Source organism: uncultured Tateyamaria sp., assembly GCF_947487805.1.
Taxonomy (GTDB): Bacteria; Pseudomonadota; Alphaproteobacteria; order Rhodobacterales; family Rhodobacteraceae; genus Tateyamaria.
In genome coordinates this window covers 56,314-171,656 of record NZ_CANKXW010000007.1, presented here as the reverse complement: position 1 = coordinate 171,656, position 115,343 = coordinate 56,314, and the positions used below count along the sequence as shown (strand labels likewise).

98 protein-coding genes and 3 tRNA genes (2 of these 101 only partly in view) are annotated in these 115,343 nt (G+C 62.5%); 51 read left to right on the top strand and 50 right to left on the bottom strand.

Features of this window, described 5'->3' with window-relative positions:
- Positions 1-164: the 5' end (the start) of a phosphoribosylaminoimidazolesuccinocarboxamide synthase gene (gene purC, locus Q0949_RS16495; RefSeq protein WP_299374724.1), read on the bottom strand. The gene continues 598 nt to the left of window position 1, outside the view; only the first 164 of its 762 coding nucleotides appear in the window; its start codon is at positions 162-164; its stop codon lies beyond the left edge, outside the window.
- A 147-nt stretch (positions 165-311) separates the two neighbouring features.
- Here purC and Q0949_RS16490 point away from each other — a divergent pair, with 147 nt between their 5' ends.
- The 3 genes from Q0949_RS16490 to bmt all read left to right on the top strand — a co-directional run bounded on the left by Q0949_RS16490 (position 312) and on the right by bmt (position 3,718).
- Positions 312-626: a DUF1476 domain-containing protein gene (locus Q0949_RS16490; RefSeq protein WP_299374721.1), complete on the top strand. Its 315-nt coding sequence runs from the start codon at positions 312-314 to the stop codon at positions 624-626.
- Positions 627-792: 166 nt separating this feature from the next.
- On the top strand, positions 793-2,664 hold the full coding sequence (locus Q0949_RS16485; RefSeq protein ID WP_299374718.1) for a phosphatidylglycerol lysyltransferase domain-containing protein: 1,872 nt from the start codon (positions 793-795) through the stop codon (positions 2,662-2,664).
- Between the two features lie 37 nt (positions 2,665-2,701).
- Positions 2,702-3,718: a betaine--homocysteine S-methyltransferase gene (bmt, locus tag Q0949_RS16480; RefSeq protein WP_299374715.1), complete on the top strand. Its 1,017-nt coding sequence runs from the start codon at positions 2,702-2,704 to the stop codon at positions 3,716-3,718.
- Here the strand turns inward: bmt and Q0949_RS16475 are convergent.
- On the bottom strand, positions 3,715-4,791 hold the full coding sequence (locus tag Q0949_RS16475; protein ID WP_299374712.1) for a PA0069 family radical SAM protein: 1,077 nt from the start codon (positions 4,789-4,791) through the stop codon (positions 3,715-3,717). The genes bmt and Q0949_RS16475 overlap by 4 nt on opposite strands.
- A gap of 196 nt (positions 4,792-4,987) precedes the next feature.
- Here Q0949_RS16475 and Q0949_RS16470 point away from each other — a divergent pair, with 196 nt between their 5' ends.
- The 3 genes from Q0949_RS16470 to Q0949_RS16460 are packed head-to-tail and all read left to right on the top strand — an operon-like array spanning position 4,988 to position 6,894.
- Positions 4,988-5,689 carry a B12-binding domain-containing protein gene (locus Q0949_RS16470; RefSeq protein ID WP_299374709.1) on the top strand — a complete coding sequence of 234 codons (702 nt, stop codon included), beginning with the start codon at positions 4,988-4,990 and terminating at the stop codon, positions 5,687-5,689.
- A gap of 33 nt (positions 5,690-5,722) precedes the next feature.
- Positions 5,723-6,268, top strand: coding sequence for a thioredoxin family protein (locus Q0949_RS16465; protein ID WP_299374706.1), 546 nt, complete (start codon positions 5,723-5,725; stop codon positions 6,266-6,268).
- Positions 6,259-6,894 (top strand): DUF1638 domain-containing protein, encoded by a 636-nt coding sequence (locus Q0949_RS16460; RefSeq protein ID WP_299374703.1) that lies wholly within the window; start codon positions 6,259-6,261, stop codon positions 6,892-6,894. Before Q0949_RS16465 ends, Q0949_RS16460 begins: the two co-directional genes overlap by 10 nt.
- A 188-nt stretch (positions 6,895-7,082) precedes the next feature.
- Here the strand turns inward: Q0949_RS16460 and Q0949_RS16455 are convergent, their stop codons facing one another.
- Positions 7,083-17,048, bottom strand: a complete 9,966-nt coding sequence (locus Q0949_RS16455) for a putative Ig domain-containing protein (RefSeq protein ID WP_299374700.1) — start codon at positions 17,046-17,048, stop codon at positions 7,083-7,085.
- A gap of 1,544 nt (positions 17,049-18,592) precedes the next feature.
- Positions 18,593-19,000 (bottom strand): SufE family protein, encoded by a 408-nt coding sequence (locus Q0949_RS16450; protein WP_299374697.1) that lies wholly within the window; start codon positions 18,998-19,000, stop codon positions 18,593-18,595.
- 135 nt (positions 19,001-19,135) lie between these two features.
- Here Q0949_RS16450 and Q0949_RS16445 point away from each other — a divergent pair, with 135 nt between their 5' ends.
- Positions 19,136-19,669 (top strand): hypothetical protein, encoded by a 534-nt coding sequence (locus Q0949_RS16445; protein WP_299374694.1) that lies wholly within the window; start codon positions 19,136-19,138, stop codon positions 19,667-19,669.
- A gap of 9 nt (positions 19,670-19,678) precedes the next feature.
- Here Q0949_RS16445 and rnd read toward each other — a convergent pair whose 3' ends face one another.
- The 3 genes from rnd to purM form a co-directional block, all read right to left on the bottom strand.
- Positions 19,679-20,848 (bottom strand): ribonuclease D, encoded by a 1,170-nt coding sequence (rnd, locus tag Q0949_RS16440; RefSeq protein ID WP_299374691.1) that lies wholly within the window; start codon positions 20,846-20,848, stop codon positions 19,679-19,681.
- Positions 20,849-20,916: 68 nt separating this feature from the next.
- Positions 20,917-21,507 (bottom strand): phosphoribosylglycinamide formyltransferase, encoded by a 591-nt coding sequence (gene purN / locus Q0949_RS16435; RefSeq protein WP_299374688.1) that lies wholly within the window; start codon positions 21,505-21,507, stop codon positions 20,917-20,919.
- Positions 21,504-22,550 (bottom strand): phosphoribosylformylglycinamidine cyclo-ligase, encoded by a 1,047-nt coding sequence (gene purM / locus Q0949_RS16430; protein WP_299374686.1) that lies wholly within the window; start codon positions 22,548-22,550, stop codon positions 21,504-21,506. The genes purN and purM overlap by 4 nt, the downstream gene beginning before the upstream one ends.
- A gap of 188 nt (positions 22,551-22,738) precedes the next feature.
- Here purM and Q0949_RS16425 point away from each other — a divergent pair.
- Positions 22,739-22,815, top strand: a tRNA-Ile gene (locus tag Q0949_RS16425).
- A gap of 115 nt (positions 22,816-22,930) precedes the next feature.
- Here the strand turns inward: Q0949_RS16425 and Q0949_RS16420 are convergent.
- Complete coding sequence (locus Q0949_RS16420; protein ID WP_299374683.1) at positions 22,931-23,308, bottom strand: hypothetical protein; 378 nt, start codon at positions 23,306-23,308, stop codon at positions 22,931-22,933.
- A gap of 473 nt (positions 23,309-23,781) precedes the next feature.
- Between Q0949_RS16420 and Q0949_RS16415 the strand changes: the two genes are divergently transcribed.
- Positions 23,782-27,693 carry a VCBS domain-containing protein gene (locus Q0949_RS16415; RefSeq protein WP_299374680.1) on the top strand — a complete coding sequence of 1,304 codons (3,912 nt, stop codon included), beginning with the start codon at positions 23,782-23,784 and terminating at the stop codon, positions 27,691-27,693.
- 104 nt (positions 27,694-27,797) lie between these two features.
- Here the strand turns inward: Q0949_RS16415 and Q0949_RS16410 are convergent, their stop codons facing one another.
- Together Q0949_RS16410 and Q0949_RS16405 are read right to left on the bottom strand one after the other, a co-directional pair.
- Entirely contained in the window at positions 27,798-28,244 is a 447-nt protein-coding gene (locus tag Q0949_RS16410; RefSeq protein WP_299374677.1) for a DUF4442 domain-containing protein, read from the bottom strand.
- A 78-nt stretch (positions 28,245-28,322) separates the two neighbouring features.
- Positions 28,323-29,642, bottom strand: coding sequence for an ATP-binding protein (locus Q0949_RS16405; protein ID WP_299374675.1), 1,320 nt, complete (start codon positions 29,640-29,642; stop codon positions 28,323-28,325).
- A 46-nt stretch (positions 29,643-29,688) separates the two neighbouring features.
- Here Q0949_RS16405 and Q0949_RS16400 point away from each other — a divergent pair, with 46 nt between their 5' ends.
- Positions 29,689-30,618 carry an MBL fold metallo-hydrolase gene (locus Q0949_RS16400; protein WP_299374869.1) on the top strand — a complete coding sequence of 310 codons (930 nt, stop codon included), beginning with the start codon at positions 29,689-29,691 and terminating at the stop codon, positions 30,616-30,618.
- Positions 30,619-30,678: 60 nt separating this feature from the next.
- Positions 30,679-30,753 (top strand) — tRNA-Asn (locus Q0949_RS16395).
- Positions 30,754-30,759: 6 nt separating this feature from the next.
- On the opposite strand, the gene Q0949_RS16390 is transcribed toward Q0949_RS16395, so the two are convergent.
- A complete protein-coding gene (locus Q0949_RS16390; RefSeq protein WP_299374673.1) occupies positions 30,760-31,674 on the bottom strand; it encodes an aminotransferase class IV in 915 nt (304 codons plus the stop codon).
- A 68-nt stretch (positions 31,675-31,742) separates the two neighbouring features.
- Between Q0949_RS16390 and Q0949_RS16385 the strand changes: the two genes are divergently transcribed.
- From Q0949_RS16385 to Q0949_RS16370, 4 genes are all read left to right on the top strand, one after another.
- On the top strand, positions 31,743-32,666 hold the full coding sequence (locus Q0949_RS16385; protein WP_299374670.1) for an aldose epimerase family protein: 924 nt from the start codon (positions 31,743-31,745) through the stop codon (positions 32,664-32,666).
- A 242-nt stretch (positions 32,667-32,908) separates the two neighbouring features.
- Positions 32,909-33,244, top strand: coding sequence for a TfoX/Sxy family protein (locus Q0949_RS16380; RefSeq protein ID WP_299374667.1), 336 nt, complete (start codon positions 32,909-32,911; stop codon positions 33,242-33,244).
- A 63-nt stretch (positions 33,245-33,307) separates the two neighbouring features.
- A complete protein-coding gene (locus tag Q0949_RS16375) occupies positions 33,308-33,478 on the top strand; it encodes a YqaE/Pmp3 family membrane protein (RefSeq protein ID WP_299374665.1) in 171 nt (56 codons plus the stop codon).
- A complete protein-coding gene (locus tag Q0949_RS16370; RefSeq protein ID WP_299374662.1) occupies positions 33,471-33,830 on the top strand; it encodes a DUF4112 domain-containing protein in 360 nt (119 codons plus the stop codon). The genes Q0949_RS16375 and Q0949_RS16370 overlap by 8 nt, the downstream gene beginning before the upstream one ends.
- A 69-nt stretch (positions 33,831-33,899) precedes the next feature.
- Here Q0949_RS16370 and ndk read toward each other — a convergent pair whose 3' ends face one another.
- Positions 33,900-34,322 (bottom strand): nucleoside-diphosphate kinase, encoded by a 423-nt coding sequence (ndk, locus tag Q0949_RS16365; protein WP_299374660.1) that lies wholly within the window; start codon positions 34,320-34,322, stop codon positions 33,900-33,902.
- Positions 34,323-34,449: 127 nt separating this feature from the next.
- On the opposite strand from ndk, the gene Q0949_RS16360 reads away from it, so the two are divergent.
- From Q0949_RS16360 to Q0949_RS16350, 3 genes are all read left to right on the top strand, one after another.
- Positions 34,450-36,294: an ABC-F family ATP-binding cassette domain-containing protein gene (locus Q0949_RS16360; protein WP_299374658.1), complete on the top strand. Its 1,845-nt coding sequence runs from the start codon at positions 34,450-34,452 to the stop codon at positions 36,292-36,294.
- A gap of 96 nt (positions 36,295-36,390) precedes the next feature.
- The gene (locus Q0949_RS16355) at positions 36,391-37,014 is read left to right on the top strand and encodes a MarC family protein (RefSeq protein WP_299374656.1); all 624 of its coding nucleotides are present in this window, start codon (positions 36,391-36,393) and stop codon (positions 37,012-37,014) included.
- Positions 37,015-37,045: 31 nt separating this feature from the next.
- Positions 37,046-37,627, top strand: coding sequence for a TIGR02281 family clan AA aspartic protease (locus tag Q0949_RS16350; RefSeq protein ID WP_299374653.1), 582 nt, complete (start codon positions 37,046-37,048; stop codon positions 37,625-37,627).
- Here Q0949_RS16350 and Q0949_RS16345 read toward each other — a convergent pair.
- On the bottom strand, positions 37,624-38,079 hold the full coding sequence (locus Q0949_RS16345; protein WP_299374650.1) for a DNA polymerase III subunit chi: 456 nt from the start codon (positions 38,077-38,079) through the stop codon (positions 37,624-37,626). The genes Q0949_RS16350 and Q0949_RS16345 overlap by 4 nt on opposite strands.
- A 1-nt stretch (position 38,080) precedes the next feature.
- Positions 38,081-39,553: a leucyl aminopeptidase gene (locus Q0949_RS16340; protein WP_299374647.1), complete on the bottom strand. Its 1,473-nt coding sequence runs from the start codon at positions 39,551-39,553 to the stop codon at positions 38,081-38,083.
- Positions 39,554-39,739: 186 nt separating this feature from the next.
- Here Q0949_RS16340 and lptF point away from each other — a divergent pair, with 186 nt between their 5' ends.
- Genes lptF through rsmA form a run of 6 tightly spaced genes read left to right on the top strand, consistent with a single transcriptional unit; the run spans position 39,740 to position 47,152 of the window.
- On the top strand, positions 39,740-40,843 hold the full coding sequence (gene lptF, locus Q0949_RS16335; protein WP_299374644.1) for an LPS export ABC transporter permease LptF: 1,104 nt from the start codon (positions 39,740-39,742) through the stop codon (positions 40,841-40,843).
- Positions 40,840-41,937, top strand: coding sequence for an LPS export ABC transporter permease LptG (lptG, locus tag Q0949_RS16330; protein WP_299374641.1), 1,098 nt, complete (start codon positions 40,840-40,842; stop codon positions 41,935-41,937). Before lptF ends, lptG begins: the two co-directional genes overlap by 4 nt.
- Positions 41,930-44,104: an LPS assembly protein LptD gene (gene lptD, locus Q0949_RS16325; protein WP_299374639.1), complete on the top strand. Its 2,175-nt coding sequence runs from the start codon at positions 41,930-41,932 to the stop codon at positions 44,102-44,104. The genes lptG and lptD overlap by 8 nt, the downstream gene beginning before the upstream one ends.
- A complete protein-coding gene (locus Q0949_RS16320) occupies positions 44,101-45,348 on the top strand; it encodes a peptidylprolyl isomerase (protein ID WP_299374636.1) in 1,248 nt (415 codons plus the stop codon). The genes lptD and Q0949_RS16320 overlap by 4 nt, the downstream gene beginning before the upstream one ends.
- The gene (pdxA, locus tag Q0949_RS16315; protein ID WP_299374633.1) at positions 45,345-46,313 is read left to right on the top strand and encodes a 4-hydroxythreonine-4-phosphate dehydrogenase PdxA; all 969 of its coding nucleotides are present in this window, start codon (positions 45,345-45,347) and stop codon (positions 46,311-46,313) included. Before Q0949_RS16320 ends, pdxA begins: the two co-directional genes overlap by 4 nt.
- Positions 46,310-47,152: a 16S rRNA (adenine(1518)-N(6)/adenine(1519)-N(6))-dimethyltransferase RsmA gene (gene rsmA / locus Q0949_RS16310; protein ID WP_299374630.1), complete on the top strand. Its 843-nt coding sequence runs from the start codon at positions 46,310-46,312 to the stop codon at positions 47,150-47,152. The genes pdxA and rsmA overlap by 4 nt, the downstream gene beginning before the upstream one ends.
- Position 47,153: 1 nt before the next feature.
- On the opposite strand, the gene Q0949_RS16305 is transcribed toward rsmA, so the two are convergent.
- The 3 genes from Q0949_RS16305 to prfA all read right to left on the bottom strand — a co-directional run bounded on the left by Q0949_RS16305 (position 47,154) and on the right by prfA (position 49,802).
- A complete protein-coding gene (locus Q0949_RS16305) occupies positions 47,154-47,723 on the bottom strand; it encodes a DUF4167 domain-containing protein (protein ID WP_299374627.1) in 570 nt (189 codons plus the stop codon).
- A 199-nt stretch (positions 47,724-47,922) separates the two neighbouring features.
- Complete coding sequence (prmC, locus tag Q0949_RS16300; protein ID WP_299374624.1) at positions 47,923-48,756, bottom strand: peptide chain release factor N(5)-glutamine methyltransferase; 834 nt, start codon at positions 48,754-48,756, stop codon at positions 47,923-47,925.
- Complete coding sequence (gene prfA, locus Q0949_RS16295; protein WP_299374621.1) at positions 48,753-49,802, bottom strand: peptide chain release factor 1; 1,050 nt, start codon at positions 49,800-49,802, stop codon at positions 48,753-48,755. Before prfA ends, prmC begins: the two co-directional genes overlap by 4 nt.
- Positions 49,803-49,863: 61 nt before the next feature.
- Here prfA and Q0949_RS16290 point away from each other — a divergent pair, with 61 nt between their 5' ends.
- Positions 49,864-50,163 carry a hypothetical protein gene (locus tag Q0949_RS16290; protein ID WP_299374866.1) on the top strand — a complete coding sequence of 100 codons (300 nt, stop codon included), beginning with the start codon at positions 49,864-49,866 and terminating at the stop codon, positions 50,161-50,163.
- Here Q0949_RS16290 and Q0949_RS16285 read toward each other — a convergent pair.
- The 4 genes from Q0949_RS16285 to Q0949_RS16270 form a co-directional block, all read right to left on the bottom strand.
- On the bottom strand, positions 50,104-50,508 hold the full coding sequence (locus tag Q0949_RS16285; RefSeq protein ID WP_299374618.1) for a DUF1499 domain-containing protein: 405 nt from the start codon (positions 50,506-50,508) through the stop codon (positions 50,104-50,106). The two genes, Q0949_RS16290 and Q0949_RS16285, sit on opposite strands and share 60 nt — an antisense overlap.
- A 27-nt stretch (positions 50,509-50,535) precedes the next feature.
- Complete coding sequence (gene speB / locus Q0949_RS16280; RefSeq protein WP_299374615.1) at positions 50,536-51,483, bottom strand: agmatinase; 948 nt, start codon at positions 51,481-51,483, stop codon at positions 50,536-50,538.
- A complete protein-coding gene (gene speB / locus Q0949_RS16275) occupies positions 51,473-52,441 on the bottom strand; it encodes an agmatinase (protein WP_299374612.1) in 969 nt (322 codons plus the stop codon). Before speB (Q0949_RS16275) ends, speB (Q0949_RS16280) begins: the two co-directional genes overlap by 11 nt.
- A gap of 82 nt (positions 52,442-52,523) precedes the next feature.
- Entirely contained in the window at positions 52,524-53,687 is a 1,164-nt protein-coding gene (locus Q0949_RS16270) for a M20 aminoacylase family protein (RefSeq protein ID WP_299374609.1), read from the bottom strand.
- A gap of 63 nt (positions 53,688-53,750) precedes the next feature.
- Here Q0949_RS16270 and mazG point away from each other — a divergent pair, with 63 nt between their 5' ends.
- Positions 53,751-54,575: a nucleoside triphosphate pyrophosphohydrolase gene (gene mazG / locus Q0949_RS16265; RefSeq protein WP_299374606.1), complete on the top strand. Its 825-nt coding sequence runs from the start codon at positions 53,751-53,753 to the stop codon at positions 54,573-54,575.
- Here the strand turns inward: mazG and Q0949_RS16260 are convergent.
- Entirely contained in the window at positions 54,562-55,431 is an 870-nt protein-coding gene (locus tag Q0949_RS16260) for a hypothetical protein (protein WP_299374603.1), read from the bottom strand. The two genes, mazG and Q0949_RS16260, sit on opposite strands and share 14 nt — an antisense overlap.
- A gap of 117 nt (positions 55,432-55,548) precedes the next feature.
- Here Q0949_RS16260 and Q0949_RS16255 point away from each other — a divergent pair, with 117 nt between their 5' ends.
- Genes Q0949_RS16255 through Q0949_RS16245 form a run of 3 tightly spaced genes read left to right on the top strand, consistent with a single transcriptional unit; the run spans position 55,549 to position 58,366 of the window.
- Positions 55,549-56,490 carry a nucleoside hydrolase gene (locus Q0949_RS16255; protein ID WP_299374601.1) on the top strand — a complete coding sequence of 314 codons (942 nt, stop codon included), beginning with the start codon at positions 55,549-55,551 and terminating at the stop codon, positions 56,488-56,490.
- Positions 56,487-56,936 (top strand): GNAT family N-acetyltransferase, encoded by a 450-nt coding sequence (locus Q0949_RS16250; protein ID WP_299374598.1) that lies wholly within the window; start codon positions 56,487-56,489, stop codon positions 56,934-56,936. The genes Q0949_RS16255 and Q0949_RS16250 overlap by 4 nt, the downstream gene beginning before the upstream one ends.
- Positions 56,937-56,968: 32 nt before the next feature.
- On the top strand, positions 56,969-58,366 hold the full coding sequence (locus Q0949_RS16245; RefSeq protein WP_299374596.1) for a protein adenylyltransferase SelO: 1,398 nt from the start codon (positions 56,969-56,971) through the stop codon (positions 58,364-58,366).
- Here Q0949_RS16245 and Q0949_RS16240 read toward each other — a convergent pair.
- Positions 58,363-59,238 (bottom strand): DMT family transporter, encoded by an 876-nt coding sequence (locus Q0949_RS16240; RefSeq protein WP_299374593.1) that lies wholly within the window; start codon positions 59,236-59,238, stop codon positions 58,363-58,365. The genes Q0949_RS16245 and Q0949_RS16240 overlap by 4 nt on opposite strands.
- 123 nt (positions 59,239-59,361) lie before the next feature.
- Here Q0949_RS16240 and Q0949_RS16235 point away from each other — a divergent pair, with 123 nt between their 5' ends.
- Positions 59,362-60,177, top strand: a complete 816-nt coding sequence (locus tag Q0949_RS16235) for a DUF533 domain-containing protein (RefSeq protein WP_299374589.1) — start codon at positions 59,362-59,364, stop codon at positions 60,175-60,177.
- A gap of 42 nt (positions 60,178-60,219) precedes the next feature.
- Here Q0949_RS16235 and Q0949_RS16230 read toward each other — a convergent pair whose 3' ends face one another.
- Positions 60,220-61,485, bottom strand: a complete 1,266-nt coding sequence (locus Q0949_RS16230; protein ID WP_299374587.1) for a DEAD/DEAH box helicase — start codon at positions 61,483-61,485, stop codon at positions 60,220-60,222.
- Positions 61,486-61,560: 75 nt separating this feature from the next.
- On the opposite strand from Q0949_RS16230, the gene Q0949_RS16225 reads away from it, so the two are divergent.
- From Q0949_RS16225 to Q0949_RS16200, 6 genes are all read left to right on the top strand, one after another.
- The gene (locus Q0949_RS16225) at positions 61,561-61,980 is read left to right on the top strand and encodes a Fur family transcriptional regulator (RefSeq protein WP_299374584.1); all 420 of its coding nucleotides are present in this window, start codon (positions 61,561-61,563) and stop codon (positions 61,978-61,980) included.
- Positions 61,981-62,025: 45 nt separating this feature from the next.
- The gene (locus tag Q0949_RS16220; protein ID WP_299374580.1) at positions 62,026-62,718 is read left to right on the top strand and encodes an NYN domain-containing protein; all 693 of its coding nucleotides are present in this window, start codon (positions 62,026-62,028) and stop codon (positions 62,716-62,718) included.
- 9 nt (positions 62,719-62,727) lie between these two features.
- A complete protein-coding gene (locus tag Q0949_RS16215; protein ID WP_299374577.1) occupies positions 62,728-63,603 on the top strand; it encodes a DMT family transporter in 876 nt (291 codons plus the stop codon).
- Between the two features lie 67 nt (positions 63,604-63,670).
- Positions 63,671-64,945 carry a phosphopyruvate hydratase gene (gene eno / locus Q0949_RS16210; protein WP_299374574.1) on the top strand — a complete coding sequence of 425 codons (1,275 nt, stop codon included), beginning with the start codon at positions 63,671-63,673 and terminating at the stop codon, positions 64,943-64,945.
- 5 nt (positions 64,946-64,950) lie between these two features.
- Positions 64,951-65,256: a hypothetical protein gene (locus Q0949_RS16205; protein ID WP_299374571.1), complete on the top strand. Its 306-nt coding sequence runs from the start codon at positions 64,951-64,953 to the stop codon at positions 65,254-65,256.
- On the top strand, positions 65,253-65,762 hold the full coding sequence (locus tag Q0949_RS16200) for a GNAT family N-acetyltransferase (RefSeq protein WP_299374568.1): 510 nt from the start codon (positions 65,253-65,255) through the stop codon (positions 65,760-65,762). The genes Q0949_RS16205 and Q0949_RS16200 overlap by 4 nt, the downstream gene beginning before the upstream one ends.
- Here Q0949_RS16200 and Q0949_RS16195 read toward each other — a convergent pair.
- Positions 65,750-66,796, bottom strand: coding sequence for an FAD-dependent oxidoreductase (locus Q0949_RS16195; RefSeq protein ID WP_299374565.1), 1,047 nt, complete (start codon positions 66,794-66,796; stop codon positions 65,750-65,752). The two genes, Q0949_RS16200 and Q0949_RS16195, sit on opposite strands and share 13 nt — an antisense overlap.
- Positions 66,797-66,835: 39 nt before the next feature.
- Here Q0949_RS16195 and Q0949_RS16190 point away from each other — a divergent pair, with 39 nt between their 5' ends.
- Positions 66,836-67,252 carry a cupin domain-containing protein gene (locus Q0949_RS16190; RefSeq protein WP_299374563.1) on the top strand — a complete coding sequence of 139 codons (417 nt, stop codon included), beginning with the start codon at positions 66,836-66,838 and terminating at the stop codon, positions 67,250-67,252.
- Here the strand turns inward: Q0949_RS16190 and Q0949_RS16185 are convergent.
- The gene (locus Q0949_RS16185; RefSeq protein ID WP_299374560.1) at positions 67,215-68,357 is read right to left on the bottom strand and encodes an anhydro-N-acetylmuramic acid kinase; all 1,143 of its coding nucleotides are present in this window, start codon (positions 68,355-68,357) and stop codon (positions 67,215-67,217) included. The genes Q0949_RS16190 and Q0949_RS16185 overlap by 38 nt on opposite strands.
- A 64-nt stretch (positions 68,358-68,421) precedes the next feature.
- Between Q0949_RS16185 and tyrS the strand changes: the two genes are divergently transcribed.
- Entirely contained in the window at positions 68,422-69,663 is a 1,242-nt protein-coding gene (tyrS, locus tag Q0949_RS16180) for a tyrosine--tRNA ligase (RefSeq protein ID WP_299374557.1), read from the top strand.
- Between the two features lie 3 nt (positions 69,664-69,666).
- Here tyrS and lpxB read toward each other — a convergent pair whose 3' ends face one another.
- The 13 genes from lpxB to pyrH form a co-directional block, all read right to left on the bottom strand.
- The gene (lpxB, locus tag Q0949_RS16175) at positions 69,667-70,821 is read right to left on the bottom strand and encodes a lipid-A-disaccharide synthase (RefSeq protein ID WP_299374863.1); all 1,155 of its coding nucleotides are present in this window, start codon (positions 70,819-70,821) and stop codon (positions 69,667-69,669) included.
- Positions 70,818-71,717, bottom strand: a complete 900-nt coding sequence (gene lpxI, locus Q0949_RS16170; protein ID WP_299374554.1) for a UDP-2,3-diacylglucosamine diphosphatase LpxI — start codon at positions 71,715-71,717, stop codon at positions 70,818-70,820. The genes lpxB and lpxI overlap by 4 nt, the downstream gene beginning before the upstream one ends.
- A complete protein-coding gene (gene lpxA / locus Q0949_RS16165; protein ID WP_299374551.1) occupies positions 71,717-72,505 on the bottom strand; it encodes an acyl-ACP--UDP-N-acetylglucosamine O-acyltransferase in 789 nt (262 codons plus the stop codon). Before lpxA ends, lpxI begins: the two co-directional genes overlap by 1 nt.
- The gene (gene fabZ, locus Q0949_RS16160) at positions 72,502-72,966 is read right to left on the bottom strand and encodes a 3-hydroxyacyl-ACP dehydratase FabZ (protein ID WP_299374548.1); all 465 of its coding nucleotides are present in this window, start codon (positions 72,964-72,966) and stop codon (positions 72,502-72,504) included. Before fabZ ends, lpxA begins: the two co-directional genes overlap by 4 nt.
- A 69-nt stretch (positions 72,967-73,035) precedes the next feature.
- Complete coding sequence (locus tag Q0949_RS16155; RefSeq protein ID WP_299374545.1) at positions 73,036-73,575, bottom strand: OmpH family outer membrane protein; 540 nt, start codon at positions 73,573-73,575, stop codon at positions 73,036-73,038.
- 4 nt (positions 73,576-73,579) lie between these two features.
- The gene (gene bamA / locus Q0949_RS16150) at positions 73,580-75,850 is read right to left on the bottom strand and encodes an outer membrane protein assembly factor BamA (protein WP_299374860.1); all 2,271 of its coding nucleotides are present in this window, start codon (positions 75,848-75,850) and stop codon (positions 73,580-73,582) included.
- A gap of 208 nt (positions 75,851-76,058) precedes the next feature.
- Entirely contained in the window at positions 76,059-76,184 is a 126-nt protein-coding gene (locus tag Q0949_RS16145) for a hypothetical protein (RefSeq protein WP_299374542.1), read from the bottom strand.
- 99 nt (positions 76,185-76,283) lie between these two features.
- A complete protein-coding gene (gene rseP / locus Q0949_RS16140; RefSeq protein WP_299374539.1) occupies positions 76,284-77,633 on the bottom strand; it encodes an RIP metalloprotease RseP in 1,350 nt (449 codons plus the stop codon).
- 13 nt (positions 77,634-77,646) lie between these two features.
- The gene (gene dxr, locus Q0949_RS16135) at positions 77,647-78,807 is read right to left on the bottom strand and encodes a 1-deoxy-D-xylulose-5-phosphate reductoisomerase (RefSeq protein ID WP_299374536.1); all 1,161 of its coding nucleotides are present in this window, start codon (positions 78,805-78,807) and stop codon (positions 77,647-77,649) included.
- Positions 78,804-79,589: a phosphatidate cytidylyltransferase gene (locus tag Q0949_RS16130; protein ID WP_299374533.1), complete on the bottom strand. Its 786-nt coding sequence runs from the start codon at positions 79,587-79,589 to the stop codon at positions 78,804-78,806. The genes dxr and Q0949_RS16130 overlap by 4 nt, the downstream gene beginning before the upstream one ends.
- Positions 79,586-80,260, bottom strand: coding sequence for a polyprenyl diphosphate synthase (gene uppS, locus Q0949_RS16125; RefSeq protein WP_299374530.1), 675 nt, complete (start codon positions 80,258-80,260; stop codon positions 79,586-79,588). The genes Q0949_RS16130 and uppS overlap by 4 nt, the downstream gene beginning before the upstream one ends.
- Positions 80,261-80,576: 316 nt before the next feature.
- Positions 80,577-81,140: a ribosome recycling factor gene (gene frr / locus Q0949_RS16120; protein ID WP_299374528.1), complete on the bottom strand. Its 564-nt coding sequence runs from the start codon at positions 81,138-81,140 to the stop codon at positions 80,577-80,579.
- A 91-nt stretch (positions 81,141-81,231) separates the two neighbouring features.
- Positions 81,232-81,963 carry a UMP kinase gene (gene pyrH / locus Q0949_RS16115; protein ID WP_299374525.1) on the bottom strand — a complete coding sequence of 244 codons (732 nt, stop codon included), beginning with the start codon at positions 81,961-81,963 and terminating at the stop codon, positions 81,232-81,234.
- 75 nt (positions 81,964-82,038) lie between these two features.
- Here pyrH and miaA point away from each other — a divergent pair, with 75 nt between their 5' ends.
- The 5 genes from miaA (at position 82,039) to Q0949_RS16090 (ending at position 88,847) form a co-directional block, all read left to right on the top strand.
- The gene (gene miaA / locus Q0949_RS16110; protein WP_299374857.1) at positions 82,039-82,917 is read left to right on the top strand and encodes a tRNA (adenosine(37)-N6)-dimethylallyltransferase MiaA; all 879 of its coding nucleotides are present in this window, start codon (positions 82,039-82,041) and stop codon (positions 82,915-82,917) included.
- A gap of 78 nt (positions 82,918-82,995) precedes the next feature.
- Positions 82,996-83,787: an AraC family transcriptional regulator gene (locus Q0949_RS16105; RefSeq protein WP_299374522.1), complete on the top strand. Its 792-nt coding sequence runs from the start codon at positions 82,996-82,998 to the stop codon at positions 83,785-83,787.
- Positions 83,788-84,151: 364 nt separating this feature from the next.
- A complete protein-coding gene (locus Q0949_RS16100) occupies positions 84,152-85,198 on the top strand; it encodes an ABC transporter permease (protein WP_299374519.1) in 1,047 nt (348 codons plus the stop codon).
- Positions 85,199-85,210: 12 nt separating this feature from the next.
- Complete coding sequence (locus Q0949_RS16095; protein WP_299374516.1) at positions 85,211-86,662, top strand: ABC transporter permease; 1,452 nt, start codon at positions 85,211-85,213, stop codon at positions 86,660-86,662.
- A 97-nt stretch (positions 86,663-86,759) separates the two neighbouring features.
- On the top strand, positions 86,760-88,847 hold the full coding sequence (locus Q0949_RS16090; RefSeq protein ID WP_299374513.1) for an ABC transporter ATP-binding protein: 2,088 nt from the start codon (positions 86,760-86,762) through the stop codon (positions 88,845-88,847).
- Here Q0949_RS16090 and Q0949_RS16085 read toward each other — a convergent pair.
- Positions 88,828-89,349 carry a hypothetical protein gene (locus Q0949_RS16085; protein WP_299374510.1) on the bottom strand — a complete coding sequence of 174 codons (522 nt, stop codon included), beginning with the start codon at positions 89,347-89,349 and terminating at the stop codon, positions 88,828-88,830. The genes Q0949_RS16090 and Q0949_RS16085 overlap by 20 nt on opposite strands.
- Positions 89,350-89,463: 114 nt before the next feature.
- Positions 89,464-90,051, bottom strand: coding sequence for a lytic transglycosylase domain-containing protein (locus tag Q0949_RS16080; RefSeq protein WP_299374854.1), 588 nt, complete (start codon positions 90,049-90,051; stop codon positions 89,464-89,466).
- Positions 90,052-90,214: 163 nt separating this feature from the next.
- Here Q0949_RS16080 and ssb point away from each other — a divergent pair, with 163 nt between their 5' ends.
- A complete protein-coding gene (gene ssb, locus Q0949_RS16075; protein WP_299374508.1) occupies positions 90,215-90,727 on the top strand; it encodes a single-stranded DNA-binding protein in 513 nt (170 codons plus the stop codon).
- Positions 90,728-90,735: 8 nt separating this feature from the next.
- Complete coding sequence (locus Q0949_RS16070; RefSeq protein ID WP_299374505.1) at positions 90,736-91,161, top strand: GNAT family N-acetyltransferase; 426 nt, start codon at positions 90,736-90,738, stop codon at positions 91,159-91,161.
- A gap of 4 nt (positions 91,162-91,165) precedes the next feature.
- Here Q0949_RS16070 and aroB read toward each other — a convergent pair whose 3' ends face one another.
- Together aroB and Q0949_RS16060 are read right to left on the bottom strand one after the other, a co-directional pair.
- Entirely contained in the window at positions 91,166-92,272 is a 1,107-nt protein-coding gene (aroB, locus tag Q0949_RS16065) for a 3-dehydroquinate synthase (protein WP_299374502.1), read from the bottom strand.
- Positions 92,265-92,852 (bottom strand): shikimate kinase, encoded by a 588-nt coding sequence (locus Q0949_RS16060; RefSeq protein WP_299374499.1) that lies wholly within the window; start codon positions 92,850-92,852, stop codon positions 92,265-92,267. The genes aroB and Q0949_RS16060 overlap by 8 nt, the downstream gene beginning before the upstream one ends.
- 93 nt (positions 92,853-92,945) lie before the next feature.
- Between Q0949_RS16060 and Q0949_RS16055 the strand changes: the two genes are divergently transcribed.
- Genes Q0949_RS16055 through Q0949_RS16045 form a run of 3 tightly spaced genes read left to right on the top strand, consistent with a single transcriptional unit; the run spans position 92,946 to position 95,585 of the window.
- Positions 92,946-93,095 (top strand): hypothetical protein, encoded by a 150-nt coding sequence (locus Q0949_RS16055; protein WP_299374496.1) that lies wholly within the window; start codon positions 92,946-92,948, stop codon positions 93,093-93,095.
- Entirely contained in the window at positions 93,085-94,626 is a 1,542-nt protein-coding gene (locus tag Q0949_RS16050) for a hypothetical protein (RefSeq protein ID WP_299374493.1), read from the top strand. The genes Q0949_RS16055 and Q0949_RS16050 overlap by 11 nt, the downstream gene beginning before the upstream one ends.
- Positions 94,623-95,585 carry a site-specific tyrosine recombinase XerD gene (locus Q0949_RS16045; protein WP_299374490.1) on the top strand — a complete coding sequence of 321 codons (963 nt, stop codon included), beginning with the start codon at positions 94,623-94,625 and terminating at the stop codon, positions 95,583-95,585. The genes Q0949_RS16050 and Q0949_RS16045 overlap by 4 nt, the downstream gene beginning before the upstream one ends.
- Here the strand turns inward: Q0949_RS16045 and Q0949_RS16040 are convergent.
- A complete protein-coding gene (locus Q0949_RS16040) occupies positions 95,525-96,331 on the bottom strand; it encodes a metallophosphoesterase family protein (RefSeq protein ID WP_299374487.1) in 807 nt (268 codons plus the stop codon). The two genes, Q0949_RS16045 and Q0949_RS16040, sit on opposite strands and share 61 nt — an antisense overlap.
- A gap of 70 nt (positions 96,332-96,401) precedes the next feature.
- Between Q0949_RS16040 and Q0949_RS16035 the strand changes: the two genes are divergently transcribed.
- Positions 96,402-97,712, top strand: a complete 1,311-nt coding sequence (locus tag Q0949_RS16035; RefSeq protein ID WP_299374484.1) for an HlyC/CorC family transporter — start codon at positions 96,402-96,404, stop codon at positions 97,710-97,712.
- Between the two features lie 3 nt (positions 97,713-97,715).
- On the opposite strand, the gene Q0949_RS16030 is transcribed toward Q0949_RS16035, so the two are convergent.
- From Q0949_RS16030 to Q0949_RS16020, 3 genes are all read right to left on the bottom strand, one after another.
- On the bottom strand, positions 97,716-98,414 hold the full coding sequence (locus Q0949_RS16030) for a LytTR family DNA-binding domain-containing protein (RefSeq protein WP_299374482.1): 699 nt from the start codon (positions 98,412-98,414) through the stop codon (positions 97,716-97,718).
- Positions 98,415-98,695: 281 nt separating this feature from the next.
- Positions 98,696-101,116, bottom strand: coding sequence for an FAD-dependent oxidoreductase (locus tag Q0949_RS16025; protein ID WP_299374479.1), 2,421 nt, complete (start codon positions 101,114-101,116; stop codon positions 98,696-98,698).
- 107 nt (positions 101,117-101,223) lie between these two features.
- Positions 101,224-102,513 (bottom strand): DUF2254 domain-containing protein, encoded by a 1,290-nt coding sequence (locus Q0949_RS16020; RefSeq protein WP_299374475.1) that lies wholly within the window; start codon positions 102,511-102,513, stop codon positions 101,224-101,226.
- Positions 102,514-102,625: 112 nt separating this feature from the next.
- On the opposite strand from Q0949_RS16020, the gene Q0949_RS16015 reads away from it, so the two are divergent.
- Complete coding sequence (locus tag Q0949_RS16015; protein ID WP_299374472.1) at positions 102,626-105,034, top strand: FAD-dependent oxidoreductase; 2,409 nt, start codon at positions 102,626-102,628, stop codon at positions 105,032-105,034.
- A gap of 66 nt (positions 105,035-105,100) precedes the next feature.
- Positions 105,101-105,709 (top strand): nucleotidyltransferase family protein, encoded by a 609-nt coding sequence (locus tag Q0949_RS16010; protein WP_299374469.1) that lies wholly within the window; start codon positions 105,101-105,103, stop codon positions 105,707-105,709.
- On the opposite strand, the gene Q0949_RS16005 is transcribed toward Q0949_RS16010, so the two are convergent.
- The 3 genes from Q0949_RS16005 to Q0949_RS15995 form a co-directional block, all read right to left on the bottom strand.
- A complete protein-coding gene (locus tag Q0949_RS16005) occupies positions 105,702-107,567 on the bottom strand; it encodes a Hint domain-containing protein (protein ID WP_299374467.1) in 1,866 nt (621 codons plus the stop codon). The two genes, Q0949_RS16010 and Q0949_RS16005, sit on opposite strands and share 8 nt — an antisense overlap.
- A 320-nt stretch (positions 107,568-107,887) precedes the next feature.
- Positions 107,888-114,379 carry a cadherin-like domain-containing protein gene (locus Q0949_RS16000; protein WP_299374464.1) on the bottom strand — a complete coding sequence of 2,164 codons (6,492 nt, stop codon included), beginning with the start codon at positions 114,377-114,379 and terminating at the stop codon, positions 107,888-107,890.
- Positions 114,380-115,269: 890 nt separating this feature from the next.
- A tRNA-Leu gene (locus Q0949_RS15995) sits at positions 115,270-115,343 on the bottom strand; it runs 12 nt beyond the window's last position.

Genomic DNA, 115,343 nt, shown 5'->3' with positions numbered 1-115,343 from the left:
TCGCTCAGGCGGTTGTTCAGAACACCCTTGCCTTCGATCACGTCTTTCTTCTGGGCGTTGAAGGCGGTGGCGTCATCCTTGAAGTACTGCACAATCGTGCCGGGCTCGGGACCTTCGTACAGGATCTTGGCTTTGCCTTCGTAAATCTTTTTGCGTCGCGCCATGGGCGTCCTTTCGCGTTTGGCGCCTGCTGAGTCTTGGGCACCTTGTCGCCCTCATAAGCAATCGGGTGAAATGCCGCAAGCAAAGGGGTTGCGCCCAAGCGCCCCGCCTCGCATATCTTGGACAAGACCATACTCAGGAGTTGGACCATGAGCACCTTTGACGATCGCGAAAATGCGTTTGAATCGAAATACGCCCACGATGCCGAAATGCAGTTCAAGGCAGAAGCACGCCGCAACAAGCTGCTGGGCCTGTGGGCCGCGGAGCTGATGGGAAAGTCGGGTGATGACGCCGCGGACTACGCACGCGAAGTGGTCAAGTCAGACTTTGAAGAGGCTGGCGACGAGGACGTCTATCGCAAGGTGTCCGGTGATCTGGGCACACTTGCGGACGAGGCGACAATCCGGGCCAAGATGGCTGCGCTGATGGCCGAGGCAAAAGCGCAACTGATGTCGGAAACCTAATTCTATCAATGGGCTGCATTACGCAACTCAAGTGATTTACGAACGCGCGGCACCCGGTGTCGCGCGTTTTTTAGTGGCATTGTCCGCATCCTTTCGGCCCGGATTAACAGCTTGATCACCACAGCTGTCTACCTCTTGACCCGGGTCGAGGGTGAGGAGAGTTGCGATGCCGGCATCAACATCAATCGGGGTGCGCAAACTTGCGCGGGCAGTCCTGCCCCTGTGCGTGATCAGCATCTGTGCGGTGCTGGTGGCACAGCACCTGACCGCAGAGGCACTGCGCGCCCTGCCCGACCAGATGCGCGGACTCGCACCGTGGCAATGGGCCGCTGCGTTTGGGCTGACCCTGCTGAGTTTTTCGGCGGTCGCGCAATATGATCTGCTGGCGCACAGACATCTCGGGACCGGCGTGTCCGCCCGCAATGCCCGGATTTCGGGCGCGGCAGGGATCGCCTTGGGGCAAACGCTTGGACTGGGCGTGGTCAGCGGCGCGCTGGTGCGCTGGCGGTTGCTGCCGGATCTGTCGCTGATCGAGGCTGGCAAACTCTCTGCGCTGGTCTCGGCCACGTTTGTCTTGGCCTGGGGGACCGTCACGGCCATTGCCTCCCTGCTGTTGCCCGCCCCCGCATGGACGTATTGGCCAGCACTGGCCGTAGCCCTTGGGGCACCTGTGGCGCTGATCGTTCTGTTTGTCCTGCCACGCGTTCGGATCGCCGGGCGCAGCATTGCCCTGCCCCAGTTGTCGATGGCGCTGGCCTGCATTGGTTGGGCGACAGTTGATCTGCTGATGGCGGCGGGCGCGCTCTATGTGCTGCTGCCGCAGGGCGCGATTGAGCTAGCGACCTTCCTTCCGCTGTTTTTGATCGCGCTGGGATGTGGACTGGTGTCGAACACGCCCGGCGGTGTCGGCCCGTTCGAACTGGTACTGTTGACGGCGACACCATGGGCAGATCCGACGCCATTGTTGGCAGCCATTCTCGCCTTTCGCGCGGTATACTACGCGGTCCCGGCACTGATCGCAGCGCTTGTTCTGCTGCGCCCGCTGACTGCGCGACAGGCCGACGTAGCGCCCGCACCAACGGAGATATCTCCGCGGTCCGAGGTCGGGGTGGTGGTGCAAAATGGCGGACGCTTTTCTCGCATGGGTGTCAGCACACTTGCCTTGTGGCCGACGGGCGGCAGCCTTGTCGCCTTTGCCGATCCGGTCGCGGGCAACCCGGCCGCAGGTCTGGATCACCTGAACATCGCCGCGCGGCAGGCCGGGCTGCGCGCGTGTCTGTACAAGTGCGGGCCCCGGATGGCGCACGCCGCCCGCCTCAACGGCTGGCAGGTGTTGCATATTGCGGACGAGGCCGTCCTGCCCCTGCCCGATTACACGACAAACACACCCGCGCGTCGGACCTTGCGGCGCAAATTGCGCACGGCGGCAAAATCCGGCCTTGTCCTGCGGCAGGGCGAGCCATTGCCTCTGGCCGCGATGGCGCGGGTCGATGCAGAGTGGCAAGTCATGAAGAAGGGCGCGCGTGGTGGCAGCGTGGGGCGATTTTGTCCCGACTACGTGGCGCGGCAATGGGTCGGATGTGCCTATCGCGCCGGGCGGTTGGTTGCCTTTGTCACCGCGCACAGGGCGAATGATGAGTGGTGCCTCGATATCATGCGCCACAGTGTCGACGCGCCGGATGGGACAATGCACGCCCTTGTGGACGCTGCCATTCGCGCGGCGCGCAAGAACGGAGCGGCCCGGTTCAGCCTTGCCGCCACGCCCGCCTGCCCTGAGCCCGCAAGCGCCATTTGGCGCTGGGCCGCGTTGCACGTGTCCACACGATGCGGCGGCCCCGGTTTGCGGCAGTTCAAATCCAGTTTTGTCCCCATCTGGGTGCCGCGCTACGCGGCAGCACGCAGTCGCCTTGGGTTGGCTCTCGGGCTCTTGGACATCGCCCAGAGCATTCGGATACCATCGCCAATCGAGGAACGGGATACAAGCGCACCTCATGATCTAGATGAATATTATGAAGTGGCCTCAAATCGAGCCGCGTGACACACGTAATCCATCACGTGCGCGCGAAGGGTTTTCCATGACAGATGCATTCACACGGCTATTGGGCGAAAAAGGCACATTGCTGGCCGACGGTGCGACGGGTACCAACCTCTTTGCCATGGGCCTGATGTCAGGCGACGCACCGGAACTCTGGAACGAGAGCGAGCCACAGAACATCACCGCACTCTACAAGGGGGCGGTGGATGCGGGCAGCGACATCTTCTTGACCAACTCGTTCGGGGCAAACGCATCGCGGTTGAAACTGCACGATGCCGGACACCGCGCCTTTGAGTTGTCGAAAATTGCCGCGGAACTGGGACGCGAGGTTGCAGATCGCGCCGGACGTACCGTTGTGGTGGCCGGATCGGTCGGCCCGACCGGTGAGATCATGGAACCCGTCGGCGCGCTGACCCATGCCGATGCCGTCGAGATGTTTCACGAAACGGCGGCAGGCCTCAAGGCTGGTGGCGCCGATATCGGATGGCTCGAGACGATCTCTGCACCCGAAGAATTTGCCGCTGCTGCCGAAGGGTTCGCATTGGCGGGCCTGCCTTGGGTCGGCACCATGAGTTTCGACACCGCCGGGCGCACAATGATGGGTGTGACCAGCACGGACATGGCCAAAATGGTCGATGCCCTGCCCGATGGCCCTCTGGCCTTTGGGGCCAATTGCGGCACCGGCGCGTCGGATCTGTTGCGCACGGTTTTGGGTTTTGCGGCCGCCGGGTCGGACAAGCCGCTGATCGCCAAAGGCAATGCAGGCATTCCGAAATACCACGACGGCCACATCCACTATGACGGCACACCGGACCTGATGGCAGACTACGCCGTGCTGGCACGGGACTGCGGGGCGTCGATCATCGGTGGGTGCTGTGGCACGACGCCAGACCACCTGCGCGCCATGCGCGCCGCGCTGGATACGCGGCCAACGGGTGCCGCGCCGACACTGGACGCGATTGTGGACGCGCTTGGTCCATTTTCATCGGCCCATGACGGCACCGGAGACGACATGCCGCCAGCGCGCAAACGCCGTGGCGGCCGACGCGCCGCCTAAAAGAGGCTCAACTGGTCAGTCGGCGCGCGTGGCGGTTGAAAGAGATCCGTCCGCATCGCAGGCGCCGTTTCCTTCAATCCCAATCGTTTGATCGCAACCTTGAACCGATGCGCGATAATTTCAGCATATGGCCCCTCGCCCCGCATGCGCCGCCCCCAGCGGGCGTCATAGTCGCGCCCGCCATGCATTTCGCGCAGGCGCGCCATCACGCGCCCAGCCCGATCCGGATAGTGCAGCTCGAGCCATTCGCGCCAGAGCGGCGATACCTCTTGCGGCAGACGCAACATGATCCAACTGGCCGTACGCGCGCCTGCCGCCTTGCCCGCCTCGAGAATAGTCTCAAGTTCCGGATCGGTGAGCGCGGGCACCATGGGCGAGGCCATGATGCGGACCGGGATGCCCGCCTTGCTCAGCCGCTCGATGATCGTAAGCCGGCGCGCCGGACCGGGCGCGCGCGGCTCCATCCGCCGGGACAGTGCTGCATCCAGCGTGGTCACGGAAATGCCTACCCGCACCAGGCCACGGCGCGCCATCCTGCTGAGGATATCCACATCCCGCTCGATCAACGCGCCCTTGGTGACGATGGCGACCGGATGACCGCACGCCTCAAGCACCTCAAGGCACGCGCGCATGATCTGGTGGGTCTTTTCAATCGGCTGATAGGGATCCGTATTGGTGCCAATTGCCAGCGGCGCCACCTTGTAGGCCTTGCGCCCCAGTTCGGTCCGAAGCAGCTTCGGAGCGTTGGGCCGCGCGACAAGCCGCGTTTCGAAGTCCAATCCCGGCGACAGTCCCAGATAGGCGTGGCTTGGCCGGGCAAAACAGTAGACGCATCCGTGTTCGCAGCCCCTGTACGGGTTGATCGACCTGTCAAAAGGCAGATCAGGCGACCGGTTGTACGTGATGATGCTGCGCGGCTGTTCAATGCTGACCTCGGTACGCAAGGTCGGCACGTCCTCTTCGATGTCCCAGCCATCCGCTTCGGCATGGCGGCTGAGCCTGTCATAGCGGCTGACCGCGTTGGTCACCGCCCCACGCCCCTTGGGGCATGTCGTTTGCAAATCGGGTTTCATGATCTGAAAATAGAACAATCCGAGAACATACGCCAGAAAAAGCTGGCAAAACAGACCGAATGGCCGAGCAAATGTGACGGCCCGCGTCGCGCAAGGCGCGGGCCATGTCGCAATTCGGACAGTCTGGTTGCGACATTCTGAACCATAAGCGAAGTGTAGGCACCGGGCTGTCATGCCCGATTTACGAGGAATGCCCATGTCTGACGAAGATGAAATCATCCTGTCCGAGCTCGACGACGAAGAGCTGGTGCAACAGATGTTCGACGACCTTTACGACGGTCTCAAGGAAGAGATCGAAGAAGGCGTGAACATCCTGCTGGAACGCAAGTGGGAGCCGTACGACATCCTGACCAAGGCGCTCGTGGGTGGCATGACGATCGTGGGCGCGGATTTCCGCGACGGAATCCTCTTCGTGCCCGAAGTGCTTCTGGCCGCCAACGCAATGAAGGGCGGCATGGCCATCCTCAAACCGTTGCTGGCCGAAACCGGCGCGCCGCGCGTGGGCAAGATGGTGATCGGCACCGTCAAGGGCGACATCCACGACATCGGCAAGAACCTCGTCGGCATGATGATGGAAGGTGCAGGTTTCGAAGTGGTCGACCTGGGCATCAACAACCCGGTTGAAAACTACCTCGGTGCAATCGAATCCGAAGGGCCCGACATCCTTGGCATGTCCGCTCTGCTGACCACGACGATGCCCTATATGAAAGTCGTGATCGACACGATGGTCGAACAGGGCATCCGCGATGATTATATCGTCCTTGTCGGCGGTGCGCCGCTGAACGAAGAGTTCGGGAAGGCCATCGGTGCCGACGCCTATTGCCGCGATGCGGCCGTGGCCGTGGAAACCGCCAAGGAATTCATGGCGCGCAAACACAACCAGATGGCGGCAGGGTAACTCCTCTGTCGCCTACCCCGATGGGAGGACGACATGCTGCTTGAAACGCCGGGATGCACATTTGGTGATGTCCACCACCATTTCGTGCTCCCCGATGCCTATGGTGTCCCCCACGATCTGAACGATCATCTCGGCGGACGGGGCGTATTGCTGGCCTTCATCTGCAATCACTGTCCTTACGTGATCGCGATTGCCGACCGGCTGGCCGAGGATGCCAAGCGGTTGATGGACGCAGGCGTCGGTGTCCTCGCCATCAATTCCAATGACTATCGCACCTATCCCGCGGACGCCCCGGATCGCATGCCGGAATTTGCTGAAAGACACGGGTTTACATTCCCTTACCTGGTCGATGCAGACCAAGAGGTGGCCAAAAAATTCGGTGCGGTCTGTACCCCTGATTTCTTTGGTTTCAACGCCGACGGCCTCCTGCAATATCGCGGGCGGTTGGATGACGCGGGCATGCGTGACGCGCGTGAGCGCAAACCGGAACTGCTGGAGGCGATGCGCCAGATCGCCAAAACTGGCACTGGCCCGCAAGGCCAAACACCCAGCATGGGCTGTTCAATCAAATGGCTCTGACTGACGCCAGCCTCTCCGAAGACGGCCTTGCCGTGACGGGTGCACAGGGGCGCATTCTCCTGATCGCCTGCGGGGCACTGGCCCGCGAGATCCTCGATCTCAAAGCCGCCAACGGCTGGACCCACCTTGACCTGACCTGCCTACCCGCCAAGCTTCACCTTTACCCTGACAAGATCACCGCATCCGTGACCGAAGCCGTGGCCAAACACCGCGATGCGTACGAGGACATCTTTGTCGTCTACGCCGATTGCGGCACGGGCGGATTGCTGCAAACTGCATGCCAGGAGATGGGCGTGCAGATGGTAGCAGGCCCGCACTGTTACAGCTTTTTCGAGGGAAATGAACGGTTTGCGCAACAAAGCGAAAGCGAAATCACCACCTTCTACCTGACCGACTTTCTCGTTCGGCAATTCGAGGCGTTCATCCTGAAACCGATGGGTTTGGACCGGCACCCGGAACTGCGTGACATGTACTTTGGCAACTACGAAAAACTCGTCTACCAAGCCCAAACCGATGATCCGCTACTGACAGAGAAAGCGCGCGCAGCAGCCGATACTCTGGGCCTCGCTTTTGAACGTCGGTTCACAGGGTACGGCGACCTCGAAACGACTTTGGAACGTTTGTAGTCCTCCTTTCGCCAAAAACTACCTTTGGCAAAGCATGTACGATGGGCAAAGCCCATGCCGTGGCGGTGAAGTATCCGCATGCGCCACAGGACATCTGAACGGACCGTACAGCGCCCGAGCTTAATGGTTGCTCCGCCCTGGACGCCCTTGCCAAAACACCGAAAAGACGGCGGCCATTGCAGACGGTTTTAGAAGATAAAGTCGTCGTTCGACACCAACCCGCCAACGCTGACATCTCCAATCGCGATGCCTTGCAGCAAAATACTGTTCACCCCGTCATTGATCTGCGCAAAGCCACCGGAAACGGTCAGACTGGCCAAAACGTCGGCAAAGCTGTTGAGGTTATTGTTCGCACTCAGGTCAATCCGCTCGGCATTGCTTGTATCAAAGTCAGAGATCACATCGTCGCCAAAATTGTTGCCGAAGACAAACACATCCGCACCCGTGCCACCGGTCAGCGTGTCGTCGCCGCGATCACCCTGCAGGCGGTCGGACCCGGCGCGCCCGTCCAGCACGTCATTGCCATCGGATCCCGCAAGCACGTTGGCAATGCCGTTGCCGATCAACTGATCGTTAAAGGCAGAGCCCTGAAGGCGTTCAACCTGGATCAGGGTGTCTATGCCATCTGCGCCCGCTGTACGACCTGCTGTCAGGTTGGCGACAATCGCACTCGAGGCATAGAGATAGCTGGCCCAGTCCGTCCCTGCACCGCCGTTGATAACGTCGTTGCCACCATTGCCAACCAAGAAGTCATCCCCATCCCGGCCGATGAGGGTGTCTTGTCCATCCGAGCCGTAAATAAAGTCGCGGCCCGTGCCGCCATCAAGACGGTCGGTGTTGATGGCGTTGGAACCATTCTCGGACCCGGCGCCATAAAGGACGTCGTTGCCGTCATCACCGATCACGATATCGTTGCCGTTGGCGCCAAAGATGGTGTCATTTCCGTTGAGCCCGTTTATGCGGTTGTCCGCTCCGTTCCCTTGCAGGAAGTCTCCGAACCCGTTCGAGCCATCGACATCCTCAATGGAAATAAGCGTATCTGAACCGTCACCACCCGTCGCAGTGCCCGTGGCAAGACTGACCGTGACACTGGACGTTGCGAAGAAATAGGTTGCCCGGTCAATGCCCGCACCACCGTTGATCAGATCATCGCCGCCGTTTCCGCGGATTTGATCGTCATCGTTGCCACCGAGCAAGGTATCATTGCCGTCCGAGCCAAAAATGGTGTCGTTGCCATTGGATCCTGCGATGCTGTCTGCATTGATCACGTTCGTCCCATTGCCGCCACCGGCGCCAATAAGACGGTCGTTTCCGAGGCCACCTAACAGAGTATCGTCACCGTTTGCACCGATCACGAGGTCATCGCCGTCACCGGCACGGATCTCGTCATTGCCCGCGCGTCCCATTACACGGTCATTGCCCTGACCGGCGTCGATTGTGTCGTTACCGGCCTGTCCATCGATGGTGTCGTTGCCACCACCGGCAACCAGGTTATTGTCCGCGTTTGATCCGGTAATTGTATCGCTGCCAACACCGGTGACGACGTTCTCGATGTCGACCAAGTCGTAGCTTGGCGCGGATCCGTTATAGTTCCAGAAACCGGCCGAGAGGTTGGCAAAGATGTTTGTATTGATCCCGGAAAAATCGGCGGTATCTATGCCGTCTCCTCCGAAAAAGTTGTCGCCCTGCGACGCGGAATGCATCAGCAGCACATCATCGCCGTCGTCACCCAAGAGGTCGTCAACACCTGTGCCGCCCTCAAGTGTGTCATTGCCGGTTCCGCCTGACAGTGTATCGGCGTCCGCGCCACCCTGGAGACTGTCATTGCCAGCCCCACCAAGGAGTTCGTCCGACCCGATGCCGCCGATGAGCGTGTCGTTTCCGTCATCCCCGCGCAGCAAATCGTTTCCGTCGTCTCCCTGTACGAGGTCATCATCGGCCCCGCCTTCAACAACGTCGTTTCCAAGCCCGCCGCTCAGCGTGTCCTGACCGGTATCGCCAAGCAATGTGTCGTTCCCGTCGTCGCCATAGACTTCGTCATTGCCCGTGCCGCCATCTGCTTCGTCATCGCCGGCCCCGGCGTAGACGGTATCATCATTGGCAAACGCGAAAATGCGGTCGGCGAGGGCCGTTCCGTTGATTGTATTGGCAGAGCTGTTGCCGTTGATGACGTTGGACTGAACAAAGATGTTGAACGAGTCTGAGTTACTCGCGGCAAGCGAGTCCGTCGCCGTAAGGGTCACGGTGTACCAACCGGAGGCGACGCTGGTGGGGGTGCTGGTAAAGGTTTGCGACATGGCATCAAAGTTCAGCCACGCTGGCAATGCCGCACCGCCCGACAGGGTGGCCGTGTAGGAAACGATTGGATCGATATCCGTAAAGGTCATCGACGCATCAAGGACATAGCTCGTACCTTGCCGCCAGGTCTGATCCGCGATGGGGTTGATCACCTCCGGTGCATCGTTGAACAAAACGATGGTTGTATCTGCAAAGATCAGCCGTTCGACCCGGTAAAGCGTGTCGCGGCCATCAAGCGTGGTGCCGCCGGTGTGCTCTACATAGGAGGCCGAGTTGATCGAGGAGCCTTGGGTGATCGTGTATTCGGACGACACACCATCAAAGATGGCAAAATCCGTATGTTGCCCGCCATCTATGTAATCGTCACCAAGGCCGCCGCGCAGCGTGTCGTTTCCGCTGCTCCCCACCATATAGTCGTTGCCTGCGCCCCCATCGACCTCATCCGAACCTGCATCACCGTAGAGGTTGTCATTTCCGGAGCCCCCGTTGACGGTGTCATTGCCATCGCCACCGCTTAGGTTGTCGATGTCGTCTCCACCTTCGAGGCTGTCGTCACCGTCGTCGCCGTTCAACGTGTCGCGGTTATTGCCACCTTGCAGGGTGTCGTTCCCGGCCCCACCATAGAGCCGATCCGAACCGACATCGCCATTCAGTATGTCGTTGCCTTCGTCACCGTACAGACTGTCGTTGCCAAAGCCGCCGTTGATCTGGTCATCGCCCACGTCACCGACGCCGCGATCGTTGCCATCGCCAAGATCAAGCGTGTCATTACCGCGCCCGCCATAAAGGCTGTCGTCCTCGGTAAAGCCTTGCAGGCTGTCGTCGCCGTCAAGACCGACAAGCGTGTCGTTGCCCACTCCGCCATCGAGGGTATCACCGGCATTGGTGCCGACAATGAAATCCGGATCAACAGTCGATGTGCCGGTCGGCCCATTGCTCAGGTACACATAGGTTTCGGAATTCGTTGAGACGGTAAAGAACTGGCCCGTCACGGCGCCGTTCAGGGTCATCGTTACGTCGCTGCTGTCCGTAAACAACCCGTTGCCGTTGGTATCGATCGACAGGATCGTGTTTGTCCCATCAAAGACGCTTTGGACATCAACGTCCGAGAATGTCGCAAAGCGTACGTCGATCCGGTCACCGACTTTGAAGTCCGTGATGACATCGCCGTTAAGTTCCGAGCTGCTGCCCCGGAAACTGTTGTTGCCGGTCCCACCCGTCAGGGTGTCAGCACCAGAGTCGCCCGCAAGCGTGTCGTCTCCGGCTCCGCCCTGCAGCGTGTCGTTTCCGCTCCCACCTTGCAGTTGGTCGTTGTCTGCGTCGCCGCGCAACAGGTCGTCGCCTGCGCCGCCAAGGAGTGTGTCATCTCCCGCACCGCCCCGCACGTCGTCGTCACCGCTGTCGCCACTGGCATAGTCATTGCCGTCCCCGCCGTCGACAGTATCGCTGTCGTTGCCAGCAGCGAGGTAATCGTTCCCGCCGCCGCCCAAAAGCGTATCTTCGCCAGATCCGCCATAGAGGGCATCGTCACCGTCTTCGCCCAGGACCGAGTCGTTGCCGATACCACCATCAAGGTTGTCGCCTTCGATGCCGCCAAACAGTGTGTCGTTCCCATCACCGCCTTCGAGTGTGTCGCGGCCCTCTTCACCATGTAGAACGTCGTTGTTTTCCAACCCATAGAGGCGGTCACTGCCAAATCCGCCGAACAGTGTATCAAGACCTTCGTCCCCGTTCAGCGTGTCGTTCCCAAAGCCACCGTTCAGCAGGTCGTCGCCTTCGTCACCGGTCAGCAAGTCGGCGCCATCATCGCCATTCAGCGTGTCATTGCCGCGACCACCAAAGAGCAGATCGTCTTCGGTACCTCCGTTCAACAGATCATCGCCTGCCAAGCCTACAAGCGTGTCCTCACCAACACCGCCGTCTATGGTCTCGCCCGCACTTGTTCCTGCGATAAAGTCCGGCAGCGTTGTGGTCGGCGCCGACACGCCAGCGCCGGGTGCGATAAGGTAAAGGAACGTCGTGGACTGCTGCGGGATCTGAACCGCTGCCCAAGTACCGGTAAAGGTGCCAGTCAGCGTGATCGTGAAATCCGAACCATCCGTCGTGTCACCGTCACCGTTTCCATCGATGGTCAGCAGCGTGTCGCCGCCGGCAGTCGTCGAGGTGAAAATATCGATGTCAGTAAAGCGCCCAAACCTGAGAGCGATTGCATCATCATAGCTGAAATCGGTGATTACATCGCCGTTGAGCTCGGACGCGCTACCCCGGAAAACATCGTTACCCGTGCCGCCAGTGAGCGTGTCAAACCCGGAACCACCATCAAGAGTGTCATCACCTGTGCCACCGACAAGCGTGTCATCGCCAGACCCACCTTGTACGGAGTCATTGTCTTCTCCGCCCGTCACCAGATCGTTGCCCGAACCGCCCAGAACAGTGTCATTGCCAAGCCCACCATCAACGGTGTCATCGCCGCTATCGCCAGCTGCGTAGTCTTCACCCTCCCCGCCATCCACGTGGTCATTGTCGCTGCCAGCAGCAAGGTAATCGTTCCCATCGCCGCCTTCGAGCGTGTCCAGCCCCAACCCGCCGTAGAGCGCGTCGTCACCAACGCCGCCCAAGATGGAGTCGTTGTCATTCCCCCCGTCCAGTTGGTCGTTCCCCTGACCACCATCGAGCGTATCATTGCCGTCGTTGCCGTCGAGCGTATCCCTGTCTTCGTTTCCACTCAGACTATCGTTGCCGTCCCCACCATAGGCGCGATCACTGCCCGCGCCGCCGTTTATCGTGTCATTGCCAAGATCACCGCGGATCGAGTCATTGCCCGCATCACCGCCAAGCAAATCGGCGCCGTCACCACCGTTGATGGTATCATCATCATCACCACCACCGACCACATCGTCGCCAGCACCAGCGCTAATCGTGTCCTCGCCCTCATCCCCGGAAATCGCATCATTCCCGTCAAGACCGATGATTTCGTCGTTGCCTTCAAGGCCGTTGATGATGTCGACGCCGTTGGAACCTGTCAGGATGTCGGCACCATTGGTGCCTGTGATAACTCCGCCCGATCCGCTCACCAGCAGGATTTCGGTAAAGCCTCCGGAACTGATCGTTGCGAAGGTTTCGGAATAAAGGCCGCTCAGTGTAATAACGGTGTCGATATTTCCGTCGCCGGACGTGTCGATCGACAGCGTTGTATCGACGCCGTTGTCGGTAACGGTCAGGTTGGTTTCGTTGAAGGTCGCGAAGTTGACCCTTATCCGGTCGCCGAGGTTGAAATCGGTTAGAAAATCACCGTCAAGCTCCGTACTGCTGCCAACGAACAGGTTGTCGCCTGCGCCGCCCGTCAATGTGTCGTTGCCTGCACCGCCGTTCAGAGAGTCATCTTCATCCCCGGCATCAAGGCTGTCATTGTCACTGCCACCGCTCAGACTGTCCTGACCAGTTCCCCCGATCAGCGTGTCGTTGCCAGAGCCGCCAATCAGTGTGTCGTTTTCGGCACCGCCATCAATCAGGTCATCGCCGCCGTCACCGGAGACATAGTCCATTCCGGCATCGCCTGTCGCGGTATCATTGCCTGCGCCGCCAGAGACGAAATCGTCGCCTTCGCCACCCGAAAGGGTGTCATTGCCGTTTCCGCCATAGACGGCGTCCACGCCGGCGTCTCCCGCGACGACATCGTCACCGTCGTCGCCAGAGAGTTGGTCGTTATCCGCACCACCTGAAATCGTATCGTTGCCATCAAGGCCGTCCAAGGTATCCCGACCGCTGTTGCCAGCCAAATCGTCGTCACCCGCATTCCCTTCGATTCTGTCCGCGCCAGAGCCGCCTGAAATCGTGTCGGCACCCGCATCGCCCCAGATCGTATCGTCACCATCGCCACCGTTCAGGAGATCGTCGCCAATACCACCCGTCAGTTGATCGGCATCATCACCGCCTGACAATGTATCATTGCCGACGCCGCCAAACATCTGATCGTTGCCCAAACCGCCGGTCAGAACATCATCGCCCGCACCGCCAGATATGTCATCGTCGCCGTCTTGCCCTTCAATCAGGTCACCGGCCTGACTGCCAACGATCAGATCGTCGTTCGCAGTTGCCGCACCAAACCCAGTGTTCGGCACCAGAAGAATGTCAGTGTATCCGGATACACTCACATTGGACTGAGCGATAAACGTTCCCGTATACCCCAACCCTGCCAAGGTCAGCGTCAAGTCGACGTTGCCATCGCCGTCAGTGTCAATGCGCAGCAGCGTATCACCATTGAATTCGACCGTGCTTATATTGGCATCTGTGAAACGCTCAAACCGGACTTGAATTCTGTCGTCTGCGCCTGAAAAATCTTCGATCCGGTCGCCTTCGAGGTCCGCCCTGCTTCCTGTGAAAACGTCCGCGCCTGCGCCACCTGTCAGGATATCGGTATCGCTGCCGCCCTCGAGCGTGTCGTCACCAGCGCCACCTTGCAAAGTATCGGCACCGCTTGCGCCACTTAGGCTGTCATTGTCTGCCCCACCGGCGATCTGGTCATTGCCGGAGCCGCCCAAAACGGTATCGTTCCCGTCACCCCCGTCGACGATGTCATCGCCGGAATCCCCGCTGACATAGTCTTCGCCCGCGTCACCAAAAACAGAGTCGTTGCCGGAACCGCCGACAACATAGTCGTTTCCGTCGCCACCATAAACCGTATCCTGATCATTCCCGCCATAGACGGCATCATCGCCGGCATCGCCATGGATAAGGTCATTACCATCGTCACCGGACAGTTGATCGTTGTCGAGACCACCGGTGATCGTGTCGAACCCAGCGCCACCATTAACGGTGTCATTGCCCGCATCACCGTCCAGCACGTCGTTTCCGTCGCCGCCTTCGATCCGGTCTGTGCCGGCCCCGCCTGCAACAAGGTCATTGCCCGCGTCGCCGTTGATCGTGTCGCTGCCGGTGCCACCGAGGATGGTATCGTTGTCTTCATCCCCGCGCAAAAAGTCGTTACCAGCCCCTCCGTCGATCTGGTCATCGCCCAAACCCCCAAAGACGTCGTCATTGCCGTCTCCTGCGTTGACGATGTCGTTGCCAGCAAGCGCTGTGAGCTGGTCATTGCCGCCAAGGCCGCTGATCGAGTCATTGAGGTTCGAGCCGACGTAAATGTCTGCAACGGACGTGCCGACATAGATCCCGCCGCCAAGCGATGGCAGGAACAGCTCGGTGAAATTTGACGCCGTGATCAGCTGGAAATCACCGGGGGTGTAGGTGCCCTGTAGAGTAAAGAAAAGATCGTCGACGAGATCCTGATTGGTATCGATTGCAAACTCGGTATTGCCGGACACATTGCTGATGCTCACATCAGTGCTGAAAAAACTGGAGAATTGGACGCGTATACGGTCGCCCGCTGCAAAATCGGTGATTATATCCCCGTCCAGTTCAGTCCGGGACCCGAGAAACAGATCGTCACCGGCACCACCGGTGAGCGTGTCAGTATCGGAACCGCCGGCGAGCGTGTCATTGCCGTCGCCGCCAGTCAGGCTGTCATTGCCGCTGTTGCCCTCCAGAAGGTCCGACCCCAAGCCACCAAGGATGTTGTCGTCGCCGCTGCTGCCAAGCAGAGTGTCGTTGCCGTCGTCGCCATTCAGGACGTCATCGTCGGCGCCGCCAGAGATATAGTCAGCTCCTGAACCGCCATGGATGCTGTCATTGCCTGCGCCACCGATCAGCCAGTCGTTTTGATCCCCACCCAGAATCGAATCCTGATCGTCGCCGCCATAGATGCTGTCTGCACCCGTGCCACCTTCGAGCGTGTCATTGCCGCTACCGCCATAGAGCTCGTCGTTGCCGTCATCGCCCGTGATACTGTCAGCGCCGTCATCGCCAAAGATATCGTCACCGGACGCGCCTCCGGAGATAGTGTCGTCACCCCGATCCCCAAACAGACTGTCCGCGCCTGCATCGCCAGAAATGCTATCACCGTCGTCACCGCCATAAATGCGGTCATTGCCCCCATTGCCGGTAAGCGTGTCCGCTCCGTGGTCGCCAGAGATCAGTTCCCCGATTGCACCGCCATTTACCTCATCATTGCCGGTCCCTGCCATGATGGTTGTCGTTGACGCACCTGCGTTCAACGTGTCCGACCCCGCACTGCCCAGCACAAGACCGGCTGTACCCGCGTTGGTCAGATTGCTTGATGCAGTATCAACAATCGTGTTGCGCACAGGCGCGCCACTGCTGCCAAGCCCTGCCAGCGGGAAGGCTTTGATTGTTGTGCTCGTCCCGTTGGTAATCGTCAGGAATTGCGCCGAGATGACGCCATTCAGCACAATTTGCGTATCGTTCACACCGTCACGGTCAGTGTCGATATCCAGAACGGTATTGCCGCCGACAAAGCTGACCGTCAGATGGCCATCATCGAAACGCGCATTGTTGATGGTGATTGCGTCGCCATCCGACGCGTTGGTTGAAACCTCGAAGTCTGTGATGACATCGCCATTGATACCGCTCGCACTGTCAATGAACAGGTCGATACCGGTGCCGCCCGTCAGTGTGTCAAATCCGCTTTCGCCGGACAGAGTATCCGCACCAGCGCCACCTTCGAGCAGATCGTCATTGGTACCGCCGTCCAGATCATCGTCACCGTCCTGGCCACGCAATGTGTCGTCATCGCCGCCGCCGGACAGGTTGTCGGCGTCGTCACCACCTTCCAGTTCGTCTTCACCGGATCCACCCTGCAAGGTGTCAGCGCCTATTCCACCAAACAAGGTGTCATTGCCGCTGTCGCCGCTCAGGTAATCCCCACCGTCCTCACCCTGCAAAAGGTCGTCGTCCTGACCGCCATACAACTGGTCACTGCCGGTGCCGCCCGACAGCGTATCGTTGCCCGATCCGCCATCGAGATAGTCGTTGCCGCTGTCACCTGTCAGAGTGTCCGCGCCCGCGTCGCCATAGAGCGAATCCGCGCCCGCGTTGCCCACCAACGTGTCGTTGTCCGAACCACCATGGAGCCGATCTGATCCGGTCTGCGATACGATCGAGTCGGCACCCGTTCCGCCATCCGCGAAATTGCCAGTCCCCAATCCGACATCAATTGTGTCGCTGCCAGTCCCGCCATAGATGCTGTCGACACCGTCACCACCGGTGATATCATCCGCTCCAGCGTCTCCGACGATGAAATCGTTGCCAGAATCGCCGTCAATCGTGTCATTGCCGCTGCCCGCGTAGATGGAGTCGTTCCCGGCGCCACCCGAAATGTCATCGGCCCCGCTGGCACCGATCACCCGGTCGTTTCCAGCGCCAGCCGCGATAACATCCGCGCTCAAAGACCCGTTAATGACATCATCGCCTCCCGTTCCGGCACCGCTTGCCCCGGAAATGTAGACGAGGTCGCTAAACGTGCTGCCTCCCAGTGTTGCAAAGTATCCTCCGGAAAAGAGGCCACTCAGGGTTATCGAGATATCAAAGCCCGGTGTCGCATCAGTGTTGATATCCAGAACAGTATTGCCGCCCGAAACGGTCACCTGAAACGAGTCGTCGAACAGGAAGGAGTTGTTGATGCGGATCACGTCATCGGACGTAAAGTCAGTGATCGTGTCCCCGTCCAGATCGGCTGCTTCGTCACGGAAGATATCGTTTCCCGTTCCTCCGGTCAGAACATCAAATCCGCTGTCGCCGGAAAGCGTGTCGTCCCCTGCCCCGCCATCCAGCAGGTCGATACCGGCGCCCCCCGTCAACAAGTCATTGTCGGCGCCACCTGCCAAAGTGTCCGCACCCGAAAGGCCAATCAACTGGTCATCACCGGCCAACCCCTGAATGCTGTCGTCGCCGGACGTCCCGTTCAGGATATCGTTCGCGCCACTTCCAACGATGTTGGTCATTTCGGGAAACGCGTTCTCGGAAGCAAAGCGAACCGGATCGGACTGGGGAGTGCTCTGGTTCGCCCACGCAACAGCAGAACTTGCATCAGTCGCCGGGCCCTCCAACAGAGCGTCAAACAAGCCCTTGGCACCCTCGTTGTCCAGAACATCATCCAACGCGCTGGAAAGCTCGGCCAAGGACCAGGAAACGTCTCTGACTGAAAAGACCGTATTGCCGTCTTTGTCGCTTAGCGCAAACGACGTCACCGTGCCGGAAAGTGACCCGCCTTCGGGTGCAAGCGACAAGTCGAAGCCATGGATACTTGTCCTATAGCCCGAATTGGCATCGAGAATAGACAGCTCTGAAGATGTGGATATTAAGAATGTCTGGTCGCTATGCGTCTCTCCGAAATAGTTGCGCGTTACGCCCGTGAAAATAACATGTGCGACCATGAGTAGCTCCCCCCAAAACGTGATCTCGAAATACCTGCGACGTCGACCCGGCGCTTATAATTTTTACTGAATCACCAATCAAAAACGATGACTGTATTAAGGTTTTCAGGACCGGAAAGGCAGGTCAAGGTAAAATGCAAAGACCGAGTGTGTGTTTGAATGCCTGAGGCTTTGCAACGGATGGGTTCACCAGCGCTGCGTCCTTTCCTGTTCGGCTCGGTTCTTTCGGAGAAAGTCTCACGGGCACATGCAAGCATCGACGCAAATCCGAACACAAGACAGCCCGTGACCCGCTCCTCCAAGCGGCTGGCCGCTGAACCTGTGTGTCAAGGTGCGAAGGCCGAAACACATGCTCTGGATGGCGGCGTGGCTGGGGTGGAAAAGCGTCGTCGCACCTCCTGGGATGTCGCAGACTGAATGCCTCGAACTGTGGAAAAACAGCGAGATACGCGTTTGCAATCGCAGACTTGGAATCTGCTCAAAATAGGTACTCGGCATGATATGCGACGTGCTGATCGAAATCGTCTTCGGAAGGCCGACGGAACGGCGATGGAAAGGAATCGGATGCAAGCGAGGCGCTTGGACCCTCTCAAACAGAATGACCCGGTGCCGTGGATCCGGCGCGTACATCCCGACGACATCTGCACGCAACAGATACCCCGTTAGGTGCATGCGCCCGTCGTTCTCCAGGCCCAGGCTTACACCTCCGCAAGCATTCGTGGCTCGGACTCAGAGACAGAAACCGTAGTGATTTGCAAGCAATGCCAAGTAACAGAAAAGATTACGTTCAATCCGAAAAACGCAGAAGGCAAATGTCAGATGCAGCGCTCAAACGAAGCCGCAATCGGTGAAACTACTATTTATGGTTGAATTGCGCTGAGCACGAATAGCGTTGCGGAAATTGCTTTTCAACCAATTGGTGTGATGGAGCATCTCAAGACTGCAGCGCTATTTACAGACAACGAAATGGAAGACCCGGTCGCGACAGGACGGCCAAACATCATCAGTCCCTGTGGTGCAGCAAAACGTTTGGATATGAACGCCGCGGACAGTTGCGGTTCCAGTGTTGTGAACAAACAGGTTTCCGCGGCCTGCGAGCGTCGGTCCTTTGATCAGGCTGCTGCTGCGACCGTGCGGATGCGTTCAATCATGGCGCGCAAACCATTGGAACGTTGTGCCGACAGGTGATCATTCAGCCCCAACCGCGTCATTTCGGCCCGCGCGTCCACTGCCAACACAGCTGCGGGGGACAATCCGTTGTAGAGCCGCCGAAGCAAGGCAATCAGCCCTTTGACGATCATCGCGTCACTGTCGCCATCAAAACGAAAGGTGCCATCTTCGATCACCGGGTGGAGCCAAACCTGGCTCGCGCAGCCCTCGACCTTGGTAGCCGCCACCTTGAGCGCATCGGGCAGCGGATCCATCGCCTTGCCTTGTTCGATCACATAGCGGTAGCGATCCTCCCAGTCGTCCAGGAACTCGAAATCTTCCACAATCTCTTCAAACGCAGTCGCAGCCATCGCCCGCCCCCCGTAAACGCCGTCTCGCTGACCTAGGCGCAACGCCCGCAAAGGTCCAGTGGCCGAAACGACGCTTTTCAACGACTGCGCCATCCGTTACCACAGGGACTGCGAAATACCGAAACAGGCCGATCCATGCGCATTCTGACCACTTCCATGCTTGTCGCGACACTGACCCTGTCTGCCTGCGGTGCCGTGCGAGACAGCCGCATCAACCCGTTCAACTGGTTTGGCAATGCGCGGTCCGAACCGATCCAACGCACGGTCGAAAAGAACGACAATCCGCTCATCCCCGAGGAACGTGCCGGCCTGTTCTCCAGTGTGCGCGGCGAAACCGAACTCTACCTTGGCACGCCGATCGATCAGGTCAGCGCGCTGGTGATCGAACGGGTGCCCGGTGGGGCCATCCTGCGCGCGACGGGCATCGCGGCGATTGACGGTGTCTATGACGTGCGACTGACCCCGGACAACGACGATCTGGAGCCGGATGAAAACGGAGTGCTGACCTTTCGCTTTGAAGGGATCAAACCAGAGGCACGTGTTCGCCGTACATCGGAACGTCAGCGCACCTATAACGTTGCCGCACGTCTGACCGATCAGGAATTGTCGCGCGTCAGAACGATCCGTGTCGAAGGCGAACGCAACGCGCAAACCATCGCGCGGCGCTAGCAGGCGCGCTTAGTCCGCCGCGTCCAGCGGAATGATCGCGACATCCGAGCCTTTGGTTGTCAGAGCCACGCGGCCTTCGCAAAGACGTATAGCATCATCGCCAAACACCTCGGACCGCCAGCCGCTCAATGCAGGCACATCGCGCATGCCGGCGGCCATTGCGTCCAGATCCGCCGCAGACGCGAGCAGCTTGGCCGCCACGCCAGCGCTTTCCGATTTTGCCTTCAGCAGAACACGCAAGAGGTCGGCCACGGCCGGGTTCACCTGCAGCTTCTCGCGGCTGCGGTCGGGCTTGGGCATATCATCGGGCTTCATAGCCACGCCGCGTGCCACGGCTGCAAGGATGCCGTCGGCAATGTCGCCCTTGCGCGCCTCGCGCAGCAGCAGACGGGACCGGCCCAGATCCTCGGTGGTCTTGGGCTTGTTGCTGGCCAATTCGACCAGCGCGTCGTCCTTGAACACGCGGTTGCGTGGGATGTTCCGGTTTTGCGCATGGGCCTCTCGAAAGGCCGCCAGTTCCTTGACCACAGCGAGAAATTTGGAAGACGTTGTCCGCGTCTTGACCCGCTTCCACGCATTTTCCGGCGCGATTATATAGGTTTCGGGGCTCAGCAGTATTTTCAGCTCTTCGGCCACCCAGTGGGCGCGTTTGCTCTCGTCCAGCTTGGCCTTGAGAAACTCGTAGATCTGCCGCAAGTGCGTGACATCCGCGATGGCATAGGTCTTTTGCGCTTCCGTCAGCGGGCGTCGGGACCAATCGGTAAAGCGCGACGTCTTGTCCAGCGGTTGGCGTGCGATTTTGCGCACCAGGGTCTCGTACCCTGCCTGTTCGCCGAATCCGCAGACCATGGCCGCAACTTGCGTATCAAAGAGTGGTTCGGGAAACACCTGTGCGTCCACAAAGAAGATCTCGAGATCCTGGCGCGCGGCGTGAAACACCTTGACCACTGACGTGTCGCGAAAGAGTTCATAGAGCGGCTCGAGCGAGATATCACGCGACAGCGGGTCCACCAAAACCGCGTTGCTGTCATCCGTACCGGGCATGGCCAGCTGGATCAGGCAGAGTTTGGAATAATAGGTCCGCTCGCGCAGAAACTCCGTGTCGACCGTCACATAGTCATGCGTTGCGGCCTCCTGACAATAGGCGGCCAGGTCTTCGGTCGTGGTAATTGTTTTCATCAGCGGCTTCTTGTTGAGTGGTGTCACCGTCTTGGTCGTCCGGGTCTACACCATTGCGCCACCAGTGACTAGAGCGTGACCGGTTCGGTCTGTCCTGCCGCGAAACGGCGCAGCACGGCGGGATAAAGCCGGTGTTCCTGCACCAAAACGCGCGCAGCAAGGGTGTCGGGGGTGTCGCCCGGCTCGACCGGCACACGGGCCTGCCCAAGGATCGGGCCGTCATCCAGCGCGGGCGTGACCAGATGGACGGTACATCCGTGTTCCGCATCGCCCGCGGCCAACGCGCGGGCATGCGTGTGGAGGCCCTTGTACTTGGGCAGGAGCGATGGGTGGATATTGAGCATCCTGCCCTGCCACGGCGCCACGAACCCTGCCGTCAATACCCGCATGAACCCGGCCAGACAGATGATATCGAGCGCGTAAGGCGCAAGTGCCGCGTCAATCGCCGCCTCAAAGGCCGGGCGGTCCGCGCCAAAGGGGCGGTGATCAATCACCTCCGTTGCGATACCGTTCTTCTTGGCCCAGGCGATACCGCCCGCATCCGCATTGTTCGACACGATGACCGCCGCACGCGCGGCATGATCGCCGGTCATGTCCTCGACCAGCGCACGCATGTTCGATCCGCCGCCCGACACAAAAATGCCGACGCGTTTGATCACAAAAGACGCCCCGAATAAGACACGCCCTGCCCCGAAACGACCGCGCCGATCCGGTGGACCTCTTGCCCCTCGCCCTCAAGGGCTGCGGTCACGTCCGCAGCAGCGTCCTCGGCAACGACAACGACCATGCCGATGCCCGCGTTGAATGTCTTTAGCATTTCGGCCTCGGCCATGCCGCCTTGGGCTGCGAGCCACTCAAAGACGGGCGGCACGGACCAGCTGTCCAGATCGACCGATACACCAAGCCCCTCGGGCAGGACGCGCGGCAGGTTCTCTGTCAGGCCGCCGCCGGTAATGTGCGCCAGACCGTGAACACCGCCAGCGGCTATCGCGGCCAGTGCCGCTTTGACATAAAGGCGCGTCGGAGTCAGCAGCGCCGCACCAAGCGATCCGTCAGCCCACGGACAATCGTCGGCCCAAGCCAAACCGGAGGTCTCGACAATCTTGCGCACCAGTGAATAGCCATTGGAGTGCACGCCGTCCGATGCCAGGCCAAGCAGCACATCATCCTCGGCCACCCCGGCGGGCAGCGCCGTACCGCGCTCCATCGCACCAACGCTGAAGCCTGCAAGGTCGAAATCCCCGGCAGGATACATTCCCGGCATCTCTGCCGTCTCACCGCCAATGAGGGCGCAGCCCGAGGCACTGCACCCCTTGGCGATCCCTTCGATGATGCGCGCGGCTTGATCCAGCTCCAGCTTGCCCGTGGCAAAGTAGTCGAGAAAGAACAACGGCTCTGCCCCCTGGCAGACCAGGTCATTCACGCACATCGCCACCAAATCAATGCCCACACCATCGACGTTGCCGGTGTCGATGGCGATGCGCAGCTTGGTACCGACGCCGTCCGTGGCCGCAACCAGAACCGGATCGACAAAGCCTGCGGCCTTCAGATCGAAAAGCCCGCCAAAGCCGCCAAGGCCCGACGCAACGCCTGCCCGTTTCGTCGCTGCGGCGGCCGGTTTGATCCGTTCGACCAACGCGTTGCCTGCGTCAATGTCGACCCCTGCCTGCGCGTAGGTCAATCCGTTCTTGCCCTCTGACATCCCTGCCCTCCAAATCTGTGCGCCCCTTAGCGCGAACCGTGCGTGAGATGCAAAAAGAAAGCGCGCGGCGCAGTGCAAATGGCCCGAGCTCATGCGTTCAACGCGACCAAGCGCCATGCGTTCACTGGTCGAGGGTGGATTGACCCCGCTTGACACGTGGCACACCGGTGATATCCCGGCCCAATGGCGGGCCTGTAGCTCAATTGGTTAGAGCAGAGCGCTCATAACGCTTTGGTTGCGGGTTCAAGTCCTGCCGGGCCTACCAAAACTCGCCAACCCCATGTGTTAGAATTGTTTTTGTTGGTTTTTGCGGTGACTGAACTGTAAACCGCTACCTGCAGCTTTTTTGCGGTTTTGGCCCAGCCGGTCCATTTGCTTTGCTACTCGTTCTGTCGATAGATCATTTTAGCGTCCTCCGTTGAGAATTGTGGCATTCGCCCGAAGCGCTCGTTCATGAAACTAGAATATGTAGGACCACCTCTGTTCGGGCTGTCCCTTACCTGTGAACCAGCCCCGACAAGCCATGCTTTTTGACCGCCAAAGCCTTTAATGACGCCGCTTGAAAATTTGCGCGTTAGGTCATTCAGCAGTAATTGCCGCACGGAAGGCCCGTTTCGCGACGGATCTTTGAGAAACCTCAGCCGATTGTTCACCAGACTGCCCACGCGATTGGCTGCGTAGGCATCGACAAATTCGCCCAGAACCAAAATCACTATATAGCCCAGAACGGCTTGCCGCACAGGGTTGTCGGGCGACATGCGCAGGTCCTGACTGGAACTGTGCGCCGCCAGAGTCACCGTCCCGTCTGGGCCATCGGCAATCCTGGTCGACGGTACGTGATGCGCGTTTCCCCGCGTAGCGGGCAGCTACGCGACCCGTACGGCGCACGCGTTGTGGCCACTGGCTGTGCCCATTGACCTCAATGCAACAACCTGAAGCCCACTGCGCTGCGCGCATAACGACCGGGTTACTGGAATTCGCGATAGCATGGTGTGAATATGCTGTCTTCGAAGACGGCCAGAACATTGCCGTCGGCCGAATTTTTTGGAAGGCAAGCACATGCCCGGAACACAAGTCCTTGGCACCGTTTCAATGCGTTTTACAGACCAACAGCGGCCATATGAATGTCTTGCAGCGTGCTTCAAGGATCGGTAAAAATTGAAATTATAATTTTTCTCAGGCCATTGACGTGCTCCCAGAAACGATTTCTCGCTCACCGGACCGCCCCTTTTTGGCCGAAGCGCTCAGAACCCTTGATGGCAACGGCTTTCTGATTCAGCAAGTCGTGGCGCTACAGGACGGCAGCGTAAAGACCACGACACTCACGGATGGTGTTGTAACATCCGTTTCCTGGGCGGACCCATTGAATGCGTGGGAATGGACAAGCCGGTTGACGACGTTCGATGCGACCACCGGACGGATTAAAGCGCGGGAAAGCACATTTGACGACGGCAGTACGCGTACCGACAGCTTTGTGGATGGCAAGCTGACGACGCGCCTAAACATCGACAGCAACAACGCTCACGCATGGCAAAGTGCGCAGGCGATTTACGACAGCAACGGCTTGCTCGTTCAACGCGTAAAAATTTTTGACGACGGACGAAAGACTACGTCCACTTTCACCAATGGCGTGGAGACAGCCCGGACCATTATTGACACCTCAGACGCGTTCGGATGGGCGCGCGTTGACATCCTTTATGACCACGCGACAGGGCGGCTATTTTCATTAACGACAGAATTCGACAATGGCATGGTCCAGAGCACGAGTTCGGTTACCGGCCCGGTCAACGGATCGGTGGTCACGCTGGATGAAGCGGATCGCTTTGACTGGACGTCGATCACAAAAACCTACGACGCCAGCGGACAAATCAAAGAGATCTTTCGCCTGAATGACAACGGCGTCGAGGTCGTTACTACGTTGGGGTCAGGAAGTCGTAAAATACTGGTCTCGACAGATACCCTGGATGCAAAGGACTGGGCGTCCATCACCACAGAACACATCTCCGGCGCTATGGTACGCACGATCACAATGGATGACGGCGTCATCCATAGTCAGACTTACGTGAACGGCGCTCTGACATTTCGCATTTTCAGTGACTTTCATTCGCAAAAGCACGACTGGGTTTCCCGCCGGTTCGTCTATGACAGCCAGGGAGACGTTGAAAAAATCGAAACGCAGCTTGATAACGGCCTGCAAATTCACCGGTTTTTCAACGAAGCCGTCTTGCAACGGATCGAAGTGATAGACCAACTCGATATCAGGGACTGGTCCCAAAAAATCACGTATGCAAACGATGCTGGCGCGATCCTGTTTACAAACTGGTTGTATGATGACGGGTCGCTCGTTGCCCGGGATGTACGCGGGCGCAATGTCATAGAAAGTGGCACACATTCCGTCGTCACAGAGGACAGCGCCGCAACGCTGACTGCCTCAGGCACCATCACGCTCACGGATGGGTACCGCGGACAGCACACCTTCAATGCGATCACGGCACAGCTTGGGTCGGCGGGGCTGGGGTCTTTCACCCTCGCGGCGGACGGCACATGGACTTACTCCGCCGCGAACAACCAGTTCGGTGTTCAATCCCTCAACGTCGGCGAAACAATTCGCGATACCGTTGCCGTCACCACAAGCGATGGCGTACAGGCTGTGCTGTCCGTGGATATCAGGGGGCGCGCAGACTTTGCGCCGACCTACACGGGCGCCACGTCTGGGCCGCCCATGATAATCGGTTTCGTCGGCAATATGGCTGCAACGCCTCTATCCTTTGACTTCGGGACGCTGTTTTCGGATGACCAGACGGATCCGCTTTCGTTCAGCCTGAATGCCGTCCCCGCAGGCTTGAGCCTTGTGAACGGGACCATTTCGTCCCTGTCGGCCCTTGATGCGACGGGTGCCGGTCGGCACGCCGTCAGCGTGACGGCGCAAGACACCTCAGGACTGTCCGCGACGCAGGCGCTCGTTCTCGATATTGGTCTGCATCACACTTTCGGCGATAACCACCAGGGCAATCTGGATCTGGGCGACACGGACAATATCATTGTGTTCGGAGATTTCGCCAATTGGAGCTCAAGCAATGCCTCGCTTGGTTTTGGAGACGCGACCAACACCGTAACCTTCGGTGATTCCGCCCTATCAAGGTCAACGGACGCTGCGCTGGTGTTCGGCGATGGGAACAATGCGGTGACATTCGGCGACTTCGCATTTAGCAATTCGACCGGTGCAGAAATGCGCTTTGGGGATGGCGACAACACGATCAACTTTTCAAGGCTCGCCGGCGGAAGTGGTGGTCAACTCAACGTCTTTTTGGGGACAGGCGACAACACGCTGACGTTCGGACACGCTGCAGCAGGTTCCGCCGGCAACCTTCGTATCGAAGCTGTCGACGGTCGAAATACCATAACTTTCGGCGACAACGCGGCTGAGAGCGATGGCACTTTGGCCGTGCTGTTGGGAGATACCGGATCCGCGGTGACATTCGGCGCAAGTGCTGGTCACTATACAAACAGGCTCAGCGTCGTGACGGGTATCGGCAATGACACCGTGACCTTTGGTCAAAATGCCGGGCGCGGCTATCAATTTGGCGCGCCGGATCCGGGGGATCGTCTGATCAAGGTAAAAACGTCAGGTGGGGACGACACGATCGTTTTCGGTGCATTTACCGAAAGCAACGATGCGAGCTTTCCGTTTTATTCTTCCTCACGCATCGAAGTGGATGGCGGTTCGGGAAATGACTCTATCCGCTTCGCGGGCCCGGAGGCCATGCCATTGGCCCAAGTCTTGGTTGCGGCGATTGATGTCCGCGGTGGCGAAGGCAATGACACGATCTCTTTCGGCAGCGACGCGCCCACGAACTTCAACAGCTCTTACCAGAGCCTCGAAGTGCATGGCGGGCAAGGAGATGACGTCATCACCTTCGGAAGTGCGCGCGGCAATTATGTTGTTTATGACGGCGAAGGTCAGGATACGATTACAGCAGCGTTTGCGGCCACCAATTTCACGGTCTACTTCAGCGACGACGCAGATGCCGACCTCCTCGTCCTGCCTTCGGCCTTCACAGCAGTACGCTTGGTCGGTTTCGACGACACCCTCGACACAATCACGCTGGATCGGCGTCGCCAAGAGGTGTGGGAGGAGTCCCATACCGTCACTGACGGCGTATATCAGATATCATACCAGTCCAGCCAACGTCGCGCGATCACAATTGAAAGTGACACGCTCATTGACCTGAGCGCGCATATTTCTGACTTTCATCTCAACCGCGCGCCCACTTTTGTCGGTACAAGCACCGACTTGGGTGTGGCGGGTGTCGGCAACGCGGTTGATCCGTTCCTGATCGATATTAAGGCGATGTTCAGCGATCAGGACGTGCTCGACGGTTTCTCCGACAGCTTGCAGGTTAGGACGACCGACCCATTCGGACCTGTCGGCTTTATGTACTTGGGTGTGAATGGCCTGATTTTCCGCGACCAAACCGACACGAGCAATATCGGCCAGTACACGATCTCGTTCCGGGCCACCGACAGTTTGGGCCGGTCTGTCACCCAGAGCTTTGACTTTGAGGTTGGTCTGTCCAACGACTACGGCAACTTCGCGCCCGTATTCTACCTGGACGATCGTGTCGAAGGGTCGGCGTTCAGCGACACCCTGACCGTGGGCACGGTCCACTATACGTTCGAAAACGAAGGTGGGGAGTTCCATCTGAGTGCCGGCACAGGCAACGATGCGGTGACCATTGGCGCGATCACCGTGGACGCCAATTATACCTTCCTCAACCTGGACGGCGGCGCAGGCGATGATCAGATCACAATCGCGAGCCTCACGGTCACCGGACAAGGCACGAACAACGCCATCGCAGGCGGAACAGGTGCAGACACGATCACGTTCATCGGCCACGCAGAGAAGGTCATGATTGACCTCGGCGGAGACAGCGATGCCGACACGCTGATCTTTGGCACGACGATGAATGACGTCTCGATTGCCAATTGGGATCATGGGATCGACCGGGTTGACGTCTCTGATCCCTTGGCGTGGTCCGTTGTCGCCGATGACGGTACGGAAACGGTGCTCAGCGACGGCACCAGTGACCTGACATTCCTGAACACAACCGGTCTGACTGATGTCGGGGATTTCCTGATCTGACGGCGACGCGCGCGGGGCCGCGCAACGTGAGCGATAAAATCTGACGGATCGGAGCTGCACCGTGGTGCATTGTGCCGTGTCAGTGTCCGCCCTGCCCCCTGCACTCAGAGCTTCTTGACATGCCAGTCGACCGTCATGGTCACCACGGTGTCGTCCTCTGCGTCGCGGATATCGATATCAACGGCAAACGCGACCTTGCCCTCGGATTGCAATTGCGCCAGCGCATCCGCGCCCGGCACACTGGTTTTCGCATGTGCGGTCAGGCGCCCCTTGGCGATTTTGACATAGGAAATGCGCGCGCCCGCCGCCACCGGACGGGCTTGAAGGATCATGGGCGCCAAGGCACCGGCCAATGCCGCACCGGACGCGGCCTCACCCAGTGTGAACATGGCCCCTGCATGCAGTGTCTGGATGTGGTTGCTGGTCTCGTCGCGCTGATCCAGAGCGGCCGTCGCAACCCCGTCGCCAATGTCCAGCAATTCGACGCCAACATGGTTGGCAAAGGGGATCGCCTTGCCGAGATGGCCCTTTATCATGTCATATGGGTTCATGGTTGTCTCCTGCCTGCCTTCCGATGGCTGCCAGCTAATCGAGGTGCGCCTGATCGGGCAAGCCTGCCGCTGCGGCACTCAGCGGCCGATGACAATATCCGCACGCAAGCCCCCAAGCCGATCGCTTTGCCCAAGGCGCAAAACGCCCCCGTGTGCACGCGCGATGTCGGTCGCAATGGCCAATCCCAGCCCGACGCCGGATCCCTTGTCCTGGTTGCGCGACGGATCGAGCCGGACAAAGGGTCGCTGTGCGTCGGCGCGTTGTTCCGACGGAATGCCGGGGCCCGCGTCCTCTACCCGAAACCGGAGAGACTTGTCCGTCAACCGCACGGACAGCTCCGCTCGTGACCCGTAGCGCACAGCGTTGCTGACCAGGTTGTCGAGCGCCCGTCGGATCGCCACCGGGCGCAACATGACCTCGCCCGCGCCTTCAACCTCCGCCAATGTCACCGGCTGGTGCGCGCGTTGCGCGTCGTCCACGATTGCGCGAGCCAGGGCGACAGGGTCGACCGCTTCGGGTTCGCCTTCGCTGTCACCCTTGGCAAAACTCAGGAAGGCGTCAATCATCCGCTGCATATCGTCAACGTCCTGCTCAAGCGGTTCACGCTCCGCATCTTCCAGCATCGACAGAGCCAGCCGCATCCGCGTCAAAGGCGTCCGCAAATCATGGCTGACCCCGGACAGCATCAGTGTCCGCGTCTCGATCTGACGTTCGATCCGGTTGCGCATGTCGACAAAGGCGGTGCCGGCCGCGCGCACTTCGGTCGACCCTGCGGGGCTGTAGGGCACTACGCGGCCACGACCGAAGGCCTCGGCCGCGTTGGCCAGCCGTTTGATCGGGCGCAGCTGGTTGCGCATGTAAATGAACGCGACTGCGGTCACCAGTACGCTGAAAAAGATCATGTTCACGAACAGCTGATGCGGCGCAGCAGCCGATACCCTGCGGCGGTCAAAGCTGATCTCGACCGCGCCCAGCCGTGTATCTGCAATCAATCGCACCCGGCGGTCGTCCGACAGGTCAACGACCGCGATCTCGGGAACCTCGCGCTGCAACCGGTCGATGATCACGATCCCGGAAAAATCATACCAGGCGCGGGCATTGCCCGCCTCCAGCGTCTCAGGCGCGACAGGCTTCACCGCGAAGGCAAGGTAGTCGGCAATATCCGCTGTCACCGGTGCAATGTCTGCACGGCTTTGCGCGGCATCGATGCGCGAGAGGGCCAGCCGGACTTCGCGCGCCGCGGCCCCCGACATCTGCTGTGTGACTTCCTCGAAATGGCGCTGTACAAAGACGACCGACACCACCAGCTGCAACACGATCACCGGCAGCAGCAAGATGAGAGCGGCACGCGCGTAAATTCCGCGCGGCATATAGCGTTTGAGCCATTGGAACGACATATTCCGGACCCTATCGCCGCGACGCGCAAGACGAAAGGCCATCCCGCTGACACCTCCTGACGATTTTGACCCACCAATCGGCGTGCCCCAGACGCTCGAGCCAGGCCTGCGTCGCATCGTGGCACCGAATCCGTCGCCGATGACCTATCGCGGCACCAATACCTACCTGATTGGCACACGGGACATCGCGGTGATTGATCCTGGCCCCGACAATGCCGCGCATCTGGCGGCAATCCAATCTGCATGCGGACCGGGCCAACGCATCACTCATATCATCGTGACGCACAGCCACATGGACCATTCCCCTCTGGCGCGCCCGCTGGCGCAGGCCACCGGTGCCCCCGTTCTCGCGTTTGGCGACGCCATGGCGGGCCGCACCGCTGTCATGACAAGGCTAGCGCGGTCCGGGCTCGCGGGCGGCGGCGAAGGCATCGAAACCGGGTTTGTCCCTGACCAGCCCCTTGCCGATGGTGAAACAGTTTTGGGGTCAGACTGGCAGCTGGAGGTTCTGCACACGCCCGGACACCTGGGCAATCACATCTGCCTTGCGTGGAATGACGCATGCCTCACCGCGGACCACGTGATGGGATGGGCCAGTTCACTGGTGTCGCCCCCAGATGGCGACCTGACGGATTTCATGCGCTCCTGCGATCGCCTCGCCCAACGGACATGGCGGGTGTTTTATCCGGGTCATGGCGCCCCCGTTCCCGATCCAGCGCAACGTCTGGCATGGCTGGTCTCGCACCGGAAGTCCCGCGAGACCGCAATTCTGACTGCTCTGCGCGATGGTCCGAAAACCGCATCTGACATTGCCCGGGTGGTCTACACCGACACGCCATCCGCATTGCTGCCTGCCGCCACGCGCAACGTTCTGGCCCACCTGGTCGACCTGATGGGCCGTCACAAAGTCGCACCGAAATCAGTACTTCATGCAGACGCCATTTTTGCCCTCGTACCGTCTGTGAGATTTTTTTGATTTCAACGGCGCAAACCCACTGGACGACCTGAATCGGCCTTGCTATACGGCGCGAACCGTTCCGGCGTAGCTCAGCGGTAGAGCAGTTGACTGTTAATCAATTGGTCGTAGGTTCGATCCCTACCGCCGGAGCCATTTTCCCTAACGTTCCGCCTCGATCAGGCGCTTGTATGCTGCGCGCAGTCTGGTGAAGACCGGACCTGCAATACCGTCGCCGATTGTCCGTCCGTCGATCTCGAAGACTGGTGTCTGCGCGCCGAACGTCCCTGTCAGAAAGGCTTCCTCCGCGCCATAGGCGTCCAACAGCGAAAAGTTGCGTTCGAAGACCGGGATCCCTTCGGATCGACACAGGTCAATCACCTTCTGACGGGTGATGCCGTTCATGCAATAATCGCCGCTCGAGGTCCAAACAGCGCCCTTGCGCACAATGAAAAAGTTGCAGGCGTTTGTTGTGTTCACAAAGCCATGCGGGTCCAGCATCAATGCCTCGTCCGCGCCCGCGCGCACAGCGTGGTTGAGCGCGATGATACAATTCAGTTTGGAATGCGAATTCAGCTTGGCGTCCTGCGTCAACGGCAAACCTCGATGGTGCGGCACAGTGTGCAGGCGGATGCCTCGGGTCACCACGCCGTCATCCGGTTTGGAATGCTCTGCGATGATCACGATTGTTGATCCAAAGAGGCTGAGATGCGGGTGCTGAAACGGCTTGGCCTTGCGACCGCGCGTTACCATCAGGCGGATGTGCACATCGTCCCGCATGTCATTTGCGTTCAGCGTGTCCCACACCGCCTGTTTCAACGCGGCGCGGTCCATGCCAATGTCGATCTCGGTATAAAGCGATGCCTCAAACAGCCGGTCGATGTGGTCGTCAAGGAACGGAATATGCCCGTCGTAAAGGCGCAACCCCTCCCAGATACCATCGCCCAGAAGGAAACCACTGTCATAGACTGACACGACCGCCTGATCGCGTGGAACAATCCGGCCATCGACATAGATCAGGATGTGGTCATTACGCGCATCCGCAGCGGCATCATGGGTTGAAACATGGGTATCCATTTGGGGCCTCTTTGTCAGGTCGCCGCAATGAATTGCACAACATCGCAGGCTTTGCCATGGTGCGCCCCATGTCAGACGTGATCTCCCTTTCCGCCGGCGCGATGCGCGCGACCCTGTCCACCATCGGCGCTCGGCTTTTGTCCCTCTCCTATTCCGGCACGTCGGTCATCTTGTCGGCCGATCCGGACAAGCATGAGGGTTGGTATGACGTCTATCCCGGCGCATTGATCGGCCCACTCGCCAACCGGGTGCGAGGCGGGCGCGTGCCCATCGGTGATGCCTTGCATCAGATGGCCTGTAACGAAGGCGGTATCACCGCGCTGCACAGTGGTCCGGCGGGCCTTGATGTCCTGCCCTGGCAAGTGGTTCAGCAGACGGACCACAATGTCCACATGCGCCATACGCTAGCCGATGGCGACATGGGTCTGCCCGGGGACCGCGAGGTCAATGTGATCTTTACTCTGGAGGACACGGCGCTCACGCTGGATATCCGAGCGACCACAACCGCGCCCACCCCGATCTCGATCGCGCATCACCCCTATTGGCGGCTGGGCGATGCGCAGGATCACTTGTTGCAGATCAATGCGGACAACTATCTGCCCACGGATGACACCAATGTGCCGACCGGCACGGTGGTCCCCGTCGAGGGTACGCCCTTTGATCACCGCGCACCGCGCCAGATGCACCGCGACACCGATCACAATTTCTGCACAGGTGACAGCCAGCTGATCCAGCCGGAGCAGGTGGCGACATTGACCGGATCGGACGGGCTGCGCTTGCAGATCGACACCACCGAACCGGGCTTGCAGGTCTATTCCGGAGCGCATCTGCCGGATCTGCCCGGCACGGACGTCGCGCCGTTGGCAGGCATTGCGCTGGAGCCGCAGGGATGGCCCGACGCGCCCAACAATCCGGATTTCCCCAGCGTGATCACTACGCCCGATCGTCCCTATCACCAGATCACCCGCTACCGCTTTGACCGTGCCACATAAACGCCTTGTGACCGTCTTTGCGTCGGCATGGTCATCTGCCTAACTGCCCAGCAGCGCCGGGGGAAACCGGCCATGTTGCAGTTGAAAGGTAGTATGATGACAAAAGATCCCTGGCCCCAGCAGGCCCCCGCCCCTGCCCCGCGCAAGGACAGTGCACCGCAACCGGTGTTCACCGATTACGCAAGCATCTGAACAGCCCAGACACGGGTGACATGGCCTACGCACCACGCTATTTAATCGCGATGACCACTCCCGTTTCCTCCATTCGCAATCTGGGCCCGGCCATGGACGCCGCCTGTGCAAAAGCGGGCATCAATGATGCCGAAACCCTGCGCGCTCTTGGCCCGGACGAAACCTATCGCAGGCTGCTGCGTGCCGGCACGCGGCCGCATTTCATTGGGTATTACGTCCTTGTCATGGGGCTTCAGGGGCGGCCGTGGAACGATTGCAAGGGCGACGAGAAAAAGGCCCTGCGCGCACGCTTTGACGCGATCAAGGCAGACAGTTTCGACACCGGGCGATCCGAGTTCGAGCGTATGCTCAACGACATTGGCGTCATCGAAAGGCGCGGCTCCTGACGGAACCTTTGTTGTCTTGATCCGTTGGTCAGGCAACCGAAGCAATTTCGAAAGGACATCGTCATGGATCTGATCCGTATCATTCTCTCCGTCATCCTGCCCCCCTTGGGCGTGTTTCTTCAGGTGGGCCTGGGCAAGCATTTCTGGCTGAACATCCTGCTGACCCTTCTGGGCTATATCCCGGGTATCGTGCACGCTGTATGGATCATCGCACGCACCCCAAAACATGCATAAAGAGCGGATCGAGCGCCTCGACCGTATCGCCCTGACAATGGACCGCGCGATACGGGTGCCGCTTGTCGGGGTGCGTATCGGCTGGGACAGCATTCTCGGCTTGATCCCCGGCATCGGCGATGCGCTCACACTCGGTCCCGCCGGTTACATCGTGGTCGAAGCACACCGCATGGGTACGCCCGCTTTGCTCAAGGCGCGGATGCTTGGGAATATCGGCATCGACGCGCTGATCGGCGCCATACCGCTGATAGGAGATTTGTTCGACATCGGCTGGAAGGCGAACACGCGGAATGTAGCGCTGCTGCGCAAGCATTTCGAAGTCCCCGAACCAGCGCTCGCGGTGCAAGCCTGAAGGCAGGACAAAAAACCGGCGCACCCCACGGTACGCCGGTTTCAATTGTGTCCAATTCCGTATTGCCGCTTAGCCGACCAACTCGAGGCCCGAGAAGAAATACGCGATCTCGACAGCAGCCGTTTCCGGCGCGTCCGAGCCGTGTACAGAATTCTCGCCAACGCTCTCGGCAAACTCGGCGCGGATCGTGCCGGGGGCCGCGTCGGCAGGGTTTGTTGCACCCATCACTTCGCGGTTCTTGGCAATCGCACCCTCGCCTTCCAGAACCTGACATACGATCGGTGCGGACGCCATGAATTCGCACAGTTCGTCATAGAACGGACGCTCGGCATGCACGGCATAGAAGACGCCTGCTTGCGCCTTGGTCAGGTGGATGCGCTTTTGCGCCACGATGCGCAGACCGGCCTCTTCGAACTTGGCGTTGATAGCGCCTGTCAGGTTGCGGCGTGTTGCGTCGGGCTTGATGATGGAAAACGTGCGCTCGAGGGCCATGAGATTTCTCCTGTCTGGCAAGGGCCAAACCGGCCCCGGATGTGATTTCGCGCAGCCCCTAGCATGCGGACCCGCGCTTGGAAAGGCGCGATTGACCGCGCCCCCCATCTGCGGCAAGAGCATGTCCATGTTGCGCATCTCAGATATCACCTACGCCGTCGCCGGACGCCCCCTCTTTGAAGGGGCCAGTGCGGTCATCCCCGAAGGTCACAAAGTGGGCCTCGTTGGGCGCAATGGCACGGGCAAGACCACCCTCTTTCGCCTGATCCGTGGGGAACTAGCTCTCGAGGGCGGCGACATCTCTCTGCCGTCAGGCGCGCGCATCGGCGGGGTCGCCCAGGAGGTGCCCGCCTCGCAGACCTCACTGCTCGACACAGTTTTGGCCGCCGACACCGAACGCGCGGACCTTCTGGCCGATGACAGCCAGGATCCCGACCGCATCGCCGAAATCCAGACCCGGCTTGCCGATATAGACGCCTGGTCTGCCGAAGCGCGCGCGGCAACCATCCTCAAGGGTCTCGGCTTTGACGATGACGAACAACTCAAACCATGCGCGGATTTTTCCGGCGGCTGGCGCATGCGCGTGGCCCTGGCCGCCGTGCTCTTTGCGCAACCCGATCTGTTGCTGCTGGACGAACCGACCAACTATCTCGACCTCGAGGGCGCGCTCTGGCTCGAAGCGTACCTCGCCAAATACCCCCATACGGTTGTCATCATCAGTCACGACCGGGGCCTTCTGAACCGCGCCGTCGGCGCCATCCTGCATCTCGAAGACCGCAAACTGACATTCTACCAAGGCCCCTACGACCAGTTTGCCCGCCAGCGCGCCGAGAAACTCGCCGTCGCGGCGGCACAGGCCAAGAAACAGGACGCCCGCCGCGCGCATCTGCAATCCTATGTCGACCGCTTCCGCTACAAGGCGGACAAGGCCCGCCAGGCGCAATCCCGCCTCAAGGCCCTGTCCAAGATGCAGCCCATCACCACCCCGCAAGAGGCCGGGCTCAAGCGCATCGACTTTCCCACCCCTGAAGAGCTGTCGCCCCCCATCGTCCACCTTGACGGGGCCAGCACCGGCTATGGCGACCGGGCGGTACTTTCCAAGCTGTCACTGCGCATCGATCAGGACGACCGCATCGCCCTTCTGGGCAGGAACGGTCAGGGCAAATCCACACTGTCCAAATTCCTCTCCGACCGGCTGCCCGCCATGTCGGGCAAGATCACGAAATCCAGCAAATTGCGCATCGGTTATTTCGCCCAGCATCAGGTGGACGAACTTTTCATCGACGAAACCCCGCTGGATCACCTGCGCCGTGAACGCCCCACAGAAGGTCCCGCCCGCTGGCGCGCCCGGCTCAGCGGCTTTGGCCTCATGGCCGATCAGGCCGACACCGTGGTAGGCAAGCTCTCGGGCGGTCAGAAGGCCCGCCTGTCACTCCTGCTGGCAACACTCGATGCCCCCCATATGCTCATCCTCGACGAGCCCACGAACCACCTCGACATCGAAAGCCGCGAGGCACTTGTCACGGCGCTGACCAACTACACCGGCGCCGTGATCCTCGTCAGCCATGACATGCACCTGCTGGAACTGGTGGCCGATCGGCTGTGGCTGGTCTCGGGCGGCACGGTAAAGCCTTTCGAAGACGACCTCGAAGCCTACCGCAAACTGCTGCTCAGCGACGCCAAGCCGGCGAAACCGCAAACCGAAAAACCCAAACCCAAACGCCCCTCCCGCGACGCGATGCTCGCCCTCAAAGCCGAAGCCCGCAAATCCGAGGCGCGGGTGGAAAAGCTCAACGACATGCGCGACAAACTCGCCACCAAGCTGGCCGACCCCACACTCTACGAAGACGCCAAGATCGGCGAAATGGAAGTCTGGCAAAAGAAATACGCCGAGGTCATGGACGCGCTCACGCGCGCGGAAACCCTCTGGATGCAGGATCTCGAAAAACTCGAATCCGCTGAACGCAGCTGACCCCTTCCTTTCGCTCCAAATACCTCGGGGGTTTGGGGGCAGCGCCCCCAAGGCAAAACATCACTTGCGCCGCAAGGCGCGCAATTTGGCAACACCATGATCGACACCGCCTTTCTCATCACCGCATTTGTCACCATGTTCGTGGTGATCGATCCCATTGGACTTGCCCCGCTCTTTGTGGCCCTGACCCAGGGTGTGCCAGAACGCCAGCGCCGCAGCATCGCGTTGCGTGCCTGTGGCCTCGGCATGATCATCCTCGTGATGTTTGCGCTTTTTGGTGAGGCGGTGCTGGGCTTTATCGGCATCTCCATGCCTGCATTCCGTGTTGCTGGCGGCATTCTGCTCTTTCTGACTGCGCTCGACATGCTCTTTGAGCGCCGCACAAAACGACGCGAGGATCAGAGCGGCGAAGAGGACTACAACGACCCGTCCGTCTTTCCTCTAGCGATCCCCCTGATTTCAGGCCCCGGCGCGATCGCCTCCGTCATCCTGCTGACAGGTCAGAAGCCCGGGGTCGAAGGATTGGCGCTGGTGCTGGCCATCACGGCGCTTGTCCTGGGTGTTTGCCTCGTTCTTTTCCTGGCCTCGGGTCTTCTGGAACGCGCCTTGGGCAAAACCGGGATCACAGTGGTCACGCGCCTGCTGGGCATGCTCCTTGCCGCACTGTCCGTGCAATTCGTGCTCGACGGTCTGCGCAACTTTGCCGTGCTGCCGGGCTGAAACAGCCACGCCCGCGCCCTATATGAATGCCATGACAGCAGACAATATCGCACAATTTGCCTATCTCGGCCTGCTCTTGCTGGTGCTGGGGGGCGGCTTTTTGCTCAGCAACAGGCTCAAGCTGGGTCAAACCCTGCAAATGGCGGCTATCTGGGCGCTGATCTTTCTGGGTGCGATCGCCGTGGTTGGCATGTGGGACGATATCAAGGGGAGCCTTCTGGCCAACCAGACGCGGTTTGACGACACCGGCGTTGTATCGGTGCCGCGCAGCAGGGATGGTCACTATTACCTCACGCTGGACGTCAATGGCGTGCCGCTCGATTTCGTGGTCGACACCGGCGCGACAGATATCGTTCTCAATCAGGCAGACGCCGCTGCTGCGGGCCTCGATCCGGCGCAGCTGAATTTCTTCGGCCGCGCAGCAACGGCAAACGGAGAAGTGCGCACAGCCCCCGTTCGCCTCGACAGCATCACGCTGGGCCCCCACACGGACACCAATGTGCCCGCCGTGGTCAACGATGGCGAGTTGGGCCAATCGCTTCTGGGCATGGGGTATCTGCAACGCTGGGGCCGCATCGAAATCGCAGGCGGGCAAATGACGCTCAGCCGCTAGGTTTCGGCCTTTTTCTCCCACCGACCCGACTCTTCAGACCAGTATTGCGCGGATGCGCCCGCATCCTTCAGCGCCTTCCACTGGCCACGCGCCACAGTCAACGCCTCTGGATCATTGCCATCAAACAGGATGCAGACCCGGTCCAGCGCATCCACCTCCGCTGCCGTGATCTCGGCGCCGTCAATCGTCATCACACAGGTCGCACCGTTGGTCGCCGCACCGCTGGTCAGTAAAACAGGCTGCTCTGCATCATGGTCCGACCCGGCCAGACCGTGGGGCAAAAACCCGTCCTCAGGCCCCAACCACAGCTTTTCATCCAGCCACGCCAACCGCGCCAGGTCCGGCCCACGCACCGCAACGCGCCAACCGGCCTCCATCGCCTTGCCCAACAGCATCGTCAACGTGTCCTCAAGCGGGCGCCGCGTCAGGTGGTAGAAATAGGCCGCCCCCATCTCAATCCGTCTCGTAGCCGTCCGCCACCAGACGGTTCAGAGCCATGACACCCCAGCCTGTCGCTCCCGCAGGCGCCAGCGTTGTCGCCGATTTGACCGATGCCACGCCCGCAATGTCCAGATGGATCCACGGTGTTTCGGGTTTTACAAACCGTTGCAAGAACTGAGCAGCTGTAACGGACCCGGCTGGCCTGCCGCCGATGTTCTTCATGTCCGCGATCCGCGATTTTAACAGATCGTCATAGGCCTGCCCCAAAGGCATGCGCCAGGCACCCTCACCTTCCTTGGATGCGGCCTTGAGGAACGCGTCACAAAACCCGTCATCATTGGAAAAGACACCGGCGTTCTCGTGCCCCAGCCCGATGATGATCGCCCCGGTCAGCGTCGCCAGATCGATCATGCCCGCAGGCGCAAACCGCTCCTGCGCGTACCACATCACGTCACACAGAACCAAACGCCCCTCGGCATCGGTGTTGATCACTTCGACCGTGTCGCCCTTCATCGAGGTGATCACATCGCCGGGTCGGGTCGCGTTGCCCGACGGCATGTTCTCCACCAGCCCCACAAGGCCCACGACATTGGCCTTTGCCTTCCGCCGCGCCAGTGCGCGCATCGTGCCCGCGACCACACCCGCACCACCCATATCCATCGTCATGTCTTCCATGCCGCCCGCGGGCTTGAGGCTGATACCGCCGGTGTCGAACACCACACCCTTGCCCACCAGTGCCAACGGGGCGGCATCGTCCGCGCCGCCCTTCCACTGCATCACAACGACCTTCGAAGGGCTGTCCGACCCCTGCCCCACACAAAGCAAGGTGCGCATACCCAGCTTTTCCAGCGCATCCTCGTCCAGCACCTCGACCTCGAGGCCCAGTTCCGACATCTCGGACAGACGATCTGCGAATTCGGTTGTGGTCAGCACGTTTGCAGGTTCATTGACCAGATCGCGGGTCATGAACGTCCCTTCGGCAATCGCCAGCAAAGGCGCGGCTGCGGCCTCCGCCTCGTCAGGTTTCGATGCCATGACCGTCACACCGGTCTCGCTGGCCTCCGCATCCGTCTTGTGCGCCGCAAAATCATAATCCCGCATCACCAGCCCAAAGACGATCTCGGCGACCCGCCGGGCCCCGTCCGCCGCCAGCAACAGCGCCTTGCCGCCCCGCGCCTTGCCCAATGCGGCGCCGGCCTTGCGGGCCTCTTCCACCGAATGGTTGCGTGGCAGGCAGATGACATCAACCGCTTGGGCAGCCATGCCCGCAGGCCAGGCCAGTGTTGTCACCTGCCCCGCCTTGACCTTGGCAAACCCGTCACTGTCCACAAACCGCTGCACCGCCCCCTTGGTCAGGCGGTTGACCCGGCGCGCGGACAATTCCAGCTTGCCCTCCGGCGTGACCACAACGGCCACCCGGCCCTCGTGTCCGGCAATGGCATCGATATCTGTGGCAGCAAAGGAAACCGGGGTCAGGTCAGTCATGTCGCGCTCCGCGTGGTCTGGGGTTGTCATTAGACGTAGCTTGCCGCGCAGGCGGTGACCAGCGCGCAAACGAGAATAACAGTTTTCCCGGGCGCGCCCTTGGGGTAGTTTGCAAAAAACGCTGCCGCGTCCAGAACACAAACAGGCAATTCCTCGGGGGGCCATGTGGTCAAGATAGACCGCTATATGCTGTCGCAACTGCTTTGGTTGTTTGGCTTTTTCGCCCTCGTTCTGGTGTCCGTGTTCTGGATCAACCGGGCGGTGCAGCTGTTTGACCGGCTGATCGGCGACGGCCAGACCGCGTTGGTGTTCCTTGAATTTTCTGCGCTGGGGCTACCTCGGCTGATCGTGACGGTTTTGCCCATCGCGACCTTTGCTGCCGCGATCTACGTCACGAACCGACTCAACAACGAAAGTGAGCTGACGGTGATGATGTCCACGGGCACATCACCGTGGCGGCTGGCGCGTCCTGTGGCCATCTTTGGGCTGATCTCGGCGGTGATGGTGTCGGTGCTCAGCCATGTCCTCGTTCCCGCCGCCACCCAACAGCTCAGCGAACGCGAGGCGGAGATTTCGCGCAACATCACGTCACGCCTCTTGACCGAAGGCGAGTTTCTGAGCCCCGCGCGCGGCGTGACCTTCTATACCCGTGCCATCAGCGAAGACGGCGTGTTGCAGGACGTGTTCCTCGCCGACCGGCGCGACCCGGACCAACGGCTCATGTACACGGCAGCCGAGGCCTACCTTGTGCGCAACGACAGCGGCACGTCGCTGATCATGGTGGACGGGTTGGCGCAGCGGCTGATCACCGCAGAAAACCGCCTGTCCACCGCCAAGTTTCAGGATTTCTCCTTCGACATCACGACGTTGATGAAATCCGAGGACGGGATCGGCCCTTCGCTGCAACATATGACAAGCGACAGGCTGCTGTTTGACTGGACAGGCATTGCGGCGACCATCGGCCGGACGCCCGGCGCCGTGGCCGAAGAGCTTCACAGCAGGATTGCGCGCGCGACCTTCTGCTTTGTCACGGCGCTTATCGGTTTTGCGACGCTGCTGGTCGGTGGGTATTCCCGTTTTGGCGTCTGGCGCGAGATCGTGATCGCCTTCCTTGTTCTGGTTGCCCTCGACGGGATGCGCGGCAGCCTGTCCGACCCGGTTGTGCAGGATCCGCGCCTCTGGCCGATCCTCTACCTGCCCTCCGCCCTTGGCGCGGTGATCGTGCTGGGCCTGCTCTGGACGGCCTCCGGTGCGCGCGCGTACTTGCGCAGATTGCGGGGGGCCACATGATCCTGCATTTCTACTTTGCCCGCCGGTTTGCCATGGCACTTCTCGTGATTGCCACGGTGCTCGCCACGCTTGTTCTGTTGGTGGACCTGATTGACCAAACCCGCAAGTTCGCCGATTTTGGGGTCAGTTTTGCTCAACGCCTCGGCCTGACCCTGCTCAACGTGCCCGAAACGCTGAACCAGATCCTGCCGCTGATCATGATCCTCGGCACCGTGACCCTGTTCATCTCTCTGGCCCGATCGTCAGAGCTGGTGGTGACGCGGGCCGCAGGCCGGTCCGCGATGCGGGCGCTCGTGGCCCCCGTCGCGGTGGCGCTTGTCTTGGGCGTTCTGGCCACGACAACGCTGGGCCCAATCGTGGCCGCCACGTCGAAACGCTATGCCACACTCGCCGAGACATACCGCTCGGGCGGGGCCTCCGCCCTGTCGGTCTCCGAAGAAGGGCTGTGGCTGCGCCAAGGCAGCGAGGCGGGTCAAACGGTGATCCGCGCGGCGCGGTCCAATGCCGATGCCTCGGTGCTCTACGATGTCAGCTTTGTCGCCTACGCGCCCGGCGGTGGACCCGTCCGGCGGATCGAAGCGGCCAGTGCGGCCCTCCAGGACGGCGCATGGTCGCTGCGACAGGCCAAGGTCTGGCCGCTGACCACCGGCCTCAACCCCGAAGCCAATGCCGTCACCCATGATGTGCTGGCCGTGCCCTCGACCCTGACGCTGGACCGTATCCGCGAAACGCTGGGTACCCCTGCGGGCGTGTCGATCTGGGACATGCCCGATTTCATCGTGCAGTTGGAACAGGCCGGGTTCTCGGCCCGTCATCATCGGGTGTGGTTGCAGGCGCAACTGGCCCGGCCGCTGTTCCTGATGGGCATGGTTCTGGTTGCCGCCGCGTTTACGATGCGCCATACCCGGTTCGGGGGGACCGGCACCGCCGTGCTGGCCGCGGTACTGTTGGGTTTTGCTTTGTACTTCATTCGCAGTTTTGCGCAGATTCTGGGTGAGAACGGCCAGATACCGCTAATGCTGTCGGCATGGGCGGCGCCCTGTGCTGCCATCCTGCTGGGCCTTGGCCTGCTGCTCCGGACCGAAGATGGCTAGCCGCATGCGGCAATGGGGGATGGCCGCCCTGATGATCCTGCTGCTCGCGCTGGCGTCGCAGCCAGCCGATGCCCAGACAGCACCCGCACCGGCCGTGCTTGTTGCCGACGACATTCAGGTGACCCGCGACCGCAGGCTGATTGCCCGCGGCAATGTCGAGGCGTTCCAGGACGGCACCCGCCTGACCGCACAGGCCATCGAATACAACCCTGACACTGGCGCACTGACAATCACCGGACCAATTGTCATCGATGACGGCAATGGCACGCGCATCCTCGCCAACCAGGCCGAACTCAGCAATGATTTGCAAAACGGGCTGCTCACCGGCGCACGGCTGGTCCTGAACGATCAACTGCAACTCGCCTCGGTGCAGATGAACCGCGTGGGCGGACGCTACACCCAGCTTTACAAGACCGCTGTCACCTCCTGTCATGTCTGCGAAAACGACCCCAGACCGCCGCTCTGGCAAATCCGGGCCAAGCGGGTCATCCACGACGAAGAAGCGCGCCAGCTTTATTTTGACCACGCCCAATTGCGCATCCGCAATACGCCCATCCTGTACCTGCCCCGCCTGCGCCTGCCCGATCCCACCCAGGACCGCGCGACCGGGTTCCTGATCCCGGAGTTGCAATCCAATTCGCGGCTCGGCACAGGTCTGCGTATCCCCTATTTCATCAAACTGGGCGATCACCGTGACCTCACGCTGACCCCCTATCTGGCCAACAACACGCAAACCCTGGAATTCCGGTACCGCCAGGCATTCCGCCGGGGCCGCATCATCTTTGAAGGCACCTATTCCAACGATGAACTGCAACCCAATGACGCGCGCGGGTTCCTCTTTGGTGCGGGCCGGTTCGACCTGAACCGCGACTTCGTGCTTGAGTTCGATATCGAAGCCGTGTCCGACGACGCTTATCTCAACGACTACGGATATTTCAGCAAGGACAGGCTCGACAGCCAGATCCAGGTCAGCCGCGCGCGCCGGGATGAATTCATCCGGCTGTCCTATATCAACTACAAGTCCCTGCGCGACGACGAAGATGACGACGTGCTGCCCTCCGATGTGGTCGAAGCGCTCTATGAGCGTCGTTTCTTTCCGTCGGCTCTGGGCGGCGAAGTGCGGCTGGCCGCTGCCGCACATGCCCATGAGCGCGCATCCTCACTCGACTTCGACGCCAACGGCGACGGTGTCGTCGATGGCCGGGACGTGTTGCGCTTCAATGTCAGTGCAGAGTGGTTGCATACCTTCCAGATGGGCGGCCTCCAGACCCAGACCCGCCTGGGTGTGGCCGGCGACGTCATCCGCGTCAGCGACGACAGCATCTTTGATGACGGCGACAGCGGTCTGGCTCCGCACGCCGCGGTCACGCTGCGCTATCCCCTTGCACGGTCCAGCGCGAGCGGCGCGCGCCACGTGATCGAACCCTTTGCCCAACTCGCATGGGTCGGCGGTGACGGGCTGGCCGTGCCTAACGAGGAAAGCACGCGGGTCGAATTCGACGAGGGCAATCTGCTGACCTTGTCCCGTTTTCCCGCCACCGACCGCCGCGAACGGGGCTGGGCAGTGGCGCTGGGTGGCACGTGGTCGCGTTTTGACCCGGCGGGCTGGTCCGCCAGCCTGACCTTGGGCCAGATCCTGCGCGAGGAAAATCAGGCCGATTTCAGCGACACCACGGGTTTGTCGGGAACAACATCCGACTTCTTGCTGGCGGGCCAGTTGAAATTCAATGGCGGGCTGGCCGTGTCCGGGCGCACCCTGTTCAACGAAAGCTTTGACGTGGCCAAGGCCGAGGTGCGAGGAGACTGGAGCAATGACAGGCTCGACCTTGGTGGCAGCTATATCTGGATTTCAGAAGACCCCGCCATCGAACTGCCCTCGCCCATCGGCGAGCTGACATTTGACGGCGCCTACAAGATTGACCGCTTCTGGACCGCCAGCGTCGACTGGCGCTATGACCTCGAAGAGGGGCGCGCGGCCACCGCAGGCGCCGGATTGACCTATACAAACGAATGTGTGCGGGTGGGCGTATCGATCAATCGAAGCTTCGCGGACTCGACAACTATTGAGCCCTCCACCAGTCTGGGGTTAACAGTATCCCTGCGCGGTTTCTCCGCGAACACGGGCGAGCGGGTGGAACCACGATCATGCGGAAAGCAGGCGAGATGAGCAGCAAGACACGATTTCAACGACTGACAACGGCTCTGGCCGCAGGTCTTGTGGCCGCGACGTTTGGCGCGCCGCACGCAGCACAGGCCCAGAACCTCTTTGCCCCCGTCGCACAGGTGGACGAGGCGCTGATCACGGAATTCGAGGTGCAACAGCGCATCCGCTTTCTGCAAGTCCTCGGCGCTCGCGGCGGCAGCCGTGGCGAGGTCATTGACGAGCTGATCAATGACCGCCTGCGCCTTGCCGAAACAGCGCGTGTCGGGATCACCCTGCCCGACGAGGATCTGCAAAACGGGCTGAGCGAGTTTGCGGCGCGTGCCGAACTTACGACAGATGAACTGGTACAGGGTCTCGAAAGCGCAGGCGTGGCCCGCGAGACGCTGCGCGACTTTGTGACGTCATCCCTGATCTGGCGCGACTATATCCGCGCGCGTTTTGGATCACGGGTGCAGATCTCGGACCGCGAGATTGATCTGGCCATTGCCTCCGTTCGTCCCAATAGCGGGATCGAGGTTCTGCTGTCCGAAATCATCATCCCGGCCCCGCCCCCGCGCGCCGAACAGGTTCTGGCGCAGGCCGAACAGATCGCGCAATCGCAGAGCGAGGCGGAATTCTCCGGCTTTGCCCGGCGCTTCTCCGCCACCGCCTCGCGCGGCAATGGCGGGCGACTGCCCTGGACGGAAATCTCGCAATTGCCACCCGCCTTGCGGCCCCTGCTGCTGGCATTGACGCCGGGCGAAGTCACCGCACCACTGCCGATCCCGAATGCGGTTGCCCTGTTCCAATTGCGCGACATCCGCGAAACTGATGCACCGGCGCCGGAATATGCCGCCATCGAATATGCCGCCTACTACATCCCCGGGGGCCGGACACCCGAAGCGCTCGCCCGCGCGCGCGCCATCTCGGCCCGGGTCGACCGCTGCGATGACCTCTATGGCGTCGCACAGGGCCAGCCAGAGAATGTGCTGGATCGCGGAAGCCTGCCGCCTTCCGAAATCCCTGACGATATCGCCATCGAACTGTCCAAGCTGGACCCCGGAGAAACCTCAACAGCGTTGACACGCGCAAGCGGCAATACTCTGGTCCTGCTCATGCTTTGTGGCCGCACCCCGGAACTGGGCGAAGACCAGGAGATTGACCGCGATTCCGTTGCCAGTCAGCTGCGCAATCAGCGACTGGGGGCTTTCGCGGAAAACCTGCTGGAACAATTGCGCGCCGAAGCCACCATTCGCACATTCGAATGACCCAAGCGCCCATCGCCATCAGCTGTGGCGAACCCGCCGGGATCGGTCCCGAAGTGGCGGCCAAGGCGTGGGCGGCCCTGCGGGACCAAATCCCGATGGTCTGGATCGGCGATCCACGCCACCTGCCAGCGGGCACACCCGTTACCGAGGTTTCTGACCCGTCCGAGGCCGCGCGCCTGTGCGCAGACGCCCTGCCCGTCCTACCCCACCGGTTCGCGGCCCCGACACAGCCCGGCACCGCAGCACCCGAAAACGCCCAGGGTGTAATCGACGTGATTGCCCGCGCCGTGACGCTGGTGACCTCTGGGGCGGCGTCGGCGCTGTGCACGGCACCCATCCACAAAAAGGTGCTGATGGACGGCGCCGGTTTCGCCTATCCCGGCCATACCGAATACCTCGAGGCCCTGACAGACGCGCCACGCGCGGTGATGATGCTGGCCTCGGACATGCTGCGCGTGGTGCCGGCGACGATCCATATCGCCCTCGAGGACGTGCCCGAGACGCTGACGCCGGATTTGCTGCGCACGACGATCGAAATCACGGCACGCGGATTGCGCGACCAGTTCGGCATCGCATCACCCCGGATCGTTGTTGCGGGCCTGAACCCCCATGCGGGCGAAGGCGGTGCCATGGGCCATCAGGAAGGCAATTGGATCGCCGCCCTCGTGGCCGAGATCGCGGCCACAGGCATTGACGTCACCGGGCCGTGGCCGGGTGACACGCTGTTTCACGCCGCCGCCCGCGCGCGTTATGACGCAGCGGTCTGCATGTACCACGATCAGGCCCTGATCCCGATCAAGACGCTGGATTTCGACCGCGGCGTGAACGTCACGCTTGGGCTGCCCATCATCCGCACCTCGCCCGACCATGGCACCGCCTTTGACATCGCGGGCCGCAACATCGCAAACCCGACCAGCATGATCGAAGCCATCCGCATGGCCCATGAGATGGCGGGCCGCGCATGAGCACGATCGACGACCTGCCTCCGCTGCGCCAGGTGATTGCAACCCACGGCCTCAGCGCGCGCAAATCTCTGGGCCAGAATTTCCTGCTGGATCTGAACCTGACGGCCAAGATTGCGCGTCAGGCGGGCGACCTCACGGGCACGGATGTGCTGGAAATCGGCCCCGGCCCCGGTGGTCTGACCCGCGGTCTGCTGTCCGAAGGCGCGCGCAAGGTGCTGGCCATCGAAAAGGACGCGCGTTGTTTGCCCGCGCTGGCGCAGATTGCCGACCGCTATCCCGGTCAGCTTCAGGTGATCGAAGGTGACGCGCTCCAGATCGACCCGCTGGCGCATCTGACGCCGCCTATCCGGGTGGCGGCCAACTTGCCCTATAATGTCGGCACAGAGCTTCTGGTGCGCTGGCTGACACCGCCCAGCTGGCCGCCTTACTGGCAGTCGCTGACGCTCATGTTCCAACGCGAAGTGGCCGAACGGATCGTGGCACAGCCGGGATCAAAGGCCTATGGCCGCCTCGCCGTGCTGTCCCAATGGCGCACGGATGTGCGCATCGCGCTGTCCCTGCCGCCCGAGGCGTTTACCCCGCCGCCAAAAGTGTCCAGCGCCGTGGTGCACCTGACCGCGCTGCCTGCACCGCGCTTTGATGCGGATGCCGATGTGCTGTCGCGCGTGGTGGCCAAGGCCTTCAACCAGCGGCGCAAGATGCTGCGCGCAGCCCTGAAGGGGCTCACACCGGATATCGAGGACCGCCTGCACGCCGCAGGGATTTCCCCCACCACGCGGGCGGAACAAGTGTCTGTCGAGGAATTCTGCGCCCTGGCCCGCGCTGTCGCGCACGCCTGAGTTATTCGGCCGCTTCGGGGGCCGAGCCGCTGTCAGCCGCAGGCTCTGACCCGGCCGCGTCATCGGTTGCGGGCTTTGGCTTGGGCTTGCGAGACCGGCTGCTGCTGCTGCGCGTTGACTTGGGCTTGGGCTGGCTCTCGGGTGTTTCGACCAGACCGCTGTCACTGTCGCCGTCGGCCACCACATCGGGTTGCGGCGCGGTGGACGGGTCAACGTTCTGGCTGTCCTGCTCCTGCCGTGCGGCGCGTTCGCGGTCGCGCTCGGCCTGGCGTTCGCGGTTTTGCCGCTCCTGCTCTTCGCGGCGCGCGTCGATCTCGCGCTGCGCCTCGCTCAGCATACGCAGGTAGTGTTCCGCGTGCTGCTGAAAATTCTCGGTTGCGACACGGTCGCCCGACAGCTGCGCATCGCGCGCAAGCTGATTGTACTTGTCGATGATCTGTTGCGGCGTGCCGCGGACCTTGCCCTCGGGGCCGGAACTGTCAAAGACGCGATTGACGACGTTGCCGCCACCGCCACCGGAATTGCGGTTACGACTGCTCTTGGACCGGGACCGTGATCTCGAAGATTTCATGAATATCTGTTCCGCTCTTTGGCGTGTCTTTTCTGATCAGCCGCGGTGCATGGCAGCACCAGTTCACAGTATCGCGGCGATCTTGTGGATGAATGCTGTCGCAGGGACCGGGCCGCGCATCAGCATCTGGGGCATGAATAAGCATGGCAAGGACGCCACGACAAGAGGTAATGGCACTTTTTAAACATTTTTGAACGGTTCACGCGGGATTCCGCGCCACAATGACACGATCTCGCCCATCGAGATCCGGCAAAACAAGCAGATCGCCCCATCCCTCAGCTTCAAAGATGGCGCGCACATCATCTGCCTGCATCCAGCCGATTTCACACAAGACCCGGCCTTCCGCCGTCAGGTATCCGCCCGCCTGTGCGGCAATCTCGCGATAGGCGGACAACCCGTCGCCCTCGTCCGTCAACGCCATGCGTGGTTCATGGTCGCGCAACTCAGGCGCAACATCGTCCATTTCAAATGCCGCAAGGTAGGGTGGGTTCGCGACGATCAAGTCAAACCGCCCCTCTATCGGGTCAAACCAATCGCCCTGCACGATACGCACACGGTCGGCCACGAGATTCAGAACCGCATTGGCGCTGGCCTGCAAACAGGCCTCTTCGCTCAGATCGACGCCCACGCCCGTGGCCCGCATACGTTCCGACAACAGCGTCACCAGCAAGCAACCCGACCCGGTGCCAAGGTCAAGAACGCGCTCGAAATCCTGCGACAAGGCCGCCTCGATCAACGTCTCGGATTCGGGGCGCGGGTCCAGCACATCCGCCGACACCTTGAACCGGCGGCCATAGAATTCCCGCTCACCGATCAGGTGGCTTACCGGCACGCGCACGGCGCGGAGGGCGACGAGGTTCTCGTAGCGCTCTGCGATGTCGGGCGCGATGTCTTCGGGGGCAATCAGTGTCACGCGGGCCGCATCGACCTGTGCGGCATGGGCCAGCAAGACACGTGCATCTCGCGCAGGATCCGGTACGCCCGCTGCGCGCAGCCGTGCCGTGGCCGCAACCAGTGCCTCGGCGGCGGTCATGTGCCCATCTCGGCCATCATCCGTGCCTGCGCATCGGCGCTGAGCGCGTCAATGACCTCGTCCAGATCGCCCTGCATCAACTGATCAAGCCGGTAAAGCGTCAGGTTGATGCGGTGGTCCGTCATGCGCCCTTGCGGGAAATTGTAGGTGCGGATGCGCTCGGACCGGTCGCCCGACCCCACTTGTGCCGCGCGGTCCGCGCTGCGCTCGCTGTCGACCCGGCTGCGCTCCAGATCATAGAGGCGTGCGCGCAGCACCTGCATTGCCTTGTCCCGGTTGCGGTGTTGTGACTTTTCCGAACTGGTCACCACGATGCCCGTGGGCAAATGGGTGATGCGCACCGCACTGTCGGTGGTGTTCACGTGCTGGCCCCCGGCGCCCGACGACCGCATCGTGTCGATACGGATATCGCCCGGCGCGATGTCGATATCGACATCTTCGGCCTCGGGCAGCACGGCCACGGTCGCCGCAGAGGTGTGGATGCGCCCACCGCTTTCGGTGGTGGGGACCCGCTGCACCCGGTGCACACCGGATTCGAATTTCATCCGCGCAAACACGTTCTCGCCCGTGATATGCGCCACGACTTCCTTGATCCCACCCAGCTCGGTGGCCTGTTCCTCGATGATATCGAGCTTCCAGCCCCGCGCCTCGGCATAGCGGGTGTACATGCGCAACAGATCGCCCGCAAAAAGGGCGGCCTCGTCGCCGCCCGTGCCGGGCCGGATCTCCAGCATCGCAGGCTTTGCATCCGCCGCATCCTTGGGCAACAGCGCCACCTGAAGCGCCGCCTCAGCCTCCGGCAAGGCGGCTTTGAGGCGCGGCAACTCTTCTTGAGCGAGCTCCGCCATGTCCGGATCGGCCAGCATGGCCTCGGCCTCCTCCATATCCTCGACGATGCGCTGGTAGGCCGCGATCTGATCCACGACTGGCTTGAGGTCGGAATACTCCTTGGCCAGCGCAGCAATATCGCCGCTGCCGTCGGCCATGGCGGCTTCAAGATATTGAAACCGCTGAGTGATCTGCAAAAGTCGGTCCTGGGGGATCATGACGCAGGTGTGATCCAAGCAGGGGCTTTGGTCAAGGGGCCGAACGTGCTAAGATATGGCCATGATACGCGCATTTGTCCTCTCCCTTCTGTGTGTCGGCCCGGCCATGGCCGATGTTACGTCACCATCCGGCAAAACGGTGGAATGTTACTGCACCGACCGCGCCGGCAGCCGCATCGAACTCGGCGAAACCATCTGTTTGCAAGTGGATGGCCGCATGTTCATGGCGCAATGCCAGATGTCGTTGAATTCGCCCATGTGGCGCGAGGTGCAAGAAGGCTGCCTCAGCTCTTCGCTCGGCTCACCCTTTGGCGGCGACAAGCAGCCGCTGCAATCGTTCGCGATTGACGCCAAAATCTGACCGACCAAAGCGCAGCCGCGCATACATGCGCAGCAACCCGTCGCGATACTCCACCGTCGTGAAATCGGGAAAGCCAATCCACCTGGACCGTGTCACATAGGTGATCTGCCCTTCGGCAACCGATCCGGCCACCACCTGAGTGCGTGGCATCGCGCGTGCGGCCGCATCAACGCGCGCCAAGGCCTCGGGCCCCACATCCGTCACCCGAATGGCACCGCCCGTCATATCCTTGCTGGCCGTGGCGCTGATCGGCTGATGCCAGCGCGCGGCATCCACAGGTGCCAGCCGCACCCAGGCCACCGCGCCCAAGGCCACAATGCACACGACAATCAGAACTGTAGTCATGATCCTTAGCACTCCAGCTTTATCCCCTCACCGATACGCAACACCCGGCAGCACGCACAGCAGTTCGTAAAGGATGTTCGCCGCCGTCAGCGCCGTATTGCCGGATGTATCGTATGGCGGCGAGACTTCAACCAGATCACAGCCCACAATGTTCAACCCGCGCAAGGCCCGGATCAACTGCATCGCCTGTGGCGTGGTCAGTCCTCCAATCTCGGGCGTGCCCGTGCCCGGCGCATAGGCCGGATCGAGGCTGTCGATATCATAGGTCACGTACACCGGCGCATCGCCGATGTCGCGGCGGATTTCCGCGCCAAGCGTGCTCAGATCCCGGCCCCACAACTCGGGCGCCAGAAACTGCTGGAACCCCCAGCCGGCGGCCTCCGTGAAATCCTCGGCACTGTATCCCGTACCGCGCAGCCCGATCTGATAGGTCTTGGCCGGCTGGATCAGCCCTTCCTCATAGGCACGGCGGAACACGGTGCCGTGTGTCTCCCGCTCGCCGAACATCTCGTCATTCACGTCTGCATGCGCATCCACATGAACAAGCGCCACCGGCCCGTGCCGTTTTGCAATCGCGCGCAGGATGGGCAGCGTGATGGAATGATCTCCCCCGATGGCCGCCGGGATCGCATCATAGTTCAGGATCGCGTCATAGCTGTCCTCGATGATCCGAATGCTGTCGGCAAGCGAAAACGTGTTGATCGCCAGATCGCCCACGTCCGCCGCCTGCAAGCTGTCGAAGGGGGCCGCGCCCGTCTGCAGGTTATAGGGCCGGATCATCGCGCTTTCGCTGCGCACCTGTTTGGGGCCAAACCGCGTGCCCGACCGCCACGATGTTCCAATGTCCATCGGCACGCCCAGGATCGCCACATCCAGCTTGTGCAACTCGTTGGTAAAGGGCAGCCGCATGAACGTGTTCGGCCCGGAAAACCGCGCCAGATCATTGCCGCTGATCGGTTGGTTTTTAGGCGCCACTGCGCATCCTCCACCCCAGCAACTGGCAGATCTCGGTCGCCACATGGGCACCCGCGATGGCCGTGGCCCCGGTCGTGTCAAAGGGCGGCGATACCTCGACAATGTCACCGCCTCGAATGTTGATGCCCGCCAGCGCGCGCAACAGGGCCGCGGCCTGCGCCGAACTCAGCCCCCCCCAGACCGGCGTGCCCGTCCCGGGGGCAAAGGCCGGGTCCAGCCCGTCGATGTCAAAGCTCAGGTAACAGGGCCGGTCGCCCACGATCTCGCGCGCACGCGCCGCGGCGGCCTCCGGCCCGATCCGGTGAAATTCCGGCGCGTCGATGATATGGACGCCCAGCGTGTCCTCGTTCGTGGTGCGGATGCCGATCTGGACGGACGTGGCCGGATCGACAATCCCCGACTTGACTGCCTTGTAAAACATCGTGCCGTGATCCACGCGCCCCATATCATCATCGGCCCATGTATCGGTATGCGCATCGATCTGGATCAGGGACATCGGCCCATAGACCTCGGCATAGGCCTTGAGGATCGGAAACGAGATGTAGTGATCGCCCCCCAGAACAACGCTCGCCGCACCTGCGTTCAGAATACCGCGCATATGTGCGGTCACCGTGTCCGGAAAGGCCGCGATATTGGCATAGTCAAAGGCCACATCACCATAGTCCACGATGACCCGCTCGCTCAGCACATCAAAGGGCCACCCGTAAGGCGCGTCCGGCGCTTGCAGGCTCGACGCCTCGCGGATCGCCCGTGGCCCCAGCCGCGTGCCGGGCCGGTTCGTCACCGCCTGGTCAAAGGGAATGCCGGTCACCGCAATATCCACGCCGGTCAGATCCTTGGTATAGCGGCGGCGCAGGAACGACGTCGCCCCGGCAAAGGTCAACTCGAACGACGGGCCGCGCGGATCCTCGCGGGTAAAGGCGTGATCCATCTGTGTCTTTGCATCTTCAAGCGCCATTCTGATCCTTCATCTTGCCAGATAAACTTCGAGTTGAGGCGCGCATGCGCCGAGGGGCAAAGCCCCCTTTATACTGCCAGCCCTAGCGTACGGGCTGCGCCGTCTCGACCAACCGGGCAAAGAACGAGGCCCCGATCGGCGCGATCTCGTCGTTGAAATTGTATTTCGGATGGTGCACGCCCGCACCCTCGCCCTGCCCCAGCATCAGATAGGCGCCGGGTCGCGCTTCCAGCATATAAGAGAAATCCTCTGCGCCCATCACCGGCTCCACATCGGCATCCACGCCCGCATCGCCCGCCACTTCCGCGGCAACCTGTGCTGCAAACCCGGCCTTGCCCGCATCGTTTACGGTGGGGGGATAGCCGAACTCGAACTCCAGCCGCGCCTCGCAGCCATAGGCGGCGGCTGTGCCCGCCACGATCTGCTCCATCCGCGCCACAACCATGGCCTGCACGTCTTTGTTGAACGTACGCACGGTGCCGTTGATATAGGCGTCCTCGGGGATGACATTGTCAGTCGTGCCCGTGTGGATCTGCGTGGTCGAGATCACCAACTGTTCCAGCGGCCGGTGATTGCGGCTGACGATGGTTTGCAGGGCCGTGACCACGGCACAGGCCGCCACCACGGGATCGATGGAATCATAGGGCCGCGCGGCATGGCCGCCCTTGCCCGTGACGTGGATGTGAAACGTGTCCGCCGCCGCCATGATCGGCCCGCCGCGTGTGTGGAACTTGCCGAAATCCTTGCCGGGCGCGTTGTGGATGGCATAGACCTCGCCGATGTCGAACTGATCCATGATGCCCTCCTGCACCATGACCTCGCCACCACCGCCCGCCTCCTCGGCAGGCTGAAAGATCAACGCAACCTTGCCCGCAAAATTGCGCGTCTCCGCCAGGTATTTCGCAGCCCCCAGCAACATCGCCGTATGCCCGTCATGGCCGCAGGCATGCATCTTGCCCGGATGGGTCGAGGCATACTCAACCCCGGTTTCCTCTTCGATGGGCAGCGCATCGAAATCCGCGCGCAAGCCAATGGTCGGCCCCGCACCCTGCCCCTCGATGATCGCCACGATGCCCGTCTGCGCGATACCGTCATGCACCGCATCCACGCCGATCTCTTCCAACCGCGCCTTGATGAATGCGGACGTCTTGGGGCAATCGAACGACAGCTCCGGGATCGAATGCAGATGCTGCCGCCACGCCGCCATATCCGGCGCAAGGTCTCCGATACGGTTGATGATCGCCATGGCTGGACTCCTGATGTTGGGATGCGTCACATGTCACCAAACCTCAAACCGCACGGGGCTGCAATGGGCGACGACACTCTGATCCACGATCAAGGCGCAGGCATCGAACGTCTGCTCGAAATCATGCGCCGCCTGCGCGACCCCGACGCGGGCTGCCCCTGGGACATCGAACAGACCTTCGACACCATCGCCCCCTACACGATCGAAGAGGCCTACGAGGTCGCCGACGCCATCGAACGCCGCGATTGGCCCGAGCTCGAGGGCGAGTTGGGTGACCTGCTGCTGCAATCGGTCTACCATACCGCCATCGGCGAAGAGGCCGGACATTTCACCTTTCAATCCGTGGTCCGCAATATCTCGGACAAGATGGTCGCCCGCCACCCGCATGTGTTCGGCGACGAAAGCCGCGACAAATCCGCAGAACAACAGACCCGCGACTGGGAAACGATCAAGGCCGCCGAACGCGCGGGCAAGGCGCAGCAGGGCACGCTGGACGGCGTGGCACTGAACCTGCCCGCCCTCCTGCGCGCGCTCAAACTGCAAAAACGCGCGGCCCGCGTGGGCTTTGACTGGCCCGACACGCACCACGTCATCGACAAGATCAAGGAAGAGGCCGCCGAGCTGGTCGAGGCACGCGACCATCTGGATCACGACGCCATGGTGGACGAGATGGGCGATCTGCTCTTTGTCGTGGCGAACCTCGCGCGCCATCTGGACATCGACCCCGAGGAAGCGTTGCGGCGCACCAATGCCAAGTTCACCCGCCGCTTTGGCGCAGTCGAGGCCGCGCTTGCGACACGCGGCAAACGCCCGCAAGACAGCACGCTGGAGGAAATGGACGCCCTCTGGGACGCCGCCAAAATGCAGGAACGCGCTAGCCGAAGCTGACGCCGTCCATCCACTCGATCTGCTTGAGGTCCGACGCGTAACGTTCTGACAACTCGGTTACTTCCGTTTCCGAGAATGCGGCAAACCCGCGCGGCGCGCGGTCCTCGGCATGGGCGCCGATCACCGACTTCCACTTGGCCCGAGGCAGTTTTTGCCCACCCCGATAGGCCTCTTGCAATACCTCCAGCGCCGCATCCGTCGCACTCAGGTTCACAACCCGTCCCGGCTCTTTCAACGCGGTGCCCGGAATGCCCGGTACCAGCCTTTGCAACAAATCCGTACTCGATCCGCGCTGCGCATAGGGGATCACGGTCAGCAGGTCAGGCCGCAGCACGTCGCGCAGCACTTCGACGATGGACGGCCAGCCGCGATCCATCGCCATATAGGTGGGGCGCAAATCGTCAAAGGACGGCACGGCATTGTCTTCAGCCCGCTTGCGATAGCCCGACACGAACAATTCGTCATAGGGCCGCACCACCAGCAAGACATGGGCGATCGTGCCCGGCCACGCCGCGCGCAAGACCTCGCATCGCGGCCCGGCCATGGGATAAAACTGCCCCCGCATGAAATGGAACATGCGTCCGGGGATGTTTTCCTCGGACAGGATCAGAGGGCGCCCGCCCGCATGATCGGCCAGCGTCCGGGTCGCGCGGTCCACGAAGCCCGCAGGCTCCGCCCCGATTGTCCCCGGCAACCGCAACGCCAGATCCCCCGACGGGATACCGTCCCTGCCGGGATAGGCCGTCGCCAGACCGGCCTGATCCAGCGCCGCGCGGTTCTCGTGCAGGCACATCTGAAAGGACGATGTTCCCGTCCTGTGCGCGCCCGCATGGATATAGATCTGAGCCGTGGTCATGCCTGCCCTTACGCCAGCCGTCGCTGGCCTTGCAAGGTTTTGCGCACGGGCGCGCGCCGGTTCTGGACAAGGGGTGCCAAAGCAGCCACGGTGCGCCCACGAACCACCGGAGGCCCCATGCCAGCGCAAAAGATCATCATCGACACCGATCCCGGACAGGACGACGCGGTCGCCATCCTTCTGGCCCTTGCCAGCCCCGAAGACGTCGAGGTGCTGGGCCTGACAGCGGTTGCAGGCAACGTGCCGCTTGACCTGACGGCCAAGAATGCGCGCATTATCTGTGAGTTGGCAGGCAAAGTTGATGTACCGGTTTATGCGGGTTGTGACCGCCCTCTGGGCCGCGATCTGGTGACGGCGGAACATGTACACGGGAAAACCGGGTTGGACGGCCCGGACCTGCCTGATCCCACAATGCCGCTGGCCGACGGGCACGCTGTCGATTTCATCATCGACACCCTTCGGTCCGAACCCGCCGGGACCGTGACGCTGTGCCCGCTCGGGCCGCTCACCAACATCGCAACCGCGCTGCAAAACGCGCCGGACATTGCCGAACGGGTGCAACAGATCGTCCTGATGGGCGGCGCCTATTTCGAGGTGGGCAATATCACGCCCGCCGCAGAGTTCAACATCTATGTCGACCCCGAAGCCGCTGATATCGTGTTTAAATCTGGCATCGAAATTGTCGTGATGCCGCTGGACGTCACGCACAAGGCATTGGTAACTCAGTCCCGCAATGACGCCTTTCGCAACCTCGGCACGCCCGCAGGCATTGCAGTGGCGCAGATGACGGATTTCTTTGAACGTTTCGACAAGGAGAAATACGGCTCCAGCGGCGCGCCGCTGCACGATCCTTGCGTGACCGCCTACCTGATCAAGCCCGAGCTGTTCAGCGGGCGTCACATCAATGTCGAGATTGAAACCGGCTCCACCCTGACGCTTGGCATGACCGTCGCCGACTGGTGGCGCGTGACCGACCGGCCTGCCAACGCGCTCTTTATCGGCGATCTGGATGCGGACGGGTTCTTTGACCTGCTGACCGAACGTCTGGCCCGATTGTGAGCGCGGCGCTGACCCTCGCCACCGCAGAGCATGCGGACAAGCTGCTGCCACTCGTGGCCGCGTTCCACGCCGAAGAAGGCATTGACCAATCCGACGCCGCGCGCGCGGATGCGGTCATGCCGCTGCTCGAGGGGATCCCCCACGGGGCTGCCTATCTGATCGGTCCACCCCGTGCACCCATCGGCTATATCGTGGTGACCTTTGGTTGGTCCGTCGAATTCGGCGGCATGGACGGGTTTGTCGACGAACTATACGTCCGGCCAGGTGTGCGTGGGCGCGGCATCGCGTCCGAGGTCCTGCTGACCCTGCCGCGCGCCTTGGCGGGTGCCGGGCTCAAGGCGCTGCACCTCGAGGTCAGCGCCGGAAACGCCACAGCGCAACGGCTTTACGGCAAGGCCGGGTTCCGGATGCGCGACGGCTATCACCTGATGACGCGCCGGTTCTAGCTTTTGGGGGCGGCGACGCCTATCTGTCGATCATGAATATCCCCTTTGATAACACCTATGCCGCCCTGCCTGCCGCGTTCTACACCAGGCTCGATCCCACGCCCGTCAAGGCGCCCCAGATGCTGGCCTGGAATGAAGCTCTGGCGCAGGAGCTGGGCGTTGGCCCCGCCAATGCGGACGTGTTCGGCGGAAATGCCGTGCCGGATGGGGCTGCGCCGCTGGCGCAGCTTTATGCCGGTCACCAGTTCGGCAATTACAACCCGCAGCTGGGCGACGGCCGTGCCATCCTGCTGGGCGAGGTCATCGACACCCATGGCACCCGCCGCGACATCCAGCTCAAGGGGTCAGGCCGCACGCCCTATTCCCGCATGGGCGACGGGCGCGCCTGGCTGGGCCCGGTCCTGCGCGAATACGTGGTGAGCGAGGCGATGCACGCGCTTGGCATCCCCACCACCCGCGCACTGGCCGCAGTCGCTACCGGAGAGCCGGTCCTGCGCGAGGACGGCCCCCTGCCGGGCGCGGTCCTGACCCGCGTGGCCGCCAGCCACCTGCGCGTCGGCACGTTCCAGATCTTTGCCCACCGGGGTGAGATCGACGCGCTGCGCACCCTCACCGACTATGCCATCGCCCGCCACTATCCACAGGCCGACGGCGCCATGGGCCTCCTGCGCGCCGTTTGTGCCGCGCAAGCCGAACTGGTGGCCGCGTGGATGTCGGTGGGTTTCATCCACGGGGTTATGAACACCGACAACTGCACCATCTCGGGCGAAACCATCGACTATGGCCCCTGCGCCTTCATGGACGCCTACCACGAGGCGCGGGTGTTCTCCTCCATCGACCAGCAGGGCCGCTATGCCTATGGCAACCAGCCGCGCATCGCCGTGTGGAACATGGCGCAACTGGCCACCGCTCTGATCCAGCTGTTCGATGACAAGGAACAGGCGGTCGAGGAGGCCACCCAGATCGTGCACGCCATGCCCGCGCAACTCCAGGCCGCGTGGCTGCGCCGCTTCGGGGCCAAGATCGGCCTGCCCGACGCCACCGCCCACGACCAGCCCCTGATCGAAGACCTGCTGGCGCTGATGCAGCAGGACGGCGCGGATTTCACCAATAGCTTTGCCGCCCTGGGCACCGATACGGCCCGCGACCAGTTCACCGACCGGGCGGCCTTTGACGCCTGGCACACCCGCTGGGAACAGCGAACGGGCCCCGACGCGGGCCAAATCATGCAACGCACCAATCCGCAGATCATCCCGCGCACCCACCGGATCGAGGCGATGATCACCGCCGCCGTCGCGGGCGACATGGCCCCGTTTGAACGCATGATGACGGCACTGGCCGACCCCTATGCGCCGTCACCAGACCATGACGACCTGCGCCGCCCACCCACTGCGCAGGAAATCGTCCCGGCGACCTTCTGCGGCACCTAGCGGCGGTTGATCAGGATCAGACCCGCCGCCACCAGCCCAAGCGCCAGCCAGATCCGCACACCAATATCCTCGCCCAGGATCAGCCACCCCAAAAGCACCGCGAATACCGGCGAAAGAAAGCTGAAAGAGGCCACGCCCGAGGCCGGGTACACCTTCATCAACCAGAACCACGCCAGAAAGCCAAAGCTGGCAATCGCCAACACCTGATAGGCCAAGCCGACCATGTGGATCGGCTGTAAATCGCGGATGAACGGGCCAAAGAAAAACGCGGCAAAAAGCAGGATGGGCGTGGAAATCACCAGCTGCCACAGCAATTGCTGCTCCGCTGGCACCTCGCTCAGCGGCGTGACCCGCACACACAGCGCGATCCCGGCCCAGCACATCGCGGCCATCAGCGACAACAGATCGCCCAGCAAACTGCCCTGCCCGCCGCTGCGGTCCGCCACGGCCAGCGCCACGCCCGCCATCGCCAGCACCAGCCCGATCATCCGCACCCGCGACAGCCGCTCCCCTGGCAACAGCACATGTGCCGCCAGCGCCAGCCAGATGGGCATGGAATAAAACAGGATCGACGACCGCGCGACCGTGGTCAGATCCAGCGCATTGAAAAGCAGCATGAACTCGGCGGCAAAAAGCACTCCCGCCAACACGCCCCCCACCCGGCTGGCGCGCGGCAGGTGCAGCGAAATGCCCTTGGCCCGCATCCAGATCACCAGAATGGCCAGACCGCCAATGGACCGCAATGCGGCCATGAATACGGGCTGGAACCCGCCATTCGACACCTTGACCACCACCTGGTTAAAGCCAAAGTTCAGCGCAAAGGCAGTCAGCGCCACCGCGCCAATCAGATCAACATGGGATTTCCGTGCCATGGCCGCACTTGGCCCGTCTGCGCGCGGCAATGTCAATTGCGTTCCAACATTCCCCGCATTCCGCGCCGGGATTTGTGCCAAGGTCGTCAGGACTGATTCCAAGGGAAGATGGAGGGCAACCCAATGAGCTTGATGAAAACACTGGCCAAAGTGGCGATCGGCGTGGCCGTCGCGAAAGGCGCGAGCGCGATGATGAACAAGGGCACCGCGCGCGCAGCACCGGGTGGTGCGGGCGGTCTTGGTGGCCTCTTGGGCGGTCTGGCCGGTGGTGCCCCTGCGGGCGGCGGCGGTGCCGGGTTGCAGGATATGCTGGGCGGCCTCATGGGTGGCGCGCAGGGCGGTGCCGGTGGCATGGGCGGCCTTGGCGGTCTGCTCGAAGGGCTGGGCGGCAGCGGCGGCCAGTCCGGCGGGTTGCAGGGCATGCTGGGTGGTCTGGCGGGCGGCGCCGGTGCGGGCGGCCTGCTGGGCGCGCTTGGCGGTGCGATGGCACAGCGGCCCGCGTCAAATGGCGCAAGCTTTGGCCAGGTGCTGAATTCCAACTTCGACCAGACGCCGGAGGACCCGATCGAACCCACCGCCGATCAGGAAGCCGCCGCAGCCCTCATGCTGCGCGCCATGATCCAAGCCGCGAAATCCGACGGCAAGCTGGACGACGGCGAACAGGAAAAGCTGATGGGCCAGCTGGGCGGCGACATCGACGCGCAAGAGGCCGCTTTTCTCAAATCCGAAATGGCCCGGCCCGTCGACGTGGACGGTCTGGTACAGGACGTCCCGCGCGGCATGGGTCCGCAGGTCTATGCGATGTCGGTCATCGCCATTGATCTCGATTCGCAGGCCGAGGCGCAATATCTGCACAAACTGGCGCAGGGTCTCGGCATGGACGCCGGGGCGGTGAACGACATTCACGCCCAACTGGGCGTGCCGTCGCTTTACCAGTGACCGTAGGGTGCGCATTTATTGCGCACCTTTGCCGCCGCTCCGTTACGTCCGCGGCCCCTTGGGCTTGGGCTTGCGCCGCCGGTTCGACGGCTTGGCCCCGCCCGGCGCGCCGGGCCGGCCGCCGGGTTTTGGCCCCGGCCGCCCGCGCCCGCGCGCGGGCTTTTTCGCGGTGGGATCTTCCACCGGTTCCCATGCGCGGCCCGACGCCACCGGGATCGACAGTTTCATCACCTTTTGGATGTCTTTCAACTGGTCCATCTCGTCCGGCGCACAAAACGCGATGGCCGCGCCATCCTTGCCCGCCCGCGCGGTCCGTCCGATCCGGTGCACATAGGCCTCGGGCACATTGGGCAGATCAAAGTTGTAGACGTGTTTGACGTCCGGAATATCCAGACCCCGCGCCGCCACATCCGTCGCCACCAGCACCTTGATCTCGCTTGCCTTGAACGACGCGAGCGCGCGGTCGCGCTGGCCCTGCCGCTTGTCTCCGTGGATCGCGGCCACGGCGTATCCTGCCTTGTCCAGATTGCGCGCCAGCCGGTCGGCGCCGTGCTTGGTGCGCGTGAACACCAGCGCGCGTTCGTCGCGGTGCGCATCCATCAACTCGACCAACAGTGACGTCTTCTCCGCCTTGGCGATGAAGTGCACAGCCTGTGTGACCTTGTCCGCCGCCTTGCCGGGGGGCGAAACCTCGATCCGGATCGGATTGCGCAGGTAGGACCCCGCGATCTCTGCCATCTGCTTGGGCATCGTCGCCGAAAACAGCATGGTCTGGCGGTCCTCGCCCATCAGCGCGGCAATCTTGCGGAGATCGTGGACAAAACCCAGATCCAGCATCTGGTCCGCCTCATCCAGCACCAGAAACCCGGTCTGGTCCAGCCGCACCGCGCGCCGGTCCACCAGGTCCAGCAACCGTCCGGGCGTGGCCACAAGGATATCGACCCCCTTTGACAGACGCTGGATCTGCGGGTTGATCGACACACCGCCCACGACGATCTGCACCTTCATGTCCGTCAGCCCGCGCAGCACCTGCGCAATCTGCCCCGCCAACTCCCGCGTCGGCGCCAGCACAAGGCCCCGCGCCGTCTTGGGGGCCGCACTTCCCCCCTCTTCGATCAGTCGGGAAATCAGCGGAATGCCAAAGGCCGCCGTCTTGCCGGTGCCGGTCTGCGCCAGCCCCATCACGTCCCGCCCGTTCAGCGCATGGGGAATCGCCTGCGCCTGAATCGGTGTCGGTTGGGTCAGCCCCATCTCTTCGACGCGCGCCGATACGGCCGCGGGAAGGTTCATCATGTCAAAATCGCTCATGGCCCCCAGTGAACCCATGCGCTGCCAGCGTCAACCGCAATTGCCCCGCTGGCAAAGCTTCGCTAAACGGGGCCCATGACCGCAAAGCGCCCGACACTCATCGACCGCAGCGAGGCCAAGGGCCTGCGCATGACACACCCGCGCCGGGTGATTGCCCAAGTCCTGCAAGACAGCGATGACCACCCCGATGTCGAAGAGCTCTATAACCGCGCCAGCGCCGTCGACAGCGGCATTTCCATCGCCACAGTCTACCGCACCGTCAAACTCTTCGAAGAGGCGGGGCTGCTCGACAAGCTCGAATTCGGCGACGGCCGCGCCCGCTACGAGGACGCGGAACGCGAACATCACGACCACCTGATCGACATGAACTCGGGCGAGGTCATCGAATTCGTCGATGACGAGATCGAGGCGCTCCAGGAAAAGATCGCCCAGAAACTGGGCTATGAATTGCGCGGCCACCGGCTCGAACTATACGGCGTCCCGCGCAAGCGCTGACGCATCACGGGGCCCCCGCGGCCCGCACCATAAGGAACCGCCCGCTTGGCCAACCGAGACCGCCCCCTGCTCGCCGTCCTGATCGACGCCGACAACGTGCCCGCCAAATTCGCCGACGCGATCCTGCGCGAGGTCACCTCGATCGGCGAACCGGCCCTGCGCCGGGTCTATGGCGACTGGTCGTCGGGGCGGCTCAAGGCCTGGGCCGACCGCATCCTCGAACTGGGGCTGGTGGCACATCAGGACAGCTCCAACACCACCGGCAAGAACGCCAGCGACATCGGCCTCGTGATCGACGCCATGGACATCCTGCACGGCCGCCGCTTTGACGGTTTTGTCATCGTGTCCTCCGACAGCGACTTTACCGCCCTCGCCAACCGCCTGCGCGAGGATGGGCTGACCGTCATCGGCATCGGCGAATCCAAGGCACCAGAGGCGCTGCGCAACGTCTGCAACCGCTTTATCCTGATCGAAAACCTCGTGGGCGACACCCAGACCAGCAAAAGCCGCGCCGCCCCCAAATCCGCCCTGCCCCTCATCGAAGGCGCAATGGACAAGATCGAACAGGACGACGACTGGTACGCGCTGGGCCAGATCGGGCAGGCCATCCAGAACGCCCACCCCGACTTCGACACCCGCACCTACGGGCACCGCAAACTGTCGGAACTGGTGCAGGCCCTCAAGGGGGTCGAAACCAAAAAGCAGGGCAACCAGCTGATGATGCGTCTGTCGCGGTAAGGACACTCCATGGACAACCTGCGCGGCGCCACGATCATGGTGCTGGCCATGCTCGGTTTCGCCGTCGAAGACGCGGTGATCAAGCTGTTGGCCGGGGCCATGCCCCTGGGCCAGGTGATCGGCTTTCTGGGCCTGGGCGGTGCGGCGGTCTTTGCCATCCTCTGCCGGATGCAGGGCCAGTCGCTCTGGGATCGCGCCTTTCTGGCGCCGCCGATCCTGCTGCGCAATCTGGCCGAACTGATCGGCACACTCGGCTTTGTGACAGCCATCGCGCTGATCCCTCTCTCCACGGCTTCGGCCATCCTTCAGGCCGCGCCACTGCTGGTGACACTGGGCGCGGCCCTCTTTCTGGGCGAGGACGTGGGCTGGCGCCGCTGGGCTGCGATCCTGACCGGGTTTGTGGGTGTGCTGTTGATCATCCGCCCCGGCACGCAGGGGTTCGATTGGCTCTCGCTCTTTGCCGTGCAGGGCGTCGTGGGCCTGGCCATCCGCGATCTGGCGACGCGGCGCGTCAAACCGGTGGTCAGCTCGCTGCAACTGTCGTTCATGGCCTTTCTAATGCTCGTGCCCGCCTCGGCCATCCTGCTTTATGCGGGCGGCATCGTGCCGATCACCCCGACCGTCGCCCAAACCATGTACCTCATCGCCGCCGTCTTTATCGGCGCGCTCAGCTATTACGGCATCACCTATGCCATGCGCATCGGCGAGATCGGGTTTGTCACCCCGTTCCGCTATTCGCGCATGATCTTTGCCCTGATCATCGGTGTCACGTTCTTTGGGGAAACGCCCGGCCTGTTGACCCTGATCGGGGCGGCCATCATCATCCTGTCCGGCCTCTACACCCTGTGGCGCGAACAGATCGTAAAAAGGGGCGCTGCGGCATGACGCCTCTTGTTGTTAGCGCCAACAGCGCGGTAAACGCTGCTTAACTCTAGGTCAAAGGAGCCTCCTCATGAGCACCATCATCGACATCCACGCCCGCGAAATCCTCGACAGCCGGGGCAACCCCACGGTCGAGGTCGACGTGACCCTCGAAGACGGCACCATGGGCCGCGCGGCCGTGCCCTCGGGTGCCTCGACCGGCGCCTACGAGGCGGTGGAAAAGCGCGACGGTGACAAGGCCCGCTACAAGGGCAAGGGTGTTCTGGACGCCGTCGCCGCCGTGAACGGCGAGATCGCAGAGGCGCTGGTCGGCATCGACGCCACCGAACAGGTAGAACTTGATGCCGCCATGATCGAACTGGACGGCACCGACAACAAGGGCCGTCTGGGCGCAAACGCCATCTTGGGCGTATCGCTGGCCGCTGCCAAGGCCGCCGCCGACTGGACCCAACAGCCGCTCTATCGCTATATCGGTGGCACATCGGCGCGGATGCTGCCGGTGCCGATGATGAACATCATCAACGGCGGCGAACATGCCGACAACCCCATCGACATTCAGGAATTCATGATCATGCCGGTGGCCGCGGACAACATCCGCGAGGCCGTGCGCATGGGCTCCGAAGTGTTCCACACGCTGAAAAAAGAGCTGAGCGATGCAGGCCTCTCAACCGGCATCGGCGACGAAGGCGGCTTTGCGCCCAACATCAACTCCACCCGTGATGCGCTTGATTTCATTCTGAAATCCATTGAAAAAGCGGGATACACCCCCGGTGATGACATTCACCTTGCCCTCGACTGCGCCGCGACAGAATACTTCAAGGACGGCAAGTATATCCTTGCAGGTGAAGGGAAAACCCTCTCTTCCGAAGAAAACGCTGCCTATCTTGAGGCGCTGGTCAACGATTATCCCATCATCTCCATCGAAGACGGCATGGGCGAGGACGACTGGGACGGATGGAAGGCCCTCACGGACGCCATCGGCCACAAGGTCCAACTGGTCGGTGACGATCTGTTCGTGACCAACCCTGCGCGTCTGGCCGAGGGGATCGAGCGTGGCTGTGCGAACTCTATGCTTGTAAAAGTCAATCAAATCGGCAGCTTGACGGAAACACTTCAAGCGGTCGACATGGCCCACCGCGCGCAATACACCAACGTGATGAGCCATCGCTCCGGCGAGACGGAGGATGCCACGATCGCGGACCTCGCCGTTGCCACCAACTGCGGCCAGATCAAGACCGGCTCGCTCGCGCGCTCCGACCGGCTCGCCAAGTACAACCAGCTGATCCGCATCGAGGAAATGCTGGGCGCGACCGCGCAATACGCCGGTACTTCCATCCTGAAATGATGCGCTTGGCGGTCATAACCCTCTGCGCTGGCCTGATCGCATTGATCGGGCCTGCGCACGCGCAGGACGCACGACAAACCTGCGCCAAGATGCAGGCCGAAGACCGCCTCGGCCCGCTGACCCAGGCGCAATGCCGCTGCAACTATTCCGTGGCCGAACAGGTGCTGGACCCGGACATCCGCGCGCTGGTCTTTGACGCGTGGTACTCGGGCCGCGACAACATCGCCAAGGTTGAACAGCTGCGCCCCAAACCCCGCGTCCGCCGCCAGCTGCGCACAATGGCCGAGGCCGTGGTCAAGTACTGCTCATGACCGTGGTGATCGACAGCGCGGGGCCAAAGGATATGCCCGACCTCGAAAGGCTCTGCTGGGCTTACCGTGACCTGCTGGTCGAGCGCTCCGCCGGGCTGCCGCCGATGGTCGACACCTATTACGGCGTTGAAAGCTATACCGCGCTGATCGCGGATCTGCCACGCATCCATGCCCGTCCCCGCGGGGACATACTTGTGGCGCGGCTGAACGGGCGCACTGTGGGTTGTGCAATGTACTACCCCTTGGCCCAGGACGGCGTGACCGAGATCAAGCGCGTCTATGTGGACGACAGCGCACGCGGCACCGGCGCGGGGCGCGCGCTGATGGAAACTGCGATGAACCGTGCGCGCGATGACGGGTACAACCGCATGGTGCTGGACACGATTGCGCCCCTGGCCGAGGCGATTGCGCTCTATACCCGGCTGGGCTTTGCCCCCTGTGCGCCATTCTACGAACCCGACCCGGCGTTTGTGCCGCATCTGCGGTTCTTCGATCACCCGCTCTGAAACCGATCCGCGCCGTAGGGCGCCACCAGCGCCGCCTGCGTATTGCTCAGCGCGCCGTTCATCACCTGCGGCACGAGGGTCTCTGCGGTAATCGCGGCGAGCGTCACGCCGGAATGCATCACCGCCGCAAAGAGTCCTGACGGCCCGCAGGGGCCAATCACCGGGCGGCCGTCCTGCGGCACGGGCCGATGGGCAAAGAGAACCTCCTCCCATTCCAGCGCGGCACCGGGCAACAGCGCGCGCAGCCGCGCCAGCGTTTCCTGGGCCAGCACATCCGGCGGAGTGTCGATGGAGGTGCGCGCATCGCCTTGATGCTGCGCGGCCATGGGCGCCCAGACATGGCCTTGCGCGTCCTGACGCAGCTCTTGCCCCGGTGCGGCCATGACATGAGCCAGCATGGACGGCAGCGCACGGGTGCGCATCATGGCACCGGGGCGCTCCAGCATCGGCAGGTGCACACCCAGTGGGGCCAGCAGACCGGTGCTGGCTGTGCCCGCGGCAACGATGACGCGGTCGGCTGCGATGTGACCGGCGCGGGTTGCGACCCCGGTGATGCGCCCGGAGGTTTCGGTGATGTGGGTCACAGCGAGGCCGCGCACCACTTTCGCGCCGCACAACATGTCGCACGCGACGGCGGAGGGCGCGGCCACGCCCTCCTGCGCGAACCGCAAGGCGCGGTCCGGCGCGCGCAGATGCGGTTCGGCCCGGCGGATCCAGTCCGCATCAACCTCTTTGACCGGATAGCCCAGGGCGCGCAGTGCCGCCGCCTGTGCGTCGAAGGCGTCGCCGCTCTCCTCCCAACACAGACAGCCTGACCATGCAATCTCGACACCCAGACGGCGCCAAGCCGCAATTCCTTCGGCGCGCAGGCGAAAATGGTCGTCATCGAGGAAAAAGCTGGCGTTGATCCAGCCAAAGGACGCCGCCGTGGCACCGAGCCCCGCATCCAGAACGGTCACATCGGCGCCGTCCCTGATCAGCCGGTGGGCGAGAGCCGCACCGATGATGCCGCCGCCAATGATCACAACCTTCATGCGCTTGCCCTCCCTGCGGGGTGACCTTACGCTTTGACCATGGACGCACAAGAGATCATCGCGCGGCTGGATCTGGCGCCGCACCCAGAAGGCGGGCATTTTCGCCAGACCTGGATCGCCGAGAATGCCGGGCGGCCAACTGGGACCTGCATCTATTTCCTGCTGGCCGCCGGAGAACGTAGCCACTGGCACAAGGTGGATGCAACGGAGATCTGGTTGTTTCACGCAGGTGCGCCGCTGGTCCTGTCGATGGCCACCACGGAAACAGGCCCGGCACAGGATCACCTGCTGACCCCGGATCTGGATGTCGGTGCGCCACAGTTGATCGTGCCCGAAGGGCATTGGCAGGCGGCACGCAGCACCGGCGACTGGACGCTGGTCAGTTGCACCGTGTCGCCGGGATTTTCCTTTGACGGGTTTACGCTGGCCCCGCCGGGGTTCGAGATACCGTATTGAGGCTGGGCGCACTGACCGTGCCACCGCCCACCGCCGCCCGCACGCCTGTTGTGCCGGGGCACGAGGTGGGCAAACCGCGCGCCACGCGCACCGCGAGATAGGCAAAGGCCTGCGCCTCGAGCATGTCACCATCAAGGCCCACCGCCTCGACCGGGGCGACGGGGCAATCGAGCGACACGGCCAGCATCTGCATCAGCACCGGATTGTGACGCCCGCCGCCCGTGACCAGAACCCGGGTGGGCGGCGTCGGGCAATGCTGCATCGCCTGCGCCACACCGGCGGCACACATGGCTGTCAGGGTGGCCGCGGCATCGGCATCCCCCAATTCGCGGACAAGCGCCACCATTTCGGCAAAATCGTTTCGGTCCAGCGACTTGGGCGGCATTCTTGAGAAAAATGGCTCGGCCAGGAACAGCTCGAGCGCGCCGGTTTCAACCTGTCCCCTGGCGGCGATGATACCGTCTCGGTCAAAGGGGATGCCCAGCCGTTCCTGCATCAGATCATTGACCGGCGCGTTTGCGGGTCCCGTATCAAAGGCCAAGAGCGCGCCGGGATCCTGCGGTGCATCAAGGCCGGGGTCGACCCATGTCAGGTTGCCGACGCCGCCGAGATTCAGGAACGCAAGCGGCGCGTCGGCACCAATCCACTTGGCGCAGGCAAAGTGAAAGAACGGCGCAAGCGGCGCGCCCTCGCCGCCCAGCTGGACATCGGCGCTGCGGAAATCCCAAACGACGGGCACTCCCAGCCTGTCCGCCAGCGCCGCACCGTCGCCCAGTTGCAAGGTGCCGTGCATGCGCGGTGCGTGGGCGACCGTCTGGCCGTGAAAGCCGACCAGATCGACATCCTTGAAATCGGCCAGGAGGTCGAGATGCGCCTGCATCACCACCTCTGCCGCCGCGGGCAGCGTCGGACCGGACCACTGGCCCAGTGCCGCGCGCAGGACCGATTGCGCGCCCGCGTCATAGGCCAGATAGCCCGCCGGGCCAAAGCCGTGGATCGTCACGCCATCGGTGTCGATCACGGCCGCATCAACCCCATCCAGCGATGTGCCCGACATCGCACCCAATGCCCGGACGACACGGCCTTTTTCGCGGACCTTATCCATGGCCTTTTCCTTTGCCCCAACCCGCCGTATAGACTGCGCGACGCTCGCGCCAAGGACAAGCCAAATGACGTACACGCCCCGATCCGATTTCCTGCACGTAATGCAGAGCCGCGGGTTTCTTGCCGATTGCACTGACATGCAGTCGCTGGACGAGACCCTGCTGACGCCGGGCCAGTCGGCCTATATCGGGTTTGATGCAACGGCCAAGTCGCTGCATGTGGGATCGCTGATCCAGATCATGATGCTGCGCTGGTTCCAGAAGACCGGGCACACCCCCATCACGCTGATGGGCGGGGGCACGACCAAGGTCGGCGATCCGTCGTTTCGTGCCGATGAACGCCCGCTGCTGGATGCGGCGGCGATTGATGCGAATATCGCGGGCATCCGCCAGGTGTTTTCGGCCTATATCGACTATGATGCGGGCGCGCAGATGCTCAACAATGCGGAGTGGCTGGATGGGTTGAACTACCTCGACTTTTTGCGCGACATCGGGCGGCATTTCTCGATCAACCGGATGCTCAGCTTTGAAAGTGTGAAGTCGCGGCTCGACCGCGAGCAGTCGCTGTCATTCCTCGAGTTCAACTATATGATCCTGCAAGCCTATGATTTCATGGAGCTTCATCGTCGCTATGGGTGCATCCTCCAGATGGGTGGATCGGACCAGTGGGGCAATATCGTCAACGGCATCGACCTGACCCGCCGGGTGATCGAGGGCGAGGTTTACGGGCTGACCTCACCGTTGCTGACCACGTCGGATGGCAAGAAGATGGGCAAGTCGCAGTCGGGTGCGGTGTGGCTGAATGCCGAAATGCTGAGCCCTTACGAGTTCTGGCAGTTTTGGCGCAACACGACGGATGCGGATGTGGGTCGGTTCCTGAAGCTTTATACCGAACTGCCGCTGGACGAGTGTGACCGCCTTGGTGCGCTGGAAGGGTCCGAGATCAACGAAGCCAAAGCACGGCTGGCCACGGAGGTCACAACGCTGTTGCACGGTGCGGCGGCGGCAGCGGCTGCGGCGCAGACCGCGCGCGATGTGTTCGAAAAGGGCGGCGTGGGCGATGACCTGCCGACACTGACGCTGACCGCGGACGAGATTGGCGACGGTATGTCCATCGTGCAGCTGATCGTGAAATCGGGGCTGGCCGGGTCCGGCAAGGAGGCCAAGCGCCTGATCGCCGAAGGCGGTGCGCGCTTGAACGACGCGCCTTTGACCGAAGCGGGCACGATGGTCGATGCGTCGATGCTGGGCCAGCCGATAAAGCTGTCGGCGGGCAAGAAGCGGCACGCGCTGGTACAGCTGGGGTAAAGTCTACAGCCGGGCCAGCACGGCACGCGCGGCGCGCAGGCCCGGATCCTCGCCCCCCCGGCCCAACTGGTTCATCGTCAGCTCCATCGCCTCGGCCTGCTGTGACGGGTCAGCCAGCAGGGTCTCGACTGCGGCCACGACGTTGTCGGCGGTGAAATCCTCGGCCAGCACTTCGGGCACGACGCGCGTATCCGTCACGTGATTGATCAGGCTGCCCGTGTCGGTCACGGCCATGCGTTTGATGATCATCCGGCTGAGCCAGTGGAAATCATAGGCGCTGACCATCGGGGTGCCCGCCGCCGCCAGCTCCAGCGACACGGTGCCGGATGTGGCAAGGGCAATGTCAGCCGCCGCAAAGGCGGCGCGTTTTCGCGCCTGCCCCTGTTCCGTGCCCATGTCCGCCTGATCAAGCAGCAGCGGTGCGACAGGCCAGGTCGCCACCTGTGCACGGACCGCATCCGCGACAGAGGGCGCCACGGGCAAGACCATGCGCATCGCGGGACGCGTCGCCGCAATCCGGCCCAGGGCCGCGCCAAAGACGGGGCCCATGCGCGCCACCTCGCCGCGCCGCGATCCGGGCAGGACCAGCACGAGGGGTTTGGCATCGTCCAGCCCGTGGCGGGCGCGAAAATCCGCGATCTCCTGCGCACTGGCGCGGGGCGCGTTGGCCGCCGGGTGGCCAACGAAATCGCAGGCGATGCCCGCGGCCTCCATATAGGGTGGCTCGAACGGGAACAGCGCCAGCACGTGGTCGATCATCTTTGCCATCTTGGCCGCGCGCCCCGGCCGCCACGCCCAGACGGTGGGCGCCACGTAATGCACGGTGCGGACGTCGCTTGCGGCCTTGACCAGCTTGGCCACACGCAGGCTGAAATCCGGGCTATCGATGGTGATCAGGACATCGGGCCGCGTGTCGATCACGGCTTGGGCCGTTTCGCGGATGCGCCGTTTGAGGTGGCGGTATTTCGGCAGAACCTCGGCAATACCCATCACGGACAGTTCGGACATGTCGAACCGGCTGGTCAGCCCCTGCGCCTGCATCAGCGGCCCGCCGATCCCGTCATACCCGACCCCGGGTGCAATCTGGTTCAGCCCGCGCATCAGCGCGCCACCCAGCGCATCGCCGGATGGCTCGCCTGCGACGATGAAGACCTTCAACGCACCCAAAGAAACATGCCCATGGTGTCGAGGATCTGGCGCACCTGCGGCTGGTCCAGCACGATCACACCGCCCGCGGCGATGACAATGCCGTCAAGGCCCGCCTCGGCCGCCTGCATGGCGGTGCGTGGCCCGATGGTGGGCAGGTCGACGCGGCGGTCCTGATCCGGTTTGGGCGCTTTGAACAGCACTCCGCCGCTGCGGTTGGCGCGCGCCTCGGCCCCCGGACCGGACAGCCAGTTGGCGGCAGCATCCAGCGCATCGCCCATGGCATCCATGGCAGCGCCAAGGGGGTCGCCACCACCGAGTGTCGGTGCGGAATAGCCCGGCTGAGCCGCAATCAGATCGGCAAGCATGGCGTCGGTGCCGCGCGCATCCTCGCGCGCGATGACGACGCCGTCGCGCAGGACGCAGGCCTGACCCAGATCCTGCGCCGCCTGCTCTTCCGACACCCGCTCTGCCGCGCCGAGATCCAGATCGGACGGCGCGGTGGCGGCGGTCAGATGGCCCGCTGGCGGCAAAAGATCCGGGGCCAGTTCATGCGCGCCGCGCACGGTCAGCCCGGCCCCTTCGAAAACTGCGATGATGGCGCGCAGAACGCTGTCCTCGCCCGCGCCGCCGACGCCCGCCAATGCGGGCACCAAGGGCATGGTGCGCGCGTCGATCATCCCTGGGTCCACCTGCGGCCGATCCACGGCGCCGCAGAAACACACATCCGTCACCCCGCGCGACAGCAGCGTATCAATAAACGTGCCCAGATGTTCGATCCGAAAGGTGACGTCTACGGGCAGGTGCGCAGGCGCATTGCCCAGCAATGTACAGACCAGGGGCGCGCGCGCTTGCGCTGCCGCAACAGCGGCAGGCAAAGCACCGCGCCCTGCAATCAGCGCCAGCATCACCGCGGCGTCAGGAACGACCGGTCACTGTCGCCCAGCACAAAGGCCACGATCTCGCGAACATAGGCGCTTTCCGTTTCGTTGCCCAGACGTTCGGCCCGGTCGTGGAACGTGCCGTCGCCCTGCGCCAGCATCTGGAACGCAGCGCGCAGCGCAGTGATGTCCGACCGAGCAACCCCGCGCCGTTTCAGCCCGACAAGGTTCAGCCCGTCCAGTTCGCCGCGCGGCGCCTGCACGAGGCCGTAGGGGATCACGTCGTTGGTCACCATGGTGACCGCGCCAATGATCGCGCCGCGCCCGATCCGCACAAATTGGTGAATGCCGGACAGGCCGCCAACGATCACGTCATCCTCGAGTACGCAATGCCCCGCGATGGCCGCAGAGTTCACAACGATCACCCTGTCGCCGATATGCGCGTCATGGGCGATATGGCAACCGGCCATGAACAGTCCGTCGTCGCCTATCCGCGTCACGCCGCCGCCGCCTTCGGTTCCGCCGTTCATGGTGACATGTTCGCGAATGCGGTTACGCTTGCCGATGACCAGCGCGCTGGTCTCGCCCTTGAACTTGAGGTCCTGCGGCACCTCGCCGATCACGGCAAAGGAAAAGATGACCGTGCCCGCGCCCACCTGCGTGTCTCCGGTCACGACCACGTGGCTTTTGAGTTCCACATCCGGGCCGATCTTTACGTCTGCGCCGATCACGCAGAACGGACCGATCCGCGCGCTGGGATCGATCTGTGCGCCGGATTCGATAACGGCAGAGGGGTGTATCAGGTCTGCGCTCATGCTGCTGGCAAATCCATCATTGCGGTAAAGTCCACTTCGCAGGCCATTTCGCCTTCGACTTCGGCGACGCCGTTGAATTTCCAGACCTTGGCACCGGGTTTGCCACGTGTGGTGGTCAGTTTAAGCATCAACACATCGCCCGGCACGACCATGCGGCGGAATTTGCATTTCTCGATGGCCATGAAATAGACCAGCATTTCCTTGTCCGCCATGTCCAGCGCGGTGCCGACCATGACAGCCGCCGTCTGGGCCATCGCCTCGACGATGGTGACGCCCGGCATGATCGGCTTGGATGGAAAATGGCCCTGAAAATGCGGCTCGTTCATGGTCACGTTCTTGATGCCCGTGGCCGACGAATAGCCGTCGATATCAATCACCTTGTCCACAAGCAGGAACGGGTAGCGGTGCGGCAGGATGCGTTGGATCAACCCGATATCGGCGGTCAGGAGGTCATTGGACATGGATCGGGCCTTTGGTTCGTGCGTGTTGTCTTCGTGCCTACCAAGACCGGCAGCGCCCCGCAAGCGGCGCTAGTCCGGGGCGGTCGTCCCGTCGCCCAAGAGCGCGTCGATCCGCGCAATGGCGGCGTCGGTGATGTCGATCACGTTGGCGCTGACAAAGACGCTGCGCCGCTCGAGGATCACGGCGGCCCCCGCTTCGCGCATGATGGCCTCGAGAACAGGTTCGGCACCGATCAGAAAGCGGTCCCGATTGTCCTCCAGCTGGTCTGCGATGGCGCGGCTCTTGGCGTCACGCTCCTGCCGGATCGACTGCACGCGCGCGTCAAACGCATCGGCAAGCGCGCGGAAATCCTCGGGCGGCAGGTCGGCGCGCTGCGCAGTCAACTCCAGCTCCTCGGCTTCGAGCGTTTCTTCGATCCGGCGGTTTTCGTCTGCCAGCGCCGAGGTCTGCGCCTCGATCTCGCGCACCACGCGTTCGCCAAATGCGCTGCCGCGATAGAGGCGTTCGCTGTCGATGGTCAGAATGGGGCTGCGCAGATCCTGTGCCATGGCCAAGCCTGCCAGCAGCAGACCCAGCGCGACACAGGCAAGGCGCAGCACCCCGACCATGGCCTCAGAACGTCGTGGAAATCGTGAGGTCGAACTTCTGCTCTTGGTCAAAGTCCTCTTTCTTCAGCGCGTTGCTGAAGTTCAGACGCAGCGGACCCACGATCGTGTCCCAGAAGATCGAGAACCCGATCACGTGGCGGAAAGACCCGCCCTCGCCCACGACGGAGCCGCCAGCGAGGTTCACGTCATCCAGATCCCACAGGTTGCCAACGTCATAGAAAACGCCGCCGCGAATCCCCAATTCCTCTGGCAGGCCCAGCGGGAATTCCGCCTCGAACCGTGCCGCAAGGTAGAGGTTACCGCCCAAGGGGTCGGACTCGCCGCTGGCGGACAGGTCGCGGGGGCCAATCCCGCCCGGATCAAAGCCGCGCAGGATGCGGGGGCCAACGGTAAAGCGGTCGACCGACCGGCTTGTCCCGCCTGTGAATGCCAGAATACCGCCCTCGAGGGACGCGCGCAGCGTGACCTCTTCGTTGAAGGCCAAGCGCTGTGCCACGATTTTGCCGGTGGTGCGGATGAATTCCTGATCGCCGCCGATGCCGCCAAAATCCTGTCCAAATTCCAGAAGATAGCCTGCATTGGGGTTCAGACCCGTGGTGCGCGAATCGTAGGAATAGGTATAGCCGATGGAGGACGACACCAGTTCGCCTGCATTGATCTCGTTCTGAACCACGTTGCCGTGCACGATTGGATCGCGCGCAAGCATCTGGTTTTCCAGATAGGTATAGCGCAGGGCCAACCGACCGTTTTCACTGACCGGGAAGGTGAGGCTGGGCTGAAAGCGCAGCGACTCCGTGTCGTAGTTGGTAAAACTCGAGTCACTTTCAGAATAAAGCAGGTTGAGCCCAAAGGCGACATCACGGCCGAGGAAACCCGGCTCGATAAAGTTGATGCCGTATTGCTCGGCTTCTTCCGCCGAAGAGAAGCTGAAGCCCAGGGTCTGCCCCCGCCCGAGGAAGTTGCGCTCGGTAAAGCTGATGGCGAGGCCGAAACCATCCTCAGCCGAGAACGAACCACCGAAATTGAGGGCGCCTGTCGGCTTTTCCTCGACATCGACGTCAACGATGACCTGGTCGGGCCGCGACCCTTCGCGCGCGTTCACTTCGGCCGTGCCAAAGAAGTTCAGCGCCCGGATGCGTTCGGCAGAATTGCGGATCTCGCGCGGATTGAACGGGTCGCCCTCGGCGATCCCGAACTGACGGCGAATGACGCGGTCGAGCGTGGTTGTGTTGCCCTCGATATCGATGCGTTCGACAAACACCCGTGGTCCTCGGCTGAGCACCAGTTCAACATCCAATGTCAGGTCGCGGTCGTTGCGGATCACCCGCGGTTCGACCCGCAGGAAATCAACACCGTCGCGCACGGCCTGTGCCTCCATCCGGGCGATTTCCGATTCCACCAGTGTGGGCGAATAGACGACACCGGGCCGGACCTTGACGAGGGCTTGATAAACGTCCGCGTCCACCTCGGTCATTTCGCTGACGACAGTGATATCACCGAATTTGAACTGCTGGCCCTCTTGCACGTTGAAGACAAGAAAGAACCCGTCACGCTCTTCGGTCAGTTCGGCATTGCTGGACAGGGTACGGAAGTCGATATAGCCGCGCGAGCTGTAGAAATCCGACAGCACCTGCCGGTCAAAGGCAATGCGGTCTTCGATCAGCGTGTCCTTTTTGATCACGGCACGGAACAGACCCGCCTGCTTGGTTTCCAGGACCCGGCGCAGCCTGCGGTCGGAATAGACGCGGTTGCCGACAAAGCTGATCCGCTCGATCTCGACCACGTCCCCTTCGAAGATTTCGAACACCAGGTCCACACGGTTGTCAGACCGACGGATGATGCGCGGTGTCACACGGGCGGCGATCCGGCCCGCATTGGTATAGGATTCGGCGATGTTGCTGGCGTCGCGTTCAGCCGTCGCCGGGTTGAACACGCGGCGTTCCTGACTCTGGATCACGGCGGCAAGCGCTTCATCATCAATCCGGCGGTTGCCCTCGAAAGACACGCGGTTGATGGTCGGAAACTCAACAACGGTGATGCGCAGCGTGCTGCCCTGCGGTTCAACCGATACCGTTTCGAACAGCCCACTTGTTTGCAGGTTTTGCAACGCGTCGTTGACCTGTCCGGCTGTCACCGTCTGACCGGGGGCGATTCCTGCCCGCGTCAGGATGGCTGCGTCACCGACACGGGTGTTGCCATCCACGACAATGCGGCTGAATTGAAAATTCTGCGCCCAAGACGGGGCCGTCTGGCCCACCCAAGCCACTGAAATCAGTGCCACAATAATTAATGCTCGAAGAGCGCCCCGCTGGCATGACAGTGCCAGCGCGCAAGCGCCCGATTTCCCCAGTCCCATGGTTTTGCCCCACGTGTTCAGACATCCAGTACAGATGTGAGTAACGGGATTGGGAGGGGTTGTCAAAAGCAAGAAAGGCCCGCGAAAGCCGCGGGCCGTCATGGCCGTCCCGAAGGGTGTTTGCGATCTAGAGGCTGCCGATCCAAGCACCCGCCGCCAAGGCGGTCGCAATCATGCCCGCGTGCAACACGCGGTCCCAATTCAACATCATCAGCAGGCTCAGGCCCCGGTATCCGCTTTGGATCGTCTGCATCGTTCCATCCTTTGTGTTGGGATATCGGATACGAGGCAAATTGGGCGTGAACTGGGGCCAATTGTGGCAAATTCGAGGCAGATGGCGATTTGGGCGCTTTTAGGGGCAGAAGATATCGTTGCCGAGCGCAAAGACCATGAGCGACAGCACCAGCGCCAGCCCCACGGCCATCAGGATGCGCAGCGCCCCGTCGCTGGGCGGTTTGCCGGCAACGGCCTCGTAGGCATAGAAAACAAGGTGCCCACCATCCAGCGCGGGGATCGGAAACAGGTTCAGGAGGCCCACGGCGGTCGACAGTACGGCGATGAACCAGATAAAGCTCTGCACGCCCTGGCTGGCCATCGTGCCCGATACTTGCGCGATGCCAATGGGTCCGGACAGGTTACAGGTGCTGATGGCGCCCGTGATCATATGGCCCAGGCCCGAGATCGATCCCGAGATGATGCGCCAGGTCTGCGCCACACCGCCCGAGATGGCCGCGCCGACGCCGGGTGCTTCGGTTGCGGGCTCGAACGCGTTGCCGCTGGCGATCCCGATGCGCCACTGGGTGGCAAAACCGCCGTCGGGCTGCGGTTCGTCCACCCGTTTCGGCGTGAGCACTTTTTCGCTCAAGGCACCATCGCGCCATACGGTCAGCGCGAGGCTGCGGCCATCGGAGCCTTCGACGGCGTCCTTGATCTGGCCAAAGGAGAAGATCGGCGCGCCGTCGATGGCGACGATCACGTCGCCACGTTCCAGATCGGCGGCGACAGCAGCGCTTTGCGGGCTGACGCCGTTGACCAGCGCGGGCCGCAGATAGGGCCCCTGCACCACTGCCCGCTCTCCGTCCCGCTCGATCGTGTAATCAAGCGTCGGCTGCTTGGGCAGCGTGTTCATAAAGGTCGCATAGGCCGCGTCATTGATGCTGGGCACCGGCGCGCCGTTGATTTCCAGCACCACGTCGCCGGTTTGCAATTCCTGCACCTCTGCGGGCAGCGGGCGCAACTCGCCCACGGTGAGCGGGTCGCGGATCACGCCATTGGCATAGCCCACGATGCCAAACACGATGATCGACAGGGCAAAGTTGAACACCGGCCCCGCCAGCACCGTGGCCGCGCGCGCCCAAAGCGGCGCTCCGTGCATCGTGGCGCGCAGGGCGACGGGATCGGCGGCGGCTTCGGCCATCGCGTCCTCGTCCTTGCCCGAGGCGGCATTGGCGTCACCGGCAAACTTCACATAGCCGCCGAAAGGCAGGGCCGCGATCTGCCAACGGGTGCCCCGCTTGTCCATCCGGCTCCAGATCACCGGGCCAAACCCGATAGAGAACACATCCGCCTGAATGCCCGACCAGCGGCCCACGATATAGTGGCCGTATTCATGGATCGCGACGATGATGCTGAGCGCCACGACAAAGAAAAAGATGGTCCAGGCAAAGCCGCCAAAGGCGGGGATCAGGGCCGAAATATCCAAGGGGTCTATCCTGTTATTGCTCGATCACGCGGCGTGCGGCTTGTCGTGCCATTTGGTCCGCATGGGCGACGTTATCAAGTGTCATTGGGGCATCAATATGGCTGGGATCGATGGAATCGAGCACCTCTTCGACGATTTCCGCCATGCGGAGAAATCCGATCTGGCCGGCGATGAACCCGTCCAGCGCCGTTTCCTTGGCCGCGTTGAACACGGCACCCGCCAGTCCGCGCCGCTCCATCACCTCGCGGGCCAGACGCAGGGCGGGCCAGCGCACCTCGTCCGGGGCGCGAAAAGTCAGCGCGCCGATTTGCGCCAGATCCAGCCGTTCGACAGGCAACGCGCGACGGTCGGGCCAGTGCAGCGCATAGCCGATGGCGTGGCGCATGTCCGGCGGGCCCACATGGGCCATCAAGGCCCCGTCGCGAAACCCCACCAGCGCGTGGATCATGGATTCGGGGTGCACCAACACTTCGATCTGATCGGGCCGAACGCCGAAATATTCCCGCGTTTCAATCAGTTCCAGTGCCTTGTTGAACATGGACGCGCTGTCGATCGTGATGCGTTGGCCCATGTCCCAGTTCGGGTGCGACGACGCCTGATCCAGCGTGGCCTGCGCCAGTTTTTCCAGCGGCCAGTCGCGGAAAGCCCCGCCGCTGGCGGTGATGACAATCCGTTCGACGGCGTCCATATCTTCGCCCACGAGCGCCTGGAATACGGCGGAATGTTCGCTGTCCACCGGCAAGAGACGCGCGTTGTGCGCTTGCGCGGTCGACAGGATCAACTGCCCGGCGCAGACCAGCGATTCCTTGTTGGCAAGCGCAAGTGTCGCGCCCTGTTCCAGCGCACAAAGGCCGGGGGCGAGGCCCGCCGCACCCACGATCGCCGACATGACCCAATCCGCCGGGCGGCACCCGGCCTCGGTCAGGGCGGTTTGCCCTGCTGCGGCCGCGACCCCGCTACCCGCCAGCGCGTCGCGGAGGGCGTCCAGCCGGGTTTCATCGGCGGTGACGGCCACGTCGGCGCGCAGGCGGATCGCATCCGCCGCGAGCTGTGCGATATTCGCGGCCCCCGTCAGGGCAACCACGTCATAGGCATCCGGGTCGCGCGCAATCAGGTCGATGGTGTTCTGCCCAATCGACCCCGTCGCCCCAAAGATCGACACGCGGCGTGTCACAGCACACCTCCGGGAAAACCTGCGACCTGCCCCAGCATCAGCAGGAACACGGACGCGCCCAGCATGCCGTCAAACCGGTCCAGCACGCCGCCATGGCCGGGGATCAGGGACGAGCTGTCCTTGACCCCCATGCGGCGTTTCATGGCGCTTTCGCCGATATCGCCCATCTGGCTGGCCATGGACAGGGCGACCGACACGCCAATGAGTTGCAGCGTCGCCTCGGTGTTGATGGCAAAGACCGCACCTACGACCCCTGCCCCGATCCAGCCTGCAACGGTGCCGGACCATGTCTTCTTGGGGCTGACCCGTGGCCAGAATTTCGGCCCCCCGATGGCGCGCCCCGCGAAATAGCCGACCACATCGGTTACCACGACCACCATCACCAGCCAGACCATCCAGCCAAAGCCCAGATCGTCGCGCACCTGCATCATGCCGAACCCGGCCATCAGGACCAGCACGGTAAAGATCATGTAGGTCGACCGGTTCTGGCGCAGCTGCCCCAATCCGACCATGCAGGGCGCCAGCAGGATCGGCAGGGCAAACCCGATGGGCAGGTAGATCGCCAACAGCACCGCGGCACCGGACACCGCCCCCAGTTGCAGCGCGAGGCTGGGTTGCGTTGGCGACACCATACGCACCAGTTCCCAGACCATCAGCCCGCAGATGGCCGCCACCAGCACATGAAACACGTCGCCGCCCATCCAGATACCCCAGACGCCCACCAGCACCATCAACAGGCCCGAGCCCATGCGCGTTGCCAGATCCGACCACTTTTCCGTCATGTCTTGACCCCGCCGAACCTGCGGTCGCGTCCGCCGTAGCCGGCGCAAAGCCCGGTGAATTCCTCGCGGCTGAAATCAGGCCAGAGCGTGTCGATGAATTCGTATTCCGCATAGGCCGATTGCCACAGCAGGAAATTGGAAATCCGCGCCTCTCCGCTGGTGCGGATCACGAGGTCAGGATCAGGTAAAACATAAGTGTCCAAATACTTTGGCAGCGTTTCTTCATCCACATCATCGGGATGCAGTTTGCCATCCGCCACGTCTTGCGCAAGCCGTTTGGTGGCGCGCGCCACCTCGTCGCGCCCCCCATAGTTCAGCGCGATGGTCAGGTTCACAGAGGTGTTTTGCGATGTCAGCACTTCCAGCTCGTCCATCAGCGCAATCAGCTTGGCATCGAGCCGCACCCGGTCGCCGATGAACCGCACCCGCGCGCCGAATTCGTTCAAGGCGCGCGTTTCCTTGGAAATGTAGCGGCGAAACAGGCTCATGAGCCCTGCAACCTCGACCTGTGTGCGTTTCCAGTTCTCGGTCGAGAAGGCAAAGATCGTCAGATATTCGACCCCGATATCCGGGCAGGTTTCAACAATCTCGCGCACGCGGCGAGCACCGGCATGGTGGCCAAACAGGCGCGGGCGGCCCCGTTGCGTGGCCCAGCGGCCATTCCCATCCATGATGATGGCAACGTGGCGCGGGCCTGTATGTGCGGGGTCTGAGATGTTGTGTTCCTTGGATGCGTCTTGGTGTGTGCCGCCATGCGGGTCTAGGCGTCAGTAATCTGTTCGGAGCTCCGGCCCTTTAATCCGTCCTGGGCTCTGCCCTTTGGTCCATCCGGGGCTCCGGCCCTTTGGTCCATCCGGGGCTCCGCCCTTTGGTCCGTTCAGGGCTCCGGCCCTTTGGTCCATCCGGGGCTCCGGCCCTTTGGTCCATCCGGGGCTCCGCCCTTTGAAGGGCCGAAAAGGTCCCCCGGACCTTTTCAAAGATGGCCCTTCAAACCTGCATGATCTCTGCCTGCTTGGTCTCAAGTGCGGCGTCCACGGCCTTGATGTACTTGTCCGTCATCTCCTGCACCTCTTCCTGCCACAGCTTTTCGTCGTCTTCGGACATGCCGTCGGCCTTGGCCTTCTTGATCTGGTCCATGCCGTCGCGGCGCAGGTTGCGGATGCTGACGCGGGCGTTCTCGGCATAGCTGCCCGCGACCTTGCCCAGCTCGCGGCGGCGTTCCTCGTTCAGCTCGGGGATCGGCAGCATGATGATCGTGCCGTTAAGCTGCGGATTGATCCCCAGACCACTTTCGCGGATCGCCTTTTCGACCTTGTTCACAAGTCCCTTGTCCCAGACATTCACCGTCACCATCCGCGGCTCTGGCACGTTCACCGTGCCCACCTGGTTGATCGGCGTCATGGAGCCATAGGCATCGACCATCACCGGCTCCAGCATGGAGGCCGAGGCCCGGCCCGTGCGCAGCGAGGCAAATTCTGTTTTGAGGTTGGCCATGGCACCGTCCATCCGGCGCTCAAGGTCATCAGTGTCGAGCATGAAGTCGTCAGACATCGCATTCCCCCGTGTTTTTCTTTTGGCCCTATGGGCGCTTACAATGGATATAGATCAAGCCATGTGCAGATGGCCAGCATCAGTTGTGCACCTAGCCCTGAACCCGCGTGAACGTGCCCTGCCCATCGAGGATCGCCTTGAACCCGCCTGGCGTGTCCAGCGGAAAGACGATCAGCGGCAGGTTGTTGTCACGCGCCAGCGCGATGGCAGAGGCGTCCATGACCCCCAACCGCTTGGCCAGCACCTCGTCATAGGTCACCACGTCATAGCGTTTGGCGTCCACATGCTTGGCCGGATCCTTGTCATAGACCCCGTCGACACCGTTCTTGCCCATGAAGATCGCCTCGCAGGACATCTCGTTGGCGCGCAGCGTGGCGGCGGTGTCGGTCGTGAAATACGGATTGCCCGTCCCGGCGGCAAAGATGCAGACCCGCTTTTTCTCGAGGTGGCGCACGGCGCGGCGGCGGATATAGGGCTCGGCCACTTCGTTCATGGTGATCGCGCTGATCACCCGCGTGAACACGCCCAGCCCCTCAAGTGCCGATTGCATGGCCAGCGCATTCATCACCGTGGCAAGCATGCCCATATAGTCGGCGGTGGTCCGCTCCATCCCCTGGGCTGACCCTTGCAGGCCGCGGAACACATTGCCGCCCCCGATCACCATGCAGATTTCGACGCCCAGATCGTGCACCGCCTTCACTTCGCCCGCGATCCGTTCCACCGTTGGCGGATGCAACCCGTACCCCTGATCGCCCATCAGCGCCTCTCCCGAGATTTTCAACATCACCCGTTTGAAGGTGGTTTTTGTGTCGCTCTCGGTCATGGCGTGTCCCCGCTCTTTGAATTTGCGCGCAACCTGTCCTAAAAGCGGACGGTTTTCAATGGATCACAGCACATGATGCGCGACCTGATAAAGAGGGTGCCAGCCGACTTGCCCGTGTTGATCGCGGGGCCGACCGCGTCGGGTAAATCCGCGCTGGCCCTCGCATTGGCGCAAGCGCAAGGTGGGCAGATCGTGAATGCGGATGCCAGCCAGGTCTATGACTGCTGGCGCGTGCTGACCGCGCGCCCCTCGGCAGAGGAAGAAGCGCAGGCAAAGCACGCATTATACGGCCATCTGCCTTATGACGCGCCCTATTCAACGGGCCATTGGCTGCGCGAGGTGACGCCGCTCCTGTCCGGTCCACGCCCGATCATCGTGGGGGGAACGGGCCTCTATTTCTCGGCGCTGACGCAAGGGCTGGCGGATATACCTGCCACACCGCCCGAGGTCCGGGCGGAGGCGGACGCCCTGTCGCTGACGCAGATGCGTGGGGATCTGGACGACGCGACAGCGCAGCGAATCGATCTGGCGAACCGGGCGCGCGTGCAGCGCGCCTGGGAGGTGCAGCGTGCAACCGGCAGACCCCTGGCCCATTGGCAGGACGACACCGCGCCCCCGATCCTGGCCCCCGGCAGCTTTACCGGCATCGTGCTCGACAGCCCCAAGGAGTGGCTGACCCCACGGATCGAACACAGGTTCGACCTGATGCTGCGCGGCGGGGCGCTGGACGAGGCGCGCGCCATGCAGGACCGTTTTGATCCCGTCCTGCCCGCGTGCCGTGCCATTGGAGTGACCGAGGCCATGGGCGTGCTGTCCGGCACGCTGAGCCATGACGACGCCGTCGCATCCGCAACCATCGCCACCCGCCAATATGCCAAGCGCCAGCGCACCTGGTTCCGCGCCCGCATGCCCGACTGGCGCCGCATCGCGTCACAGGACCTGGCGAGCGGTTGACATTTTTTGCTTCTTTGGCACGGATTTATATGCCAATGATGCGCAAAATTTACAGTTTCGAACAAATCGCGTTTCACCATGGCTTTGCCCCCCGTCCTGATCCAGACCATCGCCCAACTGACCGGCGGGCAGGACTGGCGCCTTGCCCTTGCCCATGATCGCCCTGAACATCTGCTGATCTGGGTCACGCGGGGACAGGGGCGGATGTTGCTCAATGGGACGCGGCGCGGCGTGGGTACGCACAACGCGCTGTCGATCCCGCCGCGCACGCTGTTCTCGCTCGAATTGGGACGGCAGAGCATGGGGCTCGTGGCGGTGATCCCGGATGGCACGGACGTGCGCCTGCCCGATGCGCCGCGCCAGCTGCGGATGCGGGACGTGACGGCAATTACGGAACTCACCGGCCTCTTGGAAACCGCGCAACGCGAGGCGACAAGCGACCGCGCGCTGGCACAGGATGCGCTCGACGCGCATGTGATGCTGATGTCGGTCTGGCTGCGCCGCCAGATCGCGGAGACGGACAACCTGCCCGTGCCGATGAACGCAGCCGCACGGCTGAGTGCCGCGTTTTGCCAACGTGTGGTCGATCATCATGCGCAAAGCCTGACGATGGCAGACCATGCCGAAGCCTTGGGCGTGACACCCACCCACCTGACCCGGGCCGTCAAATCCGCGACGGGCCGCACGGCGGCTGATCTGCTGACCGAACGGATCCTTTATGCCGCGCGCATTGCCCTGACCGAAACAGATGTCGCAATACAGGACATTGCACGCCACCTGGGCTTTGGTTCCGCCGCTTATTTCACGCGGTTCATGCAGCAACACACCGCCCAGACTCCCACGACCTTGCGCAAACGCGCGCGCAGCTGACGCATCGGGGCGCGGCAACGGGGATTCTCCGGTCGCAACGACACATGTCGCAAATGAAATAGCCATATGTCGCAAACGGACCCCGATTTCCCGACGCGCCCCGTTGACGTGGCACATGATCTGTTGCCTCATGGATGCAGGGAACAAAAATACCGCAGACCGAACCGCGCATGGGGCAACCATGGCCGCAGTCCAGGTCACAGCGGACAGATGCGCACACCGGGGAGCAAACGTGCACGCGCCACACTGACCACATACTTACCACGTCCGGGCACCGGACCGCTTGCGAGGCGCGATCAACGACGCCCGCGTCAAAAATCACCGGCAGCCTGGACTGCCTCAAGCCACCCAACAGGGGCGACATATGGGACTTTTCATCCTCAGACGACTGGGCGTGATGCTGCTGACGGCGCTGTGCCTGACGTTTATCGTGTTCTTTCTGACCAATCTTTATCCGAACCTCGAAAAACTGGCCAAGACCCAGGGCAACTTCCGCATGTCGGACGAGGCCGTGGCAAGCTGGCTGGGGGATCGCGGCTATATCGACAACACCTTTGTCAAATATGGCCGCTGGCTGGGCGTGGCGCCGGGTTGGGTCACCGAAAAGGAAGACGGCACCGTGACGGGGCAGTGTTTCGACGAAGACATGCCGGTCGAGGAGCGCCCGACATTCTGCGGTGTCATTCAGGGCGACTGGGGCTTTTCGCTGGTGTTCAAGGACGAGGTGGGCAGCCTTGTCGCCACGCGGCTTGCGGCGACGGGCAAGCTGATGGGGTTCGTGCTGTTGGTGATGGTGCCCATGTCGCTGCTTGTCGGGGTGCTTGCGGGCATGCGCGAGGGGTCCGGGCTTGACCGGTCGCTCTCGACCTTTTCGATCGCCACGACGGCGACGCCGGAATATGTGTCGGGCGTGATCTTCATCGCGGTGTTTGCGTCATCGGCCTTTGGGCTCAAATGGTTCAAGGGATCGGCCACGCAGGCCATCGAAAACGCGACTTTTGAGAACTTCACCCTGCCGGTCATCACCATCGCCCTTTACGGCATGGGCTATATCGCGCGCATGACGCGGGCCTCGATGACCGAGGTGATGACGGCGCAGTATATCCGTACCGCGCGGCTCAAGGGGGTGAGTTTCGGCAATATCGTGTTGAAACACGCTCTGCGCAACGCGCTGATCGCGCCCTTTACCGTGATCATGTTGCAGATCCCGTGGTTGCTGAACGGGGTCGTGATTGTCGAGACGCTCTTTAACTACAAGGGCTTTGGCTGGCTGCTGGTGCAGGCGGCGGGCAACAACGACATCGAACTCTTGCTGGCCGTGTCCGTGGTGTCGGTTGTGGTGGTTCTCATCACGCAGCTGATCTCGGACATCGGCTATGTTTTCCTCAACCCGCGCATCCGCATTTCATAAGGAGGGCTGATCATGGAACCTTTGACATGGACCGGCCCTATCGGGCAATTTCTCGACCCCGTCCTCTATGTGCTGGCGGCGATCTTTGCGGTGGCGCTGGTGGCGCAGATCGTGCTGGGCGTGGCCACGGGCGGCGCACGGGTGACCACCAATCCCGACGGCACGCTGAGTTCGGCGGGCGGACCCTATGATCTGGCCGCGACCGCGACCCGCTGGGTCGGCGTGGGGCTGGTGGGGGTTGTCCTGCTTTATATCCTCGCGGGCGTGTTCGGCGGGCCGGGCATGGCGGGCATCATCGGCGGCATGAGCCAGCAGCTGATCCCGGTCTGGGTGGCCCTTGTGCTCACCTACGTCCTGTCGATCCGCTACAAGCGCAAGCTGGGCCTCTACGGCAAGCTCTTTGACTCCACCGTGGGCATGATCGGTTTCGCGCTGGTGATGTTCTGGGTCTATGCCGGTGTCATGGCGGGTCTGTTTGACTGGATCACCACCCATGAAAGCCTGAGCCAGGTGTCCGGCATGAAGAACAAGGTGCCCGGCACGCCCCTGCGCGGCGCCGAGGAGGGCGAATACGCCTGGTACCTGCTGGGCGGCGACAACCTGGCGCGCGACGTGTTCAGCCGTCTGTTCAAGGGCGCCTGGGTCGTGGTGCAGATCGCACCACTTGCGACGCTCTTTGCCTTTATGGTGGGCATCACGCTTGGCCTGCCCGCGGGCTATTACGGCGGACGTCTGGACACGGTGCTGTCCTTTCTGGCCAACCTCATCCTCGCCTTCCCGGTGATCCTGCTGTTCTACCTGCTGGTCACGCCCGAGATCGTGGCGACGGGCATTCCGAACTACATGGCGACGGTCCTGTTCATCTTTCCGTTGATCTTTGTCGCGGTGCTGCTGAACTCTCGCTATTACACACAGCCGTCGTTCCGGACGCCGCTGTTGATTGTGGTGCTGGGGGTGCTTGGGTGGATCTACCTGTCGCTGATCTCGGATGGCGGGAGCAAGGTGGCTGTGCTGCCCGAGTTCCTCGACCTCTTTGACATCGATCCCGGCATCCTCGTGGTGTTCGTGTCGGTTGTCTTCGTGAACGCGCCCACCGTGTTCCGGATTGTCCGGGGCCTCGCGCTGGATATCAAGACGCGGGACTATGTGGCCGCCGCTCAGACGCGTGGCGAGGGTCCGTGGTACATCATGCTGTGGGAGATCCTGCCCAACGCGCGTGGCCCGCTGATCGTCGATTTCTGTCTGCGCATCGGCTATACCACGATCCTTTTGGGCACGCTGGGCTTCTTTGGCCTGGGTCTGGAAAGCGAGAGCCCGGATTGGGGCACCACCATCAATGCCGGACGGCGCCTGTTGTCGGTCTATCCGCACGCGGCCATTGCGCCGGCGCTGTCGCTGCTGACGCTGGTGCTGGGTCTGAACCTGCTGGCCGATGGTCTGCGTGAAGAGAGCCTTAAGGATTGAGTTGAAACCGAGGGACTGGGGCTCTGCCCCAGACCCCGGGATATTTTTAGCCAAGAGAAGCATGCAGCACATGCCCCCTTGGCGGGGAGAGGAAAACATGGCGAAACTGGATTATGACGGTCCGATCCTCGAGATCGACAAGCTGAGCATTTCGTTCTTTACGCGGTTGCGGGAAATCCCTGCGGTGATGGATTTTTCGGTCACGGTGCAACCAGGAGAGGCTGTCGGGCTGGTTGGGGAATCGGGGTGCGGCAAGTCAACGGTGGCCCTCGGCGTCATGCAGGATCTGGGCAAGAACGGCCGCATCGTAGGCGGATCGATCAAGTTCAAGGGCCGGGATTTGCAGGAGATGAGCGCCGAAGAGCTGCGCGACATCCGCGGATCCGAGATCGCCATGATCTATCAGGAGCCGATGGCATCCCTGAACCCGGCGATGAAGATCGGCAAGCAGTTGATGGAAGTGCCGATGATCCACCAGGGCATGAGCGAGAAGGACGCTTATGACCGCGCTTTGCAGGTGGTGACGGATGTGAAGCTGCCCGATCCCAAGCGGATGCTGAATTCGTTCCCGCACCAGCTCTCTGGTGGGCAGCAACAGCGGATCGTCATCGCCATGGCGCTGATGTCTGAGCCGTCCCTGTTGATCCTGGACGAGCCGACCACGGCGCTGGATGTGACGGTCGAGGCGGCAGTGGTCGAACTGGTCAAGGATCTGGGCAAGAAATACGGCACCTCCATGCTGTTCATCAGCCACAACCTCGGGCTGGTTCTCGAGACCTGCGACCGTATCTGCGTGATGTATTCCGGCGAGGCCGTGGAACGCGGCAGCATCGAACAGGTGTTTGACGAGATGCAGCACCCCTATACGCAGGCGCTTTTCCGGTCGATCCCCCTGCCCGGTGCCGACAAGAACTCGCGCCCCCTCGTGGCCATTCCGGGCAACTTTCCCCTGCCCCATGAACGCCCGCCCGGCTGTAATTTCGGGCCGCGCTGCGACTATTTCGAAGAGGGTCTGTGCAACGAGAACAAGGCGATCCCGATGTTCCCGGCCAATGAAGATGCCAGCCACGAAACGCGCTGTCTGAAGTTCAAGGAGATTGACTGGGACGCGCCGCTGGAACTGGCCGAGGTCAAGCAGAAGGGCGAGATCGGCGATGTTGTTCTGAAGATGGACAACCTCAAGAAGTACTACGAGGTGGCGGCGTCCGCGCTGTTCTCCTCCGGTGAAAAGAAGGTCGTGAAGGCCAACGAGACATTGAGTTTCGAGGCGCGCGAGAGCGAGACACTGGCCATCGTGGGCGAATCCGGTTGCGGCAAGTCGACCTTTGCCAAGGTCCTCATGGGGCTGGAGACAGCGACCGAGGGGACGATCACGCTGGGCAACAAGGCCATTCAGGACATCCCCATCGAAGAGCGCGACACCCAGACCGTGGCGGATGTGCAGATGGTGTTCCAGAACCCGTTCGACACGCTGAACCCGTCGATGACGGTGGGGCGTCAGATCATCCGGGCGCTGGAAATCTTCAAGGTGGGCAAGAACGAGGGCGAGCGGCACCAGCGGATGCTGGAACTGCTGGATCTCGTGAAACTGCCCCGCGCCTTTGCCGACCGGATGCCGCGACAGCTGTCGGGCGGACAGAAACAGCGTGTGGGCATCGCCCGCGCCTTTGCGGGCGATGCAAAGATCGTTGTGGCGGACGAACCCGTCTCGGCGCTGGACGTGTCGGTGCAGGCGGCGGTCACGGATCTGTTGATGGAGATCCAGCGCGAGCACAAGACGACGCTTTTGTTCATCAGCCATGACCTCAGCATCGTGCGCTATCTGAGCGACCGGGTGATGGTGATGTATCTGGGCCATGTGGTCGAACTGGGCACCACCGACCAGGTGTTCTCGCCGCCCTACCACCCCTATACCGAGGCGTTGCTGAGTGCGGTGCCCATCGCCGATACCTCGGTCGAAAAGCAGCACATCGTGCTCGAAGGCGACATCCCGTCGGCGATGAACCCGCCGCCCGGCTGTCCGTTCCAGACGCGCTGCCGCTGGAAATCGGAGGTGCCGGGTGGTCTATGTGAAAAGGAAGTGCCGCCCGTGCGCCACTTGGCCGAGGGCCATCAGGTCAAATGCCACCTGGCCGATGACATTCTTGCGCGGATGGAGCCTGTGATCAAAATTGCGGCTGAGTAGCGACCGCGCCGTTCACCACATCCTTGGCCGACGTATAGGTGCCGACATAGTCCCAAAAGGCCGGGATCGCGATGAATTCGATCACATAGCGGCCGTCCACATGGTTGGCGGCCAGCACGCCGATGCCGTAGGCGGCCCAGAACTGAACCGCGCGCTTGGTCGCGCGGCTCATGATCACGCTCCATAGGAAACCGAAGGGCGCAATCGCGCAGGCGGCCATATAGGCGGCCAGTTCATAATCGGCCAGCGCCAGCCCGTAGATCATCGACCAGTCGAGCGTCATCAGGAACAAGAGCCCGATGTTCTGGGCAAACAACGTGCCCGCCACCGCACCGGCAATGCCGCCTGCGGCCAGCATATCAAGGTGGAACCGGCGGCGCTTGGGGTCGCTCTGGATCAGTTTTGCGGTTTTTTGCGGGATCGCCACGTCTTCGGCATTGCGCGGCGCGCCGCTGTTGATGCGCGACAGGCGCTCTTCGAATGTGGATTGACCCGGTTTCATGATGTGCCCCTTTCGCGCAGTACCGGGACACGACATGCGGGAAAGAGATGGCACGTTTATGGCGAAATATGTGCGATGACGGGGCGAAAGTTCTAAGGCGGGGTCAAGGCCGGCTTAGCTGCCCCAGATGATCTTGACGTAGTTGCGCGTTTCCTTGAACGGCGGCACGCCGTTGTATTTCTTGACCGCGCCGGGGCCCGCATTGTACGCGGCCAGCGCCAGACGCCAGCTGCCAAAGGTGCGGTATTGCTGCTTGAGGTACTTGGCGCCACCATCGAGGTTCTCGGCCGGATCCTTGCGGTCCACACCCAGCGACCGCGCCGTGGCGGGCATCAGCTGCGCCAGACCATAGGCGCCCTTGTGCGACCGCGCCTTGGCGTTCCACCCGCTTTCCTGTTGCACCAGCCGCAGGAACAGATCCTCGGGCACGCCGTGCTTGCGCGCCGCATCACGCGCCAGCGCCAGATATGGCCCTTTGTACTTGCCTTTGAACTTGGGGCTTTGGGTGTCCCACTTGGTCGGTGTCACCACCTTGGGGGGCTGCAGGCGCACGGAACTGGAATACTGTTTCGATGCCCGCGTATCGAGGATTTTGGTCTGTGATTTGAAAAGGTTGGACCGGTTGCGGCTGGACACGCTTTGCGCCCATCCGGCCTCTGCCACCAGTGCAAGAATCACGGCCCCCGCCCAGATTGCCCGCATTTGTACCACACCCCAGTTCATGACCCCGCGGGCCGTTGGCGCACAATATACGGTTTTTTCGCGCGCGCGCCAGTCTCTAGGTTTAAGCCCGCGTTAACCACGTGTAGGCTAGGGAAACGCAAATTTCACCCGTGGAATCGCGGGCACCAAACAGGGGAATGCTATGGCAGGGTCGGTGAACAAGGTCATTTTGATCGGCAATCTGGGGCGCGACCCCGAAGTGCGGACGTTCCAGAACGGCGGCAAGGTGTGCAACCTGCGCATCGCGACCTCCGAGACGTGGAAAGACCGCAACACGGGCGAACGCAAGGAACGCACCGAATGGCATTCGGTGGCGATCTTCTCCGAACCGCTCGCGCGCGTGGCAGAGCAATATCTGCGCAAGGGCTCCAAGGTCTATATCGAGGGCCAGCTTGAAACACGCAAATGGCAGGACCAGTCGGGCCAGGACCGCTATTCGACCGAGGTCGTGCTGCGTCCCTACTCCTCGACCCTGACCATGCTGGATGGCCGTGGCGAAGGCGGCGGCGGCGGTGGCGGCAGCTTTGGCGGCGGCGGCGGCGGCAACCAGATGGGTTATGACGACCGCGACGGCGGCTATGGCGGTGGCGGCGGCGGCGGTGGGCAACCCAGCCCGGCCCCCTCGCGCGATCTGGACGACGAAATCCCGTTCTGATGCCGGACGTGCCCGTCCGTCCCCTGACCGTGGACGATACGGACACGGCGCTGGCGCTTTACAACGAACTGACCTTCGGGCCGACCACACAGGACGGCGCGGCCTTTGCGGCCGTGCTGTCGCATCCGGGCACGACCGTCTTTGGCGCGCTGGCCTGCGGGGATGTGCGCGCCATGGTCACCCTGCATCTGATGCCCAACGTCACCTGGGGCGCGCGGCCCTATGGGCTGATCGAAAATGTGGTGACCCAAGGCCCGTGGCAGGGGCGCGGTCTGGGCAGGGCCGTGCTGACCCACGCGGTCCATGCCGCTTGGGCGCAGAACGCCTACAAGGTCATGCTGATGACCGGCACCAGACGCGGCGCCAAAGGGTTCTATGAAAGCGTGGGCTTTTCGTCCGAGGACAAGCACGCCATGGTGATCCGCCACCCCTGAAGGGTCAGGCCAGCGCATCCCCAAGCACCGACAGCACCACGTCGCGCGGCACGTCCGAAGTGACAAAGGCATCGCCAATCCCGCGCGCAAGGACGAAGTTCAGCGTGCCCGCGATCACCTTCTTGTCCTGCCCCATCAGATCCAGCATGGCGCTGGCATCCGGCAGGTCGCCGGGAATGTCCGACACATCCGTCTTCATCCCCATCGCCTTGAGATGCGCGCGCACGCGGCTGGGGTCTTCCTGACTGCACAGGCCCAGACGCGCGGACAGCTCAAAGGCCAGCCCGCAGCCGATCGCCACGCCCTCGCCATGCAGCAGCCGGTCGGAATAGCCCGTCGCCGCCTCAAGCGCGTGACAGAACGTGTGGCCCAGATTGAGCAGCGCGCGGTCGCCCTGCTCTGTCTCGTCGCGGGTCACGATCTCGGCCTTCATCTCGACCGACCGCCGCACCGCAGCCACCCGCAGGCCCATGTCGCCCGCGGCCATCGCAGGCGCATTGGTTTCCAGCCAGCCAAAGAACGCCGCATCACCCAACAGCCCGTATTTCATCACCTCGCCATAGCCTGCGAGGAAATCCCGCTCGGACAGCGACGCCAGCACATCCGTGTCGGCCAGAACGAGGCTGGGCTGATGGAACGCACCGGCCAGGTTCTTGCCCTGGCCTGTGTTGATCCCGGTCTTGCCGCCCACCGAACTGTCGACCTGCGCGAGCAGCGACGTGGGCACCTGCACAAAACGCACGCCGCGCCGCATGATCGCGCAGGCAAAGCCCACCAGATCGCCGATCACGCCGCCGCCAAGGGCCACCACCACGTCGCGGCGTTCGACCTTCTGCTCCAGCAACCACTCGGTCACCTGCCCCAGATGCGCCCAGCTCTTGGTGGCCTCTCCGGGCGGCAGTTCCAGCACAACCGTGTCGATCCCCGCCTGCCCCAGCCCGTCCTGCAACGCCGCCAGATGCAGCGCCGCCACGCGGGTTTCGGTGACCACAGCCACACGCGGGCGCGGCAGCAGCGGCGACACCAGCGCACCGGCCTCGGCCAACAGGCCCGGTCCGATCAGCACGTCATAGGCCCGGTCGCCCAGTGGCACATGCACCGTCTCACGCATCCCGCATCTCCAATACATCCGCACGGTCCCGCAACAGCGTCGCGATGACCCGGTCCACCATCTGTTCAATGCTCAGGTTCGGTTCTGAGGCGACTTCAACATCCGCCATCGCATAAAGCGGCACACGGGCGGCATAGATCTCCTGCAAGGTCGCGCGCGGATCGGCCGTGCGCAGCAAAGGACGCGTGTCCTTGTGGCGCACACGCTGCCACAAAAGGTCCAGATCCGCATTCAGCCACACGGACACCCCCCGCGCCGTGATGTTCTCACGGTTCTCCTGCGCCAGAAACGCACCGCCCCCCGTCGACAGGATGCCGCGCGCCTCATCCAGCAACCGCGAGATCACCTGCGTCTCCTTCGCGCGAAAGAACGACTCTCCGTCGCGTTCAAAGATTTCCGGCACGGTCATGTTGGCCGCGCTTTCGATTTCCGCATCGCTGTCAAGGAACGGCACGTCCAGCCGCTGCGCCAGCGCGCGGCCCACGGCCGTCTTGCCCGCGCCCATCATCCCCACCATCACAACCGTCTTTTTCAGTCGATATGTGGCCGTCTGGACCTGATATTGCTGATTTTCGCTCATTGCGCTGTCAATGACGTGATTTTATCAAAAAGGCCATATATGCTTTGGGCAAAACAAGAAATTCATTGGCACCACGACGAGGCAGTTACATCCATGGGCCGACTATTCAAGCTGTTGATCTTTCTCATGATCATCGGGTTCATCGGGCTGGTGGCCTATGCCTATGTGGGCGAATATTTTGGCGCGAACTTCTCGCCGCCGCAAACGGAAACCCGTATGCCCGTGACCCTCGATGCGGAATAATCCTGCACTGGTCCTGATGATGGGCCTGATGCTGGCGACACCGGCCGCGGCCCAGACGCCCGATGCCGCCCCCCTGAACGTGATCGACTGGCTGGACACGCAGCCCGTGACGCCCGCCGCCCTGCCTGCGCTGCGCGAGCCTGCGGTGACGTCCTCGGCCACGGTGCCGGAGGTACAGGTGGCCCCGCTCGATGGCGATGCGCCCAAGCGCGTGGGCCTCGCCCCCTCCACTGTCACCGGCCTGCCCGACACATTGTGGGCGGCGTCGGATGGCGCGGATCTGGCGCGGCAGTTGGACCAGATGCCCGACCTGCGCGTGCCTGCGCTGCAATCGCTCTTCTACACCCTGCTTCTGGCCGAAGGCCTGCCCCCGTCCGATGAGGCCGCCGCCTTTGATCTGGCCCGCATTGACGCGCTCACGGCGCTGGGGGCGCTTGACCCGGCCATGGCGCTGATCGAACAGGCCGGGCCGGACAGCAGCGCGGCGCATCTCGCGCGCTACATGGATCTGTCGCTGCTGGCGGGCACGGATGCGCGCGCCTGTGCGGTGCTGCGCGCGATGCCGACCCTGTCGCCGGACAAGGCGCATGATGTCTATTGCGCCGCCCGGTCCGGGGACTGGGGCACCGCCGTGCTGCAACTGGGCACCGGCCGCGCCCTTGGCCTGATCGACCCCGACACGGCGCAGGCGATGGAGCGGTTCCTCGATCCCGAACTCTTCGAAGGCGAGCCGCCCATGGCGGTACCTGCGCGCCCCGACCCGCTGCTCTTTCGGCTCTATCAGGGGGCGGGCATGCCGATCCCCACGCGGATCTGGCCGGTGATCTATGCCAATGCCGACCTGTCCGACACCGCCGGATGGAAGGCCCGTATCGAGGCCGCCGAGCGTCTGGCGCAACAGGGTGCGCTGCCGGAAAACCGTCTGCTGGGCATCCTGTCGGACCGACGGCCCGCCGCATCGGGCGGCGTCTGGGACCGCGTCGCCGCCGTGCAGCGGTTTGAAACCGCACTTGGCACGGCAAGCCCCGCCGCCATCTCCAAGACCCTGCCGCAGGCCTGGGACCAGATGCGCCGTGCGCGCCTTGCCGTGCCGTTCGCCTCGCTCTTTGCCGATGCGCTCACCGATGTGGTGCTGAGCGGACGCACCGCCGACATCGCCTATGACATGCTGCTGGTGTCCGCCCGTTACGAAGAGGCCGCAACCCAGTTCCCCGCGCGCGCCTTGCACAACCCGCTGGCCACCGCCGTGGCCTCCGGGACTGCCCCCACCGGGCCACCGCCCGGCGGTGACATGGCCCGCGCCATCCATGCCGCCTTTTCCGACGGGGCCACGCCGGATGCGGCGCTGATCGCGCGCGCACAGGATGGCGCCCTCGGGGCGGCACTGCTCGACGCGCTGATGATCACCCAGAACGGCAGCGCGGGCGATGTGGCCCAGCTGACCACCGGGCTCGCCACCTTGCGCGCCCTGGGGCTCGAGGACACGGCCCGTCGCACGGCGCTGCAAATCCTCGGCGGGGTCGCGGGATGAGCACGCATTGGATATCGACCTTTCTGGACGCGCAAGCGGCGGAACTCGGGGCCGCGCGCAACACGCTGCTGGCCTATGGGCGAGACCTCAAGGATGTGCAGGCATGGCTGATCACCCAAGGCACCGATTTCGCCCAAGCCGATCAGGGGGCCATCGAATCCTACCTGATCCATTGCGACGCCCAGGGACTGGCCAAGGCGACCCGCGCGCGGCGGCTGTCCGCGATCAAGCAGATCTACCGCTTTGCCTTCGAAGAAGGCTGGCGCGGCGACAACCCCGCCATCCAGATCGCCAGCCCCGGACAGGACAAACGCCTGCCCAAAACGCTGGACGAAGCAGAGGTGGACCGCCTGCTGGACGCGGGCCTGCACCATGGGCGCAATCCGCATGACCGGCTGCGCGACACCTGCCTGCTGCAATTGCTCTATGCCACCGGCATGCGGGTCAGCGAACTTGTCGGCCTGCCTGTGTCCTCGGCCCGCGGCAACCCCGAGATGCTGTTGATCCTCGGCAAGGGGGGCAAGGAACGCATGGTGCCCCTGTCACCGCCCGCGCGCGCGGCCCTCGCCGCGTGGATCAAGGAACGCGACACGGTGCAGGCACAGGCCGAGGCCAAGGGGCTGCCGCCGTCGCGCTTTCTCTTTCCCTCGCGCGGGGCCTCCGGGCACCTGACCCGCCACTGGTTCTATGCGCGGATCAAATCGCTGGCCGTGTTCGGCGGCGTGGCCCCGGACAAGGTGACCCCCCACACGTTGCGCCACGCCTTTGCAACGCACCTTCTGGCCGGTGGCGCCGATCTGCGCGCGATCCAGACGATGCTGGGCCATGCGGATGTGGCCACGACCGAGATCTATACCCACGTGGTTGACGAACGCCTGACCCAGCTGGTGCTGGATCATCACCCGCTGGCGCAGGACAGCCGCAAATCTGGTGGCAAGACATCTTCGGACGGCCAATAACCCGTCTGCAACGCGCGGTCATAGCCTTGGGTCAGGCCCGCCGCCGCCATATCCGCCACGGCCCCCGCCATGTCATAGTCCAGCGCATGCAGCGTCACCGCACCGTCTTCCAGCATGGCAAAGCGGGTGCGCGCCTGCCCGTCATGCGGCGGCATGCCCACCACGCCCGCGTTGATCCAGCGCCCGCGCCGCAAGGGGCGCATAAACGCTATCCCGCTGTGCCCGGCCACGATCCCGCCCACAGGGCCAATCGCACGCTCCAGCATGTCCCATTCCCGCTCCAGCTCTGCCTCCGGTGAAGTGGACCACAAGAACCGCGCCACATCCGACACGGCCCCGTGCACGACCCCATAGCGCGTGCCGCAATGGCTGAAAGTCAGCACATCCGGCAGGCCCGCCATCCACGCCCGCGCCTCTGCCCCGATCCGCGCAGAGGCAAACCCGTACCATCCCACCGACAGCAGATCACAGGCCGACCCGTCCTCGAACCCGCATCCGCAATCGGGCGCGCCGCTGGCCAGCTGGATTTCGCAATTGCCCGCAAGCACGGCACATCCGCTGGCACGGATGGCCGCCACCGTCTCGGCCGGGCGCGCGCAATAGGCCACGACATCGCCCGTGCATACAGGCGTCGCGCCGCGCGCCTGTGCCTGACCCAGCACCGCCCGCGTCGCCTGCACATTGGAATAGGGCCCGCCAAACAGCAGCACAGGCCCGTCCAATTGTCCCAGATCCAGATGGCGCAACGTGGCTCTTCCCTTGAATGCAACGCGTTGCACCCCCATAACCCAGAACAGAACAAAGGATAAATCACGAATGGAAGATCCCACTTCGACCCTCGATGCCGCGTTCTGGATGACGGCGGGCGTCATCCTGTTCCTGCTGGTGATGTCGGGGTTCTTTTCCGGCTCTGAAACCGCGCTGACGGCGGCCTCGCGGGGCAAGCTGCGCGCGCAGGCCGACAAGGGCTCGCGCGGCGCGGAACGGGCGTTGCAGATCACCGAAGACAACGAACGGCTGATCGGGTCGGTCCTTCTGGGCAACAACCTCGTGAACATCCTTGCCACGTCGCTCGCCACCGCGATCTTTACCCGCGCCTTCGGCGAAAGCGGTGTGGCCCTTGCGACGCTGGTGATGACGCTGCTGGTGCTGATCTTTGCCGAAGTGCTGCCCAAGACCTATGCCATCACCAATTCGGAAACCGCCGCCTCGCTGGTGTCGCGGCCCATTTCGCTGGTCGTCACCGTCTTTTCCCCGATCGTCTCCGCCGTACGGTTGCTGGTGCGCGGCGTGCTGCGCCTCTTTGGCGTGCAGATCGACCCCGACAGCCACATCATGGCCGTGCGCGAGGAAATCGCCGGTGCGCTGCAACTGGGCCATTCCGAAGGCGTGGTCGAAAAGGAAGACCGCGACCGCATCCTTGGCGCGCTCGACCTGGGCGACCGCACGGTCGAAGAGATCATGCTCCACCGCTCCGGCATCGAGATGATCAACGCCGACGACGACCCGCAGGCGATCCTGGAACAGTGCCTGAAATCCAACCACACCCGCCTGCCCGTCTATCGCGGCGAGCAGGAGAACATCACCGGCGTCATCCACGCCAAGGACCTCTTGCGCGCGATGTACCGCGTGATCGGCGGCCCCGAAGGCGAAGCCGCGGCCCTCAAGACCTTTGACATCGGCGACGTGGCGATGCCGCCCTATTTCGTGCCCGAGACGACGACCCTCGATGACCAGATGCGCCAGTTCCTGCGGATGCGCACCCATTTTGCGCTGGTCGTGGACGAATATGGCTCGCTTCAGGGGCTGATCACGCTCGAAGACATCCTCGAAGAGATCGTGGGCGAGATCACCGACGAATTCGACCCCGACGGCGATCATCAGGTCAACCGGGGCGAGGACGGGCACTATATGGTCGACGGGGCCATGACGATCCGCGACCTGAACCGGGCCACCGACTGGAACCTGCCCGACGAAGAGGCCAACACCATCGCGGGTCTCGTGATCCACGAGGCGCAGATGATCCCGACCACGGGCCAGGTGTTCAGCTTTCACGGCTTCCGCTTCGAGGTGATCGAACGGGATGGCAACCGCATCACCGCCCTGCGGATCAAGGCGCTGGAATAGCGCTCAGGCGGTTTCGCCCTGCGCATCCACACCCTTGTCCTGCAACCAGTCGCGCACATCGTTCAGTCGCCCGCGCGCCACGGGCACCTTCTCCCCGCAGGTCAGCTGCAAATGCGCGCCCTTCAGATCCCGCGCGCTCGCCGCGGACACCCAATGGGACCTGTGGGTCTGAATGCCGTCGCCCGGCTCCACCTGTTCAAGAAAGGTCAGCATGCGCTCGCGCACGGTTTCCATGCCCGCGTCCGTATGCACCTCAAGGTAATGCTCTGCCGCCTTGACCCGCTGGATACCGCACAGGACAAACCGGCGCCCGGCCAGCATGACATTGCGGGTCTGCGCCGCCGCACCGCTGCGGGCGCGCTGAGCGGGCAGCAACCACAAAAGCGCAACCGTTTCAAAGATATGGGCAACGACGATGTTCCGCACATTCATCTGCCACGTCATGATCCCGAACGGCGGTCGGTCGGTGCCCGACAAAAGGGTCAGCACGGCCCCAGCCAGGTAAGTAGAAAAGAGCACGAGCGGCGCAGACAGCAGGATCAGGGGAATGGGCCGTTTGAAGATCGGACGCCACAGGCTGTAGAGGACAAAGGAATGGAATTCCGACGCGGCCAGATAAAAGCCAAGCCCCACAATCCAGAAGGCCAAACGCAATTCAAAGCTGTCGAATTGCGGCAAGGTGACCGGGTGACCCGTCGCCATGATAAAAAACCCGGCGGCAACAAGGACCCACAACTGCCATGTACGATACAGCAGATGCATTTCACGTAACGTGAAATGTGCAACGCTGCCATTCGAGACATAAACGTGCACTTCACGCGATTGAAGACGGCCCAACATGATTGCTGTTTATCACGTGACGCTAACTAGAGTAAATGTCGCACATCGGCCTGTCAGGGGTGCGGTTTGACGACATGTTGGGTGCCAGTTAACAGGCCTGCCTCAATCAGTGCGTCTCCCAAACTGCACCCCGATCGCCCCCCCTATCCGCGCAGCCTTTCACCCGTCGGATCAAAGGGCGGAACGTCAAGAATTGTTGCCTTGTGCGGCTGTCCCAGCACCATCACATCCACCCTGTCACCGGGGCCTGCGCCCGTGACATATCCCAGCGCCAAACTCATCCCGACAGAGTATCCATACGCCCCTGATGTGACCCGCCCGATGCCGGCGCCATCACGAAAAATTGGTTCACCGCCAGTGGCATCCGCGCCAGACGCCGCCGTATCGGCCTCGTCCAGATGCAACAGCACCAGCGATTCGCGTGCGGGTTGCGCCATGACCTCGGCCGCCGCATCCCGGTTCAGAAACGGCTTGTCCAGCTTGACCAGCCGGTCCAGCGCCACCTCCTGCGGCCAATATTCGGGGCTGTACTCCCGGCTCCACGAGCCATAGCCCTTTTCGATCCGCAGGCTCATCAGCGCCCGGCTGCCCACCGGCCCGATGCCCATGTCACGCCCCGCATCGATCAGCGCGGCGTAGAGCCGCGCCTGATCCGCCTCGGCACAATGCAGCTCCCAGCCCAGATCGCCGGTGAACGACACCCGCAACGCCAGCACGTCGATGCCCGCCAACTCGATCCGGCCCGACCGCATGAACGGCCAATCGGCATTGGCCAGCGACGCATTGGTCATACGTTGCAACATCGCGCGCGCATCAGGGCCCGCCACGTTGAACCCGCACATCGCCTCGGTCCGGCTTTCGAACACCGTGCCATCCGGCAGCGGCACCTGCTTGAAAAACCGCTGGTGATAGCGTTCCGCCATGCCCGACCCGATGATCCAGAACTCGTCCTCAGCCAGACGCGTGACCGTGAAATCCCCCGCAATGCCGCCCCGTTTCCCGATCAGCGGCGTCAGGCACGACCGCCCCACGCTGCGCGGCATCCGGTTGGCAAAAACGGCGTTCAGCCAATCCTCCGCCCCCGGACCGGAACAGACATATTTGGCAAAGTTCGAGATATCGATGATCCCGCCCCGGGCGCGCAGCATCTTGCATTCCGCACCCACCGGCCCCCACCAGTTCTGACGGGTGAACCCGTCCGTGTCCTTGGCACCGGACGTGTCCGCGAACCACAGCGGATGTTCCCAGCCATAGTTCAGGCCCATCACCGCGCCCATCTCGCGCTGCATCTCGTAGGCGGGGCGCGTGCGCACCGGACGGCCCGCGCTGCGTTCTTCGTTGGGGAAATGGATCTTGAACCGGTTGGCATATTGATCGCCCACGCGGGCCTTGGTGAACGCCTTGCCCGCCCACGCGCCAAACCGCGCCATGTCCCAGGGGAACATGTCGTATTTCATCTCGCCCTCGATCATCCACTGCGCCGCAAGCAGCCCCATGCCGCCCGACTGGCTGAACCCCGGAATGATCCCGTTGCAGCAGAAATAGCCCGTAAGCTCCGGCACCGGCCCAAACAGGACATTGGAATCCGGTGACCAGATCATCGGCCCGTTGATCACCCGCTTGATCCCCGCCGTGCCCACCACGGGCACCCGGTCGATGGCACGCATCATGTTGTCCTCGATCCGCTCCAGATCATCGGCGAACAGCTCGTGGCCAAACCCCTGCGGCGTGCCCTCCTCGGCCCACAGGCGGTAATCCTTCTCGTAGGCGCCGACCAGCAGGCCCTGACCTTCCTGGCGCAGGTAATATTCGCCGTCCCGGTCCGCGACCGACGGCAGGCGGCGGTCCATGCCCGCGATTTCGGCGATGGTCTCGGTCACGAAATACTGGTGTTCGGTGGGTTGCAGTGGCAGCTCGATGCCCGCCAGCGCCGCCACCTCGCGCCCCCAAAGGCCCGCGGCATTCACCACCCAAGGCGTTGCAATATCGCCCTTTTCCGTGCGCACGATCCACGTGCCATCGGGCTGCTGTTCGGTGCCCGTCACAGGGCAGAACCGGATGATCTCGGCCCCATTGTTGCGCGCGCCGGTGGCATAGGCGTTGGTCACGCCCGACGGGTCCACATTGCCGCCCTCGGGCTCCCACATGATGCAGCGGATGCCGTCGTAATCGACCAGCGGGTGCAGTCGCTCCGCCTCGGCCCGGTCGACCTCATGGAAATTCATGCCATAAAGCTTCGCCTTGGCCGCCTGCAGACGCAGCTGGTGTTCGCGCGCCTCGGTCTGCGCCAGATAGAGCGATCCGGGCTGGAACACGCCGCAGCCCTGCCCCGTCTCCTGCTCCAGCTCCTTGTACAGGCCCATCGTATAGTGCTGGATCCGGCTGATATTGGTGCTGTCATGCAGCCCGTGGATATTGGCCGCCGCGTGCCAGGTAGAGCCCGAGGTCAGCTCATCCCGTTCCAGCAGGACCACGTCGGTCCAGCCCAGTTTGGTCAGATGGTACAGGATGGAACAGCCGATAACGCCGCCGCCGATCACGACGGCCTGTGCGTGGGTGCGCATTTGAATTCGCCCTTGCTATGCTTTGCTGGCGACCAAACTGCGCGCAGTCCGACAACAAGGATTGCCCTTCCGCGACATCTTGCGTCGCTCAATGGCCATCGCGCGGATTAGTCGAGAACCCGTTTGTCCGCCGTGTCACGCAGCGCATCGCGGTCCGCCGGCCAGTCCATCGCCTCCAGCGCGCGGTTCAGACAATCCCGCGCAAAATCGCGCGACACCGCGCTCAACTCACTATCCGGATGGTCCATCAGCGCCGAAAGACAGCGTTGCAACCGCTGCTGCACGATCAGATCATCCGCCCCGTCCCGCGCGATGCCGGAAAACGCGTCCATGATCAGGTCGCGCGCATCCAAGGGGCGCGCGTGCAGGTTCCTGTGCAGGGGATCGTCCCCGGTCGATTCGTCTTTATACAGCGACAGGATCCGCGCCGACCGGTTCAGCACGTCAATCGCGGTGCCCGGATCATTCACCCCCGGCGACAGCGCCTTGGACCCGATCTCGGACATGACCAACAGGCCGAACCGCGGGTCCTGATCATAGGTCCGCACATCGCCCAGCACCACCAACTGCTGCACTGCCTCCGCCAGTTCGTCCATGTCCTCCACGTCTCCGCGCACCCAAAGAAGTGGTTCGTTCAGAAAGACGAAACTGCCGACATTGCGCGTCAGATACAGCGCCACGTCATGTTTTTCGGCCAGATCCTGCAACGCGTCGGGATAGATATGCTGCACATATCCGGTCTGGTCGGCGCGCAACTGCTGCGCATCCTCGGGCAAGGTCCCGTCCCAGGGACACGCGCCCAAGCAGGGCGTCGACAGACGCTCTTCGAATTGCGCGCGGGTGATGCCCTCGACCTGCCGGGTGGTGTCGACCAGACTGCCCAGCGTCTGCAAGTGCAGCACCCAGCGGATCAGCGACCAGACGACAAAAACCAGCACCAGCACAGTCAGCCAGAACAGGACCCACGCCCGGTCGTCCACGTAAATGCCGGTCTCGCGCATCACGATCGCCACCAGCGCATAGACATAGGCCCCGACAAAGGCCGCAAGCGTGTTCTGGGTCACCTTGTCCCGCATTATCAACTGATGCACCCGCGGCGTCCACTGCGACGCGCTGGATCGATAGACCGACACCATGACCGTCAGCGAAAAGGTCGTGACCGCCAGCATCGCATTGGCAATGATGTTCAACAGGCGGTCCGCGGCACTGCCCGGCAGGCTCTTGGCCATCTGCTCGGGCACAAACGGCTCCACCACCTGCGTGCCGGCCAGCGCCACCAGCGACATCGCCCCCATCAGGACCACCCGCACCCACAGCTTGCGCAGCAAATAGCGCAAGGTCTGCAACGCCGTCCGCGGCAGCCGTGCCAGAACCTCCCAGTCAATCCGACGTTTCATGCGCGTTTTCCCGTTTGCCGCCATTCGCGACATAACATGTCGCGCCCGGCCTTTCCGTCCACTGCCCTCGCACAATAGAACGGACAAAACCAACCTTTCCCTGGGGGCCACCATGAATTTGACCACACGCGTAGCGGTGATTGGCGGCGGTGTCGTCGGCGCATCCGTCCTCTACCACCTGACGAAACTGGGCTGGGCGGACGTCATGCTGCTCGAACGGTCCGAGCTGACCTCCGGCTCCACCTGGCACGCCGCGGGCGGCTTCCACACGCTCAACGGCGACACCAACATGGCCGCCCTCCAGGGCTATACGATCAAGCTTTACAAAGAGTTGGAAGAGATCACCGGCATGTCCTGCGGCCTGCACCACGTGGGCGGCGTGACGCTGGCGGACAATCAGGACCGCTTCGACATGCTGCTCGCCGAACGGGCCAAGCACCGCTTCATGGGGCTGGAAACCGAAATCGTCACCCCCGAAGAGATCGCGAAAATCGCGCCCATCACCAACACCGACGGCATCATCGGCGCGCTCTATGACCCGCTCGACGGCCACCTCGACCCCTCCGGCACCACCCATGCCTACGCAAAGGCCGCGCGCATGGGCGGCGCCACGATCCACACCCATACCATGGTCCACGAAACCAACCAGCGGGCGGACGGCACCTGGGACGTGGTGACCGACAAGGGCACGATCCACGCCGAACACGTGGTCAACGCGGGCGGCCTCTGGGCGCGCGAGGTGGGGGCGATGGCGGGCGTCTACCTGCCGCTGCACCCGATGGAACACCAATACATCGTCACCGACGACATCGCCGACATCTACACCCGCGACGCCGAACACCCCCACGTCATGGACCCCGCGGGAGAAAGCTATCTCCGGCAAGAGGGGCGCGGCCTCTGCATCGGGTTCTACGAACAGCCCTGCCGCCCCTGGGCCGTCGACGGCACACCGTGGAGCTTTGGCCACGAACTCCTGCCCGACGACTTCGACAAGATCGAGGACAGCATCGCCTTTGCCTACAAACGCTTTCCCGTGCTGGAAACCGCAGGCATCAAATCGGTGATCCACGGCCCCTTCACCTTTGCCCCCGACGGCAACCCTCTGGTGGGGCCAGTGCCCGGCTTGCGCAACTACTGGTCCGCCTGCGGTGTCATGGCCGGGTTCTCTCAGGGCGGCGGCGTGGGCCTGATGCTGGCGCAATGGATGACCCTCGGCGAATGCGAACGTGACGTGACCGCCATGGACGTCGCCCGCTTCGGGGACTGGATCAGCCCCGGCTACACCCGGCCCAAGGTGATCGAGAACTATCAAAAACGGTTCTCCGTCGCCTACCCGAACGAAGAACTGCCCGCCGCACGTCCCAACCGCACCACACCGATGTACGACATCTTTACCGATATGGGCGCCGTCTGGGGCCAGCAATACGGGCTGGAGGTCGCCAACTATTTCGCCAAAAGTGACGAGCCCACGTTCGAAACACCCAGCTTCCGCCGCTCCGACGCCTTTGCCGCCACCGCCCGCGAGGTCGCCGCGGTCCGCAGCGGCGTGGGCATCAACGAAGTGCACAATTTCGGCAAATACAGCATCACCGGCCCGCACGCCCGCGCATGGCTCGACCGGATCATGGCGGGCCGCATCCCGCAGCCGGGGCGCGTGTCGCTGACCCCGATGCTCAGCCCTGCAGGCAAGCTGATCGGCGACTTCACCGTGTCCTGCCTCGATGCGCAGCGCTTTCAACTCACCGCCAGCTATGGCGCGCAAGCGGTACATATGCGCCACTTTCAGCAACATGAAGAACCCGGCGTAACCATCGAGAATATCAGCGATAAACGCAACGGCTTCCAACTGGCCGGGCCGCGCGCCCGCGATGTGCTCCAGGCCTGCACCCGCACGGATGTCGCCGACATGGCGTTCCTCGACGTGCGCCCGCTGACCGTGGGCATGACCGACTGCATCGTGCAGCGGGTCAGCTATACCGGCGATCTGGGTTTTGAAATCTACTGCGATCCGATGGCCCAACGCCAACTATGGTGGACCCTATGGGAGGCGGGCCAACCCCACGCCGTCACACCCTTTGGCATGCGCGCGATGATGTCGCTGCGGCTCGACAAGTTCTTTGGCTCGTGGCTGTCGGAGTTCTCGCCCGACTACACCGCCGCCGAAACCGGGATGGACCGTTTCATCGCGTGGAAAAAAAACACCGACTTCATCGGCCGCGCCGCCGCCGAAGCAGAGCGCGCCCAAGGCCCCGCCCGCCAGCTCTGCGCCTTCGCAGTGGACGCGGATGACGCCGATGTGCAGGGGTACGAACCGATCTGGCTCGACGGCGCGGTCGTGGGGTTCTGCACATCGGGCGGCTATTCCCACCATGCGCAAACCTCTGTGGCGCTTGGGTTTTTGCCCACCGAGCGGATCGACACCACCGATACGGTGGAGATCGAAATCCTCGGCCAGATGCGCCCCGCCCGCCGTCTCACCACCCCGCTGTTCGACCCCGACGGCACCCGCATGCGCGGCTAAGCGCTTTCACCCGGCCCTGCGGCGGTCTAGGCTGCCGCATCCGAAACCACGCGCCGGTGCCGTTCCGTGACCTTGCCCATCCTCCTTCTTGCCGCTGGCCAGTCTGCGCGGATGCGCGGCGCGGACAAGCTGCTGCAAGAGATCGACGGCGCACCGCTCTTGCTGCGGCAGGCGCGCATGGCGCTCGACGTGTCTGCGGACGTGCGCGTCGCCCTGCCGCCACGCCCGCACGCGCGATACGACATCCTGGCCGACCTGCCCCTGCGCCGGGTCGAGGTCGCGGACGCGGCCCATGGCATGGGCGCCAGCCTGCGCACCGTCTTTGCCACACTGGAGCCAGACGTAAAACGCGCGATGCTGGTGCTCTGTGACCTGCCCGACCTGACGGCGCAGGATCTGATCAAGGTGTGCTGCGCCATGCAGGACGCGCCCGACGCGCTGATCTGGCGCGGTGCCACACCGTCGGGTCAAGGCGGCCACCCCATGATCTTCGATGCCCAGCTTTTCCCTGCAATATCAAGACTTTGCGGCGATGCGGGCGGCGCCTCTGTCGTGCGTGACGCAGGCCCGCGCGTGCATCACGTCCCCTTTGACGACAATCGGGCGCGCCATGACCTGGACACGCCCGAAGACTGGGCCGCATGGCATGCGGCGCGCGCGAAACGCCTTACTTGAGCCGATCCACAATGATCTCGGCCTCGTGCCGCTTGAGCGACAGCCGCGCCGCGCCATAGCTTTCAAGCCCGGCCAGCGTCTCCAGCTCGGGGAACAGGGTCAACACCTCAGACCGCTGGTCCTGCCCGATCCCGCGCAGCGAATGATCGCCCGGCTGGAAGCTTTCGGACCACGCCCCATCGGCCAGAACAACCTCGTGCTGGTCGAACATCAGGTGCAAATAGCTGACAGAGCCGGTGGTGACCTGATCCACACCGTCCAGACCGGTCAGATGCTTGGCAGCGATCAGAACCTCACGCTCTTCGAACATGACCTCGGCCAGTTCCGACGTGATCAGCATCCGGTGCTGCGGGCTGACCAGCATGTCGCGCTCCGGCAGGCCCTTGCCCAACGCACCCTTGCGGATCAACACCGGCTGGAACTCGGGATGCGCCGACATCTCCTGCGGCGTCAGATCGCGACGGCCCACCCAACGCAGCGGCTGGGCGCCGTTGTCGCGGGTAAACACCTTGTCACCGGCCTGCAACCGCTCCACCGCGACCTCGCCTTTTTGGGTGGCAATGCGCGTGCCGGGGGTAAAACAGATGATGATCTGCTCGATCTCGGAATAGGTCACGCGGCGCGCCACATTGCCGTTGTCATCCAGCAACTCGACGGTGCCGGATTCCGGCCCGCTCTGGATCACATTGGCCCGAACGCCCGTCAGGTCGAGCACGTCGATATCGGTCCCGTCCGCATCCTCACCACCGATGATGGTGTGATTGCCGAACCCGTCAAAGATGAACCGGTCGGACCCCTGCCCGCCTTCGGCGCGGTCATTGTCGGGGCCCACTTCGATCAGGTCCTCGCCGTCACCGCCCAAAAGCGTGTCGTCGCCCTGACCACCGGTCAGGAAATCGGCGCCGGCACCCCCGTCAAGACGGTCCTGGCCCACGCCACCGTCCAGCGTGTCATTGCCCTCGCCGCCGTCAATCGTGTCATCGCCACCATCGCCCAGCAGGCTGTCATTGCCGCCTTGCCCGAAAATGACGTCCTGGCCGCCGCCGCCCTCAATCGTGTCGTTGCCCGCTTCGATCGGTGTCACGACACTGTCGTCAATCAGATCGCCCGAGAACGAGAACCCGGAATTCGTGTCACGCGATTCCAGCGTGAACTCGATGAACTCACGGTTTTCAAAGGACGCGCTGAACCATGCGTCCTGATCGTCGGGCGAATTCTGCTCGCCCCCCGCCGCGGTCACGGTCCCGCCTGATTGCGTGACGTTCAGCGACGTGTCCGACGACGTGGCAAAGGCGGTAAAGCTGTTGGCATCAATCGTCACCGCCTCGCGGTCGGTCACGCTGTTGCGGTCAAGGTCATTGATCGTCGCGGTCGAATTCAGCGCAACCGGCGTCCCTGTTGTCGCGTTCACGGAATCGGGGATAAAGAATTCCATGCGGAACTCGGCCGTATCGCCAGTGCCGCTCCCGTTCATCAGGATCTCAAAGCCGTCGCCGCCCGACAGGTCCACGGTCATGTTGGGATCGGATTTCGACACCAGTACAATGCGGGCCGACACCTGCGTGCCGTCATCCAGCTGTGCGACATTCTTGTAGACGGCGAAATCATCGGGCTGGTTGTTGCTGTCTTGCGGCGTCACCAGGTTGGCGATGTCGATCACCAGCGGGGTCGCGTCATTGCCGGGGGCTGTGCCCTCGCCGACATCCCCGAACAGGGTGTCATCACCGCCGCCGCCCAGAATACTGTCGTCGCCGCCCTCGCCAGAGACAAGGTCTTGCCCGTTGAAAGCAGTGATCGTGTCGTTGTCGTTCCCACCCTGAAGGGTATCGTTATTGGACGTTCCGTTAATCACAGCCATGGCAGCAGACCTCACACTCAAAACTTAAATAGAGACGCGCACCATGCCGTCCCCCAACGAACCAACACGTCTGCTTATGAATTAATTCAAATGTCGCTGCATTTCAGGGGGAAAAACCGGGCTTTGGTAAACATCGCCCCAAATATGGCGATATGATGCTGCATTGCAGCACCATACGGTTCCGGTCTGAAAACAATGCTGCAAATTCGCGCGCATTGAACACGGAAAACGGGTGCAGCCCCCTGCCCCGTTTCCCGCGTTCCCCGCGAATCACGCGGGGAAAGCTGCACAAGTTGTTGCTTGCGCGAAGCGCGCTGCTCTTAGGTGAGCAGTTGCGCTTCGTGCTTTTTCAGGCTGCGGCGCGCCGCGGTATAGCCTTCGATGCCTTCGGCTGTTTCCAGTTCAGGGAACAGTTCGAGGATCTCGGCCCGTTGCGCATCGCCCATGGACGCCAGCGTCTGATCACCAGGCTGGAAGCTTTCGGTCCATGCGCCGTCGGACAGGATCACCTCGTGCTGGTCGAACATCACGTGGATATAGGTCGTCTCCGACACCTCCACGACGTCGATGCCGTCCATGCCCGTCAGGTGCTTGGCCGCGACCAGCACTTCGTTCTCGTCAAAGTACAGCGCTGTCTTGTCGCTCGACATCAGCACACGGTGCTGCGGCGATACCAGCATGTCACGCTCCGGCAGGTTGTTGCCCAAGGCGCCCTTCTGGATCAGGACCGGACGCAGGTGCTCTGCCTGGGCCAGTTCCTCGCCCGACATGGCGCGTTGACCCACCCAGCGGATCTCCTGGATCCCGTTGTCGCGGGTGATGACCCGGTCGCCAACAGTCAGCTCTTCGACACGGCGCTCGCCCTGCGGTGTCGCGATCAGCGTACCGGGGGTAAAGCAGGGGATGACATTCTCGATGTTCTGGAATGTCAGCGTACCTGCCGGATCACCATTGGTGTCAAAGTAGTTGACCACACCGTTTTCAGGGTTGAGCGGGTCATAGACCACGTTCAGCGAACCGCCACCGGGGGCCGAGCCGCGCAGATCCAGCGTGTCAAAGTCGTCGCCGCCTTCGTTGCCGTCGACCTCTTCGCCAGCGTTGACGTTGACAAACGTGTCACGGTCATCGCCGCCCGACATGATGTCGTTGCCGCCATTGCCGCCGTCGATGGTGTCGTTGCCCGCACCGCCGTCGATCACGTCGTCGCCCGTGGCGCCAGTGATAAAGTCGTCGCCACCGTCACCGTTCAGCGTGTCGTCGCCGGTGCCGCCGTCGATGACATCATTGCCCTCGCCGCCGTTCAGCACGTCCGCGCCGTTGCCGCCCAGGATGGTATCGCTGCCGTCACCGCCAAAGACCGTGTCCGCATTGCGGCCCGCATCGATAAAGTCATTGCCCTCGCCACCGTCGATGGTGTCGTTGCCCTGACCACCCAGCAGGCTGTCGTTGCCGATGCCACCGTCGATGGAGTCGTCGTCGATCTCGCCGTCGATGGTGTCGTTGCCGATGCCGCCGATCAGCGTGTCATCGTCGTCCGCACCAAAGATCAGGTCGTCGCCTTCACCACCGTCCACGAAATCGCGGCCGTTGTCGGGGCGCAGATCCGGGCCAAACGGGTTGGACCCGTCGTCCTCGATGTTCAGCTGGTCCAGACCAAGCACAGGATCGTTGCCGGCATAGATCGTGTCGTTGCCGATCCCGCCGAGGATGGTGTCCTCGCCTTCGCCGCCCACGATACGGTCCGCACCGTCGTCGCCTGTGATCTCGTCGTCGTCAATGCCGCCATCGATCACGTCGTCGCCGGTGCCACCGATGATGGTGTCGCGGTCGTCGCCCGTGCTGATCGTGTCGTTGCCCGCACCACCGTCGACAAAGTCGCGCTCGTTCTCGGCCTCGGGCGTACCCTCTTCACCGGTGAACAGACCGGGGTAACCCTTGTCGATCTTCAGATCGTTGTCGGGGTCGCTGGAGGTGATCAGGTCATTGCCGTCGCCGCCTTCGATGCTGTCCGATCCGTCGCCGCCGTTGATGACGTCATCGTCGGCACCGCCGAGGATGGTGTCGTCGCCCGCACCGCCATTGATGGTGTCGTTGCCTTCCTCGCCGCGCAGGATGTCGTCGCCCTGACCGCCATGGATCTGGTCGTCGCCCGTGCCGCCGAACACATCGTCGTCGCCTTCGCCAGCCACGATCGTGTCGTTGCCGCCACCGGCCTGGATGATGTCATCGTTGGGGCCTTCGCCCGGCAGGATTTCGTCGTTGTTGTCGACCTTGTCGCCTTCGGGATCGCCTTCATAGTCGACGTCGATCAGATCACCGTCATCGGTGCCCGAAACGATACCGTCCAGCGGCTGCTCCTCGACCGTCACGATCACCTCGGCGGTGTCAAAGCCGCCATTGTCATCGGTGATGGTGTAGGTGATCGTGGCCGGACCCTCGAAACCGGGGGTCGGCGTGAAGATCAGCGTACCCGTCATCGAAATCGCAACCGCTCCGTTGGGCGATGTCGCATTGGTCACGCGCAGCGTGTCTCCGTCCACGTCCGTGTCATTGTCCAGCACGGGGATCTCGACCGCCGTGTTGAAGGGCGTGGTTGCAGCGTCATCTTCGGCCACAGGCGCGTCATTCACCGGCGTCACGTCAATGACCAGATCGGCCGTATCCGTGCCACCGTTGCCGTCGGCGATGGTGTAGGTGATGGTCGCCACACCGTTGAAGTCCTGCGCAGGCGTGAAGGTCAGCGTGCCGTCATTGTTGTTGACGACCGTGCCCTGATCCGCCGGAACCGTGGCCGAGATCACCTCGAGCGTGTCACCGTCCGCATCCGTGTCGTTGCCGATCACGTTCACAGTCGTTGCAACGTCCTCGTCGGTGGTGTCCGCGTCATCATTGGCAACCGGGCCGTCATTGACCGCACCGACAGACACGATGGCCTCACCGGTATCCGTGCCACCATTCCCGTCGCTGACGGTATAGGTGATGGTCGCGGGGCCGTTGAAGTTCAGCGCCGGTGTAAAGGTCACCGTGCCGTCGCCATTGTCCACGACAGTGCCCTGATCCGCAGGCACCGACACATCGGCCAGCGTCAGCGTATCGCCGTCCACGTCCGTGTCATTGCCCAGAAGGTCAACAACCACGGCCACGTCTTCGTCGGTGGTCTCGATATCGTCCACGGCCACCGGGTCGTCATTGACCGGGGTCACGGTCACAGCCACTTCGGCCGTGTCGGTCCCGCCATTTCCGTCGGTGATCGAATAGGTGATCGTCGCGTCGCCGTTGAAGTTCTCGGCAGGTGTGAACACCAGCTTGTTGTCGACAATGTCCACGGTCCCCTGATCCGCAGGCACGGTTGCACCTGTGATGGTCAGCAGATCGCCGTCCGGGTCGGTGTCATTGCCAACGGCATCGATGGTCACGGGCGTGTCTTCGTCCGTGGTCGCGGTGTCGTTGACCGCGTCGGGGCCGTCATTGACCGCGCCCACGTTCACGATGGCTTCGCCGGTGTCTTCGCCGCCCTGGCCGTCGACCACGGTATAGGTGATCGTCGCCACACCGTTAAAGTTCGGCGCAGGGGTAAAGGTCACGGTGCCGTCGCCATTGTCCACGACTGAGCCCTGATCCGCCGGAACGGATACGGTGCCGATGTCCAGCGGGTCGCCGTCCACATCCGTGTCATTGCCGATCAGATCGACCACAACCGCTTGGTCTTCCATGGTGTCGGCCAGATCGTCCACAGCCACCGGATCATCATTCACCGGGGTGACGGTGACCGTAACTTCGGCCGTGTCTGTGCCGCCATTGCCGTCGCTGATCGCATAAGAGATCGTCGCGTCGCCGTTAAAGTTCTCGGCAGGCGTGAACACCAGCTTGTTGTCGACGATGTCCACGGTGCCCTGAGCCGCAGGCACCGAGGCGCCCGTGATCGTCAGCGTGTCGCCATCCACATCCGTGTCATTGAACAGCGCGTCGATGGTGACGGGCGTGTCTTCGTCTGTTGTGGCCGTGTCGTTGACCGCATCGGGTGCGTCGTTGACCGGGGTCACGGTGACATTGACGGTTGCGGTATCGGTGCCGCCGTTGCCGTCCGACACGGTGTAGGTGATCGTGGTCGGCCCGTTGAAATTCGGCGCCGGCTCAAAGGTCAGCGTGCCATCGCCATTGATCGTCACGTCCCCATCGGGCGACGTCGCATCGGTCACGGTCAGCGCATCGCCATCCGGATCGGTGTCGTTGCCCAGCACGTCGATGATGACGCTGTCGTCTTCGTCCACGGTCGCGGTGTCGTCCATGGCATCGGGGCCACGGTTGATCTCGTCACCGACAACTTCTTCGATCTCGGTGAATGTCAGCGTCAGACCGTTCGGCGTGCCATCGGGGTTCACGAACACCACGGTGCCGTTGATCCCGTTGCCATTGGCGTCCGGTGTCACATTGTCGAGGAAGAACGGCCCCTGACCCGTCAGGTCCAGAACGTCGAGGTCGGTGTTCAGCAACGGATCGGCATTGAAGCCACCCGCGCCACCGTCAACCACGTCACCCGCACCACCAAAGATGGTGTCGGCATTGTCGCCACCCGACAGGGTGTCGTTGCCCGCACCACCGGTCAGCACGTCGTCACCGGCCTCACCAAAGACCATGTCGTCGCCGTCATCACCGTTCAGGGTGTCGTTGCCGCCCTGACCGTGGATCCAGTCGTTGTCCGCACCGCCGTCGACGGAGTCGTTGCCCGACCCCATCCAGATCTCGTCGTTGCCGTCGCCACCGAACGCGGTGTCGTCGCCCGAGCCACCCAGCAGGATGTCGCGGTCTGCACCACCGTCCAGCACGTCGTTGTCACGGCCACCTTCGAGACGGTCATTGCCGTCGCCACCGATCAGCGAGTCGTTGCCATCTTCACCCTTGATGGTGTCGTTGCCGACCATGCCATCGATGGTGTCGTCGCCCGTGCCGCCTGTGATCAGGTCCGCACCGCCGGGGCCGGTGTCATCCTTGAAGTTGCCGTCGCCAAAGATCGAGTCGTTGCCCGACCCGCCGTCGATCGTATCCGCATCCGACCCGCCATAGATGGTGTCGTCATCCGCATCGCCAAACAACGTGTCGCGACCGTGGCCACCATGGATGTTGTCGTTGCCGTCGCCACCGTTGACCAGATCGTTGTCCGCCGACGCCCACAGGTCATCATTGCCGGTGCCACCGTCGATGGTGTCGTTGCCGAACGAGGCTTCGACCATGTCGTCGCCCGCACCACCGATGAACAGGTCGTCGCCAAAGTCCGCACCACCCAGCGTGTCATTGCCGTCGCCACCGATCTGCGTGTCATTGCCCGCACCGCCAAAGATGCGGTCATTGCCGTCGCCGCCGACCAGCGAGTCGTTGCCGCCGTCGCCGTTCAGACGGTCGTCGCCGTCTTCGCCAAAGATGGTGTCGTCGCCTTCACCGCCATTCAGCGTGTCATTGCCCGGCAGGCCTGCGTCCACGACAGGCGCGTCGAAATAGACGTCCGTGATGTTGATGCCGCTGTTGTTGCTGCCGTCCTGATCATGCTCGATCACGATGCGCGCGACGGGACCCGGAATGCTGACCAGCAAGGAATAGGCCTTGGACGTGTCGTCCTGATAGCCGCCGTTGCTGTCCGCGGTGTCGTTGCCAGCCACACTATCGGTGTCCAGCAGCGTCAGGTTCTGGCCGCCTTCGAGGTTCACGGTGATCTGGTTGCCCGCGGCGTCGAACGCCTTGATGCGAACCACACCGTCGCCGTCGATGTCGTTCACGCGGAACGACACATCTTCGACAGGTGCCGAGAATTCCAGCTGGTAATCAGCGGAATTTCCGTGGCCGTTCAGGATGTTGTCAAGCGAGCTGTTGTTGTCGATCGCATTGCCGTCGCCATCGATGTTGTTGATGTTCTGATTGTCGTTCGACTGGATCGTGCGCGACGCGGACGATTGCGACAGGATCGAGAACGTCACATCGACATTGCCCGTGTCCTGCGTGAACCCGCCGACGTTGTTGCCGTCGCCAAAGGGCGACTTTTCCCACTCGAACACTTCGCGCTCTGTGATGCCGGCATTGGTGCCCGCATAGTTGCTGTCACCAAAGATCAGGTCATTGCCATTGCCGCCGTCGACACTGTCATTGCCGGAACCGGCATAGATGTCGTCGTCGCCTTCGCCCGCCTTGATGGTGTCGTTGCCGCCAAGGGCGTCGACGATGTCGTCATTGGGGGCCTCGCCGGGCAGCAGCGCGTCGCCCGCGTCAATGCGGTCCCCTTCAGGATCGCCCACATAGTTGATGTCGATCAGATCGCCGGTGTTGTCACCCTCGACAATGCCGTCGCCGGTTGTCTCGAATACAAGGTTGTCGATTGCGCCTGACCCGCCCAGGATCACGTCCATGCGGCCCACGTTCTCGACGTCGAAATCCACGATCACCTGACCGTTGTCGCCAACACCGTGCACGTCCACCTGTTTGATGAAATTGCCGTGGATGTCATAGAATTTGACCCACGCGCTTTCCTCGATGTCGAGGAAGGTCAGCCGGTTCACCGTCGTCGGATCATCAAACACGAACCGCAGTTTGCCGCCCGCGCCGTTGTCATCGGGATCGTGGCTGTCGCCGTCCTCGGAAATGATCAACGCCTTGTTCAGGTTCGTCGTGGCAAGGTCATGGTCCCCCCCGGTCGGGTTGGCGGTGTCAAAGATCATCGCCTTATTGGAACCACCAATGGCCGAAATGGTCACCCCATCGGCCGAGAATTCGTTATCTACCACTGTGCCGGTGGCAAGGGCGTTGAAGTCAATAAACTTGGTCATGGTACGGGTCTCCTAGGCGTTGTTGCAGGCGGCGCGCAACGCGGCCGGGTAAAAATCAGAACAGGATGGAGATGCTGTGGCCCAGCGATGCGCCTGCATCGCACGACCCCCAAAGTCGAATTGCATCAAATTGCGTGACACTTGCCACATGTACCGTCTCCATCTTTCACTCACTCGTTACCCTTGGACGGCGATGTACAGTTTCACCGGCGACCAGCACAAAAACACGCGAAATGGGAGAAGATGGCGAACACGACTGTTCGCAGGTATGCCGAACCTCGACACACGCTCGTCCGACAAGCGTTAAGCAACAACGCAGCGAACACACATTCTCCGTACCATTCCGGCACGTCCTGTGCGGTCGCCCCCGTGACCTACAGACATCGCCCCCCAGTTGGGCAGGTCCGTTCTTACGGTCAGCTTTGATGCAAACAAAGGGAAAAATGTCCGAAAAAACTCACGATTTCGCCGCACTCCGATGGCGAAACGGGCCCGTATGTAAACAATCTACAACCTTGGGTCGTAACATTTCGTGGCGCACGAGATGCGATCTCGGCAAAATCCCGCAGATAGTCATAGGACACAAGGGTTTGGGCAAATTCCCGCTGAAACGCGTTCTCAACGTCAGGTTTCCGCCTGAGAAACAATTGACCCAGGGTCAGCCTGACCACCCCATGCTACAATTTTGACATGATCGCTATCCCGCGCCGCATCAATCCGTTAAATTTTCGTCAACTGATGCCAATCCGTGCACAGCACTGCCACAATTTGCGAATCAAACCGGGTGCGGATGTCCGCCGATTGCGCGGGTTAACCATTTTTGCCTTGATTTGGATGCAATTGGCCAGATCACAGCCAACGCGGACTGCTGTCTATCATCTGTGTGAGGCTGGTACCCAAGGCCGGACTCGAACCGGCACGCCCGCAAAGGCGGGGGATTTTGAATCCCCTGCGTCTACCATTC

Bases quoted from the DNA above. Each gene is read 5' to 3' on its own strand.
- Q0949_RS16025 (WP_299374479.1), bottom strand. From the start codon at position 101,116: ATGCGCACCCACGCACAGGCCGTCGTGATCGGCGGCGGCGTTATCGGC.
- Q0949_RS16190 (WP_299374563.1), top strand. From the start codon at position 66,836: ATGGACGCACAAGAGATCATCGCGCGGCTGGATCTGGCGCCGCACCCA.
- tyrS (WP_299374557.1), top strand. From the start codon at position 68,422: ATGACGTACACGCCCCGATCCGATTTCCTGCACGTAATGCAGAGCCGC.
- Q0949_RS16340 (WP_299374647.1), bottom strand. From the start codon at position 39,553: ATGACTGACCTGACCCCGGTTTCCTTTGCTGCCACAGATATCGATGCC.
- Q0949_RS16290 (WP_299374866.1), top strand. From the start codon at position 49,864: ATGATACGCGCATTTGTCCTCTCCCTTCTGTGTGTCGGCCCGGCCATG.
- Q0949_RS16020 (WP_299374475.1), bottom strand. From the start codon at position 102,513: ATGAAACGTCGGATTGACTGGGAGGTTCTGGCACGGCTGCCGCGGACG.
- Q0949_RS16015 (WP_299374472.1), top strand. From the start codon at position 102,626: ATGAATTTGACCACACGCGTAGCGGTGATTGGCGGCGGTGTCGTCGGC.
- Q0949_RS16420 (WP_299374683.1), bottom strand. From the start codon at position 23,308: ATGTCGCCCGACAACCCTGTGCGGCAAGCCGTTCTGGGCTATATAGTG.
- Q0949_RS16390 (WP_299374673.1), bottom strand. From the start codon at position 31,674: ATGGATACCCATGTTTCAACCCATGATGCCGCTGCGGATGCGCGTAAT.
- frr (WP_299374528.1), bottom strand. From the start codon at position 81,140: ATGTCTGACGACTTCATGCTCGACACTGATGACCTTGAGCGCCGGATG.
- Q0949_RS16100 (WP_299374519.1), top strand. From the start codon at position 84,152: ATGGGACTTTTCATCCTCAGACGACTGGGCGTGATGCTGCTGACGGCG.
- Q0949_RS16200 (WP_299374568.1), top strand. From the start codon at position 65,253: ATGACCGTGGTGATCGACAGCGCGGGGCCAAAGGATATGCCCGACCTC.
- pdxA (WP_299374633.1), top strand. From the start codon at position 45,345: ATGACCCAAGCGCCCATCGCCATCAGCTGTGGCGAACCCGCCGGGATC.
- Q0949_RS16030 (WP_299374482.1), bottom strand. From the start codon at position 98,414: ATGGCGACGGGTCACCCGGTCACCTTGCCGCAATTCGACAGCTTTGAA.
- Q0949_RS16370 (WP_299374662.1), top strand. From the start codon at position 33,471: ATGCATAAAGAGCGGATCGAGCGCCTCGACCGTATCGCCCTGACAATG.
- Q0949_RS16005 (WP_299374467.1), bottom strand. From the start codon at position 107,567: ATGGCTGTGATTAACGGAACGTCCAATAACGATACCCTTCAGGGTGGG.
- miaA (WP_299374857.1), top strand. From the start codon at position 82,039: ATGCGCGACCTGATAAAGAGGGTGCCAGCCGACTTGCCCGTGTTGATC.
- Q0949_RS16260 (WP_299374603.1), bottom strand. From the start codon at position 55,431: ATGACCACGGCTCAGATCTATATCCATGCGGGCGCGCACAGGACGGGA.
- Q0949_RS16235 (WP_299374589.1), top strand. From the start codon at position 59,362: ATGAGCTTGATGAAAACACTGGCCAAAGTGGCGATCGGCGTGGCCGTC.
- Q0949_RS16035 (WP_299374484.1), top strand. From the start codon at position 96,402: ATGGAAGATCCCACTTCGACCCTCGATGCCGCGTTCTGGATGACGGCG.
- bmt (WP_299374715.1), top strand. From the start codon at position 2,702: ATGACAGATGCATTCACACGGCTATTGGGCGAAAAAGGCACATTGCTG.
- prmC (WP_299374624.1), bottom strand. From the start codon at position 48,756: ATGACCGCCGCCGAGGCACTGGTTGCGGCCACGGCACGGCTGCGCGCA.
- Q0949_RS16385 (WP_299374670.1), top strand. From the start codon at position 31,743: ATGTCAGACGTGATCTCCCTTTCCGCCGGCGCGATGCGCGCGACCCTG.
- lpxA (WP_299374551.1), bottom strand. From the start codon at position 72,505: ATGAGCGCAGACCTGATACACCCCTCTGCCGTTATCGAATCCGGCGCA.
- Q0949_RS16085 (WP_299374510.1), bottom strand. From the start codon at position 89,349: ATGAAACCGGGTCAATCCACATTCGAAGAGCGCCTGTCGCGCATCAAC.
- Q0949_RS16345 (WP_299374650.1), bottom strand. From the start codon at position 38,079: ATGGGGGCGGCCTATTTCTACCACCTGACGCGGCGCCCGCTTGAGGAC.
- Q0949_RS16095 (WP_299374516.1), top strand. From the start codon at position 85,211: ATGGAACCTTTGACATGGACCGGCCCTATCGGGCAATTTCTCGACCCC.
- lptF (WP_299374644.1), top strand. From the start codon at position 39,740: ATGCTGTCGCAACTGCTTTGGTTGTTTGGCTTTTTCGCCCTCGTTCTG.
- Q0949_RS16080 (WP_299374854.1), bottom strand. From the start codon at position 90,051: ATGCGGGCAATCTGGGCGGGGGCCGTGATTCTTGCACTGGTGGCAGAG.
- Q0949_RS16450 (WP_299374697.1), bottom strand. From the start codon at position 19,000: ATGGCTGCGACTGCGTTTGAAGAGATTGTGGAAGATTTCGAGTTCCTG.
- Q0949_RS16270 (WP_299374609.1), bottom strand. From the start codon at position 53,687: ATGGCGATCATCAACCGTATCGGAGACCTTGCGCCGGATATGGCGGCG.
- Q0949_RS16090 (WP_299374513.1), top strand. From the start codon at position 86,760: ATGGCGAAACTGGATTATGACGGTCCGATCCTCGAGATCGACAAGCTG.
- Q0949_RS16285 (WP_299374618.1), bottom strand. From the start codon at position 50,508: ATGACTACAGTTCTGATTGTCGTGTGCATTGTGGCCTTGGGCGCGGTG.
- Q0949_RS16225 (WP_299374584.1), top strand. From the start codon at position 61,561: ATGACCGCAAAGCGCCCGACACTCATCGACCGCAGCGAGGCCAAGGGC.
- lpxI (WP_299374554.1), bottom strand. From the start codon at position 71,717: ATGCTGGCGCTGATTGCAGGGCGCGGTGCTTTGCCTGCCGCTGTTGCG.
- Q0949_RS16380 (WP_299374667.1), top strand. From the start codon at position 32,909: ATGACCACTCCCGTTTCCTCCATTCGCAATCTGGGCCCGGCCATGGAC.
- Q0949_RS16445 (WP_299374694.1), top strand. From the start codon at position 19,136: ATGCGCATTCTGACCACTTCCATGCTTGTCGCGACACTGACCCTGTCT.
- Q0949_RS16060 (WP_299374499.1), bottom strand. From the start codon at position 92,852: ATGAGCGAAAATCAGCAATATCAGGTCCAGACGGCCACATATCGACTG.
- Q0949_RS16130 (WP_299374533.1), bottom strand. From the start codon at position 79,589: ATGACGGAAAAGTGGTCGGATCTGGCAACGCGCATGGGCTCGGGCCTG.
- lptG (WP_299374641.1), top strand. From the start codon at position 40,840: ATGATCCTGCATTTCTACTTTGCCCGCCGGTTTGCCATGGCACTTCTC.
- Q0949_RS16045 (WP_299374490.1), top strand. From the start codon at position 94,623: ATGAGCACGCATTGGATATCGACCTTTCTGGACGCGCAAGCGGCGGAA.
- Q0949_RS16155 (WP_299374545.1), bottom strand. From the start codon at position 73,575: ATGGTCGGGGTGCTGCGCCTTGCCTGTGTCGCGCTGGGTCTGCTGCTG.
- fabZ (WP_299374548.1), bottom strand. From the start codon at position 72,966: ATGTCCAATGACCTCCTGACCGCCGATATCGGGTTGATCCAACGCATC.
- ssb (WP_299374508.1), top strand. From the start codon at position 90,215: ATGGCAGGGTCGGTGAACAAGGTCATTTTGATCGGCAATCTGGGGCGC.
- speB (WP_299374612.1), bottom strand. From the start codon at position 52,441: ATGGCGCTTGAAGATGCAAAGACACAGATGGATCACGCCTTTACCCGC.
- Q0949_RS16350 (WP_299374653.1), top strand. From the start codon at position 37,046: ATGACAGCAGACAATATCGCACAATTTGCCTATCTCGGCCTGCTCTTG.
- purM (WP_299374686.1), bottom strand. From the start codon at position 22,550: ATGTCAGAGGGCAAGAACGGATTGACCTACGCGCAGGCAGGGGTCGAC.
- lptD (WP_299374639.1), top strand. From the start codon at position 41,930: ATGGCTAGCCGCATGCGGCAATGGGGGATGGCCGCCCTGATGATCCTG.
- Q0949_RS16240 (WP_299374593.1), bottom strand. From the start codon at position 59,238: ATGGCACGGAAATCCCATGTTGATCTGATTGGCGCGGTGGCGCTGACT.
- Q0949_RS16305 (WP_299374627.1), bottom strand. From the start codon at position 47,723: ATGAAATCTTCGAGATCACGGTCCCGGTCCAAGAGCAGTCGTAACCGC.
- Q0949_RS16455 (WP_299374700.1), bottom strand. From the start codon at position 17,048: ATGACCAACATCGTTGGAAGTGGCGCGAACGATATCCTGAACGGGACG.
- Q0949_RS16360 (WP_299374658.1), top strand. From the start codon at position 34,450: ATGTTGCGCATCTCAGATATCACCTACGCCGTCGCCGGACGCCCCCTC.
- Q0949_RS16255 (WP_299374601.1), top strand. From the start codon at position 55,549: ATGCCAGCGCAAAAGATCATCATCGACACCGATCCCGGACAGGACGAC.
- Q0949_RS16410 (WP_299374677.1), bottom strand. From the start codon at position 28,244: ATGAACCCATATGACATGATAAAGGGCCATCTCGGCAAGGCGATCCCC.
- rnd (WP_299374691.1), bottom strand. From the start codon at position 20,848: ATGAAAACAATTACCACGACCGAAGACCTGGCCGCCTATTGTCAGGAG.
- Q0949_RS16195 (WP_299374565.1), bottom strand. From the start codon at position 66,796: ATGAAGGTTGTGATCATTGGCGGCGGCATCATCGGTGCGGCTCTCGCC.
- Q0949_RS16000 (WP_299374464.1), bottom strand. From the start codon at position 114,379: ATGACCAAGTTTATTGACTTCAACGCCCTTGCCACCGGCACAGTGGTA.
- Q0949_RS16185 (WP_299374560.1), bottom strand. From the start codon at position 68,357: ATGGATAAGGTCCGCGAAAAAGGCCGTGTCGTCCGGGCATTGGGTGCG.
- Q0949_RS16055 (WP_299374496.1), top strand. From the start codon at position 92,946: ATGGGCCGACTATTCAAGCTGTTGATCTTTCTCATGATCATCGGGTTC.
- Q0949_RS16405 (WP_299374675.1), bottom strand. From the start codon at position 29,642: ATGTCGTTCCAATGGCTCAAACGCTATATGCCGCGCGGAATTTACGCG.
- mazG (WP_299374606.1), top strand. From the start codon at position 53,751: ATGGGCGACGACACTCTGATCCACGATCAAGGCGCAGGCATCGAACGT.
- ndk (WP_299374660.1), bottom strand. From the start codon at position 34,322: ATGGCCCTCGAGCGCACGTTTTCCATCATCAAGCCCGACGCAACACGC.
- Q0949_RS16215 (WP_299374577.1), top strand. From the start codon at position 62,728: ATGGACAACCTGCGCGGCGCCACGATCATGGTGCTGGCCATGCTCGGT.
- Q0949_RS16105 (WP_299374522.1), top strand. From the start codon at position 82,996: ATGGCTTTGCCCCCCGTCCTGATCCAGACCATCGCCCAACTGACCGGC.
- Q0949_RS16050 (WP_299374493.1), top strand. From the start codon at position 93,085: ATGCGGAATAATCCTGCACTGGTCCTGATGATGGGCCTGATGCTGGCG.
- Q0949_RS16375 (WP_299374665.1), top strand. From the start codon at position 33,308: ATGGATCTGATCCGTATCATTCTCTCCGTCATCCTGCCCCCCTTGGGC.
- Q0949_RS16245 (WP_299374596.1), top strand. From the start codon at position 56,969: ATGAATATCCCCTTTGATAACACCTATGCCGCCCTGCCTGCCGCGTTC.
- aroB (WP_299374502.1), bottom strand. From the start codon at position 92,272: ATGCGTGAGACGGTGCATGTGCCACTGGGCGACCGGGCCTATGACGTG.
- Q0949_RS16320 (WP_299374636.1), top strand. From the start codon at position 44,101: ATGAGCAGCAAGACACGATTTCAACGACTGACAACGGCTCTGGCCGCA.
- rsmA (WP_299374630.1), top strand. From the start codon at position 46,310: ATGAGCACGATCGACGACCTGCCTCCGCTGCGCCAGGTGATTGCAACC.
- Q0949_RS16470 (WP_299374709.1), top strand. From the start codon at position 4,988: ATGTCTGACGAAGATGAAATCATCCTGTCCGAGCTCGACGACGAAGAG.
- pyrH (WP_299374525.1), bottom strand. From the start codon at position 81,963: ATGACCGAGAGCGACACAAAAACCACCTTCAAACGGGTGATGTTGAAA.
- prfA (WP_299374621.1), bottom strand. From the start codon at position 49,802: ATGATCCCCCAGGACCGACTTTTGCAGATCACTCAGCGGTTTCAATAT.
- Q0949_RS16475 (WP_299374712.1), bottom strand. From the start codon at position 4,791: ATGAAACCCGATTTGCAAACGACATGCCCCAAGGGGCGTGGGGCGGTG.
- eno (WP_299374574.1), top strand. From the start codon at position 63,671: ATGAGCACCATCATCGACATCCACGCCCGCGAAATCCTCGACAGCCGG.
- Q0949_RS16355 (WP_299374656.1), top strand. From the start codon at position 36,391: ATGATCGACACCGCCTTTCTCATCACCGCATTTGTCACCATGTTCGTG.
- Q0949_RS16460 (WP_299374703.1), top strand. From the start codon at position 6,259: ATGGCTCTGACTGACGCCAGCCTCTCCGAAGACGGCCTTGCCGTGACG.
- uppS (WP_299374530.1), bottom strand. From the start codon at position 80,260: ATGGATGGGAATGGCCGCTGGGCCACGCAACGGGGCCGCCCGCGCCTG.
- Q0949_RS16485 (WP_299374718.1), top strand. From the start codon at position 793: ATGCCGGCATCAACATCAATCGGGGTGCGCAAACTTGCGCGGGCAGTC.
- Q0949_RS16145 (WP_299374542.1), bottom strand. From the start codon at position 76,184: ATGCAGACGATCCAAAGCGGATACCGGGGCCTGAGCCTGCTGATGATG.
- Q0949_RS16465 (WP_299374706.1), top strand. From the start codon at position 5,723: ATGCTGCTTGAAACGCCGGGATGCACATTTGGTGATGTCCACCACCAT.
- Q0949_RS16490 (WP_299374721.1), top strand. From the start codon at position 312: ATGAGCACCTTTGACGATCGCGAAAATGCGTTTGAATCGAAATACGCC.
- Q0949_RS16230 (WP_299374587.1), bottom strand. From the start codon at position 61,485: ATGAGCGATTTTGACATGATGAACCTTCCCGCGGCCGTATCGGCGCGC.